We start from the raw sequence: 115,343 nt of genomic DNA, 5'->3' as shown, positions 1-115,343 counted from the left end.
ACTATTCCAGAATAGAAACAAAAGCGTTGAAAAAAACGAAAGACTAAGTTTTATCATGTAGGGATTGTTTAGAATAACCTGCAAATATAGATACCATTAAGCCCGCTCGTCTGGAATTCTTCACCAGAGGAGCGGGCTTAATGGCTGTATTTAAACAATGGGTGCCCAGCCTTTCGCGTATTCCCGGCTCCATAGCTTCATGGCCTCTTTATCGTGGATATGGCCATTTTTTGGGTCAATATCGAACGATTTATTGGTTCGGTAAGCGATGTTGGCCAAGTGGCAAAGTAAGGTACTTCTGGCTCCCTCTTCGATGGTAGAGGCCTGTTTCTCTTTACCCCGGACCGCTTCAAAGAAATTAACGACATGGCGGGTGGTCATATCGCCACCGCCCCCCAGCGCCGTTCCGGCTTCGTTGCCCTGCGATTTGCTGCTTTTTACTTCCTTGCCATCCCGATCAAAGAGCTTATAGCCGTTTCGGTCAACATACACGCTGCCATTGGTGCCGTAAATGATCGTGCCCCGGTCGCTGCCGTAGGTTTTATAGCCATTCCGGCTCTTGCCATCCCATTTGATGATCTTATTGCCGGGAAAGCGGTAGGTCGCATCCATGGTGTCGTACATAACCCAGCCATCGTTCGGGAAATGACGTTTGGCCGCTTCGACAGAAACATGTTCAGGAAATTCTACCTGTAAAGCCCAGCGGGCTACGTCCAGTTCATGCGTGGCATTATTGCCCGCTTCGGCAGTGCCATAGAGCCAGCCATACCAGTGCCAGTTATAATCCCAGGTGTCGTGGGTATAGTCCATACGGGGGGCGGGTCCCTGAAACAACTCCCAGTCGAGTCCCTGTGGTACAGGCGCTGCCTTCGGAACGGGCACTTCGCCCCGGTTGGCTACATAAAAGGCTACTGCTTTATAGGCGGTGCCAATAACGCCCTTATGGATCTGGTTAATGATGTCGATCGATTCAACCGCCGAACGCTGTTGATTGCCCATCTGAATGACCTTCCCGTATTTTTTCTGGTATTCGACCAGAATTTCGCCTTCGCGTGGGTTATGGCTGCACGGTTTTTCGACATAGACGTGTTTGCCTCCCTGCACAGCCAGACACGTACCTGGGGTATGCCAATGGTCGGGTGTAGCATTGATCAGAACATCCACGTTTTTATCGGCAATCACCTTGCGGATGTCGTTTTCCAGTTTGGGCTTGTAGTCGATGTATTTCGAAAATTTTTGAAGAGCCGATTCGCGCTGCTTTTGCATGACATCGCACAGATACATCAACTCAACATTGCTCTCTTTTCGCGAAATAGGCTCGTAATAAGCCCCCAGTCGTCGACCGAGTCCAGCAATAGCGACATGGATGCGTTCATTAGCACCAATAATTTTGGCGTAACTTTTGGCCGACATGCCCAGGCCACCTATTGTAAACCCCGCAGTACCTAAGGCTGCTTTCTTAATAAACTCTCTTCTGGAATTGTCCATGCTGTACAGGGAAAATAATTCGTATAGATTGATTCGGCTGTTCAATTATCAGTAAATGAATAGGGGCGGAAAATTCTACCCGTTTCGTACCCAAAGACGGAAAAGAGTGCTAAGCCGACAACGCTTGGTTGTGCATAAACAAATAGTACGGATTCCGATGTAAATACCCGTCGGTAATTTCAAAACGATCCTGTTATGTTTGCAGCTATTCGTTTTTGATCAATTGTCCAATGGCTAATGCCCCTCTTGCACCGATTACTATCCGTTTCATAACGCCCGAACAAACTTATCCACTTCGCCATGCGGTGCTCTGGCCTGATAAACCGTTTGATTACGTGAAGGTAGAAAACGATTCGGAAGGATACCATTTTGGCGCCTTTCTGGCCGATGAATTGGTAGCGGTTATTTCTTTGTTTGTGGACGGAGAAACGGCCCGCTTTCGAAAGTTTGCAGCCCACCCTGACTGTCAGCGACGCGGAATTGGTACCCAACTGCTAAACCAGGTTATTCATGAGGCTCGTCGGTTAGGGGCTACCTCGCTTTGGTGCGATGCCCGGTTGGATGCGGCAGATTTTTACAGACGTTTTGGGATGGACGCTGTCAGTGAAGTGTTTTATAAAGGTCCAATTCCATATGCCAAATTTTCGCGTACCTTGCTATAAATCATCTCCTAACACTTAATTGATGTATGAAAACGATCTTAACAATGCTGGTTGGACTCGTCCTGTTTGGTATGGGTACTCCGTCAAATGCACAAACCACCGTTGCCGATTCTGCCGCGCTCAACGTATATGCAGGTTCGTACACGTTCGGAAGTGGAAGCCCTATCCAGAAATTTACCGTAACAACGGATAAAGGGGAACTGTACGGTGAGGCCGATAGCTACGGTAAAAACAAGCTTATAAAGCAGGATAAAGCTGATACGTTTAAGTCTACGAGTTCATATGGCTCTGTGATTACGTTTAATCGGGATGCCACATCCAAAGCGGTAACAGGTTTTTCAATGGCCATAGAAGGGTCAACACTGACCGCAAAAAAGGATTAAGCGTAACCAAATGATTAATATGGGAGTTGAGTCATAGTCAGTAATGTACATATTGACTCAACTCAACGATGAAAACTATCCCCTATCTCTTTACTACGGCTGTGCTATCAGCTGCTTTCCTGGCGTGTAGTCAGAAAAAAACTACCGACCAGCCCAGCGATTCGGTAGCCATGGCCGATACCACCATTGAGCTGCCCGCTCCGTATGCTACCCAATCGTCAACAAAATTTAGTAAGGTAGTGGGCTGGCCAGAAGGTAAAATGCCCAAAGCACCTGCTGGATTTACAGTTACCGAATTTGCCCGTGATCTGAAAAGCCCCCGCTGGCTTTACGAAGCCCCTAATGGCGATATCTTCATTGCTGAAGCGAATACCGAACCCGCCAGCCTCAAAGCGAAAGTAGTTAATGCCGTTTCGGGTAAGTCTAAATCGCAGGAGACGGGGACCAGCGCCAATCGCATCACGCTTTTTCGGGATACGAATCATGATGGCAAACCCGACCTGAAAGAAACCTTTCTGACTGGATTGAATCAACCGTTTGGCATGCTGATTCTGGGGAATGCGTTTTATGTTGCCAACACAGATGGTTTACTACGCTACGACTACAAGGCAGGTCAGACAACGATAAAAACGCCGGGAAAAAAGATCGTGGATTTACCGGCTGGTGGCTACAATAATCACTGGACACGTAATCTGCTGGCCAGCCCCGACGGGAAGAAGATCTATATCTCTGTCGGGTCGGGAAGTAATGTGGGCGAACACGGCCCCGAAAATGAAATCCGTAGAGCAAATATTCTGGAAGTCAATCCTGATGGAACGGGCGAACGTATTTTTGCGGCTGGTTTGCGTAACCCGGTTGGTATGGACTGGGAACCAACAACTAAGGTGCTGTACACGGCGGTGAACGAACGCGACGAGTTGGGTGATGATCTGGTACCGGATTATCTGACGAGTGTAAAAGAAGGTGCTTTCTATGGTTGGCCGTATGCTTATTTTGGGCAGCATGAAGATCCGCGTCGGAAAGGAGAACGGCCTGATTTGGTGAAAAAGGCGATCGTGCCCGATGTGCCGCTGGGATCACATACGGCCTCGCTGGGATTAGCGTTTTACGATAGAACCCAGTTTCCGGAGCATTATCGCAATGGAGCATTTATTGGTCAGCATGGGTCCTGGAATCGCTCACAGCTTGTCGGGTATAAAGTAGCGTTTGTACCCTTCCAAAATGGCAAACCCGGTGAGCCCGAAGACTTTTTGACAGGTTTTCTGACGGGTAATGACAACGAAGCGTATGGGCGACCCGTTGGTGTGCTTGTACGTACGGATGGAACACTACTCGTAGCGGATGATGCGAGCGGACGAATCTGGCGGGTAGCCGCTACAAAGTAGCTATTGCTTAAAACAGAACAGCCCAAAAGTTCGAAACTTTTGGGCTGTTCTGTTTTAAGCAATATTGGTTAAAATTGATGCATCAACCGGACCCGTAGACCTACAGTCGTATTGTTCTCCCAGCTTGGTCCCGGCAGCGTTGCAGTCGAAGTAGGCAGGGTAAGGGTAGGAATTCCCTGAACGACCCACCCTTTACGTTGCCATTCGAGGCCAGTGCTGAAGGTGAATCCGCTAAATAAATCCGTCGGGCAATCATTACTGAAGTCGATCTGATTGAAGCCCCGTTGAGGAATCCGATAGTAGTAGGTAACTTTCTCCTTGCTGCTCAGATTTATAAATGTACCCATCGTGGGCTGGAATGTGAGCGACCGCGACAGCGGAACGCGATACCCCAGCGTAATTGGAATCTGCATCCGAATGACCCGTGTATCAATATCAAGTACATCGCTATCGAAATCGACGGTTGGGGGAAGCTGACGACCAAATTCCTGCTTGAAGTTCCGACGAGTACGGGCATCAAAATCATAAGCGGTCAGGAACGTACCACCCAGATAAACAGCCCGGCTCAGACCCACCCCAACCATCACATGTTTGCCAATGGGCATTTCTGCAAAAGCTCCCGCGCTCCAGAGGTGAGCACTTACCTCTCCGCCTACGCCTGCCCGGAATTTGGCAACGGCGGGCTCGATCCGTTGGCTTTCGGGGGCTTGCGGTTGGCCAGCTACCACAGTTGTGCGAGCGGGACGCATGCGTCGGGCACGTTGAGCGAGCAAAGCATTCCAATTCGCATTTTCGGTCGATAGCGGACGGCCAGCCAACAGTTCATAGTTGGCCATTGGGGCATTGAGGGGGCTTTCAGGCGTAGTCGGCTGAGGCTGATCTGCGACTACAGCGCCCTGCTTATCTTCTGCTGACCCAGGCTGCCCGGCCGGTTCATTAATCAATCCATTGGCGCTGGTTCCTGAATAATTCTCTTTTGTTGCCGAACCTGTGGTTCGTGTATGGGTATCACGAGATTTAATGGACCGATCCCGGCCACTTACCAGACGTTCTGCAGGCTGATTCAGGCCAACCGGAGCTGGGTAATTATTGGTGGGAGTGATCTGGTTTTCGGTATTAGAGGTACTATCATTCGTTGAAGGAGTAGAGGAAACACCATAGGGACTGGTTTTAAAGTTCTTGTTTAGGTTACGTTCCTGACGCGACGGGCTACCAGCAGAGGGCGCACGGCTCGCTGTTGCATAGCGTTGATCGGGTGGTGTTTCGGTTGGCTGTTTGAATCGATCACGCGTGGGGTCCAGACGAGGCTGCGCCGGAACCGTAATATACCGGGTAATGTAAACGGTGTCGTGACGGGAAGCCAGTTCTTCTTTCGAGGCCGGCATCGGCATCGACTCCTGCCGTTGCGATGGCTGGTGGGTTCCCTCGATCTGCGACACTACGGGAGGCTCCGCTGCCACCGATTTTGGCGCAGCCTGATTCGTAACGGGCTGTTTTTTCAGTTGCCCGATGGTTTCGCGCAGGTGGTTGATTTCGGTTCGCTGCCAGATGCTATACGCGATCAGCAAGGCCGTACTGACACTAGCTGCTGCCAGTAACCAGGGCTGCCCTGCCCAGACACCCCCGCTAAAGGGCTTACCGGCAGCGGTCGGTCCGGCCTGCGGAGGACCGGCCTGTTGCAGCGTTGCCTGCATCCGGGCCCAGTCTTTTTCAGTAAATTCCGGCCGAATACTTTCCAGTTTTCGCCGGATAATATCGGAAAATCGGTCAGTGCTCATGATAAGGAAAGCTGGCACCGGGGCCAGCCTTTTCGTAAAAAGGATACGCTTGTTTGATGAGTAGTTGTAACTTTTGTCGGGCGCGGGCGTAATTGGACCGCACGGTTGCTTCGTTATGATTTAATATACCGGCAATCTCGTGTAGGCTATAGCCATCCACCACATGCATCATGAATACGGTACGGTACGTAGGGGTTAATTGTTGAACTAAGGCCAGAATTTCTTCGGCTGCAATCTGATCGACTACGTTTTCGTCAAAGGCTACCTGCTCGCCCGTTTCCAGCGAGGTATGCTGATCGAAGCGATGGTTTTTCCGGTAGTGGCTGATGGCCGTATTGACCAGAATAGTTCGTAGCCAGGCTTTGAACGGTAAGGTTTCGTCGTAACTATCCAGATGCTGAAATGCTTTGAGAAACCCTTCATTCAGAACATCTTCGGCCTCTTCAACATTAGAGGTATACCGTAAACAGATGCTTTTGGCGTACCCAAAAAACTGCTTGAATAGCGTCCGTTGGGCACGCGGGTCGTTAGTACGACAAGCCCTTATGACGCTAAGCAGGTCATTTTCGGAGAACGAAGATGATTTGCGAAAAAACAAAGTTCTGTCAGATTTACGTAAACGCCCTGATTGTAAATACTTAACTCATTTAGTTCTGATAGATTATGTCGATGTGGCAAATTAGCTTACTCAACCGTCTGAGCATCAACTGTACGCATTGAGGAAAACCATAAAATCGGTCAAATCGAGCAAACCCGCAAAAACGATTATTAACAACTACGTTCTTGAACCGAATAACGTTGCAATTATTGTTAAAGTTGATAATTAATTTTTATTTTTTGCCACAGTTCAGGGGCCCGTAACGTAACGATAGGAAATGGGTTTATTCAGCCTATTGGCATCACCGAATGAACGTGCTGGTTATTGGCGATGAACATACATATGGGTATGGCTTGCCAGGAGGAAAGTTAAATTATATTGGACATTTTATCCGGCAAATTAGTCGGGCGGGTCAAACGGTATCAGTAGAAGCTTACGCACATCTGACGATTCCGCAGATGGTAGCTACGTTGTCGCAATTGCCGCTCAGCCGCTACGACCTGATTATCGTGCAGTTGGATACATCGTTACTTCAGTCGTCTGATAAGCAGTTGGATTGTACGGCCCCACTGGCTTTGCCTATGTTGCCCTATTCATCTGTGCGGTTCAGGCAGACGAAAGGGTCAACGCTTGGAACCCGTTTGGCCGCAATTCGCGATGTCGCCTTGTCGTTTGTACGACCTAATTCTTCGTTTGTATTCTCCTCCTTATTAAAGAAATTAAAGCCCCATCGGCATAATGTATTGCTTCTGACGCCATTTCCTCACCTGAACCGGGTCGATCAATGGCTACAACAGCGGAGCCGTACCCTTGTACTCGATGAGGCCGATGAGCAGCTATTCAGTGTTTTCGATACCGATTCGGTGATCCGTCCCAAAGAAGAATATTTTCTCAATGGGGATGATGACCATTTGAATGCCATCAGCCATGAAATACTAGGCCGTTCGCTTTTCGATTTTTATCTGTCAGCACCAACGATTGTTACCGTTCAGACAATCAAACGGGAAGAGTAGACGCCGTTCAGGTAAAAAAGATTCGGTTGTCGAGCCAGCTCATGCAACACACGGGCCGGCTCGACAACCGAACATAGGAAGCGAGCAGCGAATTATAGTTTAAAACCGGGCTTTTTCGACAAGGCGTCGTAGCGGAGCAACGCTTCCAGGTAATAATAATCCGCGTATATAATCGGTGTGTCCACTTCGCTCTTGGCCGGTTTATGGCCGACGCTGTGTTTGAGTATGAAGTGATTGTTCTCGCCCAAATTGGCTTTATAGGCTGGGCTCGACAGGCTTTCTAGCATCTTTACTGCTGCCTGATAGTAGGTTTTGGCCGATGGCCCCCCATAGGTGCACAGCTCAAGCAGCGCAGAGGCCGTAATGGCTCCGGCCGAAGCATCCCGCTCTTCATTAGGAATATTGGGGGCATTGAAATCCCAGTACGGAATTTTATCGGCAGGTAGGTTGGGGTGATTCAGGTAAAAATCAGCAATGTGTCGGGCAAAATCCAGGTACTTTTTATCCTTTGTTTCGCGATACATGACCGTAAAACCGTACAGCCCCCAGGCTTGTCCACGGGCCCAGGCCGAATTGTCGGCATAGCCCTGTGCTGTTTTCTTGGCAGCTACCGTTCCGTCGGGGTTATAGCAAACGACGTGGTAGCTGCTATAATCCGGCCGGTAATGATTCTTGATGGTGTTGTCGGCATGGGTAATGCAGATGTTATAAAATTCCTTGTTGCCAGATCGTTTGGCTGCCCAGAATAAAAACTCCAGATTCATCATGTTGTCGATGATGACCGGGTAATCGTAGTTCTGAAATCTGTTCCAGGATTTAATTACCCCCACTTTTGGATTGAACCGGGTCGATAGTGACTTCGCACCCGTGAGCATGATGGGCGGATACGTTTCGTTTTTGGTCAGTCGGTAGCCATTGCCAAATGGACAGTAGATCATGAAGCCCAGGTCGTGTGTGCCGGTATTGTACTGCTCCTTGGCTACGGCCATTGTCCATTTGTTGGCCGCTTCTTTCCACATGGGTGCCTTCGTCCGTTCGTAAATGTGCCAGAGTGAACCCCCAAAAAAGCCACTGCACCACCAATCTGATTTTCGATCATCGGGCGAGCCGTCGGGCTTAGTCGATTGCGGAAATTTCGTTGTGTCGGGATGGCTTTTCAGCATACCCTGATATTGCTGGGCAGCAAACGTAAATTCTTTATCAACATTGATAGACGATTGAGCAACTGCTGAACTGACCAGCATCACCAGCAAAGAGGGTAAGAGAGCTTTCATTCGTTTTATCCGGGTAGGCCAGGGTTGGTGAAGGATGGCCTAAAATAAAATAAGTAATATCGAGTCCGTTTATAACCTTCTCAAGGCAGAATTGAACCGATTATCTATAAAAAGAAGCAGGGGGAGTAGCTGAGTGACTCAGCTACTCCCCCTGACTAGGTAGAACCCATGTACTTTTTAGGCGTTACGCATGCGCTTTCACCTGAGCTGGTTTAGGTGCGTCACCTGCTTGGGGTTCGGCTGGTTTCACATCTTTCCGACGGGTCATGTATGTGTAAATTACCGGCACTACGTATAAGGTGAGCACCAGCGAGAAGAGCAATCCACCAACAATAACGATCCCCAGCGGTACGCGGCTTTTTGATGCTGAGCCCAGCGCCATGGCCAATGGCAGCGCACCAAATGCTGCTACGAGGGTTGTCATCAGAATCGGACGCAGACGCAGCGCAGCGGACTCAGCAGCCGCTTCAAATTTGTTTTTGCCAAGTAGTCGCTGCTCATTGGCGAATTCTACGATCAGAATCCCGTTTTTCGTAACCAACCCTACCAGCATGATAATGCCGATCTGGCTGAAAATATTCAGGGTCTGGTTAAACATCCAGAGCGAGAACACAGCCCCGGCCAGTGCCAGAGGAACCGTCATCATGATGATGAATGGATCGATGAACGAGTCGAACTGAGCAGCCAGGACCAAATAGATCAGCACCAGCGCCAGACCAAACGCAAACAGTGTATTGGAAGAGCTTTCGGCATAGTCGCGTGAGGGACCAGAAAGAGCAGTCTGGAAGGTGTCGTCCAGTGTACGAGCCGCAATGGCACGCATGGCTTCGACCCCATCACCAATGGTTTTGCCGGGAGCCAGCCCCGCCGATACTGTAGCCGATTTAAAGCGGTTGTAGTGATATACCTGCGGAGGACTACTCACTTCCTGGAACTTCACGAGGTTATCTAACTGAATCAACTGACCCTGGTTAGACCGAACATAGAAAGACGCCAGATCAACGGGTTCATCCCGGTCGTGCCGGTCAACCTGTCCAATCACCTGATACTGTTTGCCATTCATCAGGAAGTACGCCAATCGGCGGTTACTTAGTGCAAGTTGCAGGGTCTGAGCCACATCCTGTACCGACACCCCGAGGTTCGTTGCTTTTTCGCGCTCGATGGTGATGTTCAGCTCGGGTTTGTTGAATTTCAGGTCAACATCTGAGTTGAGGAAGGTCGGGTCTTTCTGGACTTCTTCGAGGAAAGCAGGCAGCTTTTCCCGAAGCTTCTCAAAGTTCAGATTCTGGATCACGAACTGAACGGGTAAGCCACCACCCTGACGACCCACCTGGATGGTCTGGTCCTGTGTCGCAAACATGCGGGCTTCACTAAATTTCCGAAGATTTTTGGTCAGGTAATCGACAATGTCCTGCTGCGACCGTTTCCGATCGGCGGCATCGACCATATTGACCATCACAAACGACGAGTTTACGGCCCCGGCTCCAGAGAAACCAGGTGCTACTACGCTGAACGCCAACTTGTTTTCAGGGATTGAGTCAAGCACGAACTGGAGTACTTTATCCGTAATGGCCGACTGTGCTTCAAAACTGGTTCCTTCGGGCGAGGTAATTGCAATACGCGTACGACCCCGGTCTTCCAGAGGGGCCAACTCCGATTTGAGTTGTGAACCAACCCCGAAAATCAGAAGCAGACACACGGCAATCATGGCAAACGCCCAGCCGCGTTTCTTCATAATCCCATTGAGCGAATCACGGTAGGAATCGTCGAGCCATTCAAAAAATGGTTCCGTTTTTCGATAGAACCAGGAGCGGCCGTGGTTCTTACTGGTCAGTTTTACGCTTAATACAGGGGTCAGCGTCAGCGATACGAAAGCCGAAATCAACACAGCACCTGCCACAACGATACCAAATTCGCGGAACAGACGGCCCACAAATCCTTGCAGAAAGATAATCGGCAGGAATACAATGGCCAGGGTGATTGAAGTCGAGATTACAGCAAAAAAGATTTCATTGGAACCTTCTCGGGCGGCCGTCTCGGTGTCCATGCCATCTTCAACCTTCTTAAAGATATTTTCCGTGACCACAATACCATCATCCACCACAAGGCCCGTTGCCAGCACGATTCCCAACAGGGTGAGCACATTGATACTGAAATCGGCTACGTACATGATAAAGAACGCACCAATCAGCGATACCGGAATATCGATCAGCGGCCGGAAAGCTATAAGCCAGTCGCGGAAGAAAAGATAAATAACCAGTACGACCAGTACGAAAGAGATCAACAGCGTTTCGCCTACTTCCTCGATAGCACGACGGATGAAGATACTTCGGTCGGTACCGACATAGACGATAATATCGGGGGGTAAATCTTTTTTAAGCTGATCGAAGCGCTTGTAGAACTCATCCGCAATATTGACATAGTTGGCACCCGGTTGCGGGATCAGGGCCAGAATAACGCCAACTGTTCCGTTCTGTTTAGAGGATGTTTCTTCATTTTCAGCTCCCAGCGTAGCATACCCCACATCTTTGAAGCGGATAATCTGGTTGCTGGTCTGGCGCAGAATCAGGTTATTGAAGTCATCCTCGCTGGTTAACCGACCGACAGCTTTTACGGTTAACTCCGTATTGTTTCCGTACACTTTACCACCCGGTAACTCTACGTTCTGGGCGGTCAGAGCGGACTGAATATCCTGTGAGGTTAAGCGATAGGCCGATAATTTGATCGGATCAATCCACAAACGCATAGCCTGACGTTTCAGACCAAAAATATTAGCCTGGCTAACACCCGGAATGGTTTGTAACCGCTCCTGTAATACGTTCTCTGCATAGTCCGACAGTTGGGTAGCACTCCGGGTCGTACTCTGAACGTTCATGAAAATGATGGGGTCCGAGTTGGCATCGGCTTTCGTAACCACCGGCGGAGCATCGATGTCCTGAGGAAGTTGACGTTGGGCCTGGGCTACCTTATCCCGTACATCATTGGCGGCCTGCTCGAGGTTGGCATCAAGGTTAAATTCAACGGTGATCGTACTGGCACCTAATGCGCTGATCGATGAAATAGTACGAATACCTTCAATACTATTTAGGGATTTTTCGATCGGTTCCGTAATCTGCGACTCAATGATTTCAGGGTTAGCACCGGTGTAGTTGGTCCGAACCGAAATGACGGGCGGGTCAATAGCCGGATACTCCCGCACACCAAGGAACGTAAAGCCGATAATACCAAACAGCACGATTACGATGGACATTACCATCGCAAATACGGGCCGATTTAAGCTTAGTTCGGGGAGACTCATTGCTGTATGAAGTTGTAAAGGTTTCGGTTTTCAATTTTCGGTATCCAGGTAGCCGTATACCGAAAACCGTAAACGTTTAATTACTCGCTACTTTAGGGCCATTCCCCTGCATGCCAATCACTTTGCCCACTTTGACAGGGGCATCGGGTTTGAGGAACAATAAACCTGTGGTGGCCACTGTATCGCCCGCCGACAGGCCCGATAAGATCTGAATAACCCCCGCTGTTCGTAAGCCAGTTTTGACATCCTTAAAGAGTGCCTTGCCATTTTTAACCACAATCACCTGATTGGTACGTGTTTGCGGAATGACAGCCTGTGTGGGTACCACCAGACTCTGCTCATTTTGTACGGTCAGCGTTACGCGGGCAAAGGTGCCAGGACGGAACCGGGCCGACGAATTGTTTACCCGTGCCCGAATGCGCAGGTTACGGGTTTGCTCTTCCACGCCCGGTTCAATCGCGTATACAACACCTTCGCTGGGTTTGGCAGCGCCGTCTACTAGAAACGAAATTGTACTGCCATTATGCACGTAAGGGCCGTATTTTTCGGGGATTGAAAAGTCAAGTTTCAGCGAAGACACTTGCTGTAAGCGGGCAATCAGGGTATTGGGCGAAACAACCGCGCCAGCACTCACATTACGAAGCCCAATAACTCCCGAAAAAGGGGCACGAATCTCGGTACGCTGCAAGTTGGCTTTTACCAGTTCGATGTCGGCTATCGATGATTGCAGGTTGGTCGTAGCAATGTCGTACTCCTGCTGGCTGATCCCGCCCCGCGACAACAGTTGCTTATTTCGCTCTTCAGTACGGCGGGCATTTTCGGCCTGTGCCTGTAATTTCTGTAGCTGTGCTTTCAGGTCAGCATCGAAAAGTTTGACAAGCAATGCCCCTTTGGCTACGGGTTGACCTTCACGAATATTAAGCTGGGTGATACGCGCCGAAATTTCAGGGTAGATGTCAACTTGTTCGGCGGCTAGTAGTGAGCCACTGGAGACAACATCTTCCTGCAATCGTTGCGAGACCACAACAAAGCCCTGAACATTGGCTGGGCCACCACCTCCAGGGCCTCCTTTGCCCCCGGGCCCTCCACCTTTGCCTCCTTCAGCGGCACCTCGACCGCCACCACCCCCACCACCGCCGGGGCCACCGCCAGCGGCTCCGGGAGCCGGATGTAATATCTTATTATACACAATAATCCCGCCGAGAACCAGAACGACGAGGCCGATAGCAATCCACCTTTTCACAGAGTAAAAATTTGCAAGAAAGAACGAAGATTTTAACGGTTCAGAGTCCGCATTTGTTACAATTTGCAAAGCTATCAACCTTGACGACTATAACAATCGGTAGATGCCTGACCCTTACTGTTTTTTGTTACGTAATCTAAAGTTGAAGATGAAGCAAATCATCCGTAAAAATGCTTATTGATCGCTGCGAAACACCTTGTAGTTTGTTAATAAAACGGGCTATATGTCGCAAGAAATGAATAGGCTGATTACTAACATATACCATAAGCTGCCCAAAGATGTTATTTACTGCGTTTTCAGGAAGTACTTAGTGTTTGTTTGACATAATGAGCTAAAAAAAAATATTATTTTTTGTTCTCAAAATACATTCGTCTGCAAAAAAGGACTCTGGACTGTAAAGTAGGCTGCTATTTGGGAAATATACCTGTCTATATTTTGCTTGAATGCGGGCTTTGTAGGGTATGGGTAAGCTACTTACTATTGCTGATGTGGGCATCGAGCGATGAAAACAGCAGATGATGCATGAAGCCCAGCAGTTTGCCCCGTGCTTCGGATCGGTCTGTATCGAGAGGGCCGAAATCCGTTAAAGTGGGTAAGTTCTCCATGAAAAAAGCCTGATAATGAGCCGTCTCGATCAGCGAACTGGCCAGCGATCGGGCATATTGGTACGTAGGGTTGTAGGATAAAATGATGTCGGCAATACGGCGGCAGAGGTCTTTATAGGGTTTGAAAAGCTGCTGCCGATTATCTTCAGTTACATGATGCGTCAGGTAGGCTTTACTGGATTCATGGACCACAATATTATGCAGGGCTCGCAAATCTATATCCTTGCTGTGCGATTCGTCGAGGTCGATGAAAAGCAGCAATCGAATTAATCGTTCCAGTTTTTGACGGGGATCGTTCAGGTTGTTTGTTTGGAAAACCAGTTGAAATTCAAGCCATTGCCAGTACCAGGCCACTAGATACACCAATAACCGATGCTTGTTTTCGAAGTATCGGTAAATACTAGCTTCCTTTGTGCCCATTCGATCGGCCAGTTTCCGAAAGGTAGTGTCTTCAAAACCGATCTCGCTGACCAGTAAAATACTCTGCCGAACAATACGTCGGCCTAGCTCTGAGCTTTCGGGGTCGCGCAGAAACAGACGTTCGTTCATGCGGACATGTACAGAATACTCCATCTATCCTTATTAATAACCAATTGTCGAAACAAAGACCGCAAATTAAACATTGATTCGGCCTCGAAAGTTATATTTGCATTAAAGTTAGTAAAACTATCATAAAATATTATAAGGCTATCATGTATAGTGCAAAACCTATCGAATTGCCGCCTTCGCCCTGGCAGCGATTGATGCGGCTTCTGATTAATGAGAAGAAGGATATAGGCTATATCTATTTGTACGCCATAGTGACTGGAATCATCAGCCTGTCTCTGCCATTAGGCATTCAGGCCGTTTTTAATCTGGTATCGGGAGGGCTGGTTTTTAGTTCGGTATACGTACTGATAGGAGTGGTTATTCTGGGCGTACTGGCGGCTGGTTTGTTGTTGGTAGGCCAGATGGCCCTGGTGGAGGTGTTACAGCAACGAATCTTTGCCAAAGCCGCTTTTGAGTTTACATATCGATTGCCCCGAATCGAACCCGAAGCCCTGGAGGGCTATTATCCGCCGGAGTTGATGAACCGCTTTTTCGATGTGCTGACCATTCAGAAGGGGCTTCCCAAACTATTGATTGATCTGACAGCTGCAACGGTTCAAATTATTTTTGGGCTGATTCTCTTGTCAGCTTATCATCCAATTTTCGTTGGTTTCGGGCTGTTTACGGTATTTATTATTTGGCTTATTAGTCGTTTGTATGGCCCAAGTGGTGTAAGAACCAGTCTGAATGAGTCAAAATATAAATACAAGGTGGTGGCCTGGCTCGAAGAAATAGCGGGCAACTTACCAAGGTATCGTAACCAGACGAAAACAGCCGATCAGGAGCCTATGAATAAAATGGATGACCTGGTGGCAAACTATGTAAAGTACCGAAACGAGCATTTCAAAGTACTTCGTCAATTTTTCTATGGAGGGGTAGCTTTTAAAACGATCGTAACGGGTGGCCTTCTGATTCTGGGAACCACCCTCGTAGTAGGACGCGAAATGTCGCTGGGGCAGTTCGTAGCCGCCGAACTGGTCATTGTTTTAATTACGGGCTCGGTCGATAAACTTATTTCGGGTATCGATACCGTATTTGATCTGGTTACGGCGGTCGAAAAAATCGGCAACGTCACCGATATGCCCCTGACCGAACATCAATAATTCTGAAAGTAAGATGCTTAATATATCCAATCAGCGGGTCAACGAAGAGTTATTGACCAAATACCCTCTTAAAACGCTTCACGCACTGCCACAGTCGGATGGTGGACGAAAGCTTGGGCGTTGGATGCTATTCTTTATGGTGATTGGTATTCTGGTAATGTTTCTGCCCTGGCAACAGAATATCAACGGCGAAGGAACAATTACGGCCCTAACTCCTCAGGATCGCCCACAGACGGTTCAGAATGCCATTGCCGGTCGTATCGAGCGCTGGGCCGTAAAAGATGGCGATTATGTAAAAAAAGGAGATACGTTGTTGGTTATCTCCGATATCAAAGACGAATATTTTGACCCCAATTTACCCCTTAGACTGGATGAGCAGTTGGCTGCCAAACAAGGGAGCCTTCAGGCTACTGATGCAAAAATAAAGGCGTTGGATGGGCAAATTGCGGCTTTACAGGCCGGTATTACTGTAAAACTTGAGGCTGCACGCAACAAAGTTCGCCAGGGCGAGTACAAAGTGTCGGCCGATGAAGCCGATCTGGTTGCCATTCGAAAGAATTACCAAATTGCGCTCGACCGATTGGCCCGGTACGAAAAAGGGTATACGAATGGCCTGTTTTCGTTAACAGACCTGGAATCCCGACGGCTCAAAGTACAGGAAGACAACGCCAAAGTGATCTCGCAGGAAAACAAACTGGCCGTGTCGCGGCAGGAATTAGTTAATGCCAAACTAGAACTAGGAACGCTCAGGGCTGATTTCCAGGAAAAACTGGCTAAAGCGCAGTCGGACCGCAGTTCGGCGGTTTCGTATCTGGCTGATATAAACGGCGAAATTGCGAAACTTCAGAATAAAATGACCAGTGTGGATGTGCGTCGTGGACTTTATATTGTTCGGGCACCACAGGCCGGGTATGTAGTCCGACCAGCGAAAGCAGGTATTGGCGAAACAATTAAAGAAGGCGAGCCGATTGCTACGCTTCAGCCCGCTAACCCTCAACTTGCCGTTGAGTTGTTTGTACGTGCCATGGATGTGCCGCTGATTCAACGAGGGCGAACGGTTCGGTTGCAGTTCGATGGCTGGCCAGCGATCCAGTTTTCGGGCTGGCCGTCGGTATCGGTCGGTACCTTTGGCGGACGCGTAGCCGTAATCGATGCAGTGAGCAGTGTTGGGGGCAAATACCGGCTACTGGTACAGCCAATTCAGGAAAAAGGGGATCTGCCCTGGCCTACACAGTTGCGGGTCGGGTCGGGTGTGTACGGTTGGGTGATGCTCGACGATGTGCCGGTATGGTATGAACTATGGCGCCAGCTAAACGGCTTTCCTGCCAGTTTGAAAGAAGAACCCAAAGAGGAAAAAGGAGCGAAGAAATGAAGCGGTTTATAGCGTTGTCCCTTTGCGGACTAGGCTTGCTGACCAGTTACGGATCGGCTCAGTCGGTGCCTGCCCAAACAGATACTACGGTGTTTACGGCTGAGGTATTCTTTGAATTAATCCGGGCCAATCATCCCATTATAAAACAGGCCGGATTGTTCGGCGAAGAAGCCAGACAGGTTGTGATACAGGCACGAGGGGCTTTCGATCCCAAACTTGCTTCGAGCTACGACCGGAAAGAATTTGGGAATACCCTCTATTACAACCATTGGCAAAACAAATTAGTCGTACCCTTGTGGTGGGCCGGTATTGATTTGAATGCCTCCTACGACCAAAACGCAGGTCAATACATAAACCCGGCCGAACGAACGCCGTCATCAGGTTTGGCCGGAATTGGCCTTAGTGTACCGATTGGGAGAACAATCGGTATCGATGCCCGGCGTTCGGCGGTACGGCAGGCGCGTCTGGCACTCAATCTGGCCGAAGCTGATCGTCTGAAGCTGGTCAACAAAACGCTTTTCGATGCGGCTAAATCGTATTGGGAATGGTTTTTAGCCTACCAGCAGCGTAGGCTGTTGGTAGAAGGGTATGAACTGGCCGATCTGCGTTTCCGGGCCTTACGCGAGCGGGCTCTGTTAGGTGATGCGGCCACTATTGATACAACTGAAGCGCTGATAACGGTACAGGATCGCCTGGTACAGCGCCAGCAGGCCGAACTTGAAGAGCAAAACGCCCGGCTTAGAGTGAGTACGTTTCTATGGAATGCGCAAGGGCAACCAGCCGAACTGCCACCATCGGCTATACCCCAGCAGGCTCCGCTAACAGCCTATACAGCCGATGCGTTTCAGGCGTTACTGAGTCGTGCAACCCAGCAGCATCCCGAACTACTGAAACTGGAGGCAAAAGCGCAGCAACTAACCATTGAAGAGCAGTTCAGGCGGGCAATGGTACAGCCGCAAGTCGTGGTAAGTGCCAGCTTGTTGAGTCAGACCCCAACGGTGGATGTGCCCTACGATTGGAGTGATTATTATTCGTTTCGTCCGCAGAATCATAAAATTGGTCTGGACGTAGTGTTTCCTTTGTTTCTTCGGAAAGAACGGGGCAAGTTGCGGGAAGTACAGGTAAAAAATCAGCAGGTGAATCTGGAACGGCAACAGACCAATCGGGACATTACCAATACCGTTCAGGCGGCCTACAACCAGCTCCAGGCACTGGCTCAGCAAGTAACTGTACAGCAGCAGGCGATTCTGAACCAGCAACGTTTGCTTCAGGCCGAACAGCAAAAATTTGAGATTGGCGAAAGCTCACTGTTCCTGGTCAATTCACGCGAAACCAAGCTGATTGATTTACGGATCAAAGGGGAGGAGTTGAAAACCAAGTACCAGAAAGCGATTGCCGAACTGTATTATGTGGCCGGAACAAGTCAGTAGAGGAATTAAGAGCCTAACACCATGAGCAATTCACTGATCATCATGGCCGTAGCCCCCCATACCCGGTGCCCTTGTATCTGATAAAATGGCGCATCGACCAGTATGCCCCTGACCTCGATCTGACTGTCGCCAACGATGGTTTCATCCAGTAAGGTGTCTAAATCAACTTCAACAATGGCTTCTACTTCACGGGGGTCCGGGTAAAAGTCGGGGCGGTACGGGAGAATCCCGACAACGGGTTGTACAAAAAAATTGCTGGGCGGAATAAACAACTCCGTTAGTAGGCCGAGTACCTTCACATCCGATACCCGGATGCCTACCTCTTCCTGGGCTTCTCGGAGGGCGGTGCGGGTCAGATTTTCATCAAACCGTTCCATTCGTCCACCGGGAAAAGCCATCTGCCCGGCATGGACGCCATCGTACTGCGGACGAAGTATAAGAGGGAGGTAAATCGAATTCTGAAATGGATAGAAACAAATCAACACGGCGCTCCGACGCGTTCGCTCGTTGGGTTTAATACCCAGCCGATACCGTGCTGCCGACGCCATTTTCTGGTGCGCAGCTTCACCTGGCAATGGTTTCTGTAACCGCTGCCGGAGGTTTTCGGTAAAGGCGTTAAACGATGTGTCGATCATTCCAAGTCTATTCTTTGTCGTTTGGGATTGATACTGGCAAAGCTCAAAACCCTACTTATACAACTTAACTAATTCTTCAGCACAACGTTCACCGTCCATAGCCGCCGAAACAATGCCCCCTGCGTAGCCAGCGCCTTCACCACAGGGAAACAACCGTCTGACATCGACATGTTCACACGTGTCACGGTGACGCGGAATCCGTACGGGCGATGAGGTTCGGCTTTCGACCCCAATCAATTGGCCCTCGTTGCTCAAATACCCCCGCATTTTCCGGCCAAAATCCCGCAAGCCCTGCCGCAGAGGTTGGGCAATGTGGTCGGGTAGTACCTCCGTCATATCGACCGAAGCAAGTCCGGGTTGGTAAGACGTTGGCAACAGATCGCCCGAGATACGCCCATCCACAAAATCGGCAATGCGTTGGGCAGGAGCCGTTTGGGAAGGTTTGTCCGATTGGGTAGCGCCCATTCGGCAAGCCCAGCGTTCCAGTTCTTGCTGTAAGGCTAATCCGGCTAATGGGCCTTCATCGGCATAAGGTTGTAAATCTTGATCGGTAATGGCTACTACCAGGCCCGAATTGGCAAACTGCGAATCCCGACGCGAAGGCGACATTCCATTGACGACCAGCTCACCCGGTGCGGTTGCTGCTGGTACAATAAACCCTCCCGGACACATACAAAACGAAAACACTCCGCGTTCTACCCCTTGATAACGTGTTTGGGCCACTAAACTGTAAGACGCTGCTGGCAAATAATCTCCGCGATTCGGCCGATGGTATTGGAATTGGTCAATCAGTTGTTGCTGGTGCTCAATCCGAACGCCCATGGCAAAAGGTTTCGCTTCGATCCGAACCTTGCGGTCGTGGAGCAGGTAAAAAATGTCGCGGGCTGAGTGACCCGTTGCCAGAATAACCCCGATCCCGGTAAGCGTTTCGCCGTTTGCCAATACCACACCGTTCAGTTCTTTCCCGTTAAGCAGTAGGTCAGTTACCTTGGTGTCGAATCGTACGTCGCCCCCGGCATTTAGTATACTGGTTCGCAGGTCGGCTACTACATTCGGCAGCTTATTGGTGCCAATGTGCGGATGAGCATCGACCAGAATCTGTTCCGTAGCGCCATGAGCGACAAAGATTTCCAGAATCCGCCGAACATCTCCTCGTTTGGTAGAACGGGTATACAACTTGCCATCTGAGTAGGTACCCGCTCCTCCTTCACCAAAGCAGTAGTTCGATTCAGGATTAACGATATGGTCTTTGTTGATAGCGGCTAGGTCGCGTCGGCGGGTACGAACATCGCTCCCCCGCTCAACAACAATCGGTTTAATGCCCAGTTCAATGAGTCGAAGAGCCGCAAATAACCCGGCGGGCCCAGCGCCCACCACAATAGCCTGTGGCGCTTTGCTAATATCGATCTGTGGCTTCTGGTACTGAATCAGCGGGGGAGGGGTTTCGCCTGCAAAGACCTCCGCTTCCACTTGCACGCGGACCTGCCGGTTACGGGCGTCGATGGATTGTCTTCGTTTCCGGACAATAACATCATCGGTATCAGGCAAGGCAAGGTGATTGAGGGCCTGGGTCCGAAAGGCTTCATTATCTAAAGCCAGTTCGGGAGCGAGGGTTAACGAAAGTTGATGAATCATCGTAAGCAAGGCCAGTGTTTATCTGGCAAGAGACTATTTTTTACCTAACAGGTAGCTCTGGTTTTGGGTTCGATTATCTGCTAAGTAACATTTTTTCTACTAATAAGAGAGTATACGGAAAGGATTTACGACTATTTTCTTATTCAGCGATAGAACGCAGATTCGTCTGGTTTTGACGGACGATTCATATTTTTTAGGTGATAAACGATTGGTTGTCAGTTAGTAGTGACCTTCGTCTGCTTCGATTGTCATCGAAAAACACAAGGGTCATCCCGATCTGTCGAGGTGGTCAGCTATCGTTCTACTCAGCAAGGAATAAGACAAGCGTTAATTACAAATCGGTTATTGGAAGTAGCCCACAAAAATGATGAAGTTTAGCCTTTTCGGTTGTCTGATGGTCGTAAGCCAGGTGGTATTGGCCCAGTCTGGCATAACCCTGCCCTGGTCGCAACGTATGGTGGCCTCGATTATGGCCAGTAATCCTGATTCAATTGCATATAAGCGAGAAGATGGGAGCAGGGGAGTTGCCCATTGGGAATATGAAACGGGGGTTTTGCTGGAGGGGGTAAAGCAGGTCTGGTATCGTACGGCCGATGATCGATACTTCACTTACATCCAGAAAAACATGGATCGGTATGTGCAAGCCGATGGCGATATACGTACGTATAAGCTCGAAGACTATAATCTGGATTTCATTACGCCGGGGCGGTCGTTATTACTCTTGTATCAGCAGTCGTTGCCGGGTAAAGAAAAGTACCGGAAAGCGGCTGACCTGCTTCGGAAACAACTGGCCGAGCAGCCTCGTACAAAAGAAGGGGGCTATTGGCATAAGAAACGGTATCCGTATCAAATGTGGCTCGATGGTTTGTATATGGCCGAGCCTTTCTATGCGGAGTACACGGCCTTATTCGGTGATACCAAACATTTTGACGATGTAATCAATGAGTTCGTCTGGATGGAAAAACACGCCCGTGACCCAAAAACCGGACTGATTTACCACGGCTGGGACGAAAGTCGCGAGCAGAAATGGGCTAACAAAGAAACAGGCAACTCGCCCAATTTCTGGAGCCGGGCCATGGGCTGGTACGCGATGGCATTGGTCGATGTACTGGATTACATTCCTCAGAATCACCCCCGACGTGGCGAACTGATTGCCATTCTGAATCGGTTTATGCCTGCATTGGTTAACTTTCAGGACCCCAAATCGGGTTGCTGGTGGCAGGTGACCAACCGCATGGGCGACAAAGGAAATTACCTCGAAGCCTCCGGTTCCTGTATGTTTGTGTACGCCCTGGCTAAAGGGGTTCGCATGGGGTATCTACCTGCCTCGCTGATGGCCCCTGCCCGAAAAGGATACGAAGGCATTCTAAAAGAATTTATCACTACCGATAGTAAAGGACTAATTCATCTTGAAAAAACGGTGGTGGTAGGTGGTTTGGGTGGAAACCCCTACCGGGATGGCAGCTACGAATACTACCTCAGCGAACCCATTCGTCAGGATGACCTGAAAGGCGTGGGTCCGTTTATCATGGCCAGCGTCGAAATGGAGATAGCCGCCGAAGATGCCCTTGGTAAAGGCAAAACGGTTGCCGTTGATACCTATTTCAACCACGAATTCCGCAAAGGGTATACAGGTGAGCAGGAGCCTTTTCATTACACCTGGGACGATCAGCAGCATTCGGGGTTCTTCTGGTGGGGGAGTATTTTTCGCAAACTAGGAGCTAAAACGACGACCATTACAGGGGCTCCTACGGCTACGTCGCTGAAAGGGGTCGACGTATACATCATTGTTGATCCCGATACGCCCAAAGAAACCCCAAAGCCGAATTACTTGACTGAAAATGACATCAACGCCATTGCCAGTTGGGTTGAGGCTGGCGGCACACTGGTATTGATGGCCAACGATACTTTGAACTGTGAACACCACCATTTCAATCGGTTAGCCGCTCGATTTGGTATGCAGTTTCTGCCCAAAAATCGAAATATGGTTCAGGCAGATAAGTTTGAACAAGGGGCGATCAGTTTACCGGCTGGCAATGCGGTTTTTCCGAAAACTCGTACTGTATACATCAAGGAACTGTCGCCATTAAGTGTAAAATCTCCGGCCAAAGCGGTAGTGACCGATGTCGGGGATGTGATTATGGGGGTGGCTAAAGTGGGTAAAGGAACTGTTTTTGCGGTTGGCGACCCCTGGCTGTACAATGAATATGTAGACGGTCGGAAAATTCCGGCTCAGTACGAAAATTTTAAGGCAGCCAAAGAACTGGCAAGCTGGTTGCTGAAACAGGGAGGCACAGCAACGCCTGGTTCAGCAACCAGTAAGCGGTAAACCTATAGAATGCAGATTCGTATGATTGTTATGATCAACACCGATTTAAAATCATACGAATCTGCGTTCTATAGGTTTTTGGCTTTCATCTGCCTGACCGCGTAATGGGCGGCTCGGGCGGTAAGTGCCATGTACGTCAGCGACGGGTTTTGGGTGCTGGTGGAAGTCATACAGGCGCCATCAGTAACAAATACGTTTGGGCAGTGGTGAAGTTGATTCCAGCGGTTGAGCAGCGATGTTCTGGAATCCCGACCCATACGGACACCTCCCATTTCGTGGTTTTCGCTGCCGGGCAAGCGTCCGGTATCGATGGCCCGAATGTTTTTAAAACCTGCCTGGGTATACATCTCGGTAAATTGCTCAAAAAAGTCTTTCAGGATTTTCCGGTCATTGTCATCGTAGTCGACCGATACGCGTAACTGCGGGATTCCAAAGTTGTCTTTCAGGACAGGATCGAGCCGGACCGTACTCTGCGCTTTCGGAATGGTTTCAGCCATCATAGCGGAGCCAACCTGCCATTCTCCTGGCTGGGAATTGAGCAGATTCTGCTTCAATGTTGCGCCAACTCCTTCCTGGTTGTCAATCTGCCCTCGCGACGAATAAAACGTGGCCGCATACCCACGCAGAAAGTCAGTTTCCTGTTTGAAAACGTTTCGAAATCGGGGCATGTAGCTGCTATTGGGCCGACGTCCGTCCGTTGTGGAGTCCAGAAAGCCATCATACGTTGCTGTAACCCGGCCCCGATAACTATGGAAGGCCATATGCGTACCCAGCAAGCCCGAATCATTACCCAGTCCGTTCGGGAAACGGTGGGAGGTCGAGTTCAGGAGTATCAGGTTCGTGTGCAGGGCCGAGGCATTCAAAAAAATAATTCGCGCGTAGTATTCCGTCATCTGATGCGTTTGGGTGTCGATGACACGAACCCCCGTTGCCAGGCCTTTCTGTTCATCATAGATGATGGAATGGACGACCGAGTGAGGGCGTAGGGTTAGCTTTCCAGTACGCATGGCCCAGGGAATGGTAGAAGCATTACTGCTGAAATACCCACCGTATGGACAGCCACGTTCGCAAAGAGTTCGGTGCTGACAACGGGCCCGACCCTGTTGCAAATGAATGGGCTTGGGCTCGGTAATATGAGCCGCCCGGCCGATAATCACATGCCGATCCGAGTGGCGGGTTGCCACCTGTTGTTTGAAGTACTTTTCGACGCACGACATCTCATGCGGAGGTAAAAACTCACCATCGGGCAATGTGGGCAGCCCATCTTTATGGCCGGTAATGCCCACAAATCGTTCTACATGACTGTACCACGGGGCTATATCGGTATAGCGGATAGGCCAGTCTACGGCATAGCCATCACGGGCAGGGCCTTCAAAGTCAAAATCGCTCCAGCGCTGGGTTTGCCGCCCCCAGGTAAGCGAACGCCCACCTACCTGATAGCCGTGTATCCAATCGTAGGGTTTTTCCTGCACATAGGGTTGCTCGCTATCTTTGGCAAAAAAGTGCATGGTATCTTCATGGAAGGCATAATTCCGGCTGGCAATCGAATACTCGTTTCGAACAGCCAGCGGTACCTGGCCCCGATGTTCCAACTCCCATGGATTGAGCAGGGCCGTTGGGTAATCCGTTACGTGATTGACCGGGCGCCCACGCTCCAGGAGCAATGTACGAAGGCCCTGCTGGGTGAGTTCTTTGGCCGCCCAGCCACCACTGATACCAGACCCTACAACCAGGGCATCGTACGTTTGGGTTTTGAGGCTATCGATAAGAAAGTATGCCATGGTTAGTAAAGTGCCCGACGCGCTAATCTTACTTTAGGCTATGCTGCTCCATCTGTCGGAGAACAATAGCCAGCCGTTCGGCTACTGAATAGTCGCCACGGATGTCTATGAGGGGGCAACTGAGTTCGCGCATCCAGTTTTCATGAGCCTGTAACGTGCGGCCATGCGCCAGGTTGGAGTCATATCCCGATGCCCAGTCAATGAATTCTTCGTGTTGCTGCTTGCGATCTTTGTCCGTAAAAATCAGATTTCCATACCGTTGAAACTCACGTTTTCGTAACCGTTCCAGCCGTAATTCTGGGGCTACCCAGAGAAAAACCGCCAGATCGAACGCAGACAGCCATTGCTCTCCCCAGTTGAGGAGCGATCCACCAATAATCCAATCAGCAGAATGGTTTAAGTCGTTGGTGAGTAGTTTATTACGCTCAGTCGGGTTTCTTCTGGAACTGTAGGGCGGGTTTGTTGGTATCCAGTAATACGCGTCCGTATCGAAATAAGGAATTCCAGTTTGATTGGATAGGGCATTGCCTAACGTGGTTACCCCCGAGCCGGATGCTCCGAAAATGTGAATTTTCATCGAAATGTTCAGGTAAATTGGCCTGCCAGAAAAGGCTTGCCTGAAGGGATACATAATTCTTCTTGTAAATTGGCAAAAAATCCCTTATTCCTACAACAAGCCCTGTTTTTTTCGGTTAACCCACTATGCAATCCCAATCGATAACCCCGCCTAGAAATAAGGTCGATACATTTGAATCGCCGGATTTCTACAACCTTGACGATCTGTTTACGGCCGAACATAAACTGGTTCGGTCTGCTGTCCGTGATTTTGTGAAGCGCGAAATAACGCCCATTGCTGAAGAGTATGCACAACGTGCCGAATTTCCCCAGCATCTTGTCCGCAAGTTTGGCCAGATCGGTGTGTTCGGAGCTACCATCCCAACTGAATATGGAGGTGGGGGGCTGGATCAGATCTCGTATGGGCTGATGACTCAGGAGATCGAGCGGGGCGATTCAGGCATGCGTTCATGCGTATCCGTTCAAAACTCCCTGGTCATGTACCCCATTCTAACCTTTGGTTCGGAAAAACAGAAAGCAAAGTACCTGCCCAAATTGGCAAAGGGTGAAATGCTCGGTTGTTTTGGCCTGACGGAGCCTAATCATGGATCAGATCCCGGCGGTATGGAATCGAACTTTATCGAGCGTAGCGATTACTACCTGCTCAATGGGTCGAAACTCTGGATTACCAACGCCAACATTGCCGATATTGCCATCGTATGGGCCAGAAATGATCAGGGTAAAGTACGTGGGCTGATTCTGGAGCGGGGCATGGAAGGTTTTACAACTGCCGAAATCAATAATAAGTGGTCGTTACGAGCCAGCAGTACAGGCGAACTGGTGTTTCGGGATGTACAGGTACCGAAAGAAAATATATTGCCCGATGCCTACGGACTGAAAAGTGCCCTGAAATGCCTGGAACAGGCGCGGTATGGCATTTGCTGGGGGGCCGTAGGAGCCGCTATGGAATGCTACGAAGTGGCCCGACGCTATGCGCTTGAACGGATTCAATTCAACAAACCCATTGCCAGTTTTCAGCTTATACAGAAGAAACTGGCCGAGATGCTGACCGATATTACGCAGGCTCAACTGCTTTGCTGGCGGCTGGGGATGCTCAAGAATGAAGACCGGGCCACGGTGGCTCAAATTTCACTGGCGAAGCGCAACAATGTTGAAATGGCCTTAAAAACGGCTCGGGAGGCTCGCCAGATTTTAGGTGCGATGGGTATTTCGGGAGAATATCCAATTATGCGGCATCTGATGAACCTCGAATCGGTGAGTACCTACGAGGGCACGCACGATATTCAACTGCTTATTCTGGGAGCCGAAATTACCGGCATTCCGGCCTTTAAATAACAAGCCGCAAACGTTGCGGGAGAAAACAGGTTTGGCAAAGCTCAATCGGCAGATGGGGTTTGCCAAACCTGTTGCCTTATTAGCCGTTCGGAATGGGACGAATAAAGCAGCTCGACGGGCCAACGAGGCTAAAAATGATGGATTAGTGCGCGTTAAATTTTCATGAAAATACACCCTAAGGCCATTTTTAACAGAAACGATGAATTGTTAACAATGGCATAAGTTTTGTAGATGGCTTGGCATTCGTCGACGTTACGTTGCCAAACCTCACTGTGTGAAGAAATTTGTATCCATCGGCCTTTTTACCTTAATCGTATACCATACACTGGCCTACATGTTAGTGGCAGTGGCTAGCTGGTGGCAGGCCGAACACGATTTGTCGAAACGATTGTTGGTCTATCGGTCGGTAGATAGTCTTGTCGAATTTCAGATTCCGTTAAAAAACAAATTCGAACTCAACGATATTGCCCGTACAACGTCGGATGGGTTTACGTATCGTGGCCATTATTATTCAGTTGTTAGTGTGGAAGTTAAGGATACGATGCTCTACATTGCCGGCCTTGAAATGGAGAGTCATTCGGTTTGGCAGCACGATTTGCTTTCTTTCCTAAATGATCGTATTAGTGGAGCTAGTGAATCCCAACAAAAGACGAATCGCTTTCTTAAGTTTTTGTTGAAAGAGTACTCACCTACTCCGCGCGTTGTTTTTCATTTTCTCGCTCCTCAGTGGTGCAGGACCATACGCATTCCTGATCTGTTATTCGTGTTTTTGGCCCGTACTCTGCCTGTTCATTCTCCTCCCCCCGAAAGCTGAGGAGATAGGCTGCTGAATATTCGGCTTCTTCTATTTGTTCAATTAAGCTACATTTTACGCCCTTGATTCATACCATATCACTGATAGGGTTTCCTGTTTGTGGTTGTGGGCGGATGTTTTTTACTGTGTTGTGAAATAACTCAATACAGCATGAGTCACCTTCATTTATCCTTTTGTAAGTGCGCCGTGACTTCAACCTAACTGTTACTGACTATGAAAAATATACATTACCTTTTTCGATTGAAATCCGTTTTTCTGCTGTGTTGTAAAGGCTTTGGCCAGACTCGTTTTGTCTATATAGCAGCGTTGGGGCTTTTTCTGGCAGGCTGTACCTCCACAATTGACGTAGAGCCGGTAAAGCCCAATACGGTTTCGAATTATTCGGCCGATTTTTTACGTGAGTGGTTTTCGCTCGAATGTCGAATTGTGAAAGAAACAGCGGGCTTTCTACCGCCCCAGGCTTCCCGTGCCTTTGGGTATGTGGGTATAGCGGCCTACGAATCCGTTTATAGCGGCATTCCAAATGCAAGCCCGCTGGCTGGTCAACTCAATCAGCTTGTACCGGCCAGTATGCCTAAACCATCGCCAGACTATATACGGTATCACTGGGGTATCGTGGTCAATGCGGCCGTTGCCGATATGATGCGGAAAATGTTCGACAAGAATTTAAGCGAAGCCAACCTGAAAAAAATAAACGACCTGGAAGCGCAAAACCTGGCCAATTTTACCGCTACCATCAACAAGCCCCTGGCTGATCTTTCGGAGAAGCACGGGAAAGCCGTATCGCAGGCAATTTATGACTATTCCAAGACCGATGGCGGGCATGAATCCTATCTGAATCCGTTTTCGAAGCCGTATACACCCGTTACGGGTGCCGATAAATGGGTACCTACCGATGCTAAAAACCTCACTCCACTAAGCCCACACTGGTTTCAATGCCGCCCCGTTATTGCGTCCGACATGGCGTTTGGAAGCCCTGCAAAACCAATAGCCTTCTCGACGGATAAGTCATCGACCTTTTACAAACAAGCCCTGGCCGTTTATAATCAGGTAAAAGGAAACACGGCCGAGCAGGTTGAAATTACGAAGTTCTGGGCCGATGATCCATTTGCCACCTGTACACCTACCGGCCACACCTTCAATATTATGACTCAGTTGCTGGAAGAAACCAATGCCACCCTCGAAAAAGCAGTAGTTGGGTATGCCATGTTGGGCGTTGGCGAAATAGATGCATTCATCGCCTGCTGGAAAGCAAAGTACGATTATTCCTTGATCCGGCCCGTTTCGTATATTCAAAAGTACATTGATCCTAATTTTCAGACGGTTATCGGTACCCCCGCGTTTCCTGCCTACACGTCAGGACATGCTACGGAGATCGCTGTCGGAGAGCGGATTTTTATAAAGCTGTTTACGAATGGCGATGGCAATTACACCTTTACCGACCGCTCGCAGGTGCAGCACGGATTTCAGCCCCGGAAGTTTACCAACTTTTCGGCAATGGCTCAGGAATGTGCCAATTCGCGGTTATATGGTGGTATCCACTACGATATGGACAACCAAAACGGGTTGTTGATGGGGCGCGGTATCGGCGACAACGTCTTGAAAGCAATCCAGTGGCCCCAATCTGTAAAGTGATACGATGAAACGGAAAACTACTTTTGGATTGCTGCTGCTAGGCTTTGTCGTAACGAACTGTCAGAAAATTCAGCAGGAACAGTTGCATCAGGATGCCCAGCTCATGGCCTCCCTGGAGTGCGAGGCTCGCCAATTGAAAAACGAGCGATTTAACGCGGCTAATGAGATCCGTTTTATGGAAGATTCGTTGGCCAGACACAAAGTGCAACTGTCGGTTGCCCAGAGTGCAAAAATAGATTCGCTTAAAACGAGCTATACACTACGTACAGGTCAACTGGCGGAGAAAATCACTAAAAAAATGGACAGCCTCTTTACGGCGACCTACCACCGGGCAGAAGAACGTCAGCAACTTGACGATGAGATAGAGAAAGTTTTAAAAACCATATGTCATTGAGTGAAATAAACTTCACTCAATGACTTTAGCGCCTATCGCTCAGCAATGGCTTTGATCTGATTGAGGAAATCGTCCATTCCGTTGAGCGAATGGGCATAGCCGGCTTCGGTCGAAAAGCCCTGCTGAGTCCAGGTGAATTCAGTACGATTCGGGCCTTTTTCGGTGATGCGGTAAGTAACTGTGGCATAGTTTTCGGGCTTGTCTTCCAGGCCCGAAAAACCACTCCAATAGCTATAACTGAGTAATTGATTCGGGACATTTTCCAGAATGATCCCCTTGTCCTGATAGGATTGGTTTTCGTATTCGCCCTGAAAAACAATCGCGCTGCCAATGGTCCAGTCGGTAAGGGTTTCGGTACCGAACAAATATTCCTGAATAAGCAAAGGGTTGGTTAATACGTCCCAGACACGAGCTGGGCTGGCATTGATGTCGATGGATTTGGATACAATTAAGTCCTGTCGCATGGTTTTTTTATTGATCTACGACAAATCTCGCGCTCAGGTCTGACAACCCTATGTCAGGAGAGCCAGGGCCTGACTAATAAAAATGCTTTTTGAGTTGCTCATACCGAGTTCGACCAATGGGCAAATGATGCCCACTGGTTAATTGAAGCGTATAGCGACCACCCGATTGAATGTGGATTTTTGAAAAATAACGGCTGTCGGCCAGATAGGATTTGTGAATTCTCTCAAAGCTGGCTGGCAGCAGTTGAGCTAGTTTTTCCAGCGATTTATCATGCAATACGGTTGTGCCATTTTGTAAATGGAGTTCTGAATAAACACCTGAGCCTTGTACAAACAGTACGTCGTCTACGGGAATCAATCGAATCTGTCCACGCCCTTTTACGGCTAGAAATTTAAGGGATGGCTGTGATGAGGCCGCTCTTGATTCCACCCGATTCAGCGCTTGTTGTATCCGTTCGATAGCGAAAGGTTTGGCAATAAAATCGAGCACCCCATACTCAAAGGCAGTGATTGCTTTATCGGTGTAGGCTGAAATCACAATCGTATGAAAAGACTCCGCAACCACATGTTTCAGTACCTCAAAACCGTCTTGCCCGTTCAAATTAAGATCCAGGAACAGGAGATCAATGCCCTGGCTACGAATGTGCTCGATACCATCCGCAACGCTGTCGCAACGGGCCAGACGGGTTCGTGTTGGGCCTAGTAATTCCCGGACGAATCGCTCGATTCGGGCGGCTATTCGGGCTTCATCTTCAATGATCAGGATGCGCATAGATGGTTAGTTGGGTTAGCCAGCCTTCTTCAGTTTGCTGGGAGTCCAACGTCCAGGCATGGCCATAACTTTCCGTCAGACGGGCTTTTATATACTGGAATCCCATGCCTGGCCGGTCGTTTTTTCCGGTGGTTCGGTTGATGGCCTGAGTACGGAACTGATATTGTCGATAGCGCTCGTTTCGCTGAAATGACAGATGAAACCGGACCGTCCCATCAGCCAGAGGTAAACTATGGGTAATCCCGTTTTCCAGAACGGTATGCAGCAATGCTGGAGGAAGCGTATCGGTTGGGTCAATGCCCGAATCTTCCCACAGATAGTCGATCTCTTTCCGAAAACGCATAACCGCCAAATGGCTTTTGCATAGGTCAATTTCATGGACGATGCTCACCAAGCGGACATCGACCATTTGACTCAATAACTTGAACTCTTCTGCCAGCGCTTCAATAAACACGACACCCTGCCGGGGCGATTCTTCAATCCAATCGATGAGCGCGGTTAAGCTGTTGAACAAAAAATGCGGTTGGATGCTTTTCTTGAGCAATTCTGTTTTCAACCTCTCCGAAAGCAGTAAGCTCTGCTGGTAAGCCCGGTCAATTTCCTGCGAGCGAAGAACCAGCCCATACAGCATGGCCAGCAATAAAAAGCTGAAACTTAGGTAAAGGCTATAATCATAATAGAAAATGCAGGCGCATAGTCCACTCAATACGACCGAAATGAGGATACCGATGGCCCCTTTTCGCTGTCGTAATACAGCCAGACTGGCAATCAGCAACGCACTAATCCCCATCGTTAGACTTAGCAGTTGAGCCGTAAAATCGTATCGGCCATGGAAGTAGATCGAAATTCCCAGTAAAATCCCCAGTAGCAGGAGCGAGAAGCGTTTGGGCTGAAAGAGGGCGAATTGTCGATTCAAAAAAGAAGGAACCAGTAGCGAAATACATCCGGTCAGTACCCCAATGATTTCTAGCCGGGGCGTTTGTACATAGTAGCGATACGGCCAGACAAACGGTATATATTCCACGAGTATCAGGCAGAAGAACAACCCGCAAATCAGACTGAATAATCGGAATAGAGGCTCTTTACGGTTATGAACAGATAAAATCAGGTAATATATAGCCCCGATCAGGAAGGTTCCCGCCAGCATAGCCATCCAGCCGACCGTTTGTAACGAGGTTCGTACCCTGTCGGGATAATGCTCAATGACGCAATTGTAAAAGCTGTAGTTGGTGCCGCTATAGAAATTGGACACCCGCAATGCCAGCACATGAACCCCAGGCTGGGTATCGGCATCCGGCAGAGGCCACTCCGTAGCATGCAGCCCTGGTTGTTCGGTACCTCTGGTCTTACCTACCCGGCCATTGTGGCCAATTGGGTGTCCATCCCAGAATGCATCGAAAGAGCCTAGTGCCACAACTCGTACCCCCAATGGCTTAGGGGGGGCAGTCGCAGCGTCCAGCCGGAAGTGAAAACGTACCCAGAATACCTGTTTCTGGGATGTGCCGTTGGTGGCTTCCCAGTTCTGGTCAGGCCAGTTCCGTGACGCCCATTGAGGCTGGTCCCCTAGCTTTAGCCGGATACGAACTGGCCTGACTAGTTCAGGCTGACAGCCTGCCAGTACAAACAAGCCCAGTAAGCTAAACCTAACCATCCAGGGTTTGATGCTTGTCATGCTCGTTGGCGAATGCACAAAGATACATACGACCCGGTGGGTTCAGGTGTCGTTCACAAATGGCTCGTGCCGTTGGCAAGCTTACGGAGTTTCCATACGGCTATCCATCGTATCATTGTCTAATTTTCACAACGATACAATGAAACTAAATTGCGTAGTCTTAGGCATATTCGCTCTGTTTGGGCTAGTCACTCGCCCGTCAGCCGCTCAGCAGCCGCTCAACAAGCGAATCGATTCACTCATGCAGGCGGCTCATCAACTGGGTATTTTCAATGGCAACGTTCTGGTAGCTTACCGAGGTACCGTTCAATACCGCCACAGTTTTGGCTTTGCCGATGCCAGCCGAAGCCGCCCATTGACGCTCGACAACCTCTTCGATATTGGGTCTATTGCCAAAGAGTTTAATGGCGTAGGGCTGCTGCGCTTACAGCAGCAGGGAAAACTGTCGCTGACGGATCGACTCAGCCGGTATCTGACGGATTTGCCGAACTGGGCCGATAGTGTACAGCTTAAACACTTAATCAACTATACCAGTGGCCTGCCCATCAGTGGCGCTTCGACCGATCAGCAGATTCTTGATGAACTAAAACGCCTGAAAACATTAGCCTTCCGGCCCGGAAAAGCCTATGCGTATAGCTACGCCAATGTGTATCTGCAACGCCGAATCATCGAAGCCGTTTCGGGGCAGCCGTATGCTGTCTTTGTAAACGATCAATTGCTGAAACCACTGCACATGAACCATACCTTTATGGACTTGCCACTGACCGCACCCGGTATGGCGCGTGCGTTCGACAGTAATTTTAAAGAAACACCGTACGAGCAGCAAATGAGTGGATGGCCTCGGTTATCGATCGACGACTTATACACCTGGCTGCTCAAACTGGATCGCTATCAATTGGTCGACAAAGCGGCTATGCAGGCGCTGGCAGTCGATTTTGGGGGCAATGAAAGTAGTTTGGGCCATGCCACCTTTACGAACGACCAACTAACATGGCATCAGCATCATGGTTCCAACTACAACTACGAAGCCTTGATGACGCACGATGTAACAAATGATTTCATAGTTATTCTGATGACCAACAGCCAGCAATTCAAAGTCAATGCATTGACCAACAGTATTATGGCTATCCTCCAGGGGAAACCCTATACCGTGCCGAAGCGGTCGTTATACCTGGATATGCGCGAAAAAATACTGGCTGATTTCGATCAGGGGATTGCCTTTTACCGGGATATCAGGGCACATCAGCAGGATCGATATGATCTTAGTTTCGAGTTTGGTGATTTGATCAATACAGGAAAATACCTGATGCGTCGCCAACGAGACGAAGAGGCTATTCGACTATTCCAGCTGTGTACCAGCTTAACCGCCCAGCCGAGCGACTATTCCTATGCGTATCAATTGATAGCCGACTGTTATGCCCGGATGGGCTTGAAACAACTGGCAATACTGTATTATCAGAAAGCGGTTGAAAAAGACCCTACGAATGAAAATGCCAGGGGCTTTTTGGCCGAATTAGTGCGGTAATCGTGGTGAATAAGTATCTATTGTAAGGTACGCTCACGTTATTCCGAAATCGGCTGTCCTGCATAATGTGCCTGAAGTTCATCGACCAGTTTCTGGACTAACGTGCGAAGGGCTTCCGACTGTTCGATGGTTACGGCATTACCATACATAAGCAGCCAGCGAGCCAGTCCTTCCAGGTAAGGCGTCTGGAAAAACATGCGTACCTGATCGCCCAGATCTTCTTCGTGCTGGAAACCGTAGGCATACCGCTCTTCCTGCATAAAGCGAATCATGGACTTTGGGAGTACAATCGTAGCCTCAAAAATGTCCCAGTCTTTGCCCATTCGATTCAGATAATCCTGTAAGGATAACCGTTCGGGTCGGGCAAATCGCTGGCCTGTGTTGGTCAACTCCCGAATACGGTCGACCCGGAAATCCCGGTAGTCCTGACGGGTTCGGCAAAAGGCGATCAGATGCCAACCCATCCGGTAATGATGTAGGCCGACCGGCTCTACCTCGCGTTCGGTTTCGGCATCGTTGTACTGGGAATGATACCGCAATAGAAGCACATTGTTCTGCGCAATGGCGTGTTGAATATGCGTCAATAAGCCATCGGAGTAGGGTTGACGGTGCCTTGGTTTGGCAACCGCGATATGGGCATCCAGATCATCCAGGCGTTCCTGATCGCTGCGTTTCAGAACGGATTTGATCTTGTATAAGGCGGACTCAAACTCGGTTCGGATAGAGGCATCGGCCCACTTTTCGATGAGCTTACCCCCCATGAGCAACGCACTGGCTTCGGCACTGGTAAACATGACCGGAGGTAAATGGTAGTCGGTCAGAAAATAGCCCACACCCGCTTCGGCCCCAATCGGTACACCCGCTTCTTCCAGCGATCGTACATCCCGATATACCGTCCGTAAGCTAATCCCAAAACGGTCGGCCAACTCCTGGGCGCGGACAACTCGTTTGGTTTGCAAGTGGATCAGAATAGCAGTTAGTCGGTCAAGGCGATTCATACAGGCAGCGATTGAAAAGGCGACTGCAAATTACGATGGATGTGTTAAATAGTGTTTCGACCAATTCTGAGGATTCTATTGTTTCTTTTGGTTCTTTTGCAGCTACAAACCGGGAAGTAGGGGGAAACCGCCGACAGCCTTCGGGAAAACTATTAAACCAACCGATTTCCAACTGCATGAATACCATCCACAACAATACCCATCGTCATCGTTTCGAGCTGGAAACCGATGGTAAAGTATCAATCGTTGAGTACCAGAAAGTTGATGGGGAAACGCTGGCCCTCGTCCATACGGAAGTTGATCCTAGTCTGGAAGGGCATGGGATTGGTTCGAAACTAGTAGAAGGCGTTTTGGAATATATTGAGCAGCATAACCTGAAAATTGTGCCGCTTTGCCCATTTGTGAGTGCGTACCTGAAACGTCACCCCGACTGGAATCGGGTAGTATCAACCTCATATACAGCAACTGGATTTTAATGATTTCGACGCGTCGCCTGGTATTGACAGGCGTTTTGTTCGCTACGGTAAACTGGTCTGCACTAGGCCAGCTTACCGACTATCGGATGTGGGTTGGTCTGACTACCCGTAAACCACAGCAGGTTGTGCTCCGACGCTGGAAACAGGCTTCCCAGACCCGCTACCTGATTCTGAATCCACAAACGCTCGAAACCTCAGTAGTGGCCTTATTGCCCGACGGTGTCAGAGAGTTACCCTGGGGGTCGGTTATGCAGTCCGTAAGTCAGACGGCCTACGGAAAAGCGATGCGACTGGAGCAGAACCGGGACGTAAATTTACAGGATGCCGGTATTGAGCGGACCGACACAACCGAACGGGGATTTAGTCTGACCATCGACCTATGTCCATCGACTAAACCGTTGACACGTTCGGTTTTTGAACAGCTCATCCGGGCCTTTGAGCCGGAAGAAAAACCCATCCCGGTCACGATTACCATTACCGGCCTCTGGATGGCGAACCATCAGCAGGATTTGGCTTATTTGAAAAACCTGGTAAGCCGGGGCGAACTGGCAATTACCTGGGTCAATCATTCCTATCACCATCGGTATAACCCACAGTTGCCCCTCCAGACCAACTTTTTGCTCGAAGCGTCAACCGATCTCAATGCCGAAGTGCTGTTGAATGAGCAGGCCATGCTCCAGAATGGGTTGACGCCATCCATCTTTTTCCGGTTTCCGGGATTGGTATCCGACAAAGCCGTTTTTGACCGGATTCTGGCCTTTGGCCTGTTGCCTATCGGGAGCGACGCCTGGCTGGCTAAAAACCAACAACCCAAACAGGGGAGTCTTGTGCTGATTCATGCCAATGGCAACGAACCGCTCGGCATCGCTGACTTTATAAACCTGATTCGAAAAAAATCGGCCTCTATCGAGAATAAAAGCTGGCTGCTGTACGATTTGCCCACCAGTGTAACCAAGGAGAAGTGAAGACGACCCCTCTCTCGGGCGGTAGGTTGGGCAGATGGAGTGGGCATACGTTCGATTCCCGTATCGGTCACAACCAACCGACGTCGGTCAGGGAATCCGCTTTTCTATCTCTTCGATTTTCTTACGCAACAGCCTGACCTCATGGATGAGCTTCTGAACATCGCTATCGGTCTGTTCCTGCTCATCTTCAACGAAAAAGTTAGCGACATAGCCGGTGAATGTGCCAAAGAGTCCCACGCCAGCGATCATGAGGATGGCCGAAATCAGCCGCCCGGCGGTTGTGACCGGAAATCGGTCGCCGTAACCAACTGTAGTGATGGTGACAAAGGCCCACCACAATGCATCGGATGGCGTTTTGATGTTCGCATCGGGAACCCGCTCGACATACAGAATGGCAATGGCGCCAAAAATCATGAGTAGTAAGGAACTGAGTACAACGACAGCCAGAGTACCGTTGGCCCGATCCCGGAAAAAGAAGTTCAGGAAGTCCCGAATGGATCGGAAAGCCCGAACCATCCGCAGAATCCGAATAATCCGTATCAACTGACCCAGCCGCCCCCAATCGAAAGCCGGAATACTCGACAGCAGGTCGATCCAACCCCAGCGTAAAAATTCCCATTTGCTGGGAGCCCGATAGAAACGTAAAAAGAAGTCGTATAAAAAATACAGGCAGATACCTGTGTCAATCTGATCGAGCAATTCCCAGGTGGTTTTATGCATCGGGATCAGTTCCCGAACCAGCAGGGCAAAAACAACATACACCGATAGCACCAGCATGATTATCTGGTGCAGGTTAAGTTTTGAAAAATTTGGTTTGGTATACTTACTCATCACTTTGGTGGCAATGGGGGATGCAAAGGCGAAATTCGCTCTTTCTTCCTGATCCACCGCCAAACGTCTGTAGCAAGTGCCGGGTAAATATTGAGCCCGATGCTGTAATAACTGCCATTGAAGTTCTGGTTGATCGCTGTCTGGAACACGGATACCCGATAGCCAATCTGTGCGCTCAGCCCGAACCAGCGGGTGGCTTTCCACTGACCATAAACCCCCGCCTGAAGCGGCACCAGAAAGTCCCGTTTTGTCCGGTCAACGGGCATTTCTTTAGTCAGGTCGAGTGGAAGGGCATAGGCGACACCGCCCCCCAGCTCAATGGGAATACTGACGGTCCACCGCTGGTTTTTGGTGATATTGAACCAATACATCAGGCTCATAAACCACATATCGGTGCGGGTGTAGTAGGCAAGGTTGATGCGTCGGGCCGCATTGCGTCGCCAGTCAATCAGGCTCAGATACGTAGCATAACTTATCCAGTAATAGCCCAGTGTCAGTTGGTGGCGCTTCTTTCCATATTCAATCCCCGCATTGATACCCCAGACATTGACGTGCTGTTTTTCCAGAAACGAATCCCGAAAGTCGACGTTAAAGGCAGGGCGGATACGCGGCCTTCGGGGCTGTAACGTATCGGCCGTGGCCGATGAATCGGTCGGAGGGAGGCACAACGAACACAGGACCAGAAACGCTGCAATCATAATGGGGTCTAACCGAAAAGTGCCTGATCTGGTTACATGAATTTTAACAAAAGGCATAGGTACGGGCATCCGTGTTTCTGACACGATGCCTATGCGTATAAATCACCAGCGCTCATTCGCTTTTTAAGGAAGAATTAATAAGGCTTTAATAACCCCTTAACGGGCAAAGTAGTATTTGCTTCCCTAATCAGTCGGGTAAAATTAACTCGCTTTCCCAGTATGTTCCGTTTTCGATTCCATTACGCCTGCTTTCTTGGTTTTTTCCTGCTGGGGCTGGGTGTAGGTTCAGCGTCGTTGGCCCAAACAGCCAGTACACCAGCCGATACACTTCGGCAAAGTCTGCCCCAGCTTGAGCAGTTGTTTCTAGAGCGCAATTTTCAGTTGCTCGCCCAACGCTATCAAATCGATATGGCCGATGCAGCCATCACGCAGGCTGGCCTACGACCCAATCCGAATCTTTGGTTTCAGGGAAACCTGTATAATCCTCAGACCCATAAAGTACTTCCTTTTGGTCGACCATCCCAGGCCGATATGGATGCCGGTATTTATAACAGTGGTTATTATGCCGTTCAACTGCAACAGGTCATTCTGCTCGCCGGGAAGCGTAGTAAACTGGTAGCTTTGGCCGAAAGTAACAAATCGCTGGCTCAACTGGCCTTTCGTGATCTGATGCGAACGCTTCACTATCAGCTTTACTCGACTTATGCAAACCTGTATTATGATTTGCAGGCTCTACGTTTATTCGAAGACGAATTAGCGCGGCAGCAACGCCTGCTCGAATCGTATCGGATTGCGTTGCAATCGGGTGGCGTGGCTCCGTACGAAGTCACCCGGCTTGAAGTAGCCCTCCGTGATTTTCAGGCGAACGAAGCTAGCTATCGCACGCAAATTGCCGATGAGCAGGCCACTCTGCGGGTGTTGCTGCGTCAGCCTGCTCAAACGTTCATTATGCCAACGGAGTTGCCTCCGCTTCAACGGACTGCTCCTCCACTGGCTACGGCTCTGGATTCTGCACAGGCACATCGACCCGATATTGCTATTTCGCAGGAACAGATCAACAACGCACAGCGTAGCCTGTCGCTGGAGAAAGCCCGTCGCACACCTGACTTAACGACTGGGTTGCTTTATGAAAAATACGGAAATGCGTATGTGAATTTTCTGGGTTTTCAGGCGTCAATGGATTTGCCCATTCACAACCGGAATCAGGGGGCTATCCGGTCGGCCGAAACAAACCTGAAAGCGGTATCGAGCGGCCTCGAAAACCAGCAGGTAGTGGTACAAAGCGATGTGCTGAACGCCTACGACAAGCTGAATACCTACTACACGCAACTTAATGAGCGCCCCGAGGGGTATCTGGATCGGATTCGAAATATTTCGGTTGAAGCGACTAAAGCCTATAATGCCCGTATGATTGGCCTGCTCGATTACCTGGATAAAATAAAGACCTACCAACAGGCTCAACTTAATAACATCGACCTGATGAACAACCTCTTTCAGTCGCAGCAGTTGATCAACTACGTGACTAATACAAAGTTCTTTTAAAATTCGTCAGGCGTGGTCAAAAGGGGTCAGGTTTGGTCAAGGATTGTCAGAAGTGGTAACCCATAGAAACCTGACAATTCCTGACCAAACCTGACCCTTTTTGACTAGCTAAGATTATCGCCAGTAACCAGGCATCCAGACATACCCACGACGATGAAGCGCCCAGTGGCCGGGCACCCATATAGCCCGAGGGCGAGGAGGAGCTACCCAGTAACCACCCTGCCAGCGGTAGCTTTGTCCATAGGGCGCCCAATTATTCCGAACCCATACATGCCGGGGCGAAGGGGCTGGAGGCCGAGCAATGACAACTCGGGGAGCCATGGGTCGATGACGAACATAAATCTGCGCTTCTGCAAACGATAGTGTGCTCATGACCAGGGCCGTCAACAGCAGACTTTTTAAGGCGATTTTCATAACGAATGTGAAGTTAAGGTCGACTCAAGCCTAAATGCATCAGCAAATGAATGATCGTTCAGGCTGACGTCAACAGGTTATTTACGCTGTTTTTATTCATTAGAATACAGAACACCTGATAGGTTTAAAAGGATTGGACGAATACCCCATATACACGAAGATGGGCGGACGCAAAACCGTTTGTGCATCCGCCCATCTTCGTGTATTGAGCGTACTTATCAGACCTCAACCTTTGCCTGACTAATCGCTTTTTGCTGGGCCCGCAATTGTTTCGTTGTTTTTCGTGAACCATCATGACTCCAGCCGGGAGGGCCGAAAAGATAGCCAAACACGTCGCGAATGGAGCGGGACCGACGCAGATCCTGTCCGATCGATATCCATTCATGGAAAGCAATGCGAACCGGATTATGGGTATTGATATTGGTTGTTAGCCCGTAGGTTGGCCGATGATGCTCTTCCTGAAACGTTCCAAACAGGCGATCCCAAATAATAAGAATACCCGCGTGATTTTTGTCGAGATAATCCAGGTCGGAACCGTGATGCACACGGTGGTGCGAAGGGGTATTGAAAATGGCTTCGATCGGAGCTGGAAACTTATTGATGAGTTCGGTATGGATCCAGAACTGATACAGTAGACTGATCGACTGCATAGTCATGATGGCAATGGGCGGAAAGCCAACCAGGGGTAGCCACAGCCAGAAAATGAATGCCCCCGAAAGGTTGCCTGTCCAGGTTTGCCGGAGAGCCGTGCCCAGGTTGTATTTCATGGAGGAGTGATGCACAACGTGCGATGCCCAGAAGAAACGACTGCTGTGGCTGATTCGATGAAACCAGTAATAGCTAAAATCCTCGGCAAAGAACAGAATCCCCCAGGCCCACCACTTCGTCATGTCAATCGTAAACAGGCGAAAATTATATACCAGCGTAAATGCGCCAAAAACCAGCGCTTTACCAATCAGCGCACTGATGATCACATTGCCGATACCCATCGACAAACTGCTGGCGGTATCCCTGGTAACGTAGTAATCCTTATGCTGGATCGCCGTTACGATTACCTCGGTAACTAACAGAATGACAAACCCTGGAATAGCGAGTTGAATCAAATCTCTCATATTTAATCTTGCTTTCATGCAAGTTACTGACTTATCTGATTTGGACGATGCGATCAAGCGGGGTTTCTTTGTAATTTGGTCGCTTTAGTCCCTGTCATTTCCATGATTTCATTCGATACTATCTGTGAGGCTCACGACCGTATCCGGCCTTACATTCACCGCACACCTGTATTGACCAATCAGACTATCAACGACCTGGCAGGAGCCAGCCTGTTTTTTAAGTGTGAGAATTTTCAGAAAATAGGAGCTTTTAAAGCACGGGGTGGGCTGAATGCCATCTTGCAGGTGGTGCAGCATCAGGAAGGGCAGGCGATCACAACGCATTCATCGGGCAATCACGCGCAGGCTGTTGCGTTTGCCGCTCGGCAAGTCGGACTTCCGGCCTATATTGTCATGCCCCGAACAGCACCAAAAGTGAAGAAAGAGGCTGTGCTGGGGTATGGAGCCGAAGTGATTGAATGTGAGCCCACGCTCGAAGCCCGCGAAGCCGGTGTTCGGGAGGTAATGGAACGAACCGGAGCCGTACTGGTGCATCCCTTTGATGATGATCGGGTTATTGCCGGGCAAGCCACGGCCACGAAAGAACTGATCGAGGATGCGGGTATGGAAAAGTATGGGAGCGAACACCAGGCCATACCCTTCGATACCATTCTGGCTCCCGTAGGCGGGGGAGGTTTGTTGAGTGGTACGGCTTTAGCCACCCACTACCTGTCGCCGGGTACGCGCGTGATTGCGGCTGAACCCGAAGGGGCGGCCGATGCCGTATTGTCGTTCCGAACGGGTAGGGTTGAAAAAGCTCCGTTTATCAATACCATTGCCGATGGCCTGATGACTACCTTGAGCGAGCGGACACTGGCCATTATCCGGACACACGTAGCGGACGTACTAACGGTTTCAGATGCGGAAATTAGTGGGGCCATGCGACTGGTTTGGGAACGGATGAAGATCGTGATCGAACCATCGAGTGCGGTGCCGTTAGCGGCTGTGCTGAAACATAAAGACCAGTTCGCAGGCCAAAAAATTGGTATTATCATTACGGGTGGGAATGTCGATCTGGGGAAGCTGCCGTTCTGAACGGATGCGCATTTTGCGAGTAGTATGAAAGAGTGAACATAGTGATCTGATTTCGAAAGTAGAATACATGGGCAGGGTGGTTTTAGAATTAATTCGTATCCACTTATGCGCTCAACGTTCCGCTTTTTACTGGTTTATGGTCTGGCCCTGGTGTTACCGCTGGCCTGTATTTACCCAGAGGAGTTAACCCAATACGTAACGGCCACCATTCTGATCGTAGATGGCACAATTACCGACCGGGCCGAACCCCAGATCATTAAACTCAAGCGAGCCCAGGCCGATCGACTAACGGGTCAGTACAGTACCGTCCCCATAACTGATGCCACCGTTTCGGTGATAGTCGACTCGGTTCAAACCATCGAGTGTCATGAAACCCTGGATGGGAGTTATCAGCTTCCCAGTGATTTCAAAGGGCAGGTTGGCCATACTTACCAACTTCGGTTTACCCTTGCGGACGGAAGCCAGTATGTGTCGACCCGGCAGGAGATGTCGGCTGTTGCACCCATTGCAGGCGTACACGTGACATTTAATCCCAACAGTTTGTCATCGACCCAGCTAAAGGGGTTTACGGCAGCTCACGACATCTTTATTGATACTCAGGACCCGGCTAGTGAGCACAATTATTACCGCTGGGAATGGAAACTATGGGAGCGGCAAAATTGGTGTCATAGCTGTCGGCAGGGTGTTTATGCTATGTACAAAGTCTTGCCAAACGTGTATAAGGATCGCGACTACTTCGTAACAGGCACTGAGTTGTATGAAGATTGTTTTAGCCCTCGAGCTGGTAAGGCAGGTGAAGAAGCTCCGGAGGTGCCGAATGAAGACTGGATCTATGATTACGGCTGTCGAACACCCTGCTGGCAAATTATCAATGGCTACGACATCGTTGTGCTCGACGATAAATTGAGTAATGGGGCACTAATTCGTCAGCAGCGAGTAGCCCAGGTACCATTTTATGATTACGCACCCGGTTTGGTCGATATTCGCCAGTATTCGTTAACGGCCGATGCCTATCAATACTACAAACGCTTTCAGGAACAGACGCAGCATACGGGTGGACTGGCCGATACACCGCCAACGGCTCTGGTAGGTAATGTTCATCAGGTAGGTCGTCCACAGACGGGCGTGGTTGGCTACTTCTCGGCTTCGGCGGTTTCACTGGTACATTACTGGCTGGATCGGAAGGATACGCAGGGCGCACTGGCTTATGGTGCAACGGCACCCTTCGATACGACCCGACGCCCAGGGGCCTATACACCAACTGGTGATGGGCTTTTTTTTGCCGTCAATGGTCGACAGCCTAACCCTGAGCCATCGCCACCCTATTTGAAAGACCGCGACAAAGCCAAAGTCAGGCTCTGGCCCAATGCCGACCGGCCCCCATTGGCTCCCTGTTTACTGACGGATAATCAAACCCCGTTCAAGCCAGAAGGATGGCGGGATTAAGTTTTGATAGCTACAAAAGCTATTTCCCGTAGGTTAGATGGGTGGTTCGGGCCTGATTAGTAAGTGTTTGTTTAGTATTCTTCGTAAGAGTAATTTAGCACATACGTACTTCCATTCCGGGTCTCCGTGCGTTTAATGGGTAAACCTTGCTGGTTATACACATAGGTGTAATCAGAAGTGAGGTTACCCTGCAATCGTTTAGTTACATTATTCCGACTGAAACGAAATTCAGGGGCAATATTGAGATCGAACAGTCCGGAGTAAGGATTGGGATTCGTATCATACATGTAAGAGATTTCACTCTTGGATTGAATGAGGTCGGTAGAGGCAACAAAATATGTATTAGTAGCTAACGTGATATTGTCCTTCGTGTATACGTAATCCGATTTGGAATATTTGTCGTGATGAGGAGGAATAAACGAACTATATTGAATCAAATGCTTACTGGTAGTATCCAGCGTATAAATAAAGTCGTTAAAATGCGTTTTCAAAGCAATGCCAGTTCCATTGTAAAGACTGGTAGTTGTGGCTTCAGGGTTGAATTTTCCACCAAAATAATATTGTAGCCCTCGGATAGTAGTTTGATCCAGCTTATATGGATCAATCAAGGTCAGGGCTCCCCGCGTTCGATCATTGCCACTGTAATCGACATAAAAAATGTATTGTTTATCCGGGTTGTTATAGGAAATGGTAGTGAAACTGCTGTCGGCCCGGGCAATGGTGCTAAGCCGATTCAGACTATCATAGGTATAGGTCGTATTGATACGAAAAGGAGAGTCGGGGAGTGTTCCATTGACTTGTTTTAACCGTAGCCTTACAGGGTCAACCCGGTCAGTGTCAGTGCAACTGACAAATCCCAGGCATAGCAGAGAGAATACAACTAATTGGGCAATCGTTTTAAGAACAGGACGTATTTGCATCCATTGGTTTATCTGTTGGCAAAGGTGAGATAGAACAGAAGAGGAATAGTTCATCGCGTGATGTGAAATAAGTATTGACTGAATCGGTATTGAAAAGAATTTGATTTATTTATGCGATTTAGAAATACGGCAAAAAAGTATAGAGCAGCCCTAAAACCCTTATTTTGAGGGACAAGGCTGCTTCTTAATAGACTCCTTACGGTCTATTACAAATGAATGTATGAAATATACTATTAGTATAGTTCATATACTAATAGTATATGAACTATACTAATAGTTGATGAACTATATAAACGACTGATTACTTTGTGGCGATGTAGAAGAAATCGAGGCTCCCGGCGGGGTCCTGGCTTACCAGATAATCAGTATAGTTGATCTGAGCCGCCAATCCGTCGGCCTGGAGGAGCCGATTCCGGTTCAGTCGATTCATCAGGTCGTAGGGAACTTGCAGCAAACGGCGGGGCAGGCGGTACTGAAGATTGAAAATATCGAAGCGGGTTAGTTTTTTAACCGACTCTTTATTTTGCTCGTAATAAGTCATCACCTTGTCATTACCATGTATCCCCTTCGTCTCGATTTTTGAGAAGTATTTGGTGATCAGATCTTTAAGCCCGTCGGCATAGTATTCCCGTACGTGCCAGGGGTTGCGGGTGAGTGAAAAACTTTTGTTGACTGTAGTGAGCAGAAGTTTGCCGCCGGGTTTTAACACGCGGTGGGCCTCTTTCACGAACAGATCATCGTTCTCGATATGTTCAATGACCTGAAACGTTACAATATAATCGAACGTATTATCGGCAAGGGTACGTAATGGAGGAATGTTTGCTGAAATAAACGTTGATTGAGGGTATTCGGCCTGAAGGGCGTTGATCAGGTCCTGATTCTTGTCGATACCTGTATAATGAGTAGCCGCTTTAGTAAGTAATTCGAGTCCCCGGCCCCAGCCACAGCCAATTTCGAGTACGTTGCCGCTGACCATTTGAGCCGCTTCGACGTAAGGAAACAGCAGACGCTGATGAACGGGATTGTCGGAAGCTATTTCGGCGGAGGTTATTTCTGTAGTTTTGTACATGATCGATTAGGGACGCGGGTATGAATCAGTAACCAGCGACTATTGCAATTGAATCGACAAAATTACTCTTTTGCAATTCGAAAGAAAAATGATAGGGTACATAAGTCGAATGCCCCAGTTTTTTCGTTATCAATAAACTGTGATTCCTGATCCGGTTCGGGAACGCATTTGCGGAACAAAACCTTGCCAACATTCGTCCGAGATACACGTTTGTTTATGCGAATTCTGTCTTTTTTACTTTTACTAGGTTTGTTGTGTGGCTGTGCCAGCAACAAAAAAAAGGAACAGGCACGTATTAATGCTGCCTACGATGCCCGCACCGAAGCTCAACGAAATCAATCCAGCAAACCAACGGTTCGCCTTGGCGATTCGCAACGCGCTGATGGAACCGCTCAGCCAGCCGATTCGCGTCCGGCGACGGTTCAGACGCCTGCTCCGGTGAAGGCGGCCGATGCTTCGGCTATTGGCACGGGGCCAGCCATGTCGATGAAAGGCGGAGAGTGGGTGGTCACTTCCATAAAAGGCAAGTTTCTGTTCGTCGACTCGTCAACGGTACGCGTGTACATGGACCTCACGGCCAAAACCCCAACGGGAGAGGCTGTTCAGAAACCCAGCGATTTTGTGGAGCATTTTCAGATCGCTTACGTCATGTATCCCGACTACAACAACCGCGAGCGATTGGGGTATTCGACGGTGCCTTTGTCGACGCAGAATGTAGGTGTCGCTTCCGATCATCTGACGTTGACCTTTGAGGTCAAACGGCCCAAAGGCGTGGCTAATGCTGTTCTATTAACGGAAATTACCGAAACCATGAATGGCACGAAGGCTCGTAACGACCTTTCATTACGATTCACTGGGACCAAGCTGAGCGACCGGGTTACCCTGTTCGATAAACGAGGCATTCAACCCCAGTTACGAAATTTTGCGAATGTAGGCGATACCATCATTCTTCGGGATGTGAGTGGTACCAACAAGCCTTTATACGGGGTTCGGTATCGGCACGATTTTGATGCGGCTTCCTCACCCATGAATACGTCGCCCAAACCCACATCCAAATCACTGAGCATCGATTCAACCCTGACGATTACTACGAACCAGCCGTTTGTGCTACCGCATGAAGGCTTGTATTATTTTGTAGAAGATACTACGGATGCCGCCGGTATTGGGTTGGTGGTTGCCGACAAACGCTTCCCCAAACTGACCCGCCCTGAGAAGCTGATCAAGCCGGTATTGTACATGAGCACCAGCACTGAAATCAGCGAATTGAATCAGGCTCAGGATACCAAAAAAGCTTTCGACAAATATTGGTTGAGCCTGATGGCAGGCAATGAAGAGGTGGCTAAACGAACGTTGAAGGCTTACTTCGACCGGGTAGAAGAAGCGAACCGCCTGTTTACCACCTATAAAGAGGGCTGGAAAACGGATAAAGGTATGATTTACATCGTACTGGGGCCGCCCGATCGGGTGCAACGGAACCGGGAGCGCGAAGTATGGGTTTATAATCGCCGGGCCAATGTTTCAGAAGTGAATTTTACGTTTACCAAGAAACCCAATCAATTCGTAGAAGATCATTATGAACTGGTGCGCTACATTGAATATCAGCCAATCTGGTATCCCATTGTAGAAGCATGGCGAACCGGCACCATCCGTGATTAAAATGTATGATACAGGATTATGATGTATGCGTGTCAGCTTTCATCATCTATCGTATAGCATGCATCATCTATTCAAATAATGCCCCAGCAATTCAAACGCAATTTTAGGCCTCGCCCTCAATTTCGTCCACAGCCCGACGAAATGGTGTTCGGTATTCAATCGGTTATCGAAACTCTCCGGTCTGACCAGCAGATCGACAAATTATACATGGAAAAGGGGTTGAGCAACCCCGACATCCAGAACCTGGCTTTCCAGAACCGGGTGACCATTCAGCGCGTACCCGTCGAGAAGCTGGATCGGATGACTCGTAAAAACCATCAGGGAGTAATTTGCCTGGTGGCTCAGGTTCAGTATGTTAAGTTGTCGAATGTGATTGCGGATGTGTACGAACGGGGTGAACAGCCATTTATCCTATTGCTGGATCGTATTACTGATGTACGGAATTTCGGCGCCATCGCTCGTACGGCTGAGTGTACGGGGGTGCAGTGTATTGTAATACCCGGACGTGGGGCAGCAGCAATTAATTCGGATGCTATGAAAACCTCGTCGGGCGCCTTGAACCATATTTCGGTTTGTCGGGAGCCCGAACTGACCGAAACTGTAAAATACCTTCAGGAAAGCGGAATTACCGTAGTAGCCTGTACCGAAAAATCGAGCCGGGATCTATACGAACGCACTACCGATCTTACCGGGCCAATTGCCGTAATTATGGGTTCGGAAGAAGATGGTATATCGCCCGAACTACTTCGAATGGCCGATGCTCACGTGAAAATTCCACTCCTGGGCGCGGTTGGATCTCTCAATGTGTCGGTTGCAACGGGGGTAATTTTGTACGAAGCCGTGCGTCAGCGAAGCCAGCAGGTGGCTGTTTAGTCGTCGAATTAGGTAAAGTCTGATTATAAAAAAGGCGTCCCAACGATTTGGAACGCCTTTTTTATGGACGAATGGACCAGTACGCGATTAAGACTTCTTGGTCGTCTTTTTCGTGGTGGTTTTCTTGGTCGTGGTTTTCGAACCACCATCAAGCGAGTTAATCCATACAGCCAGTTTCATGGCATCTTCCTTCGGCACCTGTGTCATTGGAGCCATCGGTGGATAACCCGGCCAGTGCGATGGAACAGGGGTATAAATCAGCTTTACAATCTCCTCGTTCGAATATTTTTTCTTTGCTACATCGGCATAGGCTGGACCGACCAGTTTTTGATTGGGGCGGTGGCAGGCAATACAGGTGTATTTAGTCATCAGGGCGTTCATATCTGCCGGAATATCGGCTGGCGCCTGAGCGTTAGCATCGAAGGAGGCTACGGCCAGCGAAGCCGAAGCGATAAGAAGGCCAAAGAATTTTTTCATAAGAATCGGTAAGCGATAAATGGAAAAAACGAATTTTATTACGTTACAAGGTCAGTCGCGCAAAAATAGATGGTTTCGAATGATAACCCAATTTTGGCTACGGTTTTTCCTATAAACTACTTATTAGATCGTTCTTCTACCAAAACGTTTAATATTTGCTAAAATAAAATGTATGCAACCGCTCGATCGTTTTTCCGGCCACGCCGACTTGTACGCTCAATACCGAATCGATTATCCTGCCGATTTGTATGATTACATCCTGCAGTATGTCCATAATCGCCAGATAGCATGGGATTGCGCCACTGGCAATGGACAGGTTGCGGGTGCGCTGGCCGATTTGTTTACGCAGGTTGAGGCTACGGATATGAGCGAAAAACAATTGGCTGAAGCGGTAAAGAAACCGAACATTCAGTATCAGCTCTCAATGGCTGAGCATACTCCTTTCGCAGATCACACATTCGATTTAATTACTGTGGCGCAGGCGATTCACTGGTTCGACATCCAGGCGTTTCACCAGGAAGTTCGACGGGTAGCGAAGCCCGGCGCTGTTCTTGCGGAATGGGGGTACGGGCTAGCCCAGATCGGCCCCGACCTGGACCCGGTTCTGGTCGATTTCTACCGTAATCGGATAGGACCTTACTGGGACCCCCAGCGGAAGCACATCGACCATGCGTACGAGAGTTTACCATTTTCCTTTGCGGATGCCAGACGCGAACGATTTACGGCCAGCCGTTTTTGGCCGCTGGAGCGCTTTCTGAACTACCTGCGGACGTGGTCGGCTGTGAGGCAGTATATCCATGAAAATGAAGCGGACCCGGTTACGGAGTTAGGACAGCAGTTGCAGCAGGATTGGGGAAATGGGGAGCGTGAGGTCCGGTTTCCGATTTTCTTGCGCGTCGGACGGGTTTGATTTTTAACTGATTGATGGATTTCAAACTGAGTATGCTCAGGAAAGCTGACCACGCATTGTTTTGGTAACAATATTCATATCTATGAGCTAGGTCTTTCCTATGAATCTCTCAAAATCGCGTATTTCCTGATCTATAGCTTCGTTTTGCTGCTGCGTATAGTGCTTGTATTTCCCCACTAAATGCCCTAGTCCAGTACCATTCTTCACGTTTTTTGGGTGGTCAGGATCCTCAACAAGAATCACCTGGATTTCAACTTGTTGCTCATCGAATTCTTTTGGAACCTTTACTTGAATGACTTGGTCGTGAGGGAAGGCATATTGGCGAATTATTTTCATGTCGAATCGATCAATTTAGTCACGAAAACATGAAATTATTTGACAACTAGGCTTCCCAAATTACGCGTACCACCTTTCCATGTACACCAATTGTTTGAAAAAATTCTAACCAGTGAAGTTGCTGAGGGCCAAGGTGGTCAGTCGGGGATTTGACTTCAACAAATTCATATTGGCCCTGTTCGCTCCAGATCAGCAGATCCGGAAAACCGCGTGTATGTTCGCGTACGTTGCGGGCCATTTCCAGAAGAATCAGCCGTAATTGATCAACCGACAATAGGTCGATAATACGCTGGACTAGCGTCAATAACTCGTCTGACCAGTCGACCAGTACGTTCGTAATGCCGTATTTTGCGTTGAACATCCGGCCGGTATGCCGTCGCCAGTCGTCGGGAGTGGTTAGTTCAGCCAGACGTTTTTTTAGTAAATCTTCACGTTTCAGGTAAAAGTCGGGTAGATAGAAATCCGATGGAGCGCGTTGGAGCGGATGGTGAATAGCCGATACGTTCGCATCATAGATAATGTCCCAGAAAACCAGTCCGAACAGACCACGCCAGGGGTAGTTTTCAGTAAAGGCGGCATCGAATTCCTGCTCCAGGTAGTAATTCATGACCCCCGCTTCCACATGATGTCGATAGGCCACCGGAATGTTGACACTCTCCGCATCGAGCAGGAAGCGGGTTGTGGCTTTACGAGGGCGTTTTTTTTCGCCCACACTCAGAATCTTATCCCGGAAGTCGTTCGCAAAATACCGTTCCTCTGCATTGAGTGGATTCAGAGCGATTTCGTCGCAGAGCGCCAGGGCTTCATCGACAGACCCATTGCGGAACAACAGCCGGACACGACGCTCGCGGGCAGGTACCCGGTCAGAGAGTTCGTATACCGACAGGGCCTGCTCTGGCAATTTCTGTCGTTCCAGAAAACCGCCTACTCGGCATACCAGTTTCTGATAACCCGGAATAGCGATTTCGGTTAGTTCAGGACGGGTTTCATTCCAGTTCAGAAACCAATTGTAAATATCGTCGGCTGGGGTCTCGGCTTCTTTCAGATCGTGGAATTCTTCGTTGGTGAGCGAGATAAGCAGCTTGTCTTCTACCTCTTTGCGGGTTCGGAAGCGTGCCGTAAGTTTACTTTCGTCGTACCGCTCGAAGTTAACCATGCCCAGATCGCGCACAACAAACTCCGTCATGCTGCCGCTTCGGTTGCCAAAAAACAGGTATTTGATCATCATACCTTCGGCTTCGAAATTCATCTTGACGACTGTTTCATGCGTAGTCAGGCTCGTAACAATTTCGCCGAAATCCAGTTCTTGCAGGGCATACCGAATGACAGTTTCCTTCTTCTCTTTCGCTAATGGCCTGATTTCTTCAGGTTCGAGTGGCAGAAGCTCGAGAAGTTCCGGTTTGGTGAAAACGCCCAGAGCCTCTTCACCTAAATGTGTGTGACTGGCAGATAGTGGCTCAATAAAACCAGCGTTGAGGAGTTCGCTGGCCGCAGCCGGTAGGTCAGTTATTTCAGCATACTGTAGTTTGTTTACGCGAAAAAAGAGTCCTTTGCGGTTGCTGAATCGTACATATAAACATTGTGCATCCAGGCTGAGGGCTTCGAACCGATGCACAAAAGCCCATTCAGCTTCGTTTAATAAACTACCGTAGAGCCGTTTGACAAAGTCCAGCACATACCGGAAATTGTCGAGGTAATAACGAGGGGTAAGTATAACTTTTTGTCGTCCAACCATGTGGTAAAGCGGTGATGCGGCATACCGATGGAGAGCCACCACCCTGCGTGGTTCCCACCTGCTTAATATAACAAAAAAACAAGTGTTTATGTCCCCAGCCGACGTGCTTACTGAGTTGAATAAGCAAGGTATTTTGCCAGCAGATCAGCAGGTTAAAATAGCCGCTATTGAACGAGAAAAGCCATTTTCTGTTCACTGGGAGCTTCGATCCATGTTGTATATCGGCATCCTGTTGCTGAGTTCGGGTTTAGGGTTGCTGGTGTATGATAACTTCGATCAAATTGGCCACGGAGCGTTACTGGTAGCTATTGCTTCGGCTTGCTTCGGGAGCTTTTTCTTTGCCTGGCGGTACCGACCCGACTGGACCCTTCGCGAAACAAAAAGCCGATCTACATTTGGCGATTATGCCCTGATTCTGGCTTGCCTGTTGTTTCTCACCCTCGAAGGTTATGCCCAGTATGCATACAACGTGTTTGGTGAACGATATGGTTTGGTGACCCTCCTGCCTGCTTTACTATTTCTGCCAATTGCGTATCGGTTTGATCATCGGGGTATTTTGGGAATGGCTCTAACGGCGTTGATTTCGTGGGTAGGGGTTACTGTTCGGCCACTTGAACTGTATTTTAAAACCAACTTTTTTGATCGGACTACCGTCTTTTCAGCAATCGGTCTATCGCTGGTATTGATTGCCGTGGCGCTTGGGCTACAGCGGAAACAGATCAAAGCGCACTTTACCTATACCTATCTGACCATGGCCGGTAACCTGCTGATGGTGGCCCTGTTGGGCGGACTATTCAATTTTGATGAGCTGCGTATTGGATTTACGGTCGGCCTGGCTGCGGCTTGTGTTGTGTTGGATCGGTTTGCCCGGCAGGAGCAGTCGTTCCTGTTTCTGCTGATGAGCGTGGTGTATGGATATATTGGAGCTACCTATCTGTTTTTCCACTATTTGCATCTGGACGATGAAGCGTATTACTGGTATTTTATTTTGACCGGTATTGCCCTGGTATATTACCTGATGAGCCAGCTACCTAAACGCAGTGCGAAATGATAAAGGCTTATAACGAGCAGTGGATTTATAACCGGGAGGTTCTGGCACAGGCCGAACGCTGGCATCGGCAGCAACTGATCTCAGACAATCAGATGGAAGCGATTCGGAATACCTATCCCGTCGAATTTCGCCAGACGAACGGTTTTCTTGAAATCGGTCTGTTTTTGTTCACAACGGTAGCCATACTAGCCTGCTACTTATTACCGGCCAGTATGTTTTCGATCTTTTCCGTGTCAACAACCTATGCCCTCTTCAATATCTTATCAGGGATCGGGATAGGGGTAGTCGGACAATTCCTCATTAAGCGCAAGTTGCTGTATCGGAACGGGATCGATAATGCGTTTGTGGTCACTACAGCGGGTTTTCTGGCATTTGGTTTTAACCAGCTATTGCCCAACGGGCTATCGACAGCCGAGCATTGCTTTTTAACACTTCCTGTACTCGTCCTGGTCCTGATTTATTTTGGCGACACCCTGATAGCACTTTTTACGCTCGGTACGTTTTATACGGGCATTTTCGATGGATTGCTAAACTATAGTTGGGGGAAAGATGCATTGCCCTTTGTTATGATGGGTATTTCGGTATTGATTTACCTGACCGTCAGACAATTTATGCTACAAAATCCCAGAGAGGTGTATTATACCGATCCACTTAATCTGGCTCAGTGGATTTCACTCGTTGTGTTGGCCGCCAGTGGTAATTATTTCGTGGTTCGTGAGTTGAATGGCTTGTTGCTTCGGGCTAGTCCAACCAGCCTACATTTGTCAGAAGCTCCCCAGATTTCGCTGGCGTGGTTATTCTGGGTATTGACGTTTTTGATTCCGGGGATTTATTTGTGGCAGGGATTGCGCAGGCGGAATCGAATGCTGCTGATTCTGGGTGTTCTTGGCTTAATCGCTGCGGTTATAACCCTGCATGACTATACCGCTCTGGTGCCTCTCAACGTTGCTCTGACAATTGGAGGATTCCTTCTGATCGGGATTGCCGTAGGGTGTATTCGCTACTTGAGTGAACCAAAATATGGCTTTACCGATGCCCCGGATGATGATTCGCCCGATGCGTTTTTCCTGAATGCAGCAACCGTTGCGGCTGTTCAGGCAGCCGGAGCAGCCCAGCAACCCAAAAACGATTTGCGTTTTGGTGGTGGGAATTTTGGAGGTGGGGGTAGTGAAGGTACCTACTGAGGTGTAAAAATGCTGGAAAGTTGGGATGGCGGTTTCGGAGAAAAGCGCATGGACCCATACCCAAGCGACTTTACAACCCTGCGAATTACCTAAGTTTGAAACCAGGATGGGTAGCATCTTTGGTGTGCCTTCATAACATAAGCGCAAACTTCCTGTTTGTGTCTGCTGAAAAACTGCTAAGTTTGGCCCCGCAAACCAACGACCATACGCAGTCGCATGAAAACCGTAGATTCCTACAATTTTGCCGGGAAGAAAGCCCTGGTCCGGGTTGACTTCAATGTGCCCCTCGACAAAGAATATCATATTACCGACGATACGCGCATTAAGGCGACCATTCCGACGGTGATGAAAATTGTTAACGATGGTGGCGCTGCCATTTTGATGTCGCACCTGGGTCGGCCGAAGGGTGGTCCCGAAGAGAAATATTCCTTAAAACATATCCTACCTGCTCTGAACGAAGCGTTTGGCCGTGAGGTGAAATTTGCTGACGATTGCATCGGACAGTCGGCTACCGATCTGGCTGCCAGTCTGCAACCGGGCGAAATCCTGCTCCTCGAAAACCTGCGCTTCTACAAAGAAGAAGAGAAAGGCGATGTGGCTTTTGCCGAAAAACTTGCCAAACTGGGTGATGTCTGGGTAAATGATGCCTTTGGTACAGCACACCGGGCGCATGCCAGCACGGCCGTTATGGGGCAGTTTTTTACAGATCGCGTAGCCGGTTATGTGATGCAGGCTGAGCTTGATAACGCCAAAAAGGTACTCGAAAATGCAGAACGGCCTTTTACGGCTATCATGGGTGGCGCTAAAATCTCCGACAAAATTCTTATTATCGAGAAGTTGCTGGATAAGGTCGATAACCTGATCATTGGCGGAGGGATGACCTATACCTTTACGAAAGCACAGGGTGGCCAGATCGGGAAATCGCTGCTCGAAGCCGACAAACAGGAACTGGCACTCGACTTACTGAAAAAAGCAGAGGAGAAAGGCGTGAAGATCTATATGCCCCTCGATAACCTCTGTGCCGATAATTTTTCAAACGATGCCAACCGGCAGGTAGTAGCTACGGGCGAGATTCCTGATGGCTGGGAAGGTCTGGACATCGGGCCTGAAACCATCAAGCTTTTTACCGACGTTGTTTTGAATTCGAAAACAATTCTCTGGAATGGCCCAATGGGTGTGTTTGAGTTTGAAAATTTTGCGCATGGCACGAACGCCATTGCCGAAGCTGTTGTAAAAGCAACGGAAGAAAATGGCGCATTCTCCCTCATTGGTGGTGGCGATTCGGCATCGGCTGTCAATCAGGCTGGCTATGGAGATCGGGTTAGCTACGTTTCGACAGGTGGGGGTGCCCTGCTCGAATACATGGAAGGCAAAACGTTGCCAGGCGTAGCCGCACTGGAGTAGTTATAAAATGGTCGGTTTATAAAAACTGGTTGTAACCGAAAATTTCAATGCGCTACAACTGACTTAATGCCGCTCTTGCTTTATTGTCGATGCTGTTTTTATATTCATGACGTTTGAAGCTAAGTGCTTTCTGAAAAAACGACCGGGCTCGTGTTCGGTCGTTTTTTTGTTGATAAATATACCCTAGCTGTAAAGCCGCTGTTGCCCCGAAAGACAAGCCTGCCGGTTCACTGAGGACTATGGCCCGGTTGAGAAAAGAAATAGCGGCATCCGGCTCATCTCGTCGCTGGTAGATGCGACCCATTCGGTAATTGTATTCTGCTTTTTCGGCAGTAGAAGCAAATTTAGCTTCATCATAGGGCCGAAGATACGCCAGTGCAATATCCGTAAACCCGCCATCAGACGCCAGTCGGGCTCGCATTAGCACCTTCTGATTGGCAGATGCTCCCTTTTTGGCGTACGCTTCGGCAAATTTTTGGGCAGCCTTATCGGATTCTACCGTGGTGCGTCCAGTGGTGAGTACTTTCTCCAGAAACGGTCGGCTTTGGGCATCCACATCGTTGGCAAGCCAGTGGCACAGAAATAGTTTGTAATACGAATCCTTCAGGAAATTTTGACCTCTGTAGGTATCAAGAAAGCGCTGAAAATGAGCGGTTGCTGAAACATATTCGCCTTTTTGCAGATAGATATCACCCAGGATGTTTTCGATAATTGGCAACGTCTGATAGGCTGGACCAGTAGGTCGTTTCAATAGGTAAGTAAGAGCCTGTTCACTATGCCCCGCTTTCTGCTCTATGGTGGCACCAAAAAAGTGAAGGAGTAGATTGTCTGTATTGTCGTTAATAAGTTGTTGTAATGTCTGGCTGTCGTAATCGGTAAATTTCAGGACATAAGCTCGTACCATAAGGTCGATCAGGCGGGTTTCCAGCCGAAATACAGAGTCTTGCTGGGCACGTACTAATTCCTGCTGGCCTTGCTTGATGGTTCCACGCAAACCCAGTAAATGGGCGACCCAAACATAATTATCGGGTACGGAACCAATCATAATGTGCAACGTACCCAGTGATTTGTAGGTGGGCAGGAAGTCGGGAAACAGCTTCTGGTTTTCGACCAAAAGCTTGTAGGCTTTAATCACATCCCAACAGGCACTGATCTCTTTTCCGAATTTGAGTTTGGCAAAAGCCCAGTGCAGCCTTACTTCGGCCAGAGCAACCCGTTGCCAGGGTGACTTACTATCCAGATCGTTTAAGGCATCGAGCCGTTCAGTTTCCCGATCGCTCAACCGGGCGAAGGCTTTCTCGTCGTCGGTAGTGACGAGCAGGATCATATCAGCATAGTCGTCCAGAAAAATGCGGATGCCATTATGGGGGCTTTCACGGGCCAGCAGTTGCTGAGCCGACTGCACTTTGAGTTTTTGCAGGTCGGTGTAAGACCGATGTAAGGCCGGAGTCCAGGAGAAATCCTGGGCCGTAAGCTGAGTTGAAAGACCGAGAAATAGAAACAAAAGCACCGGGCCTAAACCCGGTGCTTTTGATAAACAATGCGTTAAAATGGCGGGCAGATAGCCAGTTTCTGGAGCGAAATGCTTACCGACCACGGCCAACGGGGGCTGGTTCGGGAACGCCTTCTACATCGGCCAGAATACGACCACAATGTTCGCAGACAATAATCTTCTTTTTGTCTTTGATGTCGGCCTGCCGCTGGGGAGGTACTACGTTGAAGCAACCACCACAGGCACCTCGTTTGACAATAACAACGGCTAATCCATTGAGGGCGTTGCCACGAATTTTGTTATACGAGTTCAGCAGACGAGGCTCAATCGTAGTTGCCTGCAATTCGCGTTGCTTGATGATTTCCTTTTCTTCCTCCTGGCTCTCAGAGGTGATTTGATCGAGTTCCTGCTTTTTGGCTTTCAAATCTTCCCGGCGCTCATCGAGGGCGGCCTGAGTTGTTTTGATCTCCTCTTCTTTGCCACGTACCCGAAACTGAGCTTCGTTGGCACGTTTTTCAACCAGTTCAATTTCGAGCGACTGTAATTCAATTTCTTTTGAAATAGCGTCGAATTCACGGTTGTTGCGGACATTCATCTGCTGATCTTTGTACTTGTTAATCAGCTTTTCGGCATCTTTCTTCGCAACGCGATTGCGCTCAATGTCTTCTTCCAATGCTTTGATTTCTGCCTGAAACTTGCCAATACGAGTCTCAAAGCCAGCAATGTCATCTTCCAGGTCGCGAACCTCTTCAGGAAGCCCTCCCCGAATTTTGATCAGTTCATCTAGTTGAGAATCAAGCGATTGTAATTTAAGGAGAGCGTCTAATTTTTGCGCAATCGTTAGTTCCATTCGGAAAATAGTTAGTGCTATATGAAGTATCTAACCGGATTGTTATCCGTTTCAGATAAAATTACCGCAAAAGTAGTGAATTTTTTTGCCAAATGCCCGCTAATCAACTCTTTCGTAAAAACCTCACTTTCATAATGCCCAATATCGCAGATGCCAATGCGGTTATCAGCGTCAAAAAATTCGTGATACTTGTAGTCGGCTGTAACAAAAATATCGGCTCCTGCTCGTACGGCATCGGGAAGCAGAAAACTACCGACGCCCCCACAAACGGCAATACGTCGGATCGGACGGGTAGGTAATGCGGTGTATCGGATAAGATTAAGCTGCATGTGCTCCTTCAGATACGAAAGCCATGCGTTGCCTAACAAGGGTTCGGGCAACTCGCCAATGGCTCCAGAACCTACTTCCAGATTCTGATTATCGAGTGTTGACAGGTAATAAGCCACTTCTTCGTAGGGATGCGCCTGCCGTAGAGCGGTTAGGATCTGTCCCTGCTGGTGGGTAGGAAAAAGTACTTCTATGCGATGTTCGGTTTCTTCGTGGTACTCACCGACCTCGCCAATAGCTGGATTTGTTCCATCGCCTGGTTGATACGTGCCCGTGCCTTCTGTACGAAAGCTACAATTTTTATAGTCGCCGATTTGCCCGGCTCCGGCAGCATAGAGCGCTTCCAGAACTCGTTGGGTAGCAGCAATGGGGGCAAATGTCACTAGCTTGCTGAGGACCTGTGATTTTGGGGCCAGAATGTGAACGTTCTGTAGTTGTAGTTTCTCGGCAATTTTAAAATTGACTCCACCCGCCACATTGTCTAAGTTGGTATGAGCTGCGTAGATGGCGACATCATGTTTGATGGCTTTGATGACGGTTCGTTCTACGTAGTTTTTACCGTTCAGTTTTTTTAGCCCTTTAAAAACAATAGGGTGGTGGGCAACAATCAGATTACAGCCTTTGGCAATGGCTTCATCAACAACCGACTCAGTAGCGTCCAGCGTAACCAGAACCCCTGTAATCTCAGCAGTGGGGTCGCCAACGATGAGCCCTGCATTGTCGTAAGATTCCTGGTATGCCAGTGGAGCAAATGATTCAATGTAAGCTGTTAACTGCCGAACCTGCGTCATATCCGATGGATAAATTAGTAAGAGGGCGGCAAGATATAGGTAAAGCGCGAAAGAGTAAATGAATGAACGAGCGAAAAAATAGCCTTGTGCCAGTTTTCGCTCGTTCACTCATTTACTCTTTCGCGCTTCGAAACTAGTTTACGCTAAAACCAATGGAAAGCAGACCTACACCATTTTTAGCATTGCCTAATACGGTTTTGGCTGCGCCACTGTTGGCAATCTGTTGTAACCCCTGTTCGTAACGAGCGCCAATAAAGGCTTTGCCGAAATAAATGTTAAGGCCGCCTGCAATACCGTAATCGATTTTGTTAAAATTGTCGCGGTTGATTGCGCTTGTTCCGGTACCAAAATCACCGTTTGAATTAATGTTTGAATTCAACAGATACGATACATAAGGACCGGCTTGCAGTTCAACAGACTGGCCTAATTTGAATGTCGCCAGCACGGGCAGTTCAGCATAATTTAACTTAAACGTATTCTTACCCGAAAAACCAAGTACATTATACGTTGCAGAAGCACCTTTGGTCATATACAATAACTCGGGCTGGATCGCAAAAAATTCACCAATAGGGGCTTGCGTAAATACGCCGACGTGGAAGCCAATACGCTCATTTTTGTCGCTAACACCCTGACTGTCGTAAAACAGTGAACTGGCATTAAGACCACCTTTTATCCCAACACGGGTAATGCCCTGTGCCGTAGCACGGTCAGGTTGTAGTACAAAGAGAAGACCCGTTAAAACAGTTGTAGTTAGTAGGATTTTTACTGATTTTTTCATAACGCTTATGTAGGCAGAACAGGGTATGATTTGTCCTGATCTATATACCAGGCAGTAGCAAATTCATGCCAAAATAGTATGAATGGCTTAACAGGCGTCTATTGTACTCACTCTGACGGATTTATCGCTTATGTATATGTAGGAATGTAAAAGTACTCATCTGAATTTTTTGGGGAATTAGTTCCCCAAACTGTAGAATAGGCCATTCAAACCTACAGATAGGAAATATACTTCGTATTCATCGAAGTATGTGAAAGGTAAAGTTGATAATTTTAAATATGATTATTTAATAGGTTTATTCATGATTAAAATAAGTATATTCGATTTTATCATCTGGTGCCATCAAAAAAGTTGATGTTTTTGAGTAATTTTGAAGGTAGGGTCAGCTTCTGAGAAATAATAAAACCATGTTGTTTCTGAGTAGAACGAATGACTTTCGCGGTATCTTTAATTTCGGTTAAAAATGCCGCTACCAATAGCCGTAACTTTAAGATCTATATGCACCGTAAACCTACCTCCATGACGATTTTGATAGCTGATGATGACACAGACGATCGCTTGTTTATGGATAAGGCGCTTCGTCAAAGTGGTTATGCACACAATATCCAATTTGTTGAAGATGGAGAAGAATTGATGGAATATCTGCGTCGGGAAGGGCGTTATAACGAAAAAAATGCTCCCTGGCCAAATCTGCTGATTCTGGATCTAAATATGCCTCGTAAAAATGGTTTTCAGGCTCTGAGTGAAATAAAAGATGATCCTAAACTTCGCCGACTGCCCGTTGTCGTGATGACCACCTCGACTGCCGATGAGGATGTGCTTAAAACTTACAATTTGGGAGTTAATTCGTTTGTGACAAAGCCGTTCAATTTTAACCGTTTGGTCGAAATGGTAGGAGCTTTGAAAACGTATTGGATGGATACCGTTAAATTGCCATAAACCGTTGAAGAAGAAGGCTCTCAGGAGCTAGTTATCAAGGGTTTGCAGCTTACAATTTCCTGTGTTATGATTACTGCGCCAGCCACGCTCAATGTTAATGAAAAAAAAGAAATCATACGTGTACTTCTGATTGAAGACGACGAAGATGATTACCTGCTCACAAAAGCCTTGGTTTCGGTCAAGGAAAATGCCTCAATCAAATTGGATTGGGTAGACAGCTACGATAGAGCACTGACTGCCATTGATAAAGACCAGCATGATGTCTATCTGGTAGATTATCGATTGGGCCACTACACCGGCATTGACCTGATTCAGGAAGCCTTTCAGATGGGATGCCGGGCTCCCATGATTTTGTTGACTGGTCAGGACGATCTTACAGTCGATCAGTCGGCTCTCGAATTGGGTGCTGCCGATTACCTGGTGAAAGGTCGTATCGACGCTCAACTGCTGGGGCGTAGTATTCGATATGCACTTCGGCAGGCCAGCGTCCTGGCCGAGCTGGCTCAAAAAGAGAATAAGTATAGAACACTATTTGAGCGGTCGATCGATGCCATTTTTGTGGCTAATGATGAAATGCGTTTTCAGGACGCAAATTCTTCCGTTGAACGCCTGCTGGGCTATAGCCGCGATGAGCTGATTCATCTGAACCCGGCCCGGCTTTTTGCCGACCTGAACCAACTCCGTAACCTGCGCTTCAACGTACGGGAGCATGGGCAGATTAAAGACTTCGAAACCACGCTTATTCATCGAAATGGACGCAAACGAATCTGTCAGATTTCGGTTTGGGCAGTCGAAGACGTGATTGGCCACCCCGAATGGTATCAGGGCATTGTACGGGATATTACCGATCAGAAACGGGCTCAGCAGGATCTTATTCTGGCTGAGAAGCTAAGCATGACCGGCAAAATTGCCCGAAGTATTGCTCACGAAGTCCGAAACCCGCTCACGAACCTGAGTCTGGCTTTGGAACAACTCAAGGATGAACTCGATACAGATAGCGAGTTTATTACCATGTTTACCGATATTATTGAGCGCAATGTAGATCGTATTGGACAACTTATAACTGAGATGCTCAATTCGTCGAAACCGCGTGACCTTGATCGTAAAAAACAAGACTTTAATCCGGTAGTTCGGGAAACGATTCAACTCATCAGTGATCGGATTAAGCTGAAACGAATGCGGCTTGAAACCCAGTTTTCGACCGACGATTGCTCCGCCTTACTCGACCGTGACCAGGTTAAAACAGCACTCCTTAATATTCTGGTCAACGCCGTGGAAGCAATGGAAGAAGGGAAAGGGGTACTGATTGTGAGAACGGGCTGTACCGATAACAACCGGGTATACGTAGAAGTGAGTGATAACGGTGAAGGGATCAGTGAATCGGTTCGTCAGCGATTATTCGACCCATTTTTTACGGGGAAATCGGGCGGAATGGGTCTGGGCTTGACTGCGACTCAAAATATTATCAATAGCCATAAAGGATCGATCGAGGTTGAAAGTCAGGAAGGGAAGGGAACGACGTTCCGGCTGTATTTTCCGAGATAAAATTGACCTTGGTAACTCAATGAGGTACCGTGTGTATGACGATTGTGTTTTAACCAGCTTTCTACAAAAGCTGGTTTTTTTGTGGAATTAACTGAGTAAAATTATACACAAACTTCCACAGAAAATTTCAGTAAAAAATAGAGGGGTTGTGAGCGGTCTATAAAAAAAACATCCTGGCTCAATGTTAGTGTCTTGATAGATAGTAGTTTACGTTTTAACGTATATGAGTATAGTAAGTTGCTGCTCGATATGGCATAGAAAAAGCATAGTATTCAGTAACCTACTAATTCAAGCTATGTGGTCTATTACTCATTTTCCGGCGGCCATGCGGTCACTCAGCCCAAGAACACGGGCAAAGGCGATTGAAATTGCAAATCAACTGCAGGAACAAGGGCAGTTGGATCAGCAGCATATCATCATGATTAGTGTAGACGAAGCTCGCCGGTGGGCTCGTCTTGAACGCTCCAATCAGGAATGGACGATCAAAAATGATCAGATCTACGCCTGACCTTATCTACCATCTAAACACTACCTATGGCAATGATCTGGAAAAAAACGATTTACGATTCCTTAATAAGCTGCTCTACGCTCTGCAACCAATTCGCAACGGAATGTTCTAATGCAGAGGATATCGAGAATTGGTATCGCAGCATATTTCTCAACCTCGATTGTGCCGATATGTGCCGAAATCTGGCCACGCTATACGTAAGAGGTTCTGAAAATGCTCGTTTGTTAGCTAAAGCCTGCATAGAGGTCTGCGAGAAATGTGCGCAGGAAGTTAGCCAGTATAATTTCGAACGGGCCAATCAGGTTTACGCTATATGCCAGCAAACGATCTGCTGTTGTGTCAACATTATTGACATGGGGTATCAGACTGACCTGGAAGCTAAAAACCCAGTAACTACACCAGCCTCGTTATTTTACGGTATCGATCTGCGTCAAACACTTTATAATTAACTTAGTCAATACGTAGTCATCGTCAGTCGATAGTCAACAGCCGTAGGACAGGAGATCCCTTACAATTGGCTGGCGACTAGTGACTGATGATTTTTTTTAAAACGTTATGGAAACAAAACCCCAGATCAACAAACAGTTAGAGAAAGTCCGGGACATGATCGAGGACATTCGCATTACGATGATGACCACCATCGATCAGGAAGGTAATCTGGTTAGTCGGCCGATGGCGGCTCTGCAAGTCGATGAGGAAGGAACAATCTGGTTCTTTACCAACCGAACGTCACCCAAAGTGGATCAGATCGATCACAACAATAATCGGGTGAATTTATCCTTTGCCGATGTTGGTGATGCTGATTATGTATCTGTGTCTGGGCATGCCGAGGAGTTAGACGACCGGGCTAAAGTAGATGAATTGTGGAATCCACAAGCTAAAGCGTGGTTTCCCAAGGGTAAAGATGACCCGGATCTGATTTTGCTGAAGGTCCATATCGATATGGCTGAGTACTGGAGTGCCAGTGATAGCCGAATGGTACGTTTGTTCCAACAGGCGGCTGCTCTGGTTACGGGTACGCCACCCGATATGGGAGAAAATGAGAAGGTGTATAATTAGAGAAAAGAAATAATAAAAAGGGGGTGAAAAAGAGAACGGGTTGATTCGTTCTCTTTTTCACCCCCTTCCTGCTTTTCGTAGGTTTGTTATGCCAGTTTAAGAAGCATTGACGTACGTCCACCAACGGTTATCGTACTACCCCCTTTAACGGGTTCACCATTCGGGTGTACCTGTCCGGCAGCTGTATCAACAAGAACCTCCCAGGACGCACGTTTACGGTCTATTTTCGGGAGTTTAAATGGAATGTCGTCCCAGTAGGCGTTCAGGATCCAGAGTAATTGCTCATCGCCAACATCCTGGCCATCTTCAGTTTGCTCGGTTACCCGGAGTCCATCGATAAACAAGGCCAGGCAACGTGTTTCGGGATTATTAAAATCATCGCCCGTCATTTCCAGTCCATCAGGGCGTAAATAGGCCACCTGTTCTGTACCAAAAAAACGACGTCGACTGAGGAGGGGAGTAGCCTGGCGCAGAGCGGTTAGCTGGCCTGTAAATTCGAAAAGAGCCTGTTGCTGTTCGTTCCAGTGCCAATCCATCCAGCTTATTGGGCTGTCTTGGTTGTATCCGTTGTTGTTGCCCTGCTGCGTACGACCGTATTCGTCACCCATTACAATCATGGGCGTACCCTGACTGAGCATCATCGTAGTCAGAAAATTACGTTTCTGCCGCTCCCGCAGTTCATTGATGGCTGTATCGTCGGTAGGCCCTTCGACGCCACAGTTCCAGCTTAAATTATCGTTCGAGCCATCTCGATTATCTTCGCCATTGGCTTCATTATGTTTCTCGTTATACGTAACGAGGTCGTTCAGGGTGAAGCCATCATGCGCTGTGATAAGGTTGATGCTGTTAGCTGGTGACCGGCCATCATTGGCATACAGATCAGGGCTACCCAGAATTCGGGTGGCTGTTTCGGACGCTTTGCCAGGATCGCCTTTCCAGAAGGCCCGCAGGGTATCCCGGTATTTGCCGTTCCACTCCGACCAACGAACCGGAAAACCACCCACATGATACGAGTGAATATCCCAGGGTTCAGCTATGAGTTTTACCTGAGCCAGAATTGGGTCCTGAGCAACGGTATCCAGAAAGGCAGATACACTGCCAAACTCTTCGTCGGTACGAATCAGTGCCGATGCCAGATCGAACCGGAATCCATCTACGTGCATATCGGTCACCCAATAACGCAGACTATCCATTACGAGCTGTAATACGCGGGGATGGCTTAAGTTGAACGTGTTGCCTGTACCCGTATAATCCATGTAATATTCAGGATTATCGCCGACCTGGTGGTAATAAACCCGATTGTCAATACCTTTGAAAGAGAGTGTAGGGCCAAGCTGATTCCCCTCGGCCGTGTGGTTATAGACTACATCCAGAATGACTTCGATACCCGCTTTGTGCAGATTTTTGACCATCTGCTTAAACTCCGTAACCTGTTGCCCCATCATGCCAGCCGCCGAATAGGTATTTTGTGGAGCAAAAAAGCCAATACTGTTATACCCCCAATAACTTTCGTCCGTAAATTGGTGGACGGGCAATAGTTCAACAGCCGTAATCCCTAGTTTCTTCAGATAATCAACGCTTTCGGGGGAGCCAAGCCCGGCATACGAACCCCGAACCGACTCGTCGATGGTTGGGTGCAGATGGGTGAATCCCTTCACATGCACTTCGTAAATGATTGAACGGTGTAAAGGAATACCCGGAGCGTTATCATCTTCCCAGTCAAAAGCAGGGTCGATCACAATGCTCTTGGGCATTGAAGGGCCGCTATCTTTTTCACTTCTAATCAACGTTGTTTGATGCGGTTCAACCCCTACATCATCGGTGGCCAGTTCGCCATAATCATAGCCTAACCAGGCATCATCATGATTGACCGGCGCGTGAATGGCCCGGGCATACGGATCGAGCAAGAGTTTGGACGGGTTGAAGTAGTGTCCTGAAGCCGGATCATAAGGTCCATCCACCCGGAATCCATACAGTTGACCAGCCTTTAGGCCATCCAGATAGATGTGCCAGACCAGATCGGTTCGTTCAATAAGCGGGATGCGGGTAATTTCTTCAGCCGGGTTGGCTTCGTCGTACAAACAAAGCGTAACAGCCGTTGCATTCTCACTAAATAAGGCAAAATTAACTCCCTCACCATCGTATGTAGCGCCAAGGGGATACGGCTTACCCGGCTTGGTGCTCAAAGTGGCTGCTTCTGAATTTACTTTAGATGCTTTACTCATAACGTTCTATGCGTAGAGAATAGTGGTTTTGTTGTTTAACTGAGCGTGAAAGAGGATTGTTTGCGCTATTTTTTAGGCACAAAAAAGCCTACCCCCAAAGGGAGCAGGCTTTCCAATCCCACCATTCACTACACTACCAAGGCCAGACGGGCCATTGTAGAATTGGCCGAGTCGATACTCTGTTTCTGGCGAAGCAGCAACTCTCGAGTACTGGCTACTAAGTCAGTTTCCTGAAGTACAGAATTATAATTATTTAGGGCTTCCTGGTCGCCCCGGTGGCATTCCTGTACGACAGCTTTATCATCATTGGTGGCAAATGCTGATTTTATATTGATCCAGGCGCGGTGAAGGTCGGCAGCCAGACTGGTGCTGTCGTCGGGTTCACCGCCCAATGTTCGGATTTCGCGATCAAGTTCAAGGGCAAACTCGGCCCGTTGGCGCGATTGGGTAAGCAACAAGGTTTTTAACTCGTGGCTGTCGACATGTTCAGCCGCTTCATTGTATCCTTTTTCGGCATCGCGGCTAAGCGTTAGCAGTCGACTAAGCTGTTCAAGGATTTCACTCCGGGTTACTTTCACATTCATAACGTTGTGTAGGTTGTACTAGATCAAAAAAAGTATTTCGTAACGTTTCGAGTTGAGTAAATCAGAAAGTTAAGCTGTCTGACCAGCAGCCTTTATTTTTCGGGGTCATGACCCCAGTTTTTTAACGAATAAGCCCAGTTTGAATTAGCTACGTGTTCGGGGCGCTGGGCGCTGTGACGCTTCACATAACTGATTACTTTCTGCATATGCTCATAATCGCTTTCAGTTAATTCATCGACCTTCTTTTGAAGAATCTCGATGATTCGTTTGCCCGACTGATGACCAATAGACTCCGTGTTACCGCCTTTTGTTTGGCCCACTGAATTAGATTCTTCGGTTTGCAGCCACTTTGTTAGCGTAGAGGCCGACATATTGACCAGTTTGTCAAACGTATGCCGAAGCTCTTTTTTCTCCTGTTCATCAAGCGTTGCTGTCATAATTCAGTCTATTGTTTTGTGACTTCACTAGCCGACTTAATAATTCGCTTATGGTCTTGTTTTATTACTAAAGCTGGTTCTTCTGTCGACCCTTTGCGCTTGACGGTGGCGCCCTGAACAGTGCGTTCTATAGCATCTTTGTGTACTTCTTCGATAGTACCCTCAGCTTTACCTTTCCCGTACTTCCAACTTACCTTGTCTCCTTTTCTGGGCGTATCCATCGGTTTATGTTCTGGTATATAGTAAGATGGTTAGGAGAATTCTCCTAACCATCCGATCAGTTACTCACCAAGCTTGCCGTTTTTAGCCTCGCGCTGCATTTTTTTGTTCGCAAAAATTGCAATATCGACACGACGGTTTTTCTGACGGCCCGATGCGGTTGCATTATCGGCAACAGGTTGCGACTCACCATAACCTTTCTCATCAACGCGTGAGGTTTTTACGCCCTGAGTTTCCAGAAAGCTGGCAACCGCATTGGCTCGTTGTTGCGATAATTTAAGGTTGTGGTCTGCTGAACCCGTAGCATCGGCATGACCTTCTACTAAAATATCTGTATCTTCTTCCTTATTAAGCGTCTGAGCGAATTCAACCAGTTGTTGTTTCGTTGACGACTTCAGTGCATACGAGTCAACATCGAACAAAATGTCTGAGCCAAGCGATACTTTAATTCCTTCGCCCACCCGATCAACCTGGGCATTGGGCATCTGACGTTGTATTTCTTCAGCACGTTTATCCATACGTCGGCCAATAACCGCACCAGCAGCTCCTCCGACCGTGGCGCCAAGAATGGCCCCCATAGCTGTTTTACCTGTTGATTTACCGATCATGCCGCCGATAACAGCGCCACCACTGGCTCCAACTATAGCTCCTTTCTGAGTCTTGTTCAATTTTTTCTGTTGAGCACAGGCCACATTTCCAGCCATCAGCGAAATTGCCAGTGGAATTGCCAGTGCCTTGGTTGCAACAGATTTCAGTTCATAATTCATAGCGTTGTGAATATTGGTATTGCTTATAGATACCCAAACCTTATACCAGTTTAACCCCAAATCTCAGTATTATTGAACCTATTATTGGCAACTGTTTGATAGTCAATATTTTGTGTTTATATGTTGAGGGTAAAAAAAACTATAATTTTTTATATAGCGAAGTAATTTAATAGAGTAACCGGGAAGGAAGATTCATAGAGTTGTGGAAAGGGCTCTACAAAACTGTATTCATTGACTGCTTAAATGCGCCAGTCAGCTTTCAGCTTATTTGATTTAGCTTGAATACGGAGTATTAATAATCGATTCTTGTTGTTAAACTATTGATAGTTAAGGGTATATCTCTGTGTTTTGTCCCGATTTTATCCAAAGGGCCATAAACGAATAGGGCCGAAAAAGCGTTAATTCTATAGCTATTCAATTTAGGTTCTATTCCATGATATTTAGAAAATCGTTATTCGCTCTTTTTGTAGGGAGCTTATTATGTTTCGCGCCAGTAGCCTGTAAAACGGCCGATAGCGACAGCTCTGTAACTCCCAGTCAGCCAGTTGTTTTAGTAAATAGCTCGCTGATAGGGGAATATTCTACAGATCAGCTTCGGAGTCGGTTCACAGGCGCGAATGCTCTTCTACAGGTGTTTATCCATTATGGAATAAAAGCCTACCGATTGGAATACATGACCACCAACACCGATGGTAAGCCGGTGAAAGCCTCCGGGGCTTTATTGATTCCGGTTACCACAGGCGCAGTGCCATTGTTAAGTATGCAGCACGGCACAATCACGAGCGAAACCGACGCGCCTTCAAACTTCGGCCCCAGTAGCGAAGCTTATACATTTGGTTCCGTGTTTGCCTCCCAGGGGTATATTATTGCAGCGCCCGATTACATTGGCTATGGAGCCTCAAAAGACCTGCCGCATACCTATGAGCATCGCAATGGATTAGCCACAGCTTCGCTCGATATGCTGCGGGCTACCCGTGAGTTTCTGACGAGCCAGCGTATAAATTGGGATAGTCGACTTTTTCTGGCTGGCTATTCGGAAGGTGGGTATGCCACTATGGCCTTGCAGAAGAAGTTGGAAGAAGAAGCCGGAAATGAATTCAATCTGGTTGCGTCGAGTTGTGGAGCAGGGGCCTATGATAAGCCAGCGTTTATGAGCTATATTCTGAATCAGAAAACGGGTGGAGATGCCAGTATTAATCGACTGTATATCTGGGTACTGCTTACCTACGACCGGATTTATGGGCTGAACCGACCAATGAGCTATTACTTTAAAGAGCCCTATGCAACGCAGGTAGCCGCTTCGGGAAAAAATGCATCGATCAGCGTTAGTCTGAATCAGGCATTTACGGAAAGTTTCAAACAGGCCGTCAATGATGGAACAGATAAGGCTTTTCTGGCCGCTGTGCAGGATAACGATATCCATGACTGGCGACCTCGAACAAGAACCCAGCTTTATCATGGCGATGCGGATGAAATTGTGTTTTACCTGAACTCAAAAAATGCCTACGACGCCATGCAGAAGCGGGGGGCAACGAATGTAGAACTGATAACGATGCCAGGGGCCACGCATGCCACGGGCGTTATTCCCTTCATTACCGGAACGTATTCGTTCTTTGGGTCAATTCAATAAACGGTTTAGGCGTTGCTCAACCATTCTGAAACCGTGGCTGAGTACAAAACGTCCCGAGAGCGCAAGGCCTTCGGGACGTTTTATTGTAGAGAAATCAACTTAGTTAACTGTGAGAATCGTATAAGCAGCCTGATTTGGATTTCGAATTTGTGTTCCGATGGTGGTACGAGTCCGGTCATCGTCGCTGATGAGCAGCAATCGGTTCTGATCGAGTGGGGTCAGGTCTTCGGCTTTATGGCCGGGGGTATGAATGGGTTGGCCCTGCGCATTACGCATTAATGAAAAAGGTTTACCAGCATACAAGTCGGTGGGGCTGATTGTCCAAAGATAAGCATCTAGCTGACCATTGGCTTCCATCGACGTGAGCAGCCAGAAACAGCCCCGGTAAGGATCGTATTCCAGACTGGATAAGGCCAGCGGTTTTGGAAGTGAGGGTTCGGCAGCGGCTATATCGAAGTTGTTGATAATTTTCCAGTCGTCGGCCAGCCGGATTCGCTCCGAATCGCCTTTTTTCTCGATCTGATACGATACACTGATGATTTTAGCCTGGTACGTAAAGCTCTCGTACGATTTGCCCTCTTCCCGAATTCCAAACAGCAGTTGCTTGTCTGTAGCGGCTAATCCTTCAATCTTGAAGTACGGAATGGCTCCCGGAAATTCCGCAGTAGCCAATAGCTGAGCGATGCGCTGGCGATAAGCTATTGAGGTTCGACTGGTATCGTCGGGAGCAAGCACCTGGGGGTGCTGTTCATCACCACTACGCCAGTAAAGAATGGTGTTGTAACTATCCCAGTCATGGCTGCCCGACTTGACCCGGTCGAAGGCTGTGGTGAGCAGCACAAAACGGCGGTCGGGCGTCTGAGCGAAATCTTCGTATTTTCGGGTTGAGGAAAAGAGGGGACGCGTGAGGTAGGTTGGTGATCGGGTAGAATCGGCCAGATCATCGAGCGTTTTCATAAAAACCGGGCTCTGACCGGCTGGCATATCTTTGTCATTGGCAAACAGAATATGTTTTCCGTCAAACAACACAGCCGACGCTTCGCACCATACGGGCTGATTGTTGAGCGAAGTGCCCGGGGCAAAGCAGGTAAGAAACCCTTCCTGCAAAACGCGGGCGGTAGTAGGCAGTGACTGGTTGGGGAGCTTCGCTGTTTTACAACCGTACAACAACAGCCCAGCTACTAGCAAAAGAGCAGGTAATTTGTAAGTCATCGGGATAGTTTGTGGTTTAAGAGTCGCGGATTACCGTTCCTGTCGGGCAGTCAGCGCCAATTTCGGATTGCAAACTACGAAGCAGAAAAGGTAGGCTGCAAATGGAGTTCATGAACGGCGCAAAATAAACCCAACGCCATGGACATTGTCAATTCGGATGGACGGTACCTGGGCTAATCGTTTGCGCAGCCGGGAGATGAATACATCCAGACTACGACCCATAAAGTAATCATCATCGCCCCAAACGGCCCGCAACAGGTCATCGCGACGAACGAGGGTATTAGGACGGTCCAGAAAATAGGCCAGAACATTTGCCTCACGATAGGTTAAGGCCTGAACCTGCTCATTGATCGTGAGCGTAAGATTCTGCCGATCAAGCTTAATGTCCGCTGGCAGTGATTGAGGTTGGTGATTAACAGTACGTCGGAGGAATACATTGATTTTCAGGATCAGTTCTTCGATACTAAAGGGTTTGGTCAGATAATCGTCGGCTCCCAATCGTAACCCCTGCAGGCGATCCTCTTTATTGGCAAGGGCACTCAGAAATAAAATGGGAACTTGTGTGTTGACCGAACGGATCTGTCGGGCAAGGGTAAATCCATCACTTTGGGGCAGCATGACATCCAGCAGACACACATCAAACGGGCCAGCCTGAAAAGCCTCCCAGGCCTCCGGTCCAGTGGTGCAATGCGTAACCCGGAAAGGGACGTTTTCGAGTGTATCCCGAATCACAAATCCCAGATTTACATCATCTTCGACGAATAAAATACGAGCCAGTGTCAAAGCTTAATTCGTGAAAGCGTGAATGAGCGAAAACGTGAATATAATGGCTCGCCTAACTTGTCAGGTTTCCGCTCATTCACGCTCTCACTCGCTATAAATATCGTAAATGTACTTCCCTGGCCCGGTTCGCTATGCAACTCCAGATGCCAGCCATGTGCCCGAATAACCTGCCGGACATAATACAGCCCGAGTCCAAAGCCTTTTACATTGTGGGTATGCCCCGAACCTATCCGATAGAACTGTTGGAAAACGGCTTTTTGATGCTTGGGAGCAATTCCGATGCCATTGTCGCTGACCGACCAGCGTAGTTTACTCTGTTCCTGCCGGGTATGCAAGACAATGCTGGGTGATTTATCGCAGTATTTCAGGGCGTTATCAATCAGGTTGTTCAGCGTTGTTTCAAGGTGATACCGATCAGCATGAATATCGGCCTTGGGAGCCGTAAGGTCCAGAGTTATGTGGGGAGCAAACTGCTGGGCGGCTTCGGTCATCAAGTCGTGTAGGTTTACCTCCGTTTTTTCGAGCACAAACCCGGTTCGTTCCGATTTTGCCAGTTGTAAAATGCTATTTACCTGTTTTTGTAGCCGTTGACTTTCTTCGCCCAGTACACGTGCATACTGTTTAAGGCGATTAGGCTGTTGGGCTATTCCATCGGTTTGTAGCACATCGGCCGCCACCCGAATGGTTGATACGGGCGTCTGGAGTTCGTGAGTGATGTTATTGATAAAATCCCGCTGTACTTCGGTTAGCCGGCGTTGTTTCAAAACAACACTGAGCGTATACCCAAAGAAAAGTACAACCAGAAGTACTGCCCCGGTCGACCATACCCAGCCCGTTAACTGCCCTGCTACGAATCCGGCCTGGTTGGGAAAACGGATACCGAAATAGTAAGTATATCGGGGGAATTTGGGGAGGTTTCGGACACTCTGCAACCTGCCTTTTGTCAAAGCATTTGGACTTACATAAGCGCCATAGACCATCCGGTCCGTTTCGCAGTTGTAAATGCCGTATTCGTAGTCGGTAATCAGGTTATGGGCCTGTAGAGAGCCCTGAATAAACGTTTCAAGTGCAGCCGGGTCGATGGGCGCGTCGGTGTTTACAATGAAATAATCGTCGGAGAGCTGGGTAACGGCGTAGCGATTCAGTGTAAAATGATTCAGCCGGGCCACTTCATCAGCCACATCCTGCAAGGCAATGAATGCCGACTGGCGAAACTGTCGTTCGCGCAGTGCATACGCGTTTCGTACCCACACGACCTGTACTGCCAGAATACCGATAATGGAAAGCACCGAAAGCAGAACCAACAATCGCAGACGAGACATGGAGGCTGAATGATTGAATTGCTGAATGAGTGTAAAGTACGGACTATTCGTTCAATCACTCAATCCTCATCCACAAATTGGGGCTACGTTAACAACTCATTAACAAACATTAGGCACTGCTTAACAGAGTCGGGCAAAAATGAGATGTAGGTTTGCAATGTTGCCTGAGTGGGCAGTACATAACAAATCCTATTAAACCAATTTTCTATGAAACGTCTCCTGTTTTTTGGCTCGTTTTTATTACTGGCAGCCTCCATGGCGATGACCGTACCGGCTGCGTTGTTCAACTGGAAAAACGCCACCCATGATTTCGGACGTATTCCGCAGGGAAAACCCGTAACGGTTGAATTTGCCTTTACCAATAAAGGTGAATTACCTCTCGTCATCAACCGGGCGCAGGGGTCTTGTGGTTGCACAGGGGTAGACTATCCGAAAGCGCCAGTTATGCCCGGACAGGCAGGTATCATTAAAGCGACGTATAATGCGGCTGCCATGGGGGCCTTCAATAAGTCGGTAACTGTAGAGTCGAATGCCGAAGGGGGAACGGTGGTTCTGTATTTTAAAGGCGAAGTGGTAAAAGAAGCTGTATCAGCCCAGTAAACCAGTAAGAGCCGGACGTTGATCCGGCTCTTACTGTCTAAATCAACTGCATTTTGACCACGTTAGAGTTATCGTGCTCAAACCGCGAAGGCGAACCGTTCTAAATGGAATTCAATCAGGCGTTGGACTTTTCAGTTACTTGCAGACCGTCTAGTTTGATCCGCCACTTGATAGTTGCTGTGGTTCCACGGCCAGACCATACTTCATTTCACCCCTATCTTTCTCAACGGCTGTGCGCCCTTCTTTCATCCAGAGCGGCATAGGCGCATCTTTGAGGTAATAATCGAAGAATTGGTACAGGCGAATACTCAGATCTTTGGCATTATGACGTTGCGTCAGGTTATGGCCTTCACCATTGTAGACCAGCATCCAGACGGGCTTATTCAACCGACGGAGGGCCGAGTAAAACTCAATTCCCTGGTACCAGGGCACAGCACCATCGGCATCGTTATGCGTCATCATGAGGGGCGTCTGAATGCGATTGGCGAAGAAAAGGGGCGAGTTCTCGATATAATTCATGGGCTTGTCCCAGAGTGTTCCACCAATCCGGCTCTGGGTTTTCTCATACTGAAACTGACGGACAATACCCGTCTCCCAGCGAATACCCCCATAGGCTGAAGTCATGTTGGCTACGGGAGCACCGGCCTCTGCTGCCCGAAACAGATTGGTACGGGTAATGATATAGGCCGTTTGATAACCTCCCCAGCTTTGCCCCTGAATACCCAGCCGATCGCGATCCACGAATCCTTTGTCGATCAGGCTCAACACACCCGGTACAATACAGTCGTAGGCATTAGGACCTGGCTGCCCCGTCGTGTATACGATGTCTGGAATGAAAACCAGATAGCCATTCGAAACACAGTAAGCCACGTTGATGGTAGAGCGACTTGGAGCAGGCGCTTTGTAATCATTCAGGGTTTCGGCATTCCGTTCGTAGAAGTACGTAAGCATAGGGTACTTCTTTTTCGGATCGAAGCCTTCGGGTTTGTACAACAAGCCTTCCAGTTTAACCCCGTTGGTACCTAACCAGCTTACCAGTTCAACACTGCCCCAGCGAATACTATCCTGCTGCGGATTGACGCGGGTTAGTTGAACGGGATTCGCCAGGGTGCTATCCGTCTGGAAAAGGTTGATCGGTTCCTGGAAGTTGCCCCGATAGAAGGTCATCGTTGAGGCATTTTTGGCTTTATTCAAACCGAAATACCGATGGTTACTACGGGTTAGGGTTGTGGGGTCTGTGGCGGTTAGGCCATTTTTACTCTTCAAAATCCCCGTCGACTTATCACTTTCCCAGATACCGGTAAAGAAAACTTCCGCTTTGGGGTCGATGGCTTTTTCGGGCGCTGACCGACCAAATCCTGGCCCCGATGAATCATCTTCACCCAGATCGGCATACCGGAGTCGAACGCCATTTTTACGGCCCCAGCCTGCGGTGAGATTAGTTGGTTTCTCGCGCCCTGTTGGATCTACCTGCCAGATGTCGTAGCGGTCGTAGAGCCACAGATAGCGGTCGCCAGTGGTCCAGCCAGCCGATCCGTAAGCACCCGGAAGGTTGGGTGTATCGTGTTCCTCATCGAAGAACTTGCTGGGCAAACCGCGCGTCAGGTCAATGCGTTTGTTTTCGGCGATGGACCAGGCCCGCCAAAGCGAGTCCCGCTCATCGAACCAGTAAGCGTACTGGCCTCCTGGCGACAATTTAGGCTGCGATGCCATAGCATCGTTGGCAATGCGTTTCTTTTCGCCCGTTTGCGTATCAATCAAATAAAGGTCGGTATGGCCAGGGTCCCAGGAAGCCTGAACCTGGTAGGGTAAGTCGCTCAATCCCAGTAGATACCGCGAATTGACTTTGGGGTCGAACGCAACAGTCGGTATTTCACGATTGGCCAGCATCGTAACTTTTCCGGTGGTTAAATCGGCCATTGTCAGAAATCCGCGTTCTTTTTCTTCCTTAAGCCGCCGTTGCTGCATGGGTTGCAGGCGCGTATCGGTCCAGGTCCAGATGTCCATTTTTACTTTTTCATCGTCGGGCGTCAGGGTGTCTTTTGTAGGCTTGGGCGGAATGGGCGACGTGGAGAAATAGAGTCGCTTCCCGTCCTCAGCAAACTTTGGCTCCCGAAATTCATTGACCGACCAGCCTTTCGGTAGTGCTTTCAGGGTTGTATCGGCCATTACCCGGTATGGCAATTCGGCCTCAACGGATTTCGCTTTTTTGCCTTTAGGGGCAGGCGATGCCGCAACGTTTTTGTAATACAGTGTAAATACTTTTACGTCGGCTCCCGCGCTGTCGGCCGAGGCCATCCAGGCTAGCTGATCACCTGTTTTGTCGATGGCCAACCCCTTGTAAATCTTCTTTTTGGAACTGGTATCTACCAACATGGTTTGCCCATTGGCGGTATTGAACAGAAATACACCCGGCACCGCAGGGTCGCTAGCTTTCAGGCTATCAATCGCTGACTCCTTGCTGTAGAAAACTTTCTGACCATTATCCGAAATGGCTACGTTCGATACATAGCGGAAGGTTTTACGGGAGCCATCGGCCAGGTTCAGCAGGGTTAGGTCGTCACCTTTGGGGCGTTTTGACGGGCCGCGACGTGTGGCAACCGTTGTGGTCGAAACGGGGGCGGAGGGGAGCAGGGTGTCTTTCGCGGTCTGGGTGGTTGCCCGAGAGGCAGGTCGCGACGGTTCGTCTTTACGTTCCTGCACTACAGCCAGCCACGAGCCGCCATCCTTGCCAAACGTATACGATTTCACATTGGCGAAACGGATCGATTTACCCGTAGCCAGATTCAGAGCCACCAGGCTATCCTTCGGCATCTCGTCGGGTTTCTTTTTCTTGAGTTTGGCCTTACGGGTATCGGCAGCGGGTGCTTTGATCCGCATAACCAGATACTTGCTGTCGGGGGTAAACTGAGCCATATAGCCGCGAGCGAAACGATACCGGGGCTGGTTGCCTCCCGTACTACTGGCTACTTCCAGCCGCCCATCCCCTTCCTGACGGTCAATCTGATAAGAAATCCAATGACCATCGGACGAAATCTTTTCGGCCCGAACGCTTTGCCACCGATCATAGTCGGAAGCGTTGAGGGGGCGTTTTTGAATTTGACCAAAAAGAGGTACCGAAAATAGAAAACAGAGAAAAAGTTGAGTGAAGCGTGTCATTTGGGAGGAAAGTTAAGACGTACTAAACTACTAAAAATCTGCGAGTTTATGCGGATAAATGGCGGAAGTATCATTGATTATACGATTCGTTCTGTTTCTACTTCGATAACTACCAGATTGATCCATTACATTAGTGCGACTTGCACCCGTTCGTAAGTGGGTAGATACTGATCAAAAAATAATTGGCCTGTCAAAACATTATTGAATGAAGATTGTTCAATGATAAAGCATATACGGACTGAGGGTCGGTATAAGGGATATAATGTATTGCTGTAAATAGGAATCTATACGATTATTATACCTGCAACAATGAATTGCCCCTTGTCATTTCAGTACTGTATCTGCCGTAATGAAAAGCCCGCTTCTTGTAAAAAGAGCGGGCTTGTTTTTTTGATTAGGGGGCTCGATCGGGTAAACGGTTAGGCGGTTTTGACCAGATCAACCAGTGTTTCGATCCAGAGGGGGCTGTCGTTCAGGCTTTCGACCAGTTGCCAGTGCTGGCCTCCCGATTGTTCGAACAACTCTTTGTATTCTACCCCCACTTCAATGGTTGTTTCCAGGCAGTCAGCTACAAAAGCGGGCGAGAATGCCAGCACACTTTTAATCCCTTTGCCGGGGAGTCCTTTAATGATATCATCGGTGTAAGGTTGTATCCAGGGATCTTTGCCTAATCTTGACTGAAAGCTGGTTGTGTAGCGACCTTCGGGAATACCCAGTGCCTTAACGATCAAACGGGTCGTTTCGAAGCATTGCGCCCGGTAGCAGTGCTGGTTGAGTGCATGAAGGGTATTGCAGCATTCGCCCAACTGACAAACTCGTTTTGTAATGTCTCCTTTATAAATCTGGCGTTCGGGCAGACCGTGATAACTGAACAGGAAGTAATCGTAGTCGTAGGCTTCCATATGCTTCCGGGCAATCTGGGCGAAGCCTTCAATAAACTTCGGATGCTCCAGAAACCGATTGACGAACCGAATGGCAGGAATCACTTCCCAGCTTTTCAGTAAATCCATAACCAGTTCATAAATAGAACCCGTTGTGGCTGAAGCGTATTGGGGGAAAAATGGAATAATGATGAGTTCGGAAAGCCCCTCTTGCTGGAACGCCTTCAGCCCCGCTTCGATGCTGGGACTCTGGTAGCGCATGGCCAATTTGACAACGTAGTCGGTGCCCAGTTCCTTCTGAAGCTCTCGCTCAACGATCTGACCATAATATTTCAGAGGTGAGCCCGACTCGGTCCAGAGTTCTTTATAGACTTTGGCTGATTTGGGCGCACGAAATGGGGCAATGATGCCATTGACCAGCATAAAACGTGAGGCAAACGGAATGTCGATAACACGACCATCCATCAGAAATTCACGCAGGTATTTACGAACATCAGGCACAGAGGGGCTATCGGGTGTACCCAGGTTAACCAGTAGGACGCCCGTTTTGCCTATTGATTTTCGGACTGAAGTAGGAGACGTTTCAACAGAAAGGTTCATGAAAAGGCTAACAGAAATTTGAAGCGGTAAGTTTATTGTCGGTTTATGATGGATGAATCGTACTGGAATCGCTATACGTTGTATAAACCGAAGCGCATCGACTTACTTTGCTTCGTGATAGCGGCTTAAATCGGTACGGGTGAAATCGCTGAAGACCTCGCCGGGCAAGCCCGTAAACACCATGATGTCCGAAAGGTCATGACTACCTCGTTCGCTGGCCAGTAAAATGTCGCCATGTTGCTGATAGTCGTCCCAGGGAACTACAAAAAGAGGTTGCTTATCTGTTAATTTGCCAAACTGAGCCCACTGACTCACCAGGCGGGTTTTTTTATCGATCCAGATCTTATGACGTACACCGGGTGCCAGGTTGTTGGTTTTGTAAGTAATCTGTAAAATATCAGCCGCTTTGCCCGCCTGAGTGGTTTCGGTGCCCAGATATTTGAGTGTGGCTCCAGCATCTTTGAGCTTAAAGGGCATAAGCAGCCAATAGGAGTCGTTCAGCCAGTTACGTTTGCCCTGTCGAACGTACTTCATTACCGAGTCGGGTTCGGTCAATTCTTCTCCATTTCGGTAAACCCGGCCCTTGTCGCTATTGATATTCAGCAAAATAGTCTGGTCGTCGAGTACATTGTCGATCCGAACATTTCCGGAATATTTATCCCATACGAATTTGCGGAGGCCATTGAAATTCCAGGCAATCAGTTGGGTGTCGTCCCAGGCAGGTCGGCCTCCCATAGCTGCCATAACTTCATCGGCGATCTGAACCGCACGCGCATCCGAGCCCGCCAGGTCAAAACCAGGGAGCGGAGGATTGATCGACTTCGGCGATTGAGCCAGCGTCATAAAGCCAGTGAAGCCAACGAGCAACCAGGCAAGGATAAGTGCTTTCATAGGTTAGTTAGTGAGGATTTTACCCGCAAAAATAGAACAAGGACGGTTTCTTTTGGTTTGAGAAGCTTTAGATTTGTTATTTAAGTATGGTATAGGATGGATTATGTATGCTAAAGGATGCATGATGTATGATATTTTTCCTATACATCATACATCCTATACCATACATAATCCATATTCCATGACGCTTTCTCAACTTGATTATATTGTTGCCGTTGATACCTACCGACATTTTGCTACGGCCGCCGAAGCCTGCCATGTTACGCAGCCTACCCTGAGTATGCAAATCCAGAAGCTGGAAGACGAACTGGGCGTATTGGTGTTCGACCGCTCGAAGCAACCCGTAGTACCTACCGAAACCGGGCAGGCGATTCTGGCACAGGCGCGGGATGTGTTGCGGGCTGCCCGTCGAATTCCTGAAATTGTCAGTGAATCGAAAGATGATATTCGGGGTGATTTTCGAATTGGCATCATTCCTACGCTGGCGCCCTATCTGCTGCCTTACTTTATTGGAAGTTTTATTCAGAAGTATCCGGCTGTATCGGTGCAGATACAGGAATTGGTCACGGAGCAGGTTATTGAACGGCTCCGTAATGGACTGATTGACGTGGGGCTGGTGGTTACGCCATTGGCTGAGAACGGCATTACCGAAATGCCCCTATTTCAGGAGCCTTTTGTGTTGTATGCAGCTGAGTCAAATCCGTTATTGAACGGGACGTCTATTCGTTCGGAAGATTTACAGGCCGATGGCCTTTGGCTACTGACCGAAGGGCATTGCTTTCGAAATCAGGTAATGAACTTGTGTGGCGCCGATCGACAGTCTACAGGAGGAACGCCCCTGCGTTACGAAACGGGATCGCTCGAAACGCTAATTAAACTGATCGACAAGCAGGGCGGTTTTACCTTACTGCCTTATCTGGCTACGCTCGATCTGGATGCTACCCGGTGTGCCCGGCTCCGGCCCTTCGAAACACCCCAGCCCGTTCGTGAAGTGAGTCTGGTGATGCACCGCAGTTTTTTGAAACGAAAGCTGATCAATGCATTTAAGTCCGAAATACTGGACCATCTGCCCGATACGTTGGTTGGTTCGGTAAAGGTGGGCAAAACCGTTCGCTTAAAATAAACCGGCCTTTTCGGATTTTAGCTTTGGTTAGTCGTAGAATGCTGTTGCGGAACAAACCCTGACCCCTTGGCTTCTTCTGGTATGACTCTATGTTTACGTGGGTATGGCACAGCTTTGCGGGTAAAACAGGGCCGTTGTATCCGATTTTTCAGCCTACTGGTTTTCATCTGCCATTATGGCTATGCCCAGGAAGTACTGGACACGCAGCCTTTGCCCGTAACATCGGTCTGTGCGGGTGCGTCCATCGATATTATAGCCTTTCGGACGTTTGGCAGCAATTCCTTATCGGTTGAGCTTTCAGCAGATGGGCTTGTATACAGCGAAATTCCCTCGTCGCTGGTATCGGCTTCCGGGCGGTATGAAGTGACGTACCGGGCTGTAATCCCGGCTACTACACCCATTGGGGCTACTTATCGGATTCGGGTCATATCAAAAAATCCACCGATCATGGGCAATCCCAGCCCAACAATCCTGACGGTTAAAGCGCGGCCCGCCCCACCAACCGTCGATAGTCTTGTGCTGGACTGCCAGCGTGTGTTGCCAAGTGGAGACCTTATTTCGATTATTTCGACAACGGTTGTTTCGGGAGCCAATGCTATGCTTTATAACGAAAATCAGGTTTTTGTGCGCCCAAGTGATAGGGCCAACGATGCAGAACATCAGGCGTTTTTTATTCCAAAACCCTACCTCGGTAACACGAACTACAGCTATCCGGTAAAGGAAACGGTTTATTATGTTGCGCAGTCGGTCAATGGGTGTGAGAGTGAAAAAGTGAAAACCAAACTGCGGATTTTATACAGACCAACGACGGGGCCTTTCCCCACTAATGGAAAGGCTTATGACATTGAGCCGCCAAACTGGCCCCCAACCTACTACGGAACGATGGCCTACTGCCTGAATAGCCAGCCCGACCCGTTGAACGTAAATGGACACATTGCTCCTCCGCCGAATTACCAGGTTGTTTATCGCCTATTGCCCGATACGGTTCAATCCACGACCCCGCCAATTCCGAAGACAACGGCGATGGTTTGCCAAACGTATGAAATGGCATTGGTCCCCATCGACCCAACCCGAGGATGTGCTAACTATGGATCATTGAATACACGCCTGACCGTTTCGATCAAGCCATTGGCAACGGCTGCACTGACTGGCGATCAGAACATACTGGAAGGGCAACCCGCCAGTTTGTCAGTCGTATTTACAGGAAACGCTCCCTGGACATTTGCCTACCGTGACAGTACTAGCGCTGGGGCCGAGAAAAGTAGCTCGGTCACGACTGATGCCAATCCGTATTGGCTTCGGGTAAGTCCCAGGCAAACGACTGCTTATAGACTCTTGTCCGTAAGTAATGAATGTGGGGAGGGCGCTGTAAACAATCGGCTGACGGTCGTCGCTGTCAGTCCAGTATTGGGCATAGAAGATAACTCGCTGGCCGATGCAATCGAGGTCTATCCAATTCCAGTAACAGCCTCCGTACGTGTGCATATCCGGGATTTACCGCCTACCCAAACCGCCATTCTGGAATTGACCGATCTGACGGGCCATTCGCTTACTAAGCTGGAAAGTCGACAGACCTCAGTGTCTATGCCACTGGATAAGACCCCACCCGGAACCTATCTGCTACACGTACAGGTTGGTGATCGCAAAACCACGAAACGAATTGTAAAGCACTGACAAAGAGCGGTAAAGTCGTTTCGTGGTTTTGCTGCAACGAATTACCATATAGTCAAAAGTCAGGAAGCCTATTGTAGAAAATACTAGCTTGCAAACTACTCTGCTGACGATTCTATGGGTAAAACTCTACATACGGTCTTATGGCTTCTTTTACTTTTAGCGGGCAAACAAACCCTACTGGCGCAAACGGCTTTGGTGGGGAGCCGGCTGGTTGGCGTTGGCCCGGATCGGCAACCGTGTCTGACTTCGCAGCAGCATGCGGATATTCAGCAGATGCTTCAGACTAAACTGGCATTATTGACGAAAAATGGAGCCCGAAGAGCGGCAACGCATCCTGTTTTTACGTTTCCGTTACGTTGGGCAAAAAGCCAGGCGCCTTATGGGTTCTGGACCATCTCCAATTATGTGGATCTAAACCCGGCTCTCGGCCCCGATGATGTAAACCAGTATACCACTTCCAATCTGGATTACAACTGTGGCAACCGGACCTATGATCAGAAAAGTGGCTACCAGCATCAGGGAACGGACATTTCGCTCTGGCCATTCAACTGGTCGGTTATGGCGGGCGAGTACGTGAAGGTAGTAGCGGCCGCGCCGGGCCTGATTATTTCGAAAAGTGACGGCAACGACGATCAGAGTTGTGGTTCGTTTAGTAGTGCCACCAGCGACTGGAACGCTGTTTATATCCGGCATGATGACGGCTCGGTGGCCTGGTATGGGCACCTGAAAAAGCAGTCCCTAACCAGTAAAAGCATTGGTCAGCGCGTTGAGGAGGGGGAGTTTCTGGGCTTTGTCGGCAGTTCGGGCCGGTCGTCGGGGCCCCACCTGCATTTTGAGGTGTACAATGCACAGGGAAAGCTGATCGATCCATTTCAGGGCGCCTGCAATAAAACCATTACCGATGCCTGGTGGAAAGAACAGCCCCTGTATAAAGATAAGATGCTTAATCGGCTGAGTGTTCATCTGGTCCAGCCTGTGATGGGCGTTTGCCCCGGCTCGGCCAATGTGACCAATGAAGTCCTCGTCGCCCAACCAGGTCAACGGTTCTATTTTTACGCTTTCGGGCGTGAACTGGAGACTGGCGATCCAGTCCAGTTCGATGTATTTCAACCCAATGGACAACGCTTTACCACCTTTCAGGATAAAAGCTCATCTACGTTTACCAACTTTTACTGGTATATCTATGCGACGATCCCAGCCGATGCCCCCGACGGGCAATGGAAATTTCGGACCACGTTCAATGGAAAAGTGTATGAGCAATCGTTTTTTGTGGCCAAAGATCTCCAATCAGTGGTTCAGATTACACCTTCGGGGAAAACGACGTTCTGTACAGGCGATAGTGTTACGCTGACGGCCAATATTGAAGCCAATCAGTATGTCTGGAAAAAAGACGGGGTTGTACTCAGTAAACGTACGGACCAGGCGATCGTTGTCCGGGAGTCGGGTACGTATACGGCCGAATTGACGGGGGGCGTTTCGAATACTGTTGCCGTTACGGCATTACCAGCCCTTCTACCAACGGCTTCGCTTACGGGTAACCAAACGGTTTACGAAGGCCAACCGGCCAGCCTATCGGTTACGTTTACCGGGGCAGCTCCCTGGAATTTCAGCTATCGGGATAGTACCGCCAATGGACCAGGGGCTGTGGTTTCCCTGATTGCCACGGTCAATCCCTATTTGGTTCAGGTAAAGCCTCTTAAATCAACAGCTTATCAATTGGTAGACGTGAATAATGTGTGTGGAAAAGGTGGGGTGGTTACCAGGAGCGTTTTCGTGGTTGTTGCCCCACTGCTTGGCGTCGACGATCCTTCGCCAATGGCTGATGTAGATGTATATCCCGTTCCGGCAACCCATGCGGTAACCGTTCAGATCAATGGCTTAGCTCCAGGCCAGATAGCCTTGTTAACGTTGACGGAGGTAAACGGGCGCCCCGTACAGGTGCGTGAAACCCGGCAGGCAGCGTCTACGATTCAACTCGATGCGTATCCGCCAGGAACCTACCTGCTGCACATCCAGATTGGCGATCGAAAAACTACCCGGCGCATTCTAAAATGGTAGCCTGATTTAATGGCTCTGTTTTTCGATGCGCTGGTAGGCTTTTCTGAACGATTCTCCTGATGCCACGGCAGTGGTCAGTGCGGGTACGTTTCGCCGGCCTACGCGCGACAGCCAGCGGGCTACTTCATCAGCCGCTATCTGATAGGCCAACATGGTATGGTTGTAATCGCTTCCAAAGAAGTCACGGGTCGTTTCCAGTTCCGAAAGTTTTAGCATCGGATGATGGGTGTAGGGTCTGGTAGGCTCATGATCTGGTCTCGAAAAAGTCGTTTCTGGCTGATCGGGGCGTTCCCAGATTGCAGGGTGACTATATCGATAATCGACCATAAGCGCCAGCCCTTCGTTGAACCATTGCGGTATCTGGCGCTTTACCCGCCACCAACCCAGCCGGACAAACAATTCGTCGTGACACAGTTCATGCGCAATGACATCGACATCATTCCCATCGGGTCCGAGGATCAAATACGCACTACCCCATGGCGTGCCCAGGCTACAACCTGCTCCTTCGCCCCCGGCGCAATACTGCTCATAGTCGGGCTGAGTAGGGCAGTAAATCAGAATGGCCCGCACTTGCTGACTTCCCCAAAAACGCCGGATGCGATTCCGGGCCTGACCAACATACGTACGAAACGCGGAGCGTTGCTGTGGTGTAGCCGACCGACCGATATATACGTTGGGCATACCTTGGGCTGCCTGGAAGTTGCCGGATTTTTCAATCCATACAGAGCGGAGAATCTGAGGGTTAAGCAGCAAAAAACCAATTGGCAGTGCAATTAGTACGAGCAGACCATAACGAACAAAGACGTTTGCTGGCATGGAAGTTTACAGTTGGCCGGGGTGATCTGAACAGGTTCTTCGTCGGAAGCTGCGCAGCCATCAGTGCATGATTATTCCGGCTTTTTATCGAAAGCGAATCGGTAAAGATAAGGTGCTTTGTGGGCTCCTCCACTGTATTGTTTGTCGAGCCGTTCCAGAATCTCCAGACTGAGCATCTTTCGCTGGAATCCCGATCGATGTAGTTTCTGCCCTAAAATGGTTTCGTAAAGTCGCTGTAAATCAGCCATAGTAAAGGTTTCGGAGAGTAGGTTGAAGCCGATCAGTTTCCGGTCCAGTTCAATCCGTAAAGTGTCCAGCGCTTTCTGAACAATTTTCTGGTGGTCTTGCATCAAAGGCGGCAGGTTGGCCAGGTCGTACCAGTCGCAGCGGTCGGCCAGCAGATCGGGTACGGGTACGGCTTTCGTGAAGTCGACCAAAGCATAGTACCCGACCGAAACGAAGCGACGGAGCAGCCAGTGATGATCGGAGTAGTTGAGGCCATGCGCCGACATAATGGCCCTTAGGGGAGTGGGATCGTAGCGGTCGAGGTCGCCAAACGTATAAAACTGCTCCAGATAAATACCCTGTAGGCTGGTTCGTTCGGCAAGTACGCGCCGGGCTGCATCATTCAAATTCTCCGTTTCCCGGACGAAACCACCCGGCAAGGCTAACCAGTTGGTGTTCTTGTATTCCAGAAGCAGAATCTTTAGCTGGCCTTCATGAAACCCAAAAATAACGGTGTCGATAGCCAGACTGGGCAAAAAACCTGCACCATCGGCCTGTATTTCTTCGGGATGTAATCGCTCACGCATACGGTTCGTAATTTTTCTTCGGTCAAAACATCGCTTTGACAGCACTTCGTTGACGGCAAGTAACAAAAACTTTGGTAGTATCGGAGCCAGTTTTTATTATTGTAACAAATTGTGACAATAATACATAAAATCCTTAATTGACTTCAAATGAAAACCTTTTTAGTGCTTTCGCTTCTGACAACCCAACTGGCCTACCAGGCTGTGGCACAGTCGACAGCAGGTCCGCAGATCAGGACCGCGAATGGGATGGTAGAGGGCGTTACGGAAGCCAGCGGTATTCGTGCATTTAAAGGCATTCCGTTTGCACAACCCCCGGTCGGTGATTTGCGCTGGAAAGAGCCCCAGCCTGTTAAGAACTGGCAGGGTGTGCGTAAAACCGATCATTTTGGGCCACGTGCCATGCAACGCGCTATTTTTGGCGATATGGGATTCCGGTCGGATGGTATGAGCGAAGACTGTTTATACCTTAATGTATGGACACCCGCCAAGTCGTCGAACGAAAAACTACCTGTACTGGTCTATTTCTACGGGGGCGGTTTTGTTGCTGGCGACGGTTCAGAGGCCCGGTATGATGGCGAGAGCATGGCTAAAAAGGGCATCGTTGCTCTTACCGTAAATTACCGCCTGGGCGTTTTCGGGTTCATGGCACACCCCGAACTGACCAAAGAGTCTCCCCATCATGCATCCAGCAATTACGGGTACCTGGACCAGACAGCAGCCCTTCGCTGGGTACAGCAAAATATTGCCGCATTTGGGGGCGATCCAAAGAAAGTAACCATTGCAGGGGAGTCGGCAGGTTCAGTATCGGTAAGTGCCCAGATGGTGTCGCCTTTGTCGAAAAACCTGATTGCAGGGGCGATTGGTGAAAGTGGCTCGTTGCTTGGTACTTTGCCACCGTCGACCTTATCGGCGGCTGAAGAAATGGGGGTTAAGTTTGCGACGGGTGCAGGAGCTAACTCATTGGCCGAATTACGGGCGATGTCGGCCGAAAAACTGCTGGAAGCAACGGCTAAACCCGGTGTCCCCTGGTTCACGTCGGCTATCGATGGGTACTTCTTTCCGAAAGCTCCGGCGGAGCTGTACGCGGCTGGTGAACAGGCACATGTGCCTTTGCTGGTTGGCTGGAATTCGGAAGAAATGAACTACCGCGCCGTAATGGGACAGGAAAAGCCAACGGTTGAAAATTATACCAATGCCGTCAAGAAGCTTTACAAAGAGCAGGCCGACGAGGTGCTGAAAGTATACCCGGCCAGCTCTGACGAACAGGTAATGCAAGTGGCTACCGACCTGGCCAGTGATCGGTTTATTGGCTACAGCACCTGGCGGTGGTCCGACCTCCAGGCCAAAACAGGGGGTGGTAAAGCCGTGTATCGCTACATGTATGCTCGTCCGCGCCCGGCCATGACGGCAGCTATGGGCGATGCGGCTCCTGGACTGGCTGGTGGTGTTGTAAAAGGGGGCGATGCCGCAGCTATGAAAATGCCACCGGCTCGTGGAGCAGTTCACTCAGCCGAAATTGAGTATGCTATGGGAAATCTGGCCAGCAATAAAGTGTATGCCTGGACCCCCGACGATTATAAGGTGTCGGAAGTGATGCAGAACTACTTTGCCAACTTTATCAAAACCGGGAATCCCAATGGACCAGGCTTACCCAAATGGGCACCTGTTACCAGCGATAAGGCTGTTCCGGTGATGCGTATTGATGTAAATACCCACGGCGAAACGGAGCAGAATCGGGCCCGTTATGTGTTGCTGGATCAGCTAAGCACGAAGCAATAGAACGAAAGTCGTTGAAAACAAAGCGTCCCGAAAGCTCCAGGTTTTCGGGACGCTTTGTTTTCTGTAGAATGACTACAAGCGATGGGTAATCATCTCGGCAACTTCCCGACCTGTTTGCATGGCCGCATTGATGGATGGATAAGCGGTATGATCGCCACACTGATACAGATGCTCGATCAGTTGAAGCGGTTGCCGAAGTACGTTCTCACCTGCCTGTTCGGGATTGTAAGCTGGTAAAGCGTCAGGAATGGTATACGTTCGTACATGCTTCCAGTGTTGTACCTCATCGCCAAACCAGCCGCTTAATTCCTGCTGAATCTGGCTGGCCAGCGTAGTGTGGTCTATAGGGGCTAGGTTGGGTAGATTTTGCGTACTTACCGAAATCAGGCTATGACCTTCCGGGGCGTAGGTAGGCGCTACATCACTCATAACGGCAAGATGATGTACGACCGAATGGGCCTGCGTATTCAGCATCAGAAGTTTTTTGGCATTCACTGGGCTCGGAGATTTAGGCGCCGAAAAATAGGTACAGGTTGTCTGATTGAAAGCCGGCTGGAAAGGCTTGCCGTTCTCCCGGTCTGACCCGCTATAAAGCGCAGCCGCCTGAGCACCATCAACAGCCAGTACGATTGCTTTAGCCGTCAGCGTTTTTCCATCGACTAGCCGCACGGTATTCCCATTAACTTGTTCGACCGGGCGATTCAGCCAGATTTGGCCGGGTAGCAGCCGTTCGGCGAGCTGTGCCGGGATTGCCCCCATCCCGTTGGCCGGAACGGCAGCTTCGCCTTTGAAAAACATATGAAAACAGAACTCAAAAAAGTTGCTTGAGGTCGATAGGGCATCTTCCAGAAAAACCCCGCCAAAAAATGGTCGGAAAAAGCGCTCGATGATCTGATCCGAAAACCCAAACTCCCGCAGAAACGACCGGGTTGTGCTGGGCTTCTGCTGGAATAATTCATCGGTCGATGACCCCTGTGTTCGACGCATCAGTTCGGCAATACGTAGTTTATCGCCGATTGTGCCTACAGATGAAGCCAGCGTTTGAAATACAGCCGTTGGCTCTTGAAGTGGATTGACCAGCGTAAGCCACTGATTCTGGTCGTGAATGAGCGCTCCTGATCGGAAAGATTGCAGATTGAGTGCCGAATAATTGAGCAACCGCTGTGCTTCAGGATAAGCGGTTAGCAGGATTTGAAATCCTCTGTCTAGTTGAAACCCATCGACCTGATCGGTGCGTATGCGTCCGCCAACGCCATCGCTGGCCTCCAGCACGAGCGCATGGATACCGGCTTGTTTCAAATACACCGCACAGGTCAGCCCTGCGATTCCGGCACCGACAATAATAACAGGCGATTCAGTATCTGATGAATCAATTGACATGGTGAAATCGTATTTAGCGCTAAAATAACGGTCAAAGTTAATGGCTGAACATACTGAATGGTCAATACGACCTTTTGTTGTGGTACTTTTTTAATAAAAATTGGATATTTCAAATTTAATAAAAATATAACAAGCTGATAATCAAATGATATTATTTAATGGTTCTTGCTTTTTTTTAGAAAACGTTAATTTTGCGGCAGCTTCCTGGGTTATATACACATGAATCTATTGGTTGTTGATAATTTCGATTCGTTTACCTACATGCTGGTTGATTATTTGCAACAGGCTGGAGCCACCTGTCGTGTGGTTCGGAACAACGAATCGTGGGAACGATTGACAGAGGGCCCGGTTGATGCCGTTGTCTTATCGCCCGGCCCAGGTGTCCCCAGTGAGTCAGGCTCGTTGATGGGCCTTATTCAGTATTTTCATCAGCGGGTTCCTATGCTGGGGGTTTGTTTGGGGCATCAGGCCATTGGTCAATATTTTGGTGCTGAGCTAAAGCCTGCCCAACGCCCGATGCATGGTAAAGTATCGACCATTCGAACGCTCACGAACGATGTGCTCTGGCAGAAGATGCCCGAAACATTTGATGTGACTCGGTATCACTCGCTCGTCTTAACCAACATGCCGGATGCGCTGGTGACAACGGCTCTTACGGAACAGAATGAGATCATGGCTATGCGACATCATGCGTTGCCTATCTGGGGAATCCAGTTTCACCCCGAAGCCGCTTTGACCCAATATGGATTACAGCTTATCAAAAACTGGACCGACTTTTTAACAGTTAATTATAGAAAAACAGATTTTATCACAGCCTTAACCAGCCAGTACAATGAGCTATACTATTAAAGAAGAAGCCGGGTTTCGATTTGTTGATGAAGGAGAAGGAGACGTATTGCTGCTGTTGCACGGCCTGTTTGGGGCGCTTAGCAATTGGGATAGTGTAATTACTACCTTTTCGGGGCGTTATCGGATCGTGATTCCTTTGTTGCCGATTTATGAGATGCCACTTCGTCAGGCTAGTTTAGAGGGGCTGGTTGCCTTTATCGAGAAATTCGTGGCTCAGAAAGACCTGCACAATCTGACCTTGCTGGGCAATTCGTTAGGAGGCCATTTGGCTATTTTATATACATTCAAAAATCCTGATCAGGTCCGCGGCCTTGTGCTGACGGGTAGTTCGGGTTTGTTCGAGAATGGAATGGGAGGCTCCTTCCCGAAACGGGGAAGTTATGATTACATTGCCGAACGAGTAGCGTATACATTCTACGACCCCAAAGTAGCCTCCAAAGAGTTGATTGATGAGGTATTCGAAATTACGAGCAGTATTCCTAAGTGTATGAGCATTGTGGCGATTGCCAAGTCGGCACAACGGAACAATGTAGCCAAAGATCTGCACAAAATTCAGGTGCCAACGTTATTGGTATGGGGCCTGAACGATACCATTACTCCGGCGGAGGTTGGCCATGAGTTTAATCGGCTGATTGAGCATTCAGAATTGTACTTTATCGATAAGTGCTGCCATGCACCCATGATGGAGTGCCCCGATCGATTCAACGAATTGCTGGATAGCTGGCTTGCCCGACACTTCGTTGGTGAACTGGTGGAATAATGATCCGGCCGATTCGTAAAGTGGCGATTGCCTAATTAACGGCTTCACCAATCGATCAAAATTTGAACTATGGAAGTTTTTCTGTAGTTTTCTGGCAACAGTTTTCTGTTAAAACACTACACGCAACGTATATGCTGGCTGCCGAACTAATAGATCCAATGCTTCCAGCCCTGAAACCGACCGATTCGGTTGCCCGGGCGCTCGACTGGATGCAGGAACACCGCGTCGGGCAACTTGTTCTGACCAGTGAGGGCGAATACCGAGGGATTGTAAGTGAAGAATTACTACTGGATGCTGGTGACGACGAGCAACCTGTGGGGGGAGTCATGCGGCTGTTTGAGCAGATGTATGTACTGGAAGATCAACATTTGTACGAAATCCTGGGTCTGGTGCTTCAGCATCAGATGGAAATAATCGCGGTTCTGAACGAAGGGCGGGAGTTTATTGGCACCATCTCGGTCAATGAGTTGCTCAAACAGTTTGCTCAGGAATTGGGCGTGCAGGATGTTGGCGCTATCCTGATTCTGAATCTCAACGAACGGGATTATTCCATGTCGGAGATTAGCCGCCTGATCGAATCCAATAACGTCAAAATTATTAGCAGTTATTTTTCAAGCGCAGCCTATGGGATGCCCGACCGATCCCGGTTGACTATGAAACTGAATCGGCGTGATATCACTCCCGTCATCTCCACGCTCGAACGCTTTGGTTATCATATCGAAGCCGCCTTTGCCAACGCTCCGGTCGAAAGCATTGACCAGGAACGTCTTGATTCGTTGCTTCGGTATTTAAATACGTAAATTAGCAAAGGGCGAAGGGTAGGGGGCATAAGCTATGCTCTTCGACCCCTGCCCTTTGCCCTTCACCTTTTTTATGAAAATCGCCATCCACGGGCGCAACTTTCCCGAATCAGCTCGCCCGTATATCCAGTCCATGTTTGAGGAACTGGCCCGACGTCAGGCTGAAGTAATCATATCGCGAGGCTATCGTGAGTTTCTGGATAATGCCGGTGTGGCGCACTACAGCCAGGATACCTATACCGTTGAAGAGGGCGGTGTACTCGATGCCGATTTTATCTTTAGTCTGGGGGGCGACGGGACACTGCTGGATGCCGTTACCCATGTAGGAGCCCGGCAAATTCCCATTGTAGGTATCAACATCGGTCGGTTAGGTTTTCTGGCTACGGTTGCCCCGGCGTCGGTCCGGTTGATGATCGATGCCCTTTTTAATGAACAGTATAGTATTGACGAACGAACGCTGGTGAGTGTGCGGTCCAGTCAGGATATATTCGGGAATCTGCCGTTTGGTCTGAACGATTTTACAATAACCCGCACCCAGACATCGTCGATGATAACGGTGCATACCTACCTGGATGGCGAATTCCTGAATTCATACTGGGCCGATGGGTTGATTGTATCGACGCCGTCGGGCTCAACAGGGTATTCGTTAAGCTGCGGAGGGCCTGTATTGCTCCCTCACACAGATAGCCTTATCATCACGCCCATTAGCCCGCACAATCTGAATGTCCGACCCATGATTGTGATGGATACCTGTCAGCTAGCCTTCGAGGTAGAAAGCCGGAGCGGAAACTTCCTGGCGGCTCTGGACTCGCGTTCGTATACGGTAGAAACTTCGGTTCGGATCAGCCTTCAGAAGGAAGCCTTTAAGGCACGTCTGGTTAAACTGAAAGACGATAATTTCCTGAATACGCTTCGGAGTAAACTCAACTGGGGCTGGGATATTCGTAACTAACGCACCAGACCAGCGATTGGTGATACACAACAAGTTTTATTTTTTTTAGCCATCCGAATTGCCATTTGTGGCATAATTTTTACGGTAGAATGCCAATAAAAGTGTCTGGCTGGCCGTTTCGGAAATGGCTGGCTTTTGGGGATCAGCCACGGTTGATTCATGTATTTAGAAACTTATGATTAACTACAGGCAGTTGGTAACAGGCGTTACGGCAGTGTGTTTGCTGGTAGGCTTTACGACAGAACTTTCGGCTCAGCGACGGCCTAATCCACATTTCGCTCCGTATTCGGCTGTATCACTTGGTGCCGGGACATCGACCTACTTTGGGGAGTTGAACCCATATAGTGTTCCGTGGAAGTCGTTATTCACCTTACCTCGCTGGAACGCGGGCATAGGGTACACACGCTATTTTACACCTCGTTTTGCCGCCCGTGCCATGTTTACATGGGTTCGTCTTGTGGGCGATGACTACACGTTTAGCAAAAGCAATCCGGAAAAATATGCGCTTCAATACGTACGGAACCTGCATTTTCGGAATGATGTAAAGGAGTTTTCGGTTACGGGTATTTATAACCTTATCCCGGAAGGGCGCAATTCCGATGTACGACCCAAAATTGTTCCGTATCTGTTTGCCGGTCTGGCATTGGTAGCCCATAGCCCTGAAGCCATAACGCCAACAGCGAGTTACAGTTCGAGTCAGCAGTATACGCCCGGTACGTGGGTGAAACTCCAGCCCTTACATACAGAAGGGCAAGGGCAGCCCGGATATCGGAAGCCGTATTCACTGGTAACTGGAGCCGTTCCGGTCGGATTGGGCGCTCGCTTTAAACTCAATGAAAGTTTTAATATTGGTGCTGAGATCAGCTATCGAATGACATTCAGTAATTATCTGGACGATGTGGGGGATTCCTACGCCAATCCTGATGCTTTGCAGGGCCTGGCCTCTATTATGGCTGATCGACGGAATGAACCGGATGCCGCCCGGGTAAATCAAGCACGCGATCCTGCTCTTCAACAACTCCTTCAGACGAAGCCTGAGTTTTTTTCTACATCGGCCCGAGGGGGAGGAGCTGACAAAATTCCCAGAGATGGGTACGTGCTGACGCATTTCTCAATACAATATGTCATTCCGGGTAAAATCAAGTGCCCACCCGTCAAATAGGTTTATGCTCCGATATGCTATAAATACGGCCCGACTGGTACTAGTCGGGCTTTTTATCAGCCTTAGTGTACAGGCTCAGAAATTTGAGATTGGCGGGAGCCTGGGCGGAATGCTCTGTAAAAGTGATGTAACGCCTGCGTTAAATCCGCGCTTTATCAGCCCGGCTATAGGCGGTTTTTTACGGTATAATGTGAGCCGGTCGTTTTCGATGCGGTTTGGCGGGTCGATTGGGAAACTTCGTGGAGAAGACCAGTATAGCAAAAATGCATTCCAGCAGGCTCGTAATTTTTCGTTCAATACCAATATCAACGAATTATTTCTGGATGTAGAATATAACTTCCTGAATTACAAGCCCGCGCCAAAGGCCAAAAACTGGACGCCGTATGTGTTTGGCGGAATCGGGGTATGTAAATTTAATAACGACGTTATTCGGATCGGGGGAGTAATGACCTACCCTTTGGGAGTCGGGGTTAAGTATGAGATAAAGCGCCCGTGGAGTATTGGCCTGGAATTTGGAACCCGATTTACCCGGAATGACTATCTGGATGGCCTGGGTGATTTAACATTTGGGAAGGCACTCACCAAAACAACGCAGGGAAATCCCTCATTGACCGATAGCTATACCTATACAGCGATAACCGTTAGCTACACATTTTATAAAATTGTTTGCCCATAAAAAGGCAGTTGCATTGGCGCTGGCGTTTACCAGTAGCAGTCTATTTCTTCATAAAATCGTCTGTAAATTCACCCCCTGATTGGCTTCTGGCACGAATCTGCGGAAATGGGAAGTAAAGCTTCATTTCCAATGTCTTTACGTGTTATGAAAGATTTGAAGAAACGACTTCGCCAGGGAGAAACCCTGAACGGATGTTGGTTAAATCTGGGAAGTTCTCTCACGGCAGAGATTGTCGGGCAGGCCGGTTTCGACTGGGTACTGATTGATCTGGAACATGGCGCTGGCTCGGAAAAAGATGTACTGTATCAGTTGCAGGCGCTTGAACACACATCGGCTGGCGCTATTGTACGGGTCGAAAGTGCCGAAAGTCAGCGAATTCACCGGGTGCTGGATATGGGAGCGGAAGGTATCATGTGCCCCAAAATAGGTATTCCAGACGATGCCCGAAAGGTTGTGAGCGGTCTGCATTACCCGCCTTTCGGGAATCGGGGAGTCGCCAAAATGGTGCGGGCAACGGGATTTGCCCAACAATTTGACCAGTATTACCAGCAGGCGCAGGAAACGATTCTGGGCGTCGTTCAGATCGAAACCGTTGACGTGCTGAATCACCTCGACGAAGTAGCCAGTATCGAAGGGGTTGACGTGTTGTTCATTGGCCCGGCCGACCTGTCGATGGAGTTAGGGATTTTTGGTCAGTTCAATCATCCTCGTTTTAAGGACGCTGTAAAAGCTACCGTCGACGCAGCCCAAAAAGCGGGCAAAGCCACGGGGATTCTCTTTTTTAACCCCGATGATTACCAGCACTATCACGATTTAGGAATCCGGCTGATTGCCTGTGGAGCCGATGCTACGTTTGTGGCCGATGGCGCCCGAAACCTGGCCAAAAAACTGGACTCGTTTCGCTCAATTCATAAATAGGTTTTTAGGGTATAGATTTCAATTGACTCATGCGAACGTGAGGAAGCGTAAGTCAACGAACAAGGGTATAGCCTAAGCCAGAAAGTACATTGCTCCCATTCCTAAACGCTTCCTGAATGACAGACCCTTTATTGATCTTAGCTGTTGGTGTCGTAATCGTGGTCGGTGGGATCATTGGCCTGAAACTACATCCTTTTCTGGCGCTTTTGCTGGGCGCTTTTGTCGTTGCGTTGATGACCCCCGCATCGGCCATTGAACAGTTTGCTATCGCCAAAGGAACGGCCCCGGCAGCCGCTGCCGCTCTGGCAAAAAAGAACATTGGGGAACGTATAGCCACCGAGTTCGGCGCTACCTGCGGAAAAATCGGTATCCTCATTGCCATGGCCGCTATTATCGGCAAATGCATGCTCGAAAGCGGAGCCGCCGAACGGATCATCCGGTCGATGCTCCGCGTCACGGGCGTTGATCGGGCACCCATAGCCTTTCTGGTAAGTAGTTTTTTCATCGGGATCCCAGTTTTTTTTGACACGGTTATTTTTCTGATGATGCCGCTGGCGAAAGCCATGACCTTACGAATTGGAAAAAACTACCTGCTGCTGGTACTGTGTATTATGGCTGGTGCGGCCATGGCAAACTCATTGGTTCCGCCAGCACCGGGGCCCTTGTTTCTGGTAGGCGAAATGCATATCCCGATTGGCATGATGATGATTGGTGGGACAATTGTAGGGCTCATGACCATCACGAGTGGTTATTTATTTGCGCTCTGGGCAAACAGGAAATGGCCTACGCCCCTACGCGATGCCATGGATGCCCGGCTGGACGATATTAAAGCCATTGCCGCTAAAGACGATAAACAACTGCCGGGTCTGGGTGTATCGTTGTTGCCCGTTCTTATTCCGCTTGTTTTTATCTGTGCCGACACGGCCATTACGGCTATGGCTACGCCCGGTGTTCCCTTAACCGAATCGCCCTTTTTGTTGACGTTAATCCGCCTGATCAAATTCGTTGGGGACAAAAATATCGCTGTGGTTTCGGGGGGCATTGTTGCCTTACTGATACTGGCCCGACAAAAGAAAAGCGGTAAAGAAGGGTTGACTCCCTTTGTGCAGGCAGCCCTTATGAGCGGGGGAGGTATTATTCTGATTACGGCGGCCGGTGGCGCTTTTGGGGGCATGTTGCAACAAACGGGTATCAGTGCCCGCATTGCCGATATGACCAAAGACTATCAGATGGCCCTGATTCCGATGGCATTCTTTATTGCCGCCGTTGTGCGGACGGCGCAGGGCTCAGCAACGGTAGCCTTAATCACCGCTTCGGGCATTCTGTCGGGGATGGCCAGTAATGCCAGCCTGGGGTTTCATCCACTCTATCTGGGGCTGGCTATTGGATGTGGTTCAAAACTGGTTCCGTGGATGAACGACGCGGGATTCTGGATCGTTTGCAAACTCAGTAATCTTACCGAGCAGGAGGCATTAAAAACAATTTCACCCCTGCTGGTAGTCATGGGGCTGACAGGTCTTGTCGTCATCATGATTGCCGCACAATTGTTTCCGCTAATATAAAGAGCGAAAGAGTGAAAGAGCGAATTGCTATCACTAAAACCTTAACTCGTTCACTCAATCACTCTTTCGCTCATTCACTCTTTCACTCTTTAATATGGATAAAATAGGATTTATTGGATTGGGGATTATGGGCAAACCGATGGCCCTGAATTTGCTGAAAGCCGGTTATCCGGTAGCTGTTCTGGAGGGAAGCAAAGCTGCTCCCGAACTGGTAGAGGCTGGGGCGCAGACGCACCCGACGAGCAAAGCACTTGCCGGGCATTCAGACGTAATCATCACCATGTTGCCCGATTCGCCCGATGTCGATCAGGTAGTGAATGGACCGGAAGGGGTTTTGGCCGGTATTCAGTCGGGAGCTTTGTTTATTGATATGTCGACGATTGCGCCGGCTACTGCTCGGGGCATTTATCAATCCATGCAGGCTAAAGGCGTAGAGGCTCTGGATGCACCCGTATCGGGCGGGCAGGTAGGGGCGGAATCGGCTTCATTGTCCATTATGGTTGGTGGAAGCGAATCGGCTTTTAATCGGGCGTTGCCTTTGTTTCAGGCGATGGGCAAAAACATTGTTCATATTGGCGAACCCGGTGCGGGGCAAACCACAAAGGCGTGTAATCAGATGATTGTGGGTATTACCATCCAGGCAGTTGTGGAAGCGTTTGCGCTGGCGTCGAAAGCGGGAGTTAATCTCGAAAAGATGCGGGAGGTGCTGTTGGGTGGATTTGCCCAAAGCCGAATTCTCGACCTTCACGGCAAGCGCATGATCGACCGGAATTTTAAGCCCGGTTTCAAAATCAAGCTGCACAAAAAAGATATGGGTATCGCCCTGCAAACGGGCGAAGAATTTTCGGTTCCATTGAAAGGCACAGCACTGGTAGCCGAGCAGATGGAAGCCGCCGTCAATAAGGGAAATGGGGAGTTAGACCATAGCTCGTTGCTGTTGTTGCTGGAAGAGTAGAACTATTTTCAAACCCTCACTAACCATGAATCGTCAGGATTTTATTCGGGTCATGACCGTAGGTGCGGTAAGCCCAGCGGCATTGGGACCTAAATCGGCCCAGGCAGATCCGCTACGCAAACCGAAGAAAGTGCTGATGAAAGTGGGGTGTCAGTCGGGAGGCACCTCGAAGGAGAATCTGGAATTTAAGGCCCGGCATGGTGTTTATAATCTGGATGGTGGAGCGCCCAAAACGATTCCGGGTAAAGGCTGGGATCTGGCGGACTCACTGGCGAAGAAAGAAGCCTGCGAGAAATACGGCATTAGTCTCGATGCCTACCACTTTCCACTCGAATCGTCAGGTATCGACCGGGCTCAATACCCAAATATCATGCTCGGCAAAAGCCCGGAACGCGATCGGGAGATCGCGATTCTCCAGCAGATGATTGAAGTGGCGGGTAAAACGGGCATCAAGGTGCTGAATTACAACACGACGATTCTGCCCGTATTGCGGACTGGGAGAACTCTTGATCCGAAGCGGGGTAATGCAGAATACAGCACCTGGAACTATGACGCAGCCCTAAAACAGAATAACCCCAAAACGATAGCTGGGGATGTGTCGATTGATCAAATGTTCGAGCGCATCACCTATTTGCTGGATCGGCTCCTGCCCGTTGCGAAAGAGTACAAGGTAAAACTGGCCAACCACATTGCCGACCCGCCTACGCCTGCCGGGTACCGGGGCATTACCCGCTGGAATAGCCCCAACGTATTTGAAGGTATTCAACGGTTTGCCAAGCTGTACGATAGCGAATACCATGGCTTTAACTTCTGTATTGGCTCCATTGCCGAAGGACTGAATGATCCGAAAACGGAGATTATGCCGATCATTAAATGGGTGGGCGAACGGAATCAGATCTTCAATGTGCATTTGCGGAATATCAAGGGGGGCTGGAATAATTTTCAGGAAGTGTATCCCGATAATGGCGATATGAATTTCCTGCACGTTATCAGAGCCTTGCGCGATGTTGGGTATTCGGGTATGGTCATGCCCGACCACGTGCCCACCCATGCCGACCCGGCCAGTAGTTTGCAGGCCTTTGCCTTCTGTTATGGCTACATCAAGGGACTGATCCAGACTGTAGCCGATGATGTATAAATTTTATTTTTCTTCCTATGCCCACGAAAACTGGCCCTCGAATCAAGGAAATTCAGATAACCCCCATTGCCATTGTCGATCCACCGTTGCTGAATGCTGCCGGACTTCATGCGCCGTATGCGCTTCGAACCATTGTTGAGTTGGTTACAGAGGATGGTATTTCGGGCATCAGCGAAATTCCGGGTAATAAAGATATTGATACGGCCCTGGGCGAATCCCGCGATTTGCTGATTGGCAAAGATGTGTTTCAACTGGCCGAAATCCGTCAGGCGCTGGTCAGTCGTTTTGGTACCGAAACAACCGCCCAGCGGGGCGAAACCCCCTGGGACCAGCGAAAACTCGTGCATATTTTCAGCGCCATTGAAGTAGCCTGCCTCGACATAATCGGGAAAGTGACCGAGCGGCCTGTGGTTGACCTGCTGGGGGGCAAACTGCGGGATCGGGTTCCGTTTTCGGCGTATCTGTTTTACAAGTATGAAGGCGCAGGAGGTGAGTTCGGTTTTGGCCTCGACCCATCGGCGCAGGGGTGGGCGGCTGCCCGGCAGGCAGCCGCCCTTGATCCGGCAGGTATCGTCGCACAGGCCAAAGCTATGTGCACGGAGTTTGGGTTTCAGTCGATCAAATTGAAAGGAGGGGTATTTGAGCCACAGCAGGAGGTCGATGCGATGTTTGCCCTGTACGAAGCTTTCGGGCCTGATGTACCGTTGCGCGTCGATCCGAATGCCATCTGGACCGTTAAAACCTCTATCAAGTACGGCAGGATGATGGAGCCTATTCTGGAATACCTTGAAGACCCCACCCGTGGGCAGGCTAACATGGCTGAAGTGCGAAAAGCGCTGAAAACCCCGCTGGCAACGAATATGTGTACGACCTCGTTTGAGGATATCCCGAACAGCATTGCCATTGGCTCCGAAGATATCATCCTGAGCGACCACCATTTCTGGGGAGGCCTCCGTTCGTCTATGATGCTCTCCGCTATTTGCGAAACGTTTGGTCGGGGCTTGTCGATGCATTCCAACAGCCATCTGGGAATTTCACTGGCGGCCATGGTACATCTGGGAGCGGCCTTGCCTAAAGTACCCTATGCGCTCGATACCCACTATCCCTGGCAGTCGGACGAGGTTATTGTGGGCGGGCGTATCTGGTTTGAGGAAGGTGCCGTAACGGTGCCGGAAGGGCCAGGACTCGGGGTTGAACTCGACCGTCAGGCGCTGGCCCAACTCCACCAGAACTACCTGAACTGTGGTCTGACCAAACGAGACGATCAGACTGAGATGCAGAAAGTTCAACCCGGCTGGACATTCCAATCCGTACGGTGGTGATGACGTATCAAGCCCGAAAGGTCGCCAGGGCCTTTCAGGCTTTCCATTAGCGGGCTTTTTTTGCCTGGGCCTCTACAATTAGCTGAAGGTTCGCATTCTCGCGGGTGATGTGTGTGTAGCTACCCCTGCCTGCCTGAGCTAATTTTTTGAGATTTTGCCCGTTGAGTTCATTCTTGCCAAACGTAAAAATCGTTAGAAAAACGTCCTGACTGCTGGCGTCCCGAACAAGTTGGTATACCTCTTCACTAACCGGAAATTCACCGTCTGTAGCCAAAATGATGCGGTTGTTACCTGCCCGAACGTAATGTTTGTCGGCAAGTTTATACGCTAGCTGAATGCCTTTGTTTCCATCCGTATCGCCATCCGAACGGAGTTCATCAATCGTTCGGGCAATTTCGTCGGCATGAGTTCCCGATGTTGGTTTCAAGGCTACCCGTGCTTTGCCCGAATACACCACAATCGAAATCTGATCTTCGGGCCGGATAATTTTCAGGAGCGATTTGATAGACGTTTTCAGGAGCGGTAGCTTATACGGCGAATCCATTGACCCCGATACATCGACCAGCAATACCATGTTGTTGGTGGCGAACCCTTCCAGTGAATTGACTACGTTTGGCTGACCCGGCCTGTCGACGAAAACCGTGTCAACCTTAGTCGTACGGATATACACCGTGTCGTGGCGACTCACTGTTTTGCCCAGGGTTTCGGTCGGGTTACTCAATGGGGGTGTCGTTACGGTCGTATTGGGGTTAATGCCCTTTTCAGGTGTTTGAAGAACGACGTCTGGATTATCTTTAGGTGCGGATTCAATACGGGGAGTGGGTTTGATCGATAGGTTTGCGCGGCTGAAAGCCAGTAGGTTTGGTTGGTTGATGGTCTTCAATACGTCGACTTTTGCCAGGTCGCTGAATTGATTATAGGCATACACCAACTGGTTGTTGTAGAAATAATAGAACGATTCGTAGGTATTGGAGGCTGATTTGGTTGAGGGCCGCTGCGCCATTTCGGCCAGTTTAAGTGAGTGTTCAGCCAGATCCTCATAAGGTGTATAAGGACACAGACCATTGTTACGTCCCAATCGCTGTAAGCCTTTCAGGTTCTTGAATTCGTTCATAATCAGGTTACGCGCTTCAGCCTGAACAGCGTCGGTTGCCGGTACCTGTGACGTTTCGCTCTGTAAGTAAGCTTTTACGCCCAGCAGCACCTCTTTATTCAGATCCATCAGGTGGAGCATGGCCTTCCCCGATACATTCCAGGGGTCATTTGGTTTTTTTAATGGATAGCTTTCATGGATGCGCCGAACGTCCTGATAGAGTCGCTCTTTTTTCCTGTCGAACACATCGAACAGATAGGCGTATCGGTCCAGAATTTCGTCGGATCGTTTGAGGTGGTCCTGCTCGTACTGGCGTTGGCTGGTGTAATTGATCAACTCGATACTAAGCGCATCCATTTCGTTCAATATCACCAGGAGCACATCGGCCTGCCCATTGATCGAAGTCCGGTAGTTAGCCGGAATCTGTGAGGTATTGATCTGGAGTAGTTGGTGTTCAGATACTGGTACTTTAAAATCGTTGTGTGCATACGTCAACGGACTTCGACGGCTGCTGCGGGCCGGGTCGCGGTAATATTCGGCCGAGGATTGATAATTCCGAACCAGCACCTGCATATGATTCATTTGGCGCAAACCTTCGTTAATGAAGTCGATATACGCATTCAGGGCACCAAACGTAGCCGCAGTAGCTGGTGCCGAAGCCGGTTTGACCGTAAAAGCAATGGGCTGTGTATCCCGGAAAGTCGTTGCACCTGACTGTTTCTGGGAAGCGATTGGGGCATCGATCACAAAGACCGGGGAATATTTTGGATAATCGAGCAGGTGAATGGCTGATTTACTGTAATTGACGAACTGCTGATACCAGCTTACCAGGTCGTTGTTATAATAATTCAGGTACGATTTGTAAAACGCATTGTCGTACCGAACCGATTGCCGGGCGGCAAAATTATAATCGTCGACAGCCTGCTTTTTAAGCGACTGAATGGAGCGAAGACCAGCCTGAAACGAACCGATCATATCCGAAGCTGGATAAACAATATGGGGCTTCGCTTCCCCAAACCCGACTAGCAACTTCTCATCGGCCACAATGCTCTGCTGTACCAATTCGACGGGCCAGTGTGAGGGGCTTTTCTCGTTCAGAATGTACGACAAGGTGTCGAGTAACTCTTGCTGACGAAGCAAAACCTGCTCCATTTCCTTTTCCGTATAGAGATATGCATCGGTAGCCCGATACGGCTGGTAGCGTCGATAAACCCGTTGGATTTGCTTGTAGAGCGAGTCTTTGCTCTGGCTGAATTGGGTAGTCAGGTTCTGAAAATCGGCAATCAGACTATGAGCTTTTTTGAAATTATCCTGCTGATAATCCTTTAAACGGTCGTAGGTTTCCAGCGTTTTGGCTGTCTGGTCGATTTTATTCAATAGTTTCCACAGCGTCAATGTGCTGGCTTTTAACCGTTGCTTTTCGGCATCGGTAAGGGCTTCGCTGGCAATGGCTTTTTTGTAATAATAGTCCTCCAGCGTTCCCGAGGGCGACATTCTCGGGAAGCCGTGCGAGTGGTTGGAACTTATGCTGGCATAATACCCCTGAATGCGCTGAAAACGATCAGCTACTTCATCGACCGACTGATTCAGAAATGCTACATACTGATTGAGGGCTTGTTGGGGAGTCTCGCGCAAAGCCTGCCCACTCGCAAACGCAGCCGAAAAGAGCAGAAACAAACAAAGATAGGTCTGCATAACCGAAACGACGACCGATACGCTGGTCTGGCGACAACGTACGAAGTACGCAGAATTGGATATGTAATTCGTAAAACGTTGAGTATATGGGATGAAAAATGAAGTCGGGGCCTGACCTGCAAAGGTTTGTAGTCAGAATCGGTAGAAACCGTTCTATAGTTTTCGGTATATAATCACCTGCCCTATAGGCCCAGCATCACCCCGTTTATTCGGCACTCAGGTTGAGGATCTCGTTGATCTGCCAGCGATTATCACGTTTGACCAGCCGAAATTCGTACTCGTCAAGCAGAAGAAACTTTACCGTTGCCAGGTTGCCATGTACGTTTACGGAATGGATTTTTAGTGTTTTGAGAGAATCCATTTGCGTTTCTACATCCTGGCTAAGCATCACCAGATCGTATTCGAAACCTGTTGGTGGACCTTCGTTTTGGGGTGAAAGTCGGAAGCCTTCCTGCCGTTGCTTAAAATACGTTCGCCATTCACCCAGATACCTATCGGTGAGTAACTGGCTATGTTTCAGAGCAGATAGGTATTGTTCGGTGCTTTTGAAATTGACCGCGTACGGTTTGCCGGGCTTCTGATCGACCAGGTTAATTTTACTGATCGATAGCATATTGGCTTTGTACCAGTTTAAAAAATCAACTACTGTTTGCCGGACGGCGGTCGTTTCAGTGGGTGGAGTATGGGCTGTGATGGCTGCCGATAGCAGTATACAGGGCAGAAGTACGACGGCGACAGCCCATTTGAACCTGATTCGTGTTTTCATGGGACAAAGATGCCTGCTATGGGAGCCGAAATCTAGCGGTAATCGACAGCCAGTAGCTTTAGGATAATAACATGCCGGTTTGGTACCTTAATCGGTCGGGGTATACAAGAATCGTCTGCAGGCAAACCGGGCCAGTCAATATAAGTAGTGTATAGGTGTCATGGCGCTTTATCATACCATCGACACGAAAACCAGCAAACTATGGCTCTGCAAAAACAACACCTTATGCTACTGATCTTTATTGTCGGCTTAGTGGTATCATTCCGACCTGCCCAGAAAACGAAGCTGGAAGGAGCCTGGCAGCTTACTGAGCCTTCAGGAAATATTGTTATGCTGGCCATAGCCGACAACTACCTGATTCAGACCACCTACGAGCCCGCTCGCTTTATCAGTACGCGGGGCGGGGTATTGAGGCAGGAAGGCGATCAATTGAAGCTGATGGTTGAGTTCGATACACAGGATAGCAGTCGGGTAGGACAGACCGAATCGTATCAGTTGGCAACGACGAAAGGACAACTTAGCCTTAGTAGCCCCGCAGGCAATCGGGTGTTTAAACAGCTAACTGAATTAGCGACACCCCTCACCGGACTATGGCGGATAACAGGCCGGGCCAACGATGCCGGACAGATTACGACGATGCAGCGAGGACCCCGTAAAACCATAAAATTGTTGACAGGGAGCCGATTTCAGTGGGTAGCCATCAATCCGCAGACGAAACAGTTTTTTGGGACAGGGGGCGGTACGTACGTGCTGAAATCGGGGATTTACACCGAAACCATTGATTTTTTCTCCCGGGATAATAGCCGCGTAGGTCGTTCGCTCACATTTAGAGCCGCTATCGATGCCGACGAATGGCGTCATACCGGCCAAAGTTCAACTGGAGGGGCTGTAAATGAAATTTGGAGCCGTGAGAAATAGTGGAATTTTATTGATAAAGCTGAATAAATGATGAAATAATAGACTGTGAATTCATAACTGTGCCTAATTTTGTGTTATAACTAATTGCGTTCAATTACACCTCATACAACCTAAAACATTGCCCAATCTATGATTTCTAACCTAACTAGTAAACGCTCAAGCCGCTGGCTCTTGTTGCTGGCGGGGCTTTCTGTTTCAATTGTCGGATATGCACAGGATGCGGTGTCGTACCAAACCCCGCCTAAACCACTGGCCGATCTGGTTACGGTGCCCTCGACGCCTAATGTAAGCATGTCGGGGAAAGGTGACCGGATGATTATGCTTGAGCAGGCCGAAGTGCCGACGATTGCCGAACTGTCGCAACCTGAGCTTAAACTGGCTGGCCTTCGGCTGAATCCGGCCAATACAGGGCCCAGTCGGGCACGGTATATTACGGGGTTGAAACTTCGAAAACTGACCGACAAAGACGAAACGCCCATTGCCGGACTGCCTGCTTCACCCATGATCAGCTACGTAAGCTGGTCGCCCGATGATTCGAAAATTGCCTTTGCCAACTCAACCGATAACCGGATCGATCTGTATGTGATCGATGTGGCAACGGCAACCGCGAAGCAGGTTGGTTCACTGGCTCTGAATGCGACGTTGGGCGCACCCTATCGCTGGCTATCGGACAATAAAAATCTGATTGTGAAGGCTGTACTGGCTGGTCGTGGCCCAGCTCCAGAAGTGAGTCGAGTACCCGTTGGCCCCACTACGCAGGAAAACGTAAAAGGTGCACGCGGACAGGCGCCCACCTATCAGGACCTGCTCAAAAATCCATCCGACGAAAAGCAGTTTGCGTATTATACCACAGCCCAGGTGGTAAAAGCAGGACTGGACGGTACGACAACGACTATTGGTCAGCCCGGTATTATTCTGTCGGCCGATCCATCGCCCGATGGCCAGTACGTCATGATCGAAACGGTACATACACCCTTTTCCTATCTGGTACCTGTATATCGGTTCCCGCTCAAGACGGAGATTTATGCAACAACGGGGGCCTTGGTAAAAACGCTTAATGATGGCCCTTTGCAGGAAAATGTTGCCTACAGTCGGGATGGGGTTCCGACCGGGCCGCGCGATTATACCTGGCGAACCGATGTACCCGCTTCGGTGTATTATACGGTAGCACAGGACAACGGCGATCCGAAAGTAAAGGCTGACATTCGGGATAAAGTATTTTTGCTGGATGCTCCCTTTACTACCGACCCGAAAGAAATCTACGCATCGCAGTTTCGATTTGGTGGTTTCGATTGGGGCAATGCGACCATAGCGCTGGCAAGCGAACGCTGGTGGCAGAGTCGAAAAACCATGACCAAAGTGGTTAATCCAACCTCCTGGCAAACGTCGGTTTTGTTCGACCGTTCATACGAAGATCGGTACACCAATCCAGGGCAGCCTGATATGAAACAAAACCAGTATGGCCGGGATGTGCTTAACATTCTGCCAACGGGTGAAATTCTGATGCTGAACGGACAAGGGTCTTCGCCTGAAGGCGACCGCCCCTTTGTGAGTGTATTGAATTTGAAGACGAAGCAAACGAAGGAGCTCTGGCGCTCGGCGGCTCCCTATTTCGAGCGGCCGGTGGCTGTTCTGGATGCTGCCAAACAGGTGATTCTGACCACTCGTGAGTCGCCCGAAGAAAACCCGAACTACTTCGTTCGGAACCTGAAAGCCCGTATTGCTCCCATTCAGGTTACGTTTTTCCCGCACCCTTACCCACAACTAAAAGGAATCCAGAAGCAGCAACTGCGCTACAAGCGCCCGGACGGTGTCGACCTGACCGCTACGTTGTATCTACCCGTTGGTTATAAAAAAGAGCAAGGGCCGCTACCTACGTTTCTGTGGGCATATCCAGCCGAGTTCAAAAGCAAAGATGCGGCTGGACAGGTGTCGGGTTCGCCTTACCAGTTCAACCGGATTAGCTACTGGGGCGCGGCTGCATTCGTAACAATGGGGTATGCTATTCTGGACAATGCCAGCATTCCGATTGTGGGTGAAGGCGACAAAGAGCCAAACGATACCTATGTAGAGCAACTGGTGGCCAGCGCGAAAGCCGCTATTGACGAAGGGGTTCGGTTAGGCGTAGTTGATTCAACCAAGGTAGGTGTAGGCGGTCACTCGTACGGGGCCTTTATGACGGCTAACCTGCTTACCCACAGCCGGCTGTTTAAGGCGGGCATAGCGCGGAGTGGAGCTTATAACCGGACATTAACGCCCTTTGGGTTCCAGAACGAACAGCGTTCCTACTGGCAGGCGCCTGAGGTGTACAGTAAAATGTCGCCGTTTATGAATGCCGACAAGATGAAAACCCCGCTTCTGCTGATTCATGGCGAAGCGGATAATAATACGGGTACGTTCCCGATTCAGTCGGAGCGGTACTACAATGCGTTGAAAGGATTTGGGGCAACGACCCGGCTGGTGTTTCTACCCTACGAAAGCCATCATTACGATTCCAAAGAATCGCTGTTGCATATGCTGTGGGAAATGAATGGCTGGCTCGATAAATATGTGAAAAACCCAACGACGGCCGCTCAACCTGGCAAAGCCGGTAAAATGGGTGGGGGTAAGTCGGAGAAGTAATTGATTGTCAGTCGGTATTAATCCGACGGAGGAGCGTTTACAGAACTCTCTTCCGTCGGATTAATGCATTTTAAGGAGCATCATATTTTTTCCAGCAGGCTTAAAAACTCCTGCTTCTTATTGCGGGAAACGGGGAGGGCTTTGTTATTGGCCATGACCACTTCGCCACCATCACCCCGGATGTAGCGTTGCACATAGCGCAGGTTAATGAGGTAGCTGTGATGCACCCGGCAGAACCCTTTTGTTTCGAGTACATCTTCCACTTCTTTCAGGGTCTTCGAAATAAGGATGATCTGGCCGTTTTTCAGCGCAAAACGCGTGTACCCACCATCCGATTCGCAATAGTAAATTTCTTCGCTATGAATGATCTGCAGGCCTTCCATGGTGGGTAGCGCAATCCGATCGCCCACTCGCTGGCTTTGCAGGTAACCTAAAAACTGCTCAATATTTGTAGGGGCCTGGGTCGATTGTTCCTGCTCGGCCTTGGCTACGGCCCGAATCAGTTCATCTTTATCAACCGGCTTCAGAATATAATCCAGGGCATTATGGCGGATGGCCTTGATCGCGTATTCGTTGAAGGCCGTCGTGAAGATGACCCGAAAACCATTGTACTTACAGGCTTCCAGCATCTCAAAGCCACTCATACCGGGCATTTCAATGTCCAGAAAAATCAGATCCGGGTGCATCGACTCAATGGCCGCCAGCCCTTCCTGTCCGTTGGCGCAACCGGCCAGAATCTGAACCGATGGACAGTACCGTTTCAGCAGCAGCATCAGTACGTCGCGGCAATGTTTTTCATCGTCAATAAGTAGAGCAGTCATGGTTGTTTGAGTTTCATGGTAAATATAACGCTGGTTCCGGCCGGTTCGCCAGTCGGTCTGGTTAAGTCGGTGAAGTAGATACCTGCATTGACGTCATACACTTCATTCACAATCTGAAGACGTTCTTCGGTAAGGGCATGCCCGTAGGTTTTGTGGGCCGTCAGGCCCCGAAGCTGGGCTTTGGCAGATGCTTCCCGGCCAATGCCATTATCGGTAATTTCGATGACTAAATAGCCATCCTGCTCCCGGCAATTGACGCATAAGGTTGGCTTACAAACGTTTGGTTGCAGAAGCCCATGTCGAATGGCGTTTTCAATATAGGGATAGGTGACCATAGGAGGTAGGCGCACCAGATCAGGATTGAGCGGTTCACTAACAGTTAGCTGGAAATTAAACTGATGATCGCACCGTAACGACTCTAGTTCGACGTACAAGTTCAAGGCGGCCAGCTCGTTGTTCAGGCTAACCCATTCGTTGGCGGTGTTGGCCATAATCTGGCGCATCAGCTTCGAAAATTTGGTCAAGTAGAGCGACGCCTGTTCCGACTCATTTTCCAGAACAAATTTATTGATGGCATTCAGGCTGTTGAAAATGAAATGGGGATTCATTTGCAGCCGTAACGCCAGCAATTTGGTTTCGGCAATCCGTCGGTTGTTGAGAGCGAGCTGTTGCTGCACCTGCTGATAGGCCTGTTCAGTTTCGACCCGTCGAATCTTCTGGGCACACAAGGCCGCAATTTTAGTCAGAATGGTGAGGTGATGAGGACGAAAAAATCCCCGTCTGGGATGCTCGGCATCGATTACCCCCCAAACGCTACCGTTATGCCAGATTGGTACGGCAATTTCGGAAAGACGAACGGCGTCGTCGGCAATATAGCGTTTGTCAAGAGCCGTATTGTCGACCCGTTCGGGCTTGCCGGTTTGGGCAACTGATCCAACAATGCCCTCGCCTACAGCCAGTTCGATGGGCTGATAAATGGTCCCGGCAGTTGAGTCTTTAGGTCCATGAGCTGCTTTTTGAATCAGGATGTTGCGGCTTTTATCAAGTTCATAAATTACACAATCAACAAACTTCAGTCGAGCAATGCAGTTCCTGACCACGTCCCATAGTACCTCATCAACAGTGCTCTGCTCCAGCAGCGACATTGCGAAGAAATTAATGACCCGTTCTATTTCCAGTTCTTCTTTCAGAGAAGGCTGGGGTTTCGGCCTCGAAACGGTTTTTTTATCATTTGCCACAATCCGTTTGTTGTATGAGTTAATCGATGAACAAAAGAGCATGGTGTCTGTGAAACCACCTAGCCCGAACCAATAACAGGCGGATTTGGCCCGATAACTGGGGCACTGTGCCAATATTTGGTAACCATCGAGAAGCATTACGGGCAGGCAAGCCTGTTATGGCGCTAATGCTACCAGTTATTGCTCAGATGCTACCCGTTGTTGACTGAGACTGGGAGTTATAGGTAACAACTCGAAATTTGTTTTCAAATTGAACATGGAGATACGTTTAACGCTCCCCATTGTTCGTTCAAAACCCTCTTGGTTTGGTTCGTATTTCGTATGCCATCGTATAGTATATTCGTTCGATTAAGGTGCCGGCAGAACGAACAGGTGCCTGTGAATGTATGCCCCTGCTTCGGATGAGTCGCGCTGTCACAAAAAGGGATACTGTAAGCGATTGGGCCAGACGTATGAACTGGTGTCCGTTGGTTTTACTGATGCTCGTTGTTGGGCCGTGTCTGGGTCAGCTTCCGGCTATATCGTTTCAGCGGCTGAACCTGCAACAGGGGCTACCTGCGAATTTTACCTCGGCCATAACTCAGGATAAGGCCGGATTCATCTGGATCGCTACCGTGAATGGCCTGTGTCGGTTCGATGGGTTGCGCTGCCTTCGGTTTACGCGTCGGCCAGGTGATCCCAGGTCCTTATCGCATCGTATTCTGCGCTGCGTGTTTACTTCCCGCAATGGCACCCTTTGGGTAGGAGCGCAGGAAGGCTTAAATCAATTTGAACCCGCTACGCAGTCGTTCAGGCGGTATTCATTTGCCACTCTAGGAGCAGGCTGTGATTTTGTTCGCTATATCACCGAAGGTCAGGGAGGGCAATTGTGGCTCGCTACCAAAGGAGGGGTGGTTGGCTTTGATCCTAAAACACGGAAATCGACCTTAATAAACCTGCCTGCCGGTACGGCTTCACCTGCGGATGTAAAATCGATTCGCCGGATTCTGGTCGATGGAAATACCCTCTGGATTGGAACACAGGGTGGGTTGTTTGCGTATAATCTAAGCACGAAAGAGGTGCGCTCATGGTTGCCTAATGTGTACATTTCAGCCCTGGTCCGGCATCCCCAAACGGATGAAATTTTTGTTGGTACAAATCAGGGACTTTTGGCCCGGCTCAGTCCGACTACGGGCACGCTTCTGCCCGTTAAGGAGCTAAACGTTGAGGAGCCTATTGCAGCCATATTGTTTACCCGATCGGGCGATTTGTGGGTGGGGGTCAATCGGAATGGGCTTTACCATTTCGATGCGGCCAGTAAGCGGTTCCTCGCTTACAAAAACAATGAAAACAACCCGCGCAGTCTCATCTCCAACTCCATTTGCGCGCTGTTTGAAGACCAGGCTGGCGTTGTTTGGGTACTGACCGACGATTCGGGCGTTTGCTGGTTCAATCCAACGGTCGAAAAATTTCACTCCTTATTTGACGAAGTGAATTACAAACCCGACAACACCCTGGGGTTTGACGCAGCAGGTTTGTCCATCGATCCTACCGACAACTCGGTATGGGTAGCTACGCGAGATGGTGTAGCCCATATCAATCCATACCAGAAAACGTATCAACTTTTTCATCATAATCCGGCCAATAGCAACAGTATCCGGAACAATTTCAACTACTCCATTCTGGCCGATCATGCCCGCCGGATTTGGATTGGTACCAATAGTGGACTGGATTGGCTGGACCCGGTTACCCATCACATAACCCACATACCGAGTGTAGCCAGTTCGGATGAAAAGCCCGTGACGGGGGCTCATCAGGCGATTGCAGGCGACCAGGTGTTTGGGTTACTTAAAGCTCCCGACGGACGAATATTTATCGGCACGAATGAAAAGCTGACTATTTATGACCCCCGAACCAATCGCTTTTCGAACCACTATAACGACCCTCGTATTGCCAATCTACCCGGTAAAAATTACAATACCCTGTATTTCGACCGGGAAAACAATCTGTGGGTGGGCGGTCTGGGTCCCATTTACAAAATAAGCCCCGATTTCAAACTTCTGGCTCAATATGTACACAGTGATGACCCGCATAGCCTCCCCGACGATGGAGCAACCGGGTTTGCTGAAGATCGATTCGGGCGTATGTGGGTGAGTACGGATGATGGAATCGGTTGCCTGGACCAGAAAACAGGTACGTTTCAGGTGTTTACAACGCAGCACGGACTGCCTCATTTCGATGGATCGGCGGTTTTTATTGAGGGAGATACCGTTTGGATCAGCACCAGTCGGGGGTTGGCTCTGGCCGATGTCCGGCATCCCAAGTTTACGGTGTTTACGGAGGCTGACGTATTTTCGGCCTCCGAATTTGAATCGGGTTCCATTGTCCGTGATGCATCCGGACGACTCTACTTTGGGGCAATGCATGGGCTGGTGTATACCGATCCGAAACGTATGCGGAGAAACCAGTTTGTGCCACCGATACGCCTGACATCGTTTCGGGTAAATGCACAGGAGTTATTGCATGATCCATCCGATAGTCTGGGCAAACTGGAGCTGCGATACACCCAGAATATGTTTACGTTCGATATGGCGGCCCTGAGTTTCGACAATCCCGGCGATAATCAGTACGCCTACCGGCTGGAGAATTTCGATACGGACTGGAACCGGGAGGGCAACCGGGCTTTTGCCAGTTACACCAACGTACCCCCCGGCGATTATGTCCTGCATGTGATGGCTTCAAACAACGATGGCATCTGGAATCGGGCGGGGTATCGGCTACCAATCAGGATTCAGGCGCCTTTCTGGCAGACCTGGTGGTTTCGGGTCACCACACTGGTTACGTTACTATTACTTACAGGGTTTGTCGCTCGTTGGCGAGAGAAACAACTGGCTGCTCAGCAACGCGAAAAAAGTGAACTCCGCGAGCGGATAGCTGCTTCGGAGATGAAGGCGTTGCGCTCGCAAATGAACCCGCACTTTCTCTATAACTCGTTGAATGCCATTCGGTTATTTATTCTTCAGAATGATAGCGATAATGCGGATAAGTACCTGGTTAAGTTTGCCCGATTGATGCGGCTGATTCTGGACAACTCCCGGCTGGAATGGGTGACGCTCGACAGCGAACTGGAACAGCTTACCTTGTATCTGGAACTGGAACAGCTCCGGTTCGACGACCTGTTCGACTTTTCGGTGGCTGCCGACCCATCGTTAGCATTGGAAAAAACGGCTATTCCGCCCATGATTATTCAGCCATACATCGAAAATGCGATTTTACACGGCATGGCCCATAAAAAAACAAAAGGCTGTATCCGGGTGACGATCGAGCCGAAGTCAACCCATCTGGAATGTACGGTCGAAGATGATGGGGTTGGCCGACAGCGGGCGCAGGTACTCAAAAAGCAGGCTTCAGGCCACAAGAGTGTCGGATTACGCGTAACCGAAGACCGGCTTCAACTGATCGGCCAGCGAAGCGGGCAGGCGGCTGGGGTTCAGATCATCGATAAATACGACGACAGCCAACAACCTACGGGTACCCGAGTGATCATTCAGTTGCCATATAACATCCAGCTGGCCGAGTAGGGCCAAGGTCGCTACGGAGTCGGGTGGGCAACCTAATGCCAACGTTTGTACCCGAAAACGACTTGTCTTGGGGGAGGTCTTCGACCGTTTCGTCGGGTTGCTAGCGAAGGGCAAACAGATCATTGATCCCCAGCATTCGACGGCTGATGAAGCCTTCGCCAAATTCGGCACCAATCATGTGCCCATGCTCACGGGTGCGGGCTTCCAGAAATTTCATGAATGGTTCGCCCGAAATGTAGCTTTGCGGTTCGTGGCTATCTGGATTGAAAAACTGGCTTTTATACGCCTGAATAGCGGCCAGTTTCTGGTCCCAGTAGGGGGTAATATCAACGATAAAATCGGGCTTTAGCGAACGATCCTGAATGAAGTTGTACACCAGAACGGGCCGATGGGCCTCCTGTGGCTGCCCGTCTTTGCCCACCGTTTTGATTTGCCGAAGGCCCGAATAAAAACACGCATCCGCTACCAGTTCAGAGGCTCGTCCGTGGTCGGGATGGCGGTCGTCGGGGGTATTGGTCAGAACAATATGCGGGCGAAACTGGCGGATTAAGGGAATGAGTGCGAGCTGATGTTCTTCATCGTTGCGGAAAAAACCATCCCGAAACCCCAAATTCTCCCGGGCACTCAACTGCATGATCCGGGCTCCCTCTGCGGCTTCCTGAGCCCGGATTTCGGGCGTGCCCCGGGTACCTAGTTCACCGCGCGTCAGGTCTACAACGGCTACTGTTTTGCCTTGTGCAACCAACGAAAGAACCGTGCCTGCACAGGTCATTTCAACGTCGTCGGGGTGGGCCGCAATGGCGAGTACATCTACTGTCATGAAAATGGTTTTGTGATTGGTGGTTACTCTATAGGGTTGTCTCTATACAATCAACCTGCCTGTCGATTTGTTCCAATACGGTTTTAAAAAGCCTGGTAACGATTATTTCGGCTAAACATAGTATTATTGGTGTCCTAACCATTGACTATTTCATTGCCTTAACTTATGTCGTACAAAGCGCTTGCCCTTCAACTAACCTGCCAAACCATTAATGCCTGCCAAACGCGTGAAGAAGCTGAAACGAGAATGCTGGAAACAATCCAGCGCATTGAACGGCAAATTTCCGCATCCCTTTCAACAATCGGGCGTGAGACCTTACTGGTTGTCGTTCCCGAATATTTTCTGACCGGACCGCCAGCAGATGAAACTGTGGAGCAATGGGTCGATAAGGCAGCTCTGGAAATTGATGGGCGTTTGTACGAAGCGATAAGTGCTATGGTGCAACGGCAACAGGTCTATTTTTCGGGCAATGTTTACGAGCAGGACCCTTTTTTTCCGGAGCTGTATTTTCAAACCAGCTTCATTATGGGGCCTAATGGCGACGTACTGCTTCGCTACCGACGGCTGAATACGTTATTTACTCCCACCCCACACGACGTGTGGGAGTTATACCTGGAGGCTTATGGGTACGACTCCCTGTTCCCCGTTGCCAAAACCAACATTGGGAATCTGGCCTGCATCGCGTCAGACGATATTCTTTACCCCGAAGTGGCGCGTTGTCTGACCATGCAGGGGGCTGAGGTGCTGCTTCATTCCTCATCAGAGCTAAATAGCCCATTGCCTACCGCTAAAGGAATTGCCAAACAGGCACGCGCCATCGAAAATATGGCCTATGTGGTTTCGGCCAATTCGGCAGGTATTGTCGGGAGTTCGATCCCTGCCAACACAACCGATGGCGGTTCGTCAATTATTGATCCCAAAGGATTGATTTTGGCAAAAGCCGGTTCAGGCGAAAGCCTGGTGGCCAATGCCGATATTGACCTGGCGGCCCTACGGGAATTTCGTCAGCGGCCTTCGGCCAGTAATTTGCTGGCGCGACAACGGACAGAGCTGTACGCTGGGAGTTATACCAAACATACAGCTTATCCACCCGGCACCCTGCTGAGTCAACCCGCCGAACGACAGCATTTTATGCGTATGCAGCAGGAAGTGATCAAGAAGTTATACAGTTAGCTGGCCACTTCCTGAACTTTTTTACGGCGTCGTTGCAGTCGGAATAGGTTGCTGCCCGCTTCTTCGGGGGTTTGATCGCCCAGCAACACGCCCCAGGCCCTGAGACTATCGACCCGATCGAAAATGACTTTCATGATAGCAATGGCTGGAATTGACAGAAACATCCCCGATACGCCCGCTAAGGCACCCCCAACCAGTACGCCCACAATAGAAACCAGGGCATTGATTCGGACTTTGGAGGCTACGATCAGCGGGACCAGTACGTTGTTGTCGATGAACTGAACGAATAGAAAAATGCCGATTACGCCCAGTATGATCGATAGTTCTGGATTGGTACTGAACGTAACGAGAACCGTAAGCCCTGTTGCGACTAAGCCGCCAATGTATGGGATCAGGTTTAGAATGGCTGCCATCACACCCAGCAGAATAGCGTATTGTACCCCCAGAATCATCAGTCCTATCGAGTTCAGCGCTGCTACACAGGCCGTTTCGATCAGTAGCCCAACCATATAACTCTGGATGACTGCTTTTACTTCGCCCATTACGATACGGATTCGTTCGGTATGTTTTTCCGGGAATAATACGATGATAAAATGCAGTAGCATAGAGCGATAGTACAGCAACAGAAACACGTAGATCGGCATCAGGAGAATGGTACCCAGTGGCCCCGTTATGACCCCGAGCGTATCGGGACTTTGCAGGGTGTTGAGGGTTTGCGCCTGGGCTTTCTGGAGGTATTTTTCCTGCTGCCGATAGCTCACATTGTATTCACGGCGCACCCATCTTTTGGCATCCTGTATAAAATCGTTCAGATGGTCACGGATTTTGGGAATGTCGTCGGTGAAGTCGGATAACTGTACGGAGATCAGGGCGGTTACGCCCGTAATGATAATGATGGCAAGGAGTAAAGCCAGACTGATCGCAATAACTTTGTGCATGCCAAGCCGGGTAAGTCGGTTTTCGATGGGGCGAAGCAAAACAGCAATAAGCCCCGCCAGCGCGAGCGGAACCACAATGTCCTGACCCAGGTAAATACCGGCTGTCAGAATGGCCAGCGCCAGCAGGGAATGCGAGAACTGGTGATAATGGGGTCGTGTAGAGTCGTTGGTCATACGGGAATGAGGGTTTAGGCGTTCAACCTGAAAGCGCAAATTTTGTTCAATACATGTCGACAACGAACGCAACAAACCAATCAGGATCGTAGAATGCAATATACAGTCTGAAACAGGTTGTTTTAAGGTCGTTCGTCCGTCTGAACGAAAACTTACCGTACTTTTGTGGATTCATGATGACACCAACAATTCGAGATGTTGCCTATCAGCTTCGGCAGGGAAAGCTGATTGC

The 115,343-nt window shown here is 49.2% G+C and carries 101 protein-coding genes (2 of these 101 cut by a window edge); 52 read left to right on the top strand and 49 right to left on the bottom strand.

Annotated features, from left to right (window positions below; translation table 11 throughout):
* Together B153_RS0105685 and B153_RS0105680 are read right to left on the bottom strand one after the other, a co-directional pair.
* Nucleotides 1–57: the start of a DUF7133 domain-containing protein gene (locus B153_RS0105685; protein WP_020595716.1), read on the bottom strand. 2,601 nt of this gene lie to the left of the window's left edge; 57 of the gene's 2,658 nt are visible here — the first part of the coding sequence; its start codon is at nucleotides 55–57; its stop codon lies beyond the left edge, outside the window.
* Nucleotides 58–150: 93 nt separating this feature from the next.
* On the bottom strand, nucleotides 151–1,488 hold the full coding sequence (locus B153_RS0105680) for a Gfo/Idh/MocA family protein (RefSeq protein ID WP_026261929.1): 1,338 nt from the start codon (nucleotides 1,486–1,488) through the stop codon (nucleotides 151–153).
* A gap of 230 nt (nucleotides 1,489–1,718) precedes the next feature.
* On the opposite strand from B153_RS0105680, the gene B153_RS0105675 reads away from it, so the two are divergent.
* The 3 genes from B153_RS0105675 (at nucleotide 1,719) to B153_RS0105665 (ending at nucleotide 3,918) form a co-directional block, all read left to right on the top strand.
* Complete coding sequence (locus B153_RS0105675; RefSeq protein ID WP_020595714.1) at nucleotides 1,719–2,150, top strand: GNAT family N-acetyltransferase; 432 nt, start codon at nucleotides 1,719–1,721, stop codon at nucleotides 2,148–2,150.
* 26 nt (nucleotides 2,151–2,176) lie between these two features.
* On the top strand, nucleotides 2,177–2,533 hold the full coding sequence (locus B153_RS0105670; protein WP_020595713.1) for a hypothetical protein: 357 nt from the start codon (nucleotides 2,177–2,179) through the stop codon (nucleotides 2,531–2,533).
* A gap of 68 nt (nucleotides 2,534–2,601) precedes the next feature.
* Nucleotides 2,602–3,918 carry a PQQ-dependent sugar dehydrogenase gene (locus tag B153_RS0105665; RefSeq protein ID WP_020595712.1) on the top strand — a complete coding sequence of 439 codons (1,317 nt, stop codon included), beginning with the start codon at nucleotides 2,602–2,604 and terminating at the stop codon, nucleotides 3,916–3,918.
* A gap of 68 nt (nucleotides 3,919–3,986) precedes the next feature.
* Here B153_RS0105665 and B153_RS0105660 read toward each other — a convergent pair whose 3' ends face one another.
* Together B153_RS0105660 and B153_RS0105655 are read right to left on the bottom strand one after the other, a co-directional pair.
* On the bottom strand, nucleotides 3,987–5,696 hold the full coding sequence (locus B153_RS0105660; RefSeq protein ID WP_020595711.1) for a hypothetical protein: 1,710 nt from the start codon (nucleotides 5,694–5,696) through the stop codon (nucleotides 3,987–3,989).
* On the bottom strand, nucleotides 5,686–6,294 hold the full coding sequence (locus B153_RS0105655; RefSeq protein ID WP_020595710.1) for an RNA polymerase sigma factor: 609 nt from the start codon (nucleotides 6,292–6,294) through the stop codon (nucleotides 5,686–5,688). Before B153_RS0105655 ends, B153_RS0105660 begins: the two co-directional genes overlap by 11 nt.
* Before the next feature lie 308 nt (nucleotides 6,295–6,602).
* Here B153_RS0105655 and B153_RS0105650 point away from each other — a divergent pair, with 308 nt between their 5' ends.
* Complete coding sequence (locus B153_RS0105650; protein ID WP_020595709.1) at nucleotides 6,603–7,307, top strand: SGNH/GDSL hydrolase family protein; 705 nt, start codon at nucleotides 6,603–6,605, stop codon at nucleotides 7,305–7,307.
* 92 nt (nucleotides 7,308–7,399) lie between these two features.
* Here B153_RS0105650 and B153_RS0105645 read toward each other — a convergent pair whose 3' ends face one another.
* From B153_RS0105645 to B153_RS0105630, 4 genes are all read right to left on the bottom strand, one after another.
* Nucleotides 7,400–8,581, bottom strand: a complete 1,182-nt coding sequence (locus tag B153_RS0105645) for a glycoside hydrolase family 88 protein (RefSeq protein WP_020595708.1) — start codon at nucleotides 8,579–8,581, stop codon at nucleotides 7,400–7,402.
* Between the two features lie 184 nt (nucleotides 8,582–8,765).
* Nucleotides 8,766–11,879, bottom strand: a complete 3,114-nt coding sequence (locus tag B153_RS0105640) for an efflux RND transporter permease subunit (protein WP_020595707.1) — start codon at nucleotides 11,877–11,879, stop codon at nucleotides 8,766–8,768.
* A 76-nt stretch (nucleotides 11,880–11,955) separates the two neighbouring features.
* Nucleotides 11,956–13,122 (bottom strand): efflux RND transporter periplasmic adaptor subunit, encoded by a 1,167-nt coding sequence (locus B153_RS0105635; RefSeq protein ID WP_020595706.1) that lies wholly within the window; start codon nucleotides 13,120–13,122, stop codon nucleotides 11,956–11,958.
* 470 nt (nucleotides 13,123–13,592) lie between these two features.
* Nucleotides 13,593–14,276 (bottom strand): TetR/AcrR family transcriptional regulator, encoded by a 684-nt coding sequence (locus B153_RS0105630; protein ID WP_020595705.1) that lies wholly within the window; start codon nucleotides 14,274–14,276, stop codon nucleotides 13,593–13,595.
* A 143-nt stretch (nucleotides 14,277–14,419) separates the two neighbouring features.
* Between B153_RS0105630 and B153_RS0105625 the strand changes: the two genes are divergently transcribed.
* From B153_RS0105625 to B153_RS0105615, 3 genes are read left to right on the top strand one after another with little or no spacing between them, the layout of a single operon-like run.
* Complete coding sequence (locus B153_RS0105625) at nucleotides 14,420–15,418, top strand: ABC transporter transmembrane domain-containing protein (RefSeq protein WP_020595704.1); 999 nt, start codon at nucleotides 14,420–14,422, stop codon at nucleotides 15,416–15,418.
* A 13-nt stretch (nucleotides 15,419–15,431) separates the two neighbouring features.
* Nucleotides 15,432–16,790 (top strand): HlyD family secretion protein, encoded by a 1,359-nt coding sequence (locus tag B153_RS0105620; protein ID WP_020595703.1) that lies wholly within the window; start codon nucleotides 15,432–15,434, stop codon nucleotides 16,788–16,790.
* Nucleotides 16,787–18,220, top strand: a complete 1,434-nt coding sequence (locus B153_RS0105615) for a TolC family protein (protein ID WP_020595702.1) — start codon at nucleotides 16,787–16,789, stop codon at nucleotides 18,218–18,220. The genes B153_RS0105620 and B153_RS0105615 overlap by 4 nt, the downstream gene beginning before the upstream one ends.
* Before the next feature lie 5 nt (nucleotides 18,221–18,225).
* Here the strand turns inward: B153_RS0105615 and B153_RS0105610 are convergent, their stop codons facing one another.
* Together B153_RS0105610 and B153_RS0105605 are read right to left on the bottom strand one after the other, a co-directional pair.
* A complete protein-coding gene (locus B153_RS0105610; protein WP_020595701.1) occupies nucleotides 18,226–18,855 on the bottom strand; it encodes an NUDIX hydrolase in 630 nt (209 codons plus the stop codon).
* Between the two features lie 51 nt (nucleotides 18,856–18,906).
* Entirely contained in the window at nucleotides 18,907–20,490 is a 1,584-nt protein-coding gene (locus B153_RS0105605) for an NAD(P)/FAD-dependent oxidoreductase (protein ID WP_020595700.1), read from the bottom strand.
* Between the two features lie 364 nt (nucleotides 20,491–20,854).
* Here B153_RS0105605 and B153_RS0105600 point away from each other — a divergent pair, with 364 nt between their 5' ends.
* Nucleotides 20,855–22,819 (top strand): DUF4350 domain-containing protein, encoded by a 1,965-nt coding sequence (locus tag B153_RS0105600; protein ID WP_020595699.1) that lies wholly within the window; start codon nucleotides 20,855–20,857, stop codon nucleotides 22,817–22,819.
* A 68-nt stretch (nucleotides 22,820–22,887) separates the two neighbouring features.
* Here the strand turns inward: B153_RS0105600 and B153_RS0105595 are convergent, their stop codons facing one another.
* Both B153_RS0105595 and B153_RS0105590 read right to left on the bottom strand, forming a co-directional pair.
* The gene (locus B153_RS0105595; protein WP_020595698.1) at nucleotides 22,888–24,600 is read right to left on the bottom strand and encodes an FAD-dependent oxidoreductase; all 1,713 of its coding nucleotides are present in this window, start codon (nucleotides 24,598–24,600) and stop codon (nucleotides 22,888–22,890) included.
* A 28-nt stretch (nucleotides 24,601–24,628) separates the two neighbouring features.
* On the bottom strand, nucleotides 24,629–25,177 hold the full coding sequence (locus B153_RS0105590) for a P-loop NTPase family protein (RefSeq protein ID WP_026261927.1): 549 nt from the start codon (nucleotides 25,175–25,177) through the stop codon (nucleotides 24,629–24,631).
* A gap of 125 nt (nucleotides 25,178–25,302) precedes the next feature.
* Here B153_RS0105590 and B153_RS0105585 point away from each other — a divergent pair, with 125 nt between their 5' ends.
* The 5 genes from B153_RS0105585 to B153_RS0105565 all read left to right on the top strand — a co-directional run bounded on the left by B153_RS0105585 (nucleotide 25,303) and on the right by B153_RS0105565 (nucleotide 29,354).
* Nucleotides 25,303–26,511 carry an acyl-CoA dehydrogenase family protein gene (locus tag B153_RS0105585; RefSeq protein WP_020595696.1) on the top strand — a complete coding sequence of 403 codons (1,209 nt, stop codon included), beginning with the start codon at nucleotides 25,303–25,305 and terminating at the stop codon, nucleotides 26,509–26,511.
* Nucleotides 26,512–26,542: 31 nt separating this feature from the next.
* Nucleotides 26,543–26,677, top strand: a complete 135-nt coding sequence (locus B153_RS38680) for a hypothetical protein (protein WP_281167718.1) — start codon at nucleotides 26,543–26,545, stop codon at nucleotides 26,675–26,677.
* 108 nt (nucleotides 26,678–26,785) lie between these two features.
* A complete protein-coding gene (locus tag B153_RS0105575) occupies nucleotides 26,786–27,325 on the top strand; it encodes a hypothetical protein (protein ID WP_020595694.1) in 540 nt (179 codons plus the stop codon).
* A gap of 213 nt (nucleotides 27,326–27,538) precedes the next feature.
* On the top strand, nucleotides 27,539–28,960 hold the full coding sequence (locus B153_RS34685; RefSeq protein WP_020595693.1) for a vanadium-dependent haloperoxidase: 1,422 nt from the start codon (nucleotides 27,539–27,541) through the stop codon (nucleotides 28,958–28,960).
* 4 nt (nucleotides 28,961–28,964) lie between these two features.
* Nucleotides 28,965–29,354: a hypothetical protein gene (locus B153_RS0105565; RefSeq protein WP_020595692.1), complete on the top strand. Its 390-nt coding sequence runs from the start codon at nucleotides 28,965–28,967 to the stop codon at nucleotides 29,352–29,354.
* A 32-nt stretch (nucleotides 29,355–29,386) separates the two neighbouring features.
* Here the strand turns inward: B153_RS0105565 and B153_RS0105560 are convergent, their stop codons facing one another.
* The 3 genes from B153_RS0105560 to B153_RS34680 all read right to left on the bottom strand — a co-directional run bounded on the left by B153_RS0105560 (nucleotide 29,387) and on the right by B153_RS34680 (nucleotide 32,262).
* Nucleotides 29,387–29,818: an SRPBCC family protein gene (locus B153_RS0105560; RefSeq protein ID WP_020595691.1), complete on the bottom strand. Its 432-nt coding sequence runs from the start codon at nucleotides 29,816–29,818 to the stop codon at nucleotides 29,387–29,389.
* Between the two features lie 73 nt (nucleotides 29,819–29,891).
* A complete protein-coding gene (locus B153_RS0105555) occupies nucleotides 29,892–30,590 on the bottom strand; it encodes a LytR/AlgR family response regulator transcription factor (RefSeq protein ID WP_020595690.1) in 699 nt (232 codons plus the stop codon).
* Nucleotides 30,571–32,262, bottom strand: coding sequence for a histidine kinase (locus tag B153_RS34680; RefSeq protein WP_020595689.1), 1,692 nt, complete (start codon nucleotides 32,260–32,262; stop codon nucleotides 30,571–30,573). Before B153_RS34680 ends, B153_RS0105555 begins: the two co-directional genes overlap by 20 nt.
* Before the next feature lie 139 nt (nucleotides 32,263–32,401).
* On the opposite strand from B153_RS34680, the gene B153_RS0105545 reads away from it, so the two are divergent.
* Complete coding sequence (locus B153_RS0105545; RefSeq protein ID WP_157634577.1) at nucleotides 32,402–33,787, top strand: serine hydrolase domain-containing protein; 1,386 nt, start codon at nucleotides 32,402–32,404, stop codon at nucleotides 33,785–33,787.
* A 38-nt stretch (nucleotides 33,788–33,825) separates the two neighbouring features.
* Here the strand turns inward: B153_RS0105545 and B153_RS0105540 are convergent, their stop codons facing one another.
* Nucleotides 33,826–34,785 carry a helix-turn-helix transcriptional regulator gene (locus B153_RS0105540; RefSeq protein WP_020595687.1) on the bottom strand — a complete coding sequence of 320 codons (960 nt, stop codon included), beginning with the start codon at nucleotides 34,783–34,785 and terminating at the stop codon, nucleotides 33,826–33,828.
* A 176-nt stretch (nucleotides 34,786–34,961) separates the two neighbouring features.
* On the opposite strand from B153_RS0105540, the gene B153_RS0105535 reads away from it, so the two are divergent.
* Both B153_RS0105535 and B153_RS0105530 read left to right on the top strand, forming a co-directional pair.
* Nucleotides 34,962–35,261 carry a GNAT family N-acetyltransferase gene (locus B153_RS0105535; RefSeq protein ID WP_026261926.1) on the top strand — a complete coding sequence of 100 codons (300 nt, stop codon included), beginning with the start codon at nucleotides 34,962–34,964 and terminating at the stop codon, nucleotides 35,259–35,261.
* The gene (locus tag B153_RS0105530) at nucleotides 35,261–36,226 is read left to right on the top strand and encodes a polysaccharide deacetylase family protein (protein WP_020595685.1); all 966 of its coding nucleotides are present in this window, start codon (nucleotides 35,261–35,263) and stop codon (nucleotides 36,224–36,226) included. The genes B153_RS0105535 and B153_RS0105530 overlap by 1 nt, the downstream gene beginning before the upstream one ends.
* 87 nt (nucleotides 36,227–36,313) lie before the next feature.
* Here B153_RS0105530 and B153_RS0105525 read toward each other — a convergent pair whose 3' ends face one another.
* Together B153_RS0105525 and B153_RS0105520 are read right to left on the bottom strand one after the other, a co-directional pair.
* A complete protein-coding gene (locus B153_RS0105525; RefSeq protein WP_020595684.1) occupies nucleotides 36,314–37,057 on the bottom strand; it encodes a potassium channel family protein in 744 nt (247 codons plus the stop codon).
* Entirely contained in the window at nucleotides 37,057–37,812 is a 756-nt protein-coding gene (locus B153_RS0105520; protein WP_020595683.1) for a hypothetical protein, read from the bottom strand. Before B153_RS0105520 ends, B153_RS0105525 begins: the two co-directional genes overlap by 1 nt.
* A 162-nt stretch (nucleotides 37,813–37,974) precedes the next feature.
* Here B153_RS0105520 and B153_RS0105515 point away from each other — a divergent pair, with 162 nt between their 5' ends.
* The gene (locus B153_RS0105515; protein ID WP_020595682.1) at nucleotides 37,975–39,297 is read left to right on the top strand and encodes a TolC family protein; all 1,323 of its coding nucleotides are present in this window, start codon (nucleotides 37,975–37,977) and stop codon (nucleotides 39,295–39,297) included.
* 114 nt (nucleotides 39,298–39,411) lie between these two features.
* On the opposite strand, the gene B153_RS0105510 is transcribed toward B153_RS0105515, so the two are convergent.
* Entirely contained in the window at nucleotides 39,412–39,711 is a 300-nt protein-coding gene (locus B153_RS0105510; protein WP_020595681.1) for a YXWGXW repeat-containing protein, read from the bottom strand.
* A gap of 218 nt (nucleotides 39,712–39,929) precedes the next feature.
* Nucleotides 39,930–40,823, bottom strand: coding sequence for a sterol desaturase family protein (locus tag B153_RS0105505; protein WP_040760882.1), 894 nt, complete (start codon nucleotides 40,821–40,823; stop codon nucleotides 39,930–39,932).
* Nucleotides 40,824–40,925: 102 nt separating this feature from the next.
* Here B153_RS0105505 and B153_RS0105500 point away from each other — a divergent pair, with 102 nt between their 5' ends.
* Together B153_RS0105500 and B153_RS0105495 are read left to right on the top strand one after the other, a co-directional pair.
* Nucleotides 40,926–41,897, top strand: a complete 972-nt coding sequence (locus tag B153_RS0105500; RefSeq protein ID WP_020595679.1) for a threonine ammonia-lyase — start codon at nucleotides 40,926–40,928, stop codon at nucleotides 41,895–41,897.
* Nucleotides 41,898–42,002: 105 nt separating this feature from the next.
* Nucleotides 42,003–43,343 carry a DUF4249 domain-containing protein gene (locus tag B153_RS0105495; RefSeq protein ID WP_020595678.1) on the top strand — a complete coding sequence of 447 codons (1,341 nt, stop codon included), beginning with the start codon at nucleotides 42,003–42,005 and terminating at the stop codon, nucleotides 43,341–43,343.
* A 71-nt stretch (nucleotides 43,344–43,414) separates the two neighbouring features.
* On the opposite strand, the gene B153_RS0105490 is transcribed toward B153_RS0105495, so the two are convergent.
* Nucleotides 43,415–44,263 carry a hypothetical protein gene (locus B153_RS0105490; RefSeq protein ID WP_020595677.1) on the bottom strand — a complete coding sequence of 283 codons (849 nt, stop codon included), beginning with the start codon at nucleotides 44,261–44,263 and terminating at the stop codon, nucleotides 43,415–43,417.
* Nucleotides 44,264–44,564: 301 nt separating this feature from the next.
* Nucleotides 44,565–45,332 (bottom strand): class I SAM-dependent methyltransferase, encoded by a 768-nt coding sequence (locus B153_RS0105485; protein ID WP_020595676.1) that lies wholly within the window; start codon nucleotides 45,330–45,332, stop codon nucleotides 44,565–44,567.
* A 216-nt stretch (nucleotides 45,333–45,548) separates the two neighbouring features.
* Between B153_RS0105485 and B153_RS0105480 the strand changes: the two genes are divergently transcribed.
* Together B153_RS0105480 and rlmB are read left to right on the top strand one after the other, a co-directional pair.
* A complete protein-coding gene (locus B153_RS0105480; protein WP_020595675.1) occupies nucleotides 45,549–46,988 on the top strand; it encodes a GWxTD domain-containing protein in 1,440 nt (479 codons plus the stop codon).
* 78 nt (nucleotides 46,989–47,066) lie between these two features.
* Entirely contained in the window at nucleotides 47,067–47,861 is a 795-nt protein-coding gene (rlmB, locus tag B153_RS0105475; RefSeq protein WP_020595674.1) for a 23S rRNA (guanosine(2251)-2'-O)-methyltransferase RlmB, read from the top strand.
* Between the two features lie 87 nt (nucleotides 47,862–47,948).
* Here rlmB and B153_RS0105470 read toward each other — a convergent pair whose 3' ends face one another.
* The gene (locus B153_RS0105470; protein ID WP_020595673.1) at nucleotides 47,949–48,338 is read right to left on the bottom strand and encodes a c-type cytochrome; all 390 of its coding nucleotides are present in this window, start codon (nucleotides 48,336–48,338) and stop codon (nucleotides 47,949–47,951) included.
* A gap of 172 nt (nucleotides 48,339–48,510) precedes the next feature.
* On the opposite strand from B153_RS0105470, the gene B153_RS0105465 reads away from it, so the two are divergent.
* Entirely contained in the window at nucleotides 48,511–49,248 is a 738-nt protein-coding gene (locus B153_RS0105465; protein WP_020595672.1) for a class I SAM-dependent methyltransferase, read from the top strand.
* Between the two features lie 87 nt (nucleotides 49,249–49,335).
* Here the strand turns inward: B153_RS0105465 and B153_RS0105460 are convergent, their stop codons facing one another.
* Nucleotides 49,336–49,584: a hypothetical protein gene (locus B153_RS0105460; protein WP_020595671.1), complete on the bottom strand. Its 249-nt coding sequence runs from the start codon at nucleotides 49,582–49,584 to the stop codon at nucleotides 49,336–49,338.
* A gap of 46 nt (nucleotides 49,585–49,630) precedes the next feature.
* Nucleotides 49,631–51,319, bottom strand: a complete 1,689-nt coding sequence (locus B153_RS0105455) for a VRR-NUC domain-containing protein (RefSeq protein WP_020595670.1) — start codon at nucleotides 51,317–51,319, stop codon at nucleotides 49,631–49,633.
* 88 nt (nucleotides 51,320–51,407) lie between these two features.
* Between B153_RS0105455 and B153_RS0105450 the strand changes: the two genes are divergently transcribed.
* The 3 genes from B153_RS0105450 to B153_RS0105440 all read left to right on the top strand — a co-directional run bounded on the left by B153_RS0105450 (nucleotide 51,408) and on the right by B153_RS0105440 (nucleotide 54,958).
* The gene (locus B153_RS0105450; protein WP_020595669.1) at nucleotides 51,408–52,370 is read left to right on the top strand and encodes a DUF2157 domain-containing protein; all 963 of its coding nucleotides are present in this window, start codon (nucleotides 51,408–51,410) and stop codon (nucleotides 52,368–52,370) included.
* Entirely contained in the window at nucleotides 52,367–53,554 is a 1,188-nt protein-coding gene (locus tag B153_RS0105445; RefSeq protein ID WP_020595668.1) for a hypothetical protein, read from the top strand. The genes B153_RS0105450 and B153_RS0105445 overlap by 4 nt, the downstream gene beginning before the upstream one ends.
* A 216-nt stretch (nucleotides 53,555–53,770) precedes the next feature.
* Complete coding sequence (locus B153_RS0105440; protein ID WP_020595667.1) at nucleotides 53,771–54,958, top strand: phosphoglycerate kinase; 1,188 nt, start codon at nucleotides 53,771–53,773, stop codon at nucleotides 54,956–54,958.
* A 52-nt stretch (nucleotides 54,959–55,010) separates the two neighbouring features.
* Here B153_RS0105440 and B153_RS0105435 read toward each other — a convergent pair whose 3' ends face one another.
* From B153_RS0105435 to B153_RS0105420, 4 genes are all read right to left on the bottom strand, one after another.
* On the bottom strand, nucleotides 55,011–56,468 hold the full coding sequence (locus B153_RS0105435; RefSeq protein ID WP_051097226.1) for a tetratricopeptide repeat protein: 1,458 nt from the start codon (nucleotides 56,466–56,468) through the stop codon (nucleotides 55,011–55,013).
* 76 nt (nucleotides 56,469–56,544) lie between these two features.
* Nucleotides 56,545–57,300, bottom strand: coding sequence for a zinc ribbon domain-containing protein (locus B153_RS0105430; protein ID WP_020595665.1), 756 nt, complete (start codon nucleotides 57,298–57,300; stop codon nucleotides 56,545–56,547).
* A 17-nt stretch (nucleotides 57,301–57,317) separates the two neighbouring features.
* Nucleotides 57,318–58,418: a Nif3-like dinuclear metal center hexameric protein gene (locus B153_RS0105425; RefSeq protein ID WP_020595664.1), complete on the bottom strand. Its 1,101-nt coding sequence runs from the start codon at nucleotides 58,416–58,418 to the stop codon at nucleotides 57,318–57,320.
* Between the two features lie 133 nt (nucleotides 58,419–58,551).
* Nucleotides 58,552–59,196 carry a porin family protein gene (locus B153_RS0105420; RefSeq protein WP_020595663.1) on the bottom strand — a complete coding sequence of 215 codons (645 nt, stop codon included), beginning with the start codon at nucleotides 59,194–59,196 and terminating at the stop codon, nucleotides 58,552–58,554.
* A gap of 519 nt (nucleotides 59,197–59,715) precedes the next feature.
* Here B153_RS0105420 and B153_RS0105415 point away from each other — a divergent pair.
* From B153_RS0105415 to B153_RS0105395, 5 genes are all read left to right on the top strand, one after another.
* Nucleotides 59,716–60,135 carry a response regulator gene (locus B153_RS0105415; protein ID WP_040760880.1) on the top strand — a complete coding sequence of 140 codons (420 nt, stop codon included), beginning with the start codon at nucleotides 59,716–59,718 and terminating at the stop codon, nucleotides 60,133–60,135.
* 66 nt (nucleotides 60,136–60,201) lie between these two features.
* Nucleotides 60,202–61,680: a hybrid sensor histidine kinase/response regulator gene (locus B153_RS0105410; RefSeq protein ID WP_020595661.1), complete on the top strand. Its 1,479-nt coding sequence runs from the start codon at nucleotides 60,202–60,204 to the stop codon at nucleotides 61,678–61,680.
* A gap of 295 nt (nucleotides 61,681–61,975) precedes the next feature.
* Nucleotides 61,976–62,188 carry a DUF2188 domain-containing protein gene (locus tag B153_RS0105405; RefSeq protein ID WP_020595660.1) on the top strand — a complete coding sequence of 71 codons (213 nt, stop codon included), beginning with the start codon at nucleotides 61,976–61,978 and terminating at the stop codon, nucleotides 62,186–62,188.
* 32 nt (nucleotides 62,189–62,220) lie between these two features.
* Nucleotides 62,221–62,637, top strand: coding sequence for a four-helix bundle copper-binding protein (locus B153_RS0105400; protein ID WP_026261923.1), 417 nt, complete (start codon nucleotides 62,221–62,223; stop codon nucleotides 62,635–62,637).
* A 106-nt stretch (nucleotides 62,638–62,743) separates the two neighbouring features.
* On the top strand, nucleotides 62,744–63,247 hold the full coding sequence (locus B153_RS0105395) for a pyridoxamine 5'-phosphate oxidase family protein (RefSeq protein WP_020595658.1): 504 nt from the start codon (nucleotides 62,744–62,746) through the stop codon (nucleotides 63,245–63,247).
* 86 nt (nucleotides 63,248–63,333) lie between these two features.
* On the opposite strand, the gene glgX is transcribed toward B153_RS0105395, so the two are convergent.
* The 5 genes from glgX to B153_RS0105370 all read right to left on the bottom strand — a co-directional run bounded on the left by glgX (nucleotide 63,334) and on the right by B153_RS0105370 (nucleotide 67,479).
* Nucleotides 63,334–65,472 (bottom strand): glycogen debranching protein GlgX, encoded by a 2,139-nt coding sequence (glgX, locus tag B153_RS0105390; RefSeq protein ID WP_020595657.1) that lies wholly within the window; start codon nucleotides 65,470–65,472, stop codon nucleotides 63,334–63,336.
* Nucleotides 65,473–65,600: 128 nt separating this feature from the next.
* Entirely contained in the window at nucleotides 65,601–66,056 is a 456-nt protein-coding gene (locus B153_RS0105385; RefSeq protein ID WP_020595656.1) for a ferritin-like domain-containing protein, read from the bottom strand.
* Nucleotides 66,057–66,148: 92 nt separating this feature from the next.
* Nucleotides 66,149–66,493 carry a DUF3140 domain-containing protein gene (locus tag B153_RS0105380; protein ID WP_020595655.1) on the bottom strand — a complete coding sequence of 115 codons (345 nt, stop codon included), beginning with the start codon at nucleotides 66,491–66,493 and terminating at the stop codon, nucleotides 66,149–66,151.
* Nucleotides 66,494–66,501: 8 nt separating this feature from the next.
* Nucleotides 66,502–66,714, bottom strand: a complete 213-nt coding sequence (locus B153_RS0105375; RefSeq protein WP_020595654.1) for a hypervirulence associated TUDOR domain-containing protein — start codon at nucleotides 66,712–66,714, stop codon at nucleotides 66,502–66,504.
* A 60-nt stretch (nucleotides 66,715–66,774) separates the two neighbouring features.
* Nucleotides 66,775–67,479 carry a YiaD family glycine zipper/OmpA-like lipoprotein gene (locus tag B153_RS0105370; RefSeq protein ID WP_020595653.1) on the bottom strand — a complete coding sequence of 235 codons (705 nt, stop codon included), beginning with the start codon at nucleotides 67,477–67,479 and terminating at the stop codon, nucleotides 66,775–66,777.
* Between the two features lie 433 nt (nucleotides 67,480–67,912).
* Here B153_RS0105370 and B153_RS0105365 point away from each other — a divergent pair, with 433 nt between their 5' ends.
* Nucleotides 67,913–69,109, top strand: a complete 1,197-nt coding sequence (locus B153_RS0105365; protein WP_026261922.1) for an alpha/beta hydrolase family protein — start codon at nucleotides 67,913–67,915, stop codon at nucleotides 69,107–69,109.
* 99 nt (nucleotides 69,110–69,208) lie between these two features.
* On the opposite strand, the gene B153_RS0105360 is transcribed toward B153_RS0105365, so the two are convergent.
* From B153_RS0105360 to B153_RS34675, 3 genes are all read right to left on the bottom strand, one after another.
* Nucleotides 69,209–70,321 (bottom strand): hypothetical protein, encoded by a 1,113-nt coding sequence (locus B153_RS0105360; RefSeq protein WP_020595651.1) that lies wholly within the window; start codon nucleotides 70,319–70,321, stop codon nucleotides 69,209–69,211.
* A gap of 108 nt (nucleotides 70,322–70,429) precedes the next feature.
* A complete protein-coding gene (locus B153_RS0105355; protein ID WP_020595650.1) occupies nucleotides 70,430–71,104 on the bottom strand; it encodes a response regulator transcription factor in 675 nt (224 codons plus the stop codon).
* Nucleotides 71,101–72,426, bottom strand: coding sequence for a sensor histidine kinase (locus B153_RS34675; protein ID WP_020595649.1), 1,326 nt, complete (start codon nucleotides 72,424–72,426; stop codon nucleotides 71,101–71,103). The genes B153_RS0105355 and B153_RS34675 overlap by 4 nt, the downstream gene beginning before the upstream one ends.
* Nucleotides 72,427–72,633: 207 nt before the next feature.
* On the opposite strand from B153_RS34675, the gene B153_RS0105345 reads away from it, so the two are divergent.
* A complete protein-coding gene (locus B153_RS0105345; protein ID WP_020595648.1) occupies nucleotides 72,634–73,026 on the top strand; it encodes a DUF1573 domain-containing protein in 393 nt (130 codons plus the stop codon).
* 150 nt (nucleotides 73,027–73,176) lie between these two features.
* Here the strand turns inward: B153_RS0105345 and B153_RS34670 are convergent, their stop codons facing one another.
* The 3 genes from B153_RS34670 to B153_RS0105330 form a co-directional block, all read right to left on the bottom strand.
* The gene (locus tag B153_RS34670) at nucleotides 73,177–76,185 is read right to left on the bottom strand and encodes a S9 family peptidase (protein WP_020595647.1); all 3,009 of its coding nucleotides are present in this window, start codon (nucleotides 76,183–76,185) and stop codon (nucleotides 73,177–73,179) included.
* 419 nt (nucleotides 76,186–76,604) lie between these two features.
* Nucleotides 76,605–77,666 (bottom strand): ferrochelatase, encoded by a 1,062-nt coding sequence (hemH, locus tag B153_RS0105335; RefSeq protein ID WP_020595646.1) that lies wholly within the window; start codon nucleotides 77,664–77,666, stop codon nucleotides 76,605–76,607.
* A 102-nt stretch (nucleotides 77,667–77,768) separates the two neighbouring features.
* On the bottom strand, nucleotides 77,769–78,557 hold the full coding sequence (locus B153_RS0105330) for a hypothetical protein (RefSeq protein ID WP_020595645.1): 789 nt from the start codon (nucleotides 78,555–78,557) through the stop codon (nucleotides 77,769–77,771).
* 181 nt (nucleotides 78,558–78,738) lie between these two features.
* Here B153_RS0105330 and B153_RS0105325 point away from each other — a divergent pair, with 181 nt between their 5' ends.
* From B153_RS0105325 to B153_RS36505, 3 genes are all read left to right on the top strand, one after another.
* Nucleotides 78,739–79,680, top strand: a complete 942-nt coding sequence (locus tag B153_RS0105325) for a hydrogen peroxide-inducible genes activator (protein WP_020595644.1) — start codon at nucleotides 78,739–78,741, stop codon at nucleotides 79,678–79,680.
* 81 nt (nucleotides 79,681–79,761) lie between these two features.
* Entirely contained in the window at nucleotides 79,762–81,354 is a 1,593-nt protein-coding gene (locus tag B153_RS0105320) for a T9SS type A sorting domain-containing protein (RefSeq protein WP_020595643.1), read from the top strand.
* Between the two features lie 114 nt (nucleotides 81,355–81,468).
* Nucleotides 81,469–83,412: a peptidoglycan DD-metalloendopeptidase family protein gene (locus B153_RS36505; RefSeq protein ID WP_020595642.1), complete on the top strand. Its 1,944-nt coding sequence runs from the start codon at nucleotides 81,469–81,471 to the stop codon at nucleotides 83,410–83,412.
* A gap of 6 nt (nucleotides 83,413–83,418) precedes the next feature.
* Here the strand turns inward: B153_RS36505 and B153_RS0105310 are convergent, their stop codons facing one another.
* Both B153_RS0105310 and B153_RS0105305 read right to left on the bottom strand, forming a co-directional pair.
* Nucleotides 83,419–84,228, bottom strand: a complete 810-nt coding sequence (locus B153_RS0105310) for a hypothetical protein (protein ID WP_020595641.1) — start codon at nucleotides 84,226–84,228, stop codon at nucleotides 83,419–83,421.
* A 71-nt stretch (nucleotides 84,229–84,299) separates the two neighbouring features.
* Complete coding sequence (locus B153_RS0105305; RefSeq protein WP_020595640.1) at nucleotides 84,300–85,040, bottom strand: NUDIX hydrolase; 741 nt, start codon at nucleotides 85,038–85,040, stop codon at nucleotides 84,300–84,302.
* 147 nt (nucleotides 85,041–85,187) lie between these two features.
* Between B153_RS0105305 and B153_RS0105300 the strand changes: the two genes are divergently transcribed.
* The gene (locus tag B153_RS0105300) at nucleotides 85,188–86,819 is read left to right on the top strand and encodes a carboxylesterase/lipase family protein (protein WP_020595639.1); all 1,632 of its coding nucleotides are present in this window, start codon (nucleotides 85,188–85,190) and stop codon (nucleotides 86,817–86,819) included.
* Between the two features lie 72 nt (nucleotides 86,820–86,891).
* Here B153_RS0105300 and B153_RS0105295 read toward each other — a convergent pair whose 3' ends face one another.
* Nucleotides 86,892–88,199, bottom strand: a complete 1,308-nt coding sequence (locus B153_RS0105295) for an NAD(P)/FAD-dependent oxidoreductase (protein WP_020595638.1) — start codon at nucleotides 88,197–88,199, stop codon at nucleotides 86,892–86,894.
* 219 nt (nucleotides 88,200–88,418) lie between these two features.
* Between B153_RS0105295 and B153_RS0105290 the strand changes: the two genes are divergently transcribed.
* The 11 genes from B153_RS0105290 to B153_RS0105235 all read left to right on the top strand — a co-directional run bounded on the left by B153_RS0105290 (nucleotide 88,419) and on the right by B153_RS0105235 (nucleotide 99,293).
* Nucleotides 88,419–89,048, top strand: coding sequence for an anthranilate synthase component II (locus B153_RS0105290; RefSeq protein ID WP_020595637.1), 630 nt, complete (start codon nucleotides 88,419–88,421; stop codon nucleotides 89,046–89,048).
* A complete protein-coding gene (locus B153_RS0105285; RefSeq protein WP_020595636.1) occupies nucleotides 89,032–89,808 on the top strand; it encodes an alpha/beta fold hydrolase in 777 nt (258 codons plus the stop codon). Before B153_RS0105290 ends, B153_RS0105285 begins: the two co-directional genes overlap by 17 nt.
* Before the next feature lie 131 nt (nucleotides 89,809–89,939).
* Complete coding sequence (locus B153_RS0105280; protein WP_020595635.1) at nucleotides 89,940–90,608, top strand: CBS domain-containing protein; 669 nt, start codon at nucleotides 89,940–89,942, stop codon at nucleotides 90,606–90,608.
* A gap of 73 nt (nucleotides 90,609–90,681) precedes the next feature.
* Nucleotides 90,682–91,560 (top strand): NAD kinase, encoded by an 879-nt coding sequence (locus tag B153_RS0105275; protein ID WP_026261920.1) that lies wholly within the window; start codon nucleotides 90,682–90,684, stop codon nucleotides 91,558–91,560.
* Nucleotides 91,561–91,735: 175 nt separating this feature from the next.
* Nucleotides 91,736–92,722: a hypothetical protein gene (locus tag B153_RS0105265; RefSeq protein ID WP_020595632.1), complete on the top strand. Its 987-nt coding sequence runs from the start codon at nucleotides 91,736–91,738 to the stop codon at nucleotides 92,720–92,722.
* 4 nt (nucleotides 92,723–92,726) lie between these two features.
* Nucleotides 92,727–93,398: a type IX secretion system protein PorG gene (porG, locus tag B153_RS0105260; RefSeq protein ID WP_020595631.1), complete on the top strand. Its 672-nt coding sequence runs from the start codon at nucleotides 92,727–92,729 to the stop codon at nucleotides 93,396–93,398.
* Between the two features lie 144 nt (nucleotides 93,399–93,542).
* On the top strand, nucleotides 93,543–94,316 hold the full coding sequence (locus B153_RS0105255) for an HpcH/HpaI aldolase family protein (protein ID WP_020595630.1): 774 nt from the start codon (nucleotides 93,543–93,545) through the stop codon (nucleotides 94,314–94,316).
* A 116-nt stretch (nucleotides 94,317–94,432) separates the two neighbouring features.
* Nucleotides 94,433–95,878: a GntP family permease gene (locus B153_RS0105250; protein WP_020595629.1), complete on the top strand. Its 1,446-nt coding sequence runs from the start codon at nucleotides 94,433–94,435 to the stop codon at nucleotides 95,876–95,878.
* Nucleotides 95,879–95,972: 94 nt separating this feature from the next.
* A complete protein-coding gene (locus B153_RS0105245) occupies nucleotides 95,973–96,833 on the top strand; it encodes a 2-hydroxy-3-oxopropionate reductase (RefSeq protein WP_020595628.1) in 861 nt (286 codons plus the stop codon).
* Between the two features lie 25 nt (nucleotides 96,834–96,858).
* Nucleotides 96,859–97,971, top strand: a complete 1,113-nt coding sequence (locus B153_RS0105240) for a mannonate dehydratase (protein ID WP_020595627.1) — start codon at nucleotides 96,859–96,861, stop codon at nucleotides 97,969–97,971.
* A gap of 17 nt (nucleotides 97,972–97,988) precedes the next feature.
* Nucleotides 97,989–99,293 carry an enolase C-terminal domain-like protein gene (locus tag B153_RS0105235; RefSeq protein ID WP_020595626.1) on the top strand — a complete coding sequence of 435 codons (1,305 nt, stop codon included), beginning with the start codon at nucleotides 97,989–97,991 and terminating at the stop codon, nucleotides 99,291–99,293.
* A 46-nt stretch (nucleotides 99,294–99,339) separates the two neighbouring features.
* Here B153_RS0105235 and B153_RS0105230 read toward each other — a convergent pair whose 3' ends face one another.
* Nucleotides 99,340–102,081, bottom strand: coding sequence for a vWA domain-containing protein (locus B153_RS0105230; RefSeq protein WP_020595625.1), 2,742 nt, complete (start codon nucleotides 102,079–102,081; stop codon nucleotides 99,340–99,342).
* A gap of 205 nt (nucleotides 102,082–102,286) precedes the next feature.
* Nucleotides 102,287–102,847, bottom strand: coding sequence for a hypothetical protein (locus B153_RS34660; RefSeq protein WP_020595624.1), 561 nt, complete (start codon nucleotides 102,845–102,847; stop codon nucleotides 102,287–102,289).
* Between the two features lie 225 nt (nucleotides 102,848–103,072).
* Between B153_RS34660 and B153_RS0105220 the strand changes: the two genes are divergently transcribed.
* Both B153_RS0105220 and B153_RS0105215 read left to right on the top strand, forming a co-directional pair.
* Complete coding sequence (locus B153_RS0105220) at nucleotides 103,073–103,765, top strand: hypothetical protein (protein WP_040760869.1); 693 nt, start codon at nucleotides 103,073–103,075, stop codon at nucleotides 103,763–103,765.
* Nucleotides 103,766–103,894: 129 nt separating this feature from the next.
* Entirely contained in the window at nucleotides 103,895–106,387 is a 2,493-nt protein-coding gene (locus tag B153_RS0105215) for a S9 family peptidase (protein ID WP_020595622.1), read from the top strand.
* An 80-nt stretch (nucleotides 106,388–106,467) separates the two neighbouring features.
* On the opposite strand, the gene B153_RS0105210 is transcribed toward B153_RS0105215, so the two are convergent.
* On the bottom strand, nucleotides 106,468–107,208 hold the full coding sequence (locus tag B153_RS0105210; protein WP_020595621.1) for a LytR/AlgR family response regulator transcription factor: 741 nt from the start codon (nucleotides 107,206–107,208) through the stop codon (nucleotides 106,468–106,470).
* Entirely contained in the window at nucleotides 107,205–108,446 is a 1,242-nt protein-coding gene (locus B153_RS0105205) for a histidine kinase (protein ID WP_040760866.1), read from the bottom strand. The genes B153_RS0105210 and B153_RS0105205 overlap by 4 nt, the downstream gene beginning before the upstream one ends.
* Nucleotides 108,447–108,898: 452 nt before the next feature.
* Between B153_RS0105205 and B153_RS0105200 the strand changes: the two genes are divergently transcribed.
* Nucleotides 108,899–112,006 (top strand): sensor histidine kinase, encoded by a 3,108-nt coding sequence (locus B153_RS0105200; RefSeq protein ID WP_020595619.1) that lies wholly within the window; start codon nucleotides 108,899–108,901, stop codon nucleotides 112,004–112,006.
* A 100-nt stretch (nucleotides 112,007–112,106) separates the two neighbouring features.
* On the opposite strand, the gene bshB1 is transcribed toward B153_RS0105200, so the two are convergent.
* A complete protein-coding gene (gene bshB1, locus B153_RS0105195; protein WP_020595618.1) occupies nucleotides 112,107–112,826 on the bottom strand; it encodes a bacillithiol biosynthesis deacetylase BshB1 in 720 nt (239 codons plus the stop codon).
* A 165-nt stretch (nucleotides 112,827–112,991) separates the two neighbouring features.
* Between bshB1 and B153_RS0105190 the strand changes: the two genes are divergently transcribed.
* Nucleotides 112,992–113,999 (top strand): nitrilase-related carbon-nitrogen hydrolase, encoded by a 1,008-nt coding sequence (locus tag B153_RS0105190; protein ID WP_020595617.1) that lies wholly within the window; start codon nucleotides 112,992–112,994, stop codon nucleotides 113,997–113,999.
* Here the strand turns inward: B153_RS0105190 and B153_RS0105185 are convergent.
* On the bottom strand, nucleotides 113,996–115,111 hold the full coding sequence (locus B153_RS0105185; RefSeq protein WP_020595616.1) for an AI-2E family transporter: 1,116 nt from the start codon (nucleotides 115,109–115,111) through the stop codon (nucleotides 113,996–113,998). The genes B153_RS0105190 and B153_RS0105185 overlap by 4 nt on opposite strands.
* Nucleotides 115,112–115,284: 173 nt before the next feature.
* Here B153_RS0105185 and B153_RS0105180 point away from each other — a divergent pair, with 173 nt between their 5' ends.
* Nucleotides 115,285–115,343: the 5' portion of an L-threonylcarbamoyladenylate synthase gene (locus B153_RS0105180; RefSeq protein WP_020595615.1), read on the top strand. 505 nt of this gene lie beyond the right edge of the window; the window shows 59 of its 564 coding nt (coding positions 1–59); it begins with the start codon at nucleotides 115,285–115,287; the stop codon falls past the right edge of the window.

It is taken from the genome of Spirosoma panaciterrae DSM 21099 (genome assembly GCF_000374025.1).
Lineage (GTDB): Bacteria > Bacteroidota > Bacteroidia > Cytophagales > Spirosomataceae > Spirosoma > Spirosoma panaciterrae.
Note: the sequence above shows the minus strand (reverse complement) of the source record. Positions and strands in the feature narration are given on the sequence as shown.

Excerpts from the sequence above, each read along its gene's own strand:
- B153_RS0105680 (WP_026261929.1), bottom strand. The coding sequence starts at position 1,488 with ATGGACAATTCCAGAAGAGAGTTTATTAAGAAAGCAGCCTTAGGTACT.
- B153_RS0105675 (WP_020595714.1), top strand. The coding sequence starts at position 1,719 with ATGGCTAATGCCCCTCTTGCACCGATTACTATCCGTTTCATAACGCCC.
- B153_RS0105670 (WP_020595713.1), top strand. The coding sequence starts at position 2,177 with ATGAAAACGATCTTAACAATGCTGGTTGGACTCGTCCTGTTTGGTATG.
- B153_RS0105665 (WP_020595712.1), top strand. The coding sequence starts at position 2,602 with ATGAAAACTATCCCCTATCTCTTTACTACGGCTGTGCTATCAGCTGCT.
- B153_RS0105660 (WP_020595711.1), bottom strand. The coding sequence starts at position 5,696 with ATGAGCACTGACCGATTTTCCGATATTATCCGGCGAAAACTGGAAAGT.
- B153_RS0105650 (WP_020595709.1), top strand. The coding sequence starts at position 6,603 with ATGAACGTGCTGGTTATTGGCGATGAACATACATATGGGTATGGCTTG.
- B153_RS0105645 (WP_020595708.1), bottom strand. The coding sequence starts at position 8,581 with ATGAAAGCTCTCTTACCCTCTTTGCTGGTGATGCTGGTCAGTTCAGCA.
- B153_RS0105640 (WP_020595707.1), bottom strand. The coding sequence starts at position 11,879 with ATGAGTCTCCCCGAACTAAGCTTAAATCGGCCCGTATTTGCGATGGTA.
- B153_RS0105630 (WP_020595705.1), bottom strand. The coding sequence starts at position 14,276 with ATGAACGAACGTCTGTTTCTGCGCGACCCCGAAAGCTCAGAGCTAGGC.
- B153_RS0105625 (WP_020595704.1), top strand. The coding sequence starts at position 14,420 with ATGTATAGTGCAAAACCTATCGAATTGCCGCCTTCGCCCTGGCAGCGA.
- B153_RS0105620 (WP_020595703.1), top strand. The coding sequence starts at position 15,432 with ATGCTTAATATATCCAATCAGCGGGTCAACGAAGAGTTATTGACCAAA.
- B153_RS0105615 (WP_020595702.1), top strand. The coding sequence starts at position 16,787 with ATGAAGCGGTTTATAGCGTTGTCCCTTTGCGGACTAGGCTTGCTGACC.
- B153_RS0105610 (WP_020595701.1), bottom strand. The coding sequence starts at position 18,855 with ATGATCGACACATCGTTTAACGCCTTTACCGAAAACCTCCGGCAGCGG.
- B153_RS0105605 (WP_020595700.1), bottom strand. The coding sequence starts at position 20,490 with ATGATTCATCAACTTTCGTTAACCCTCGCTCCCGAACTGGCTTTAGAT.
- B153_RS0105600 (WP_020595699.1), top strand. The coding sequence starts at position 20,855 with ATGATGAAGTTTAGCCTTTTCGGTTGTCTGATGGTCGTAAGCCAGGTG.
- B153_RS0105595 (WP_020595698.1), bottom strand. The coding sequence starts at position 24,600 with ATGGCATACTTTCTTATCGATAGCCTCAAAACCCAAACGTACGATGCC.
- B153_RS0105590 (WP_026261927.1), bottom strand. The coding sequence starts at position 25,177 with ATGAAAATTCACATTTTCGGAGCATCCGGCTCGGGGGTAACCACGTTA.
- B153_RS0105585 (WP_020595696.1), top strand. The coding sequence starts at position 25,303 with ATGCAATCCCAATCGATAACCCCGCCTAGAAATAAGGTCGATACATTT.
- B153_RS34685 (WP_020595693.1), top strand. The coding sequence starts at position 27,539 with ATGAAAAATATACATTACCTTTTTCGATTGAAATCCGTTTTTCTGCTG.
- B153_RS0105565 (WP_020595692.1), top strand. The coding sequence starts at position 28,965 with ATGAAACGGAAAACTACTTTTGGATTGCTGCTGCTAGGCTTTGTCGTA.
- B153_RS0105560 (WP_020595691.1), bottom strand. The coding sequence starts at position 29,818 with ATGCGACAGGACTTAATTGTATCCAAATCCATCGACATCAATGCCAGC.
- B153_RS0105555 (WP_020595690.1), bottom strand. The coding sequence starts at position 30,590 with ATGCGCATCCTGATCATTGAAGATGAAGCCCGAATAGCCGCCCGAATC.
- B153_RS34680 (WP_020595689.1), bottom strand. The coding sequence starts at position 32,262 with ATGACAAGCATCAAACCCTGGATGGTTAGGTTTAGCTTACTGGGCTTG.
- B153_RS0105545 (WP_157634577.1), top strand. The coding sequence starts at position 32,402 with ATGAAACTAAATTGCGTAGTCTTAGGCATATTCGCTCTGTTTGGGCTA.
- B153_RS0105540 (WP_020595687.1), bottom strand. The coding sequence starts at position 34,785 with ATGAATCGCCTTGACCGACTAACTGCTATTCTGATCCACTTGCAAACC.
- B153_RS0105535 (WP_026261926.1), top strand. The coding sequence starts at position 34,962 with ATGAATACCATCCACAACAATACCCATCGTCATCGTTTCGAGCTGGAA.
- B153_RS0105530 (WP_020595685.1), top strand. The coding sequence starts at position 35,261 with ATGATTTCGACGCGTCGCCTGGTATTGACAGGCGTTTTGTTCGCTACG.
- B153_RS0105525 (WP_020595684.1), bottom strand. The coding sequence starts at position 37,057 with ATGAGTAAGTATACCAAACCAAATTTTTCAAAACTTAACCTGCACCAG.
- B153_RS0105520 (WP_020595683.1), bottom strand. The coding sequence starts at position 37,812 with ATGCCTTTTGTTAAAATTCATGTAACCAGATCAGGCACTTTTCGGTTA.
- B153_RS0105515 (WP_020595682.1), top strand. The coding sequence starts at position 37,975 with ATGTTCCGTTTTCGATTCCATTACGCCTGCTTTCTTGGTTTTTTCCTG.
- B153_RS0105510 (WP_020595681.1), bottom strand. The coding sequence starts at position 39,711 with ATGAAAATCGCCTTAAAAAGTCTGCTGTTGACGGCCCTGGTCATGAGC.
- B153_RS0105505 (WP_040760882.1), bottom strand. The coding sequence starts at position 40,823 with ATGAGAGATTTGATTCAACTCGCTATTCCAGGGTTTGTCATTCTGTTA.
- B153_RS0105500 (WP_020595679.1), top strand. The coding sequence starts at position 40,926 with ATGATTTCATTCGATACTATCTGTGAGGCTCACGACCGTATCCGGCCT.
- B153_RS0105495 (WP_020595678.1), top strand. The coding sequence starts at position 42,003 with ATGCGCTCAACGTTCCGCTTTTTACTGGTTTATGGTCTGGCCCTGGTG.
- B153_RS0105490 (WP_020595677.1), bottom strand. The coding sequence starts at position 44,263 with ATGCAAATACGTCCTGTTCTTAAAACGATTGCCCAATTAGTTGTATTC.
- B153_RS0105485 (WP_020595676.1), bottom strand. The coding sequence starts at position 45,332 with ATGTACAAAACTACAGAAATAACCTCCGCCGAAATAGCTTCCGACAAT.
- B153_RS0105480 (WP_020595675.1), top strand. The coding sequence starts at position 45,549 with ATGCGAATTCTGTCTTTTTTACTTTTACTAGGTTTGTTGTGTGGCTGT.
- rlmB (WP_020595674.1), top strand. The coding sequence starts at position 47,067 with ATGCCCCAGCAATTCAAACGCAATTTTAGGCCTCGCCCTCAATTTCGT.
- B153_RS0105470 (WP_020595673.1), bottom strand. The coding sequence starts at position 48,338 with ATGAAAAAATTCTTTGGCCTTCTTATCGCTTCGGCTTCGCTGGCCGTA.
- B153_RS0105465 (WP_020595672.1), top strand. The coding sequence starts at position 48,511 with ATGCAACCGCTCGATCGTTTTTCCGGCCACGCCGACTTGTACGCTCAA.
- B153_RS0105460 (WP_020595671.1), bottom strand. The coding sequence starts at position 49,584 with ATGAAAATAATTCGCCAATATGCCTTCCCTCACGACCAAGTCATTCAA.
- B153_RS0105455 (WP_020595670.1), bottom strand. The coding sequence starts at position 51,319 with ATGGTTGGACGACAAAAAGTTATACTTACCCCTCGTTATTACCTCGAC.
- B153_RS0105450 (WP_020595669.1), top strand. The coding sequence starts at position 51,408 with ATGTCCCCAGCCGACGTGCTTACTGAGTTGAATAAGCAAGGTATTTTG.
- B153_RS0105445 (WP_020595668.1), top strand. The coding sequence starts at position 52,367 with ATGATAAAGGCTTATAACGAGCAGTGGATTTATAACCGGGAGGTTCTG.
- B153_RS0105440 (WP_020595667.1), top strand. The coding sequence starts at position 53,771 with ATGAAAACCGTAGATTCCTACAATTTTGCCGGGAAGAAAGCCCTGGTC.
- B153_RS0105430 (WP_020595665.1), bottom strand. The coding sequence starts at position 57,300 with ATGGAACTAACGATTGCGCAAAAATTAGACGCTCTCCTTAAATTACAA.
- B153_RS0105425 (WP_020595664.1), bottom strand. The coding sequence starts at position 58,418 with ATGACGCAGGTTCGGCAGTTAACAGCTTACATTGAATCATTTGCTCCA.
- B153_RS0105420 (WP_020595663.1), bottom strand. The coding sequence starts at position 59,196 with ATGAAAAAATCAGTAAAAATCCTACTAACTACAACTGTTTTAACGGGT.
- B153_RS0105415 (WP_040760880.1), top strand. The coding sequence starts at position 59,716 with ATGACGATTTTGATAGCTGATGATGACACAGACGATCGCTTGTTTATG.
- B153_RS0105410 (WP_020595661.1), top strand. The coding sequence starts at position 60,202 with ATGATTACTGCGCCAGCCACGCTCAATGTTAATGAAAAAAAAGAAATC.
- B153_RS0105405 (WP_020595660.1), top strand. The coding sequence starts at position 61,976 with ATGTGGTCTATTACTCATTTTCCGGCGGCCATGCGGTCACTCAGCCCA.
- B153_RS0105400 (WP_026261923.1), top strand. The coding sequence starts at position 62,221 with ATGATCTGGAAAAAAACGATTTACGATTCCTTAATAAGCTGCTCTACG.
- B153_RS0105395 (WP_020595658.1), top strand. The coding sequence starts at position 62,744 with ATGGAAACAAAACCCCAGATCAACAAACAGTTAGAGAAAGTCCGGGAC.
- glgX (WP_020595657.1), bottom strand. The coding sequence starts at position 65,472 with ATGAGTAAAGCATCTAAAGTAAATTCAGAAGCAGCCACTTTGAGCACC.
- B153_RS0105385 (WP_020595656.1), bottom strand. The coding sequence starts at position 66,056 with ATGAATGTGAAAGTAACCCGGAGTGAAATCCTTGAACAGCTTAGTCGA.
- B153_RS0105380 (WP_020595655.1), bottom strand. The coding sequence starts at position 66,493 with ATGACAGCAACGCTTGATGAACAGGAGAAAAAAGAGCTTCGGCATACG.
- B153_RS0105375 (WP_020595654.1), bottom strand. The coding sequence starts at position 66,714 with ATGGATACGCCCAGAAAAGGAGACAAGGTAAGTTGGAAGTACGGGAAA.
- B153_RS0105370 (WP_020595653.1), bottom strand. The coding sequence starts at position 67,479 with ATGAATTATGAACTGAAATCTGTTGCAACCAAGGCACTGGCAATTCCA.
- B153_RS0105365 (WP_026261922.1), top strand. The coding sequence starts at position 67,913 with ATGATATTTAGAAAATCGTTATTCGCTCTTTTTGTAGGGAGCTTATTA.
- B153_RS0105360 (WP_020595651.1), bottom strand. The coding sequence starts at position 70,321 with ATGACTTACAAATTACCTGCTCTTTTGCTAGTAGCTGGGCTGTTGTTG.
- B153_RS34675 (WP_020595649.1), bottom strand. The coding sequence starts at position 72,426 with ATGTCTCGTCTGCGATTGTTGGTTCTGCTTTCGGTGCTTTCCATTATC.
- B153_RS0105345 (WP_020595648.1), top strand. The coding sequence starts at position 72,634 with ATGAAACGTCTCCTGTTTTTTGGCTCGTTTTTATTACTGGCAGCCTCC.
- B153_RS34670 (WP_020595647.1), bottom strand. The coding sequence starts at position 76,185 with ATGACACGCTTCACTCAACTTTTTCTCTGTTTTCTATTTTCGGTACCT.
- hemH (WP_020595646.1), bottom strand. The coding sequence starts at position 77,666 with ATGAACCTTTCTGTTGAAACGTCTCCTACTTCAGTCCGAAAATCAATA.
- B153_RS0105330 (WP_020595645.1), bottom strand. The coding sequence starts at position 78,557 with ATGAAAGCACTTATCCTTGCCTGGTTGCTCGTTGGCTTCACTGGCTTT.
- B153_RS0105325 (WP_020595644.1), top strand. The coding sequence starts at position 78,739 with ATGACGCTTTCTCAACTTGATTATATTGTTGCCGTTGATACCTACCGA.
- B153_RS0105320 (WP_020595643.1), top strand. The coding sequence starts at position 79,762 with ATGACTCTATGTTTACGTGGGTATGGCACAGCTTTGCGGGTAAAACAG.
- B153_RS36505 (WP_020595642.1), top strand. The coding sequence starts at position 81,469 with ATGGGTAAAACTCTACATACGGTCTTATGGCTTCTTTTACTTTTAGCG.
- B153_RS0105310 (WP_020595641.1), bottom strand. The coding sequence starts at position 84,228 with ATGCCAGCAAACGTCTTTGTTCGTTATGGTCTGCTCGTACTAATTGCA.
- B153_RS0105305 (WP_020595640.1), bottom strand. The coding sequence starts at position 85,040 with ATGCGTGAGCGATTACATCCCGAAGAAATACAGGCCGATGGTGCAGGT.
- B153_RS0105300 (WP_020595639.1), top strand. The coding sequence starts at position 85,188 with ATGAAAACCTTTTTAGTGCTTTCGCTTCTGACAACCCAACTGGCCTAC.
- B153_RS0105295 (WP_020595638.1), bottom strand. The coding sequence starts at position 88,199 with ATGTCAATTGATTCATCAGATACTGAATCGCCTGTTATTATTGTCGGT.
- B153_RS0105290 (WP_020595637.1), top strand. The coding sequence starts at position 88,419 with ATGAATCTATTGGTTGTTGATAATTTCGATTCGTTTACCTACATGCTG.
- B153_RS0105285 (WP_020595636.1), top strand. The coding sequence starts at position 89,032 with ATGAGCTATACTATTAAAGAAGAAGCCGGGTTTCGATTTGTTGATGAA.
- B153_RS0105280 (WP_020595635.1), top strand. The coding sequence starts at position 89,940 with ATGCTGGCTGCCGAACTAATAGATCCAATGCTTCCAGCCCTGAAACCG.
- B153_RS0105275 (WP_026261920.1), top strand. The coding sequence starts at position 90,682 with ATGAAAATCGCCATCCACGGGCGCAACTTTCCCGAATCAGCTCGCCCG.
- B153_RS0105265 (WP_020595632.1), top strand. The coding sequence starts at position 91,736 with ATGATTAACTACAGGCAGTTGGTAACAGGCGTTACGGCAGTGTGTTTG.
- porG (WP_020595631.1), top strand. The coding sequence starts at position 92,727 with ATGCTCCGATATGCTATAAATACGGCCCGACTGGTACTAGTCGGGCTT.
- B153_RS0105255 (WP_020595630.1), top strand. The coding sequence starts at position 93,543 with ATGAAAGATTTGAAGAAACGACTTCGCCAGGGAGAAACCCTGAACGGA.
- B153_RS0105250 (WP_020595629.1), top strand. The coding sequence starts at position 94,433 with ATGACAGACCCTTTATTGATCTTAGCTGTTGGTGTCGTAATCGTGGTC.
- B153_RS0105245 (WP_020595628.1), top strand. The coding sequence starts at position 95,973 with ATGGATAAAATAGGATTTATTGGATTGGGGATTATGGGCAAACCGATG.
- B153_RS0105240 (WP_020595627.1), top strand. The coding sequence starts at position 96,859 with ATGAATCGTCAGGATTTTATTCGGGTCATGACCGTAGGTGCGGTAAGC.
- B153_RS0105235 (WP_020595626.1), top strand. The coding sequence starts at position 97,989 with ATGCCCACGAAAACTGGCCCTCGAATCAAGGAAATTCAGATAACCCCC.
- B153_RS0105230 (WP_020595625.1), bottom strand. The coding sequence starts at position 102,081 with ATGCAGACCTATCTTTGTTTGTTTCTGCTCTTTTCGGCTGCGTTTGCG.
- B153_RS34660 (WP_020595624.1), bottom strand. The coding sequence starts at position 102,847 with ATGAAAACACGAATCAGGTTCAAATGGGCTGTCGCCGTCGTACTTCTG.
- B153_RS0105220 (WP_040760869.1), top strand. The coding sequence starts at position 103,073 with ATGCTACTGATCTTTATTGTCGGCTTAGTGGTATCATTCCGACCTGCC.
- B153_RS0105215 (WP_020595622.1), top strand. The coding sequence starts at position 103,895 with ATGATTTCTAACCTAACTAGTAAACGCTCAAGCCGCTGGCTCTTGTTG.
- B153_RS0105210 (WP_020595621.1), bottom strand. The coding sequence starts at position 107,208 with ATGACTGCTCTACTTATTGACGATGAAAAACATTGCCGCGACGTACTG.
- B153_RS0105200 (WP_020595619.1), top strand. The coding sequence starts at position 108,899 with ATGAACTGGTGTCCGTTGGTTTTACTGATGCTCGTTGTTGGGCCGTGT.
- bshB1 (WP_020595618.1), bottom strand. The coding sequence starts at position 112,826 with ATGACAGTAGATGTACTCGCCATTGCGGCCCACCCCGACGACGTTGAA.
- B153_RS0105190 (WP_020595617.1), top strand. The coding sequence starts at position 112,992 with ATGTCGTACAAAGCGCTTGCCCTTCAACTAACCTGCCAAACCATTAAT.
- B153_RS0105185 (WP_020595616.1), bottom strand. The coding sequence starts at position 115,111 with ATGACCAACGACTCTACACGACCCCATTATCACCAGTTCTCGCATTCC.